This is a genomic window from Actinomadura sp. NPDC048394 (assembly GCF_040651755.1).
GTDB classification, from domain to species: Bacteria; Actinomycetota; Actinomycetes; order Streptosporangiales; family Streptosporangiaceae; genus Spirillospora; species Spirillospora montaniterrae.
Genome location: NZ_JBEZJL010000006.1, coordinates 109,788 through 195,682, shown reverse-complemented (window position 1 = coordinate 195,682; position 85,895 = coordinate 109,788). Strand labels below are relative to the sequence as shown.

General features: G+C 73.7%; 81 protein-coding genes, 1 tRNA gene, 2 pseudogenes and 1 riboswitch. Of the genes and pseudogenes, 41 read left to right on the top strand and 43 right to left on the bottom strand.

Annotated elements, in window-relative coordinates:
* Window positions 1-13: 13 nt before the first annotated feature.
* Window positions 14-769, bottom strand: a complete 756-nt coding sequence (locus AB0C78_RS06040) for a DUF3662 and FHA domain-containing protein (RefSeq protein ID WP_151541686.1) — start codon at window positions 767-769, stop codon at window positions 14-16.
* Window positions 770-896: 127 nt separating this feature from the next.
* On the opposite strand from AB0C78_RS06040, the gene AB0C78_RS06035 reads away from it, so the two are divergent.
* Window positions 897-979, top strand: a tRNA-Leu gene (locus AB0C78_RS06035).
* Window positions 980-1,173: 194 nt separating this feature from the next.
* Here the strand turns inward: AB0C78_RS06035 and AB0C78_RS06030 are convergent.
* On the bottom strand, window positions 1,174-2,226 hold the full coding sequence (locus AB0C78_RS06030; protein WP_360742342.1) for an NAD(P)-dependent alcohol dehydrogenase: 1,053 nt from the start codon (window positions 2,224-2,226) through the stop codon (window positions 1,174-1,176).
* A gap of 93 nt (window positions 2,227-2,319) precedes the next feature.
* Between AB0C78_RS06030 and AB0C78_RS06025 the strand changes: the two genes are divergently transcribed.
* Entirely contained in the window at window positions 2,320-2,898 is a 579-nt protein-coding gene (locus tag AB0C78_RS06025; RefSeq protein ID WP_360742339.1) for a TetR family transcriptional regulator, read from the top strand.
* A gap of 39 nt (window positions 2,899-2,937) precedes the next feature.
* Here the strand turns inward: AB0C78_RS06025 and AB0C78_RS06020 are convergent, their stop codons facing one another.
* Complete coding sequence (locus AB0C78_RS06020; RefSeq protein WP_360742335.1) at window positions 2,938-3,720, bottom strand: SDR family oxidoreductase; 783 nt, start codon at window positions 3,718-3,720, stop codon at window positions 2,938-2,940.
* A 156-nt stretch (window positions 3,721-3,876) separates the two neighbouring features.
* Between AB0C78_RS06020 and AB0C78_RS06015 the strand changes: the two genes are divergently transcribed.
* Window positions 3,877-4,665, top strand: coding sequence for a helix-turn-helix transcriptional regulator (locus AB0C78_RS06015; RefSeq protein ID WP_360742361.1), 789 nt, complete (start codon window positions 3,877-3,879; stop codon window positions 4,663-4,665).
* 31 nt (window positions 4,666-4,696) lie between these two features.
* Here the strand turns inward: AB0C78_RS06015 and AB0C78_RS06010 are convergent, their stop codons facing one another.
* The gene (locus AB0C78_RS06010) at window positions 4,697-4,840 is read right to left on the bottom strand and encodes a hypothetical protein (RefSeq protein ID WP_360742364.1); all 144 of its coding nucleotides are present in this window, start codon (window positions 4,838-4,840) and stop codon (window positions 4,697-4,699) included.
* A gap of 179 nt (window positions 4,841-5,019) precedes the next feature.
* Window positions 5,020-5,709 (bottom strand): annotated as a pseudogene (locus AB0C78_RS06005) (RNA polymerase subunit sigma-70); the annotation flags it as partial.
* Window positions 5,710-6,017: 308 nt separating this feature from the next.
* Between AB0C78_RS06005 and AB0C78_RS06000 the strand changes: the two are divergent.
* The 3 genes from AB0C78_RS06000 (at window position 6,018) to AB0C78_RS05990 (ending at window position 8,780) form a co-directional block, all read left to right on the top strand.
* The gene (locus AB0C78_RS06000; RefSeq protein WP_360742332.1) at window positions 6,018-7,448 is read left to right on the top strand and encodes an MFS transporter; all 1,431 of its coding nucleotides are present in this window, start codon (window positions 6,018-6,020) and stop codon (window positions 7,446-7,448) included.
* A complete protein-coding gene (locus tag AB0C78_RS05995; protein ID WP_360742329.1) occupies window positions 7,445-8,272 on the top strand; it encodes an alpha/beta hydrolase in 828 nt (275 codons plus the stop codon). Before AB0C78_RS06000 ends, AB0C78_RS05995 begins: the two co-directional genes overlap by 4 nt.
* 127 nt (window positions 8,273-8,399) lie before the next feature.
* Window positions 8,400-8,780, top strand: coding sequence for a hypothetical protein (locus tag AB0C78_RS05990; protein WP_360742326.1), 381 nt, complete (start codon window positions 8,400-8,402; stop codon window positions 8,778-8,780).
* A 62-nt stretch (window positions 8,781-8,842) separates the two neighbouring features.
* Here the strand turns inward: AB0C78_RS05990 and AB0C78_RS05985 are convergent, their stop codons facing one another.
* From AB0C78_RS05985 to AB0C78_RS05965, 5 genes and pseudogenes are all read right to left on the bottom strand, one after another.
* Window positions 8,843-10,813, bottom strand: a complete 1,971-nt coding sequence (locus AB0C78_RS05985) for a glycosyltransferase family 39 protein (protein WP_360742323.1) — start codon at window positions 10,811-10,813, stop codon at window positions 8,843-8,845.
* Between the two features lie 82 nt (window positions 10,814-10,895).
* A pseudogene (locus AB0C78_RS05980) lies at window positions 10,896-11,648 on the bottom strand (dolichyl-phosphate beta-glucosyltransferase); the annotation flags it as partial.
* 227 nt (window positions 11,649-11,875) lie between these two features.
* The gene (locus AB0C78_RS05975) at window positions 11,876-12,367 is read right to left on the bottom strand and encodes a hypothetical protein (RefSeq protein WP_360742320.1); all 492 of its coding nucleotides are present in this window, start codon (window positions 12,365-12,367) and stop codon (window positions 11,876-11,878) included.
* Between the two features lie 2 nt (window positions 12,368-12,369).
* Window positions 12,370-15,681 (bottom strand): CHAT domain-containing protein, encoded by a 3,312-nt coding sequence (locus tag AB0C78_RS05970; protein ID WP_360742317.1) that lies wholly within the window; start codon window positions 15,679-15,681, stop codon window positions 12,370-12,372.
* Window positions 15,665-16,747 carry a hypothetical protein gene (locus tag AB0C78_RS05965; protein ID WP_360742314.1) on the bottom strand — a complete coding sequence of 361 codons (1,083 nt, stop codon included), beginning with the start codon at window positions 16,745-16,747 and terminating at the stop codon, window positions 15,665-15,667. The genes AB0C78_RS05970 and AB0C78_RS05965 overlap by 17 nt, the downstream gene beginning before the upstream one ends.
* Window positions 16,748-16,979: 232 nt before the next feature.
* Here AB0C78_RS05965 and AB0C78_RS05960 point away from each other — a divergent pair, with 232 nt between their 5' ends.
* The 4 genes from AB0C78_RS05960 to AB0C78_RS05945 all read left to right on the top strand — a co-directional run bounded on the left by AB0C78_RS05960 (window position 16,980) and on the right by AB0C78_RS05945 (window position 22,947).
* The gene (locus AB0C78_RS05960) at window positions 16,980-17,480 is read left to right on the top strand and encodes a hypothetical protein (RefSeq protein ID WP_360742311.1); all 501 of its coding nucleotides are present in this window, start codon (window positions 16,980-16,982) and stop codon (window positions 17,478-17,480) included.
* A gap of 105 nt (window positions 17,481-17,585) precedes the next feature.
* Entirely contained in the window at window positions 17,586-20,000 is a 2,415-nt protein-coding gene (locus AB0C78_RS05955) for a cellulase family glycosylhydrolase (RefSeq protein ID WP_360742308.1), read from the top strand.
* A 167-nt stretch (window positions 20,001-20,167) separates the two neighbouring features.
* Entirely contained in the window at window positions 20,168-20,809 is a 642-nt protein-coding gene (locus AB0C78_RS05950) for a TetR/AcrR family transcriptional regulator (protein WP_360742305.1), read from the top strand.
* Window positions 20,810-21,021: 212 nt separating this feature from the next.
* A complete protein-coding gene (locus AB0C78_RS05945) occupies window positions 21,022-22,947 on the top strand; it encodes a hypothetical protein (RefSeq protein ID WP_360742302.1) in 1,926 nt (641 codons plus the stop codon).
* 108 nt (window positions 22,948-23,055) lie between these two features.
* Here AB0C78_RS05945 and AB0C78_RS05940 read toward each other — a convergent pair whose 3' ends face one another.
* Window positions 23,056-23,700: a TetR/AcrR family transcriptional regulator gene (locus AB0C78_RS05940; protein WP_360742299.1), complete on the bottom strand. Its 645-nt coding sequence runs from the start codon at window positions 23,698-23,700 to the stop codon at window positions 23,056-23,058.
* Window positions 23,701-23,924: 224 nt separating this feature from the next.
* Here AB0C78_RS05940 and AB0C78_RS05935 point away from each other — a divergent pair, with 224 nt between their 5' ends.
* On the top strand, window positions 23,925-25,223 hold the full coding sequence (locus AB0C78_RS05935) for a YncE family protein (RefSeq protein ID WP_360742296.1): 1,299 nt from the start codon (window positions 23,925-23,927) through the stop codon (window positions 25,221-25,223).
* 43 nt (window positions 25,224-25,266) lie between these two features.
* Here the strand turns inward: AB0C78_RS05935 and AB0C78_RS05930 are convergent, their stop codons facing one another.
* Window positions 25,267-25,983, bottom strand: a complete 717-nt coding sequence (locus AB0C78_RS05930; RefSeq protein WP_360742293.1) for an alpha/beta fold hydrolase — start codon at window positions 25,981-25,983, stop codon at window positions 25,267-25,269.
* Between the two features lie 227 nt (window positions 25,984-26,210).
* Here AB0C78_RS05930 and AB0C78_RS05925 point away from each other — a divergent pair, with 227 nt between their 5' ends.
* Window positions 26,211-27,344, top strand: coding sequence for a serine hydrolase domain-containing protein (locus AB0C78_RS05925; RefSeq protein WP_360742290.1), 1,134 nt, complete (start codon window positions 26,211-26,213; stop codon window positions 27,342-27,344).
* A 16-nt stretch (window positions 27,345-27,360) separates the two neighbouring features.
* On the opposite strand, the gene AB0C78_RS05920 is transcribed toward AB0C78_RS05925, so the two are convergent.
* Entirely contained in the window at window positions 27,361-28,434 is a 1,074-nt protein-coding gene (locus AB0C78_RS05920; RefSeq protein WP_360742287.1) for a helix-turn-helix domain-containing protein, read from the bottom strand.
* A gap of 71 nt (window positions 28,435-28,505) precedes the next feature.
* Between AB0C78_RS05920 and AB0C78_RS05915 the strand changes: the two genes are divergently transcribed.
* The gene (locus AB0C78_RS05915; protein WP_360742284.1) at window positions 28,506-29,345 is read left to right on the top strand and encodes an alpha/beta hydrolase; all 840 of its coding nucleotides are present in this window, start codon (window positions 28,506-28,508) and stop codon (window positions 29,343-29,345) included.
* Window positions 29,346-29,364: 19 nt separating this feature from the next.
* On the opposite strand, the gene AB0C78_RS05910 is transcribed toward AB0C78_RS05915, so the two are convergent.
* Genes AB0C78_RS05910 through AB0C78_RS05900 form a run of 3 tightly spaced genes read right to left on the bottom strand, consistent with a single transcriptional unit; the run spans window position 29,365 to window position 32,540 of the window.
* On the bottom strand, window positions 29,365-30,117 hold the full coding sequence (locus AB0C78_RS05910; RefSeq protein ID WP_360742281.1) for a hypothetical protein: 753 nt from the start codon (window positions 30,115-30,117) through the stop codon (window positions 29,365-29,367).
* Window positions 30,118-30,162: 45 nt separating this feature from the next.
* Complete coding sequence (locus tag AB0C78_RS05905) at window positions 30,163-30,984, bottom strand: SDR family oxidoreductase (protein ID WP_360742278.1); 822 nt, start codon at window positions 30,982-30,984, stop codon at window positions 30,163-30,165.
* On the bottom strand, window positions 30,981-32,540 hold the full coding sequence (locus AB0C78_RS05900; protein ID WP_360742275.1) for a class I adenylate-forming enzyme family protein: 1,560 nt from the start codon (window positions 32,538-32,540) through the stop codon (window positions 30,981-30,983). The genes AB0C78_RS05905 and AB0C78_RS05900 overlap by 4 nt, the downstream gene beginning before the upstream one ends.
* A 112-nt stretch (window positions 32,541-32,652) precedes the next feature.
* Between AB0C78_RS05900 and AB0C78_RS05895 the strand changes: the two genes are divergently transcribed.
* Entirely contained in the window at window positions 32,653-33,279 is a 627-nt protein-coding gene (locus AB0C78_RS05895; RefSeq protein WP_360742272.1) for a TetR/AcrR family transcriptional regulator, read from the top strand.
* Here AB0C78_RS05895 and AB0C78_RS05890 read toward each other — a convergent pair.
* On the bottom strand, window positions 33,276-34,199 hold the full coding sequence (locus AB0C78_RS05890; RefSeq protein ID WP_360742268.1) for a serine hydrolase: 924 nt from the start codon (window positions 34,197-34,199) through the stop codon (window positions 33,276-33,278). The genes AB0C78_RS05895 and AB0C78_RS05890 overlap by 4 nt on opposite strands.
* A 194-nt stretch (window positions 34,200-34,393) precedes the next feature.
* Here AB0C78_RS05890 and AB0C78_RS05885 point away from each other — a divergent pair, with 194 nt between their 5' ends.
* Window positions 34,394-35,989, top strand: coding sequence for a class I adenylate-forming enzyme family protein (locus AB0C78_RS05885; RefSeq protein WP_360742265.1), 1,596 nt, complete (start codon window positions 34,394-34,396; stop codon window positions 35,987-35,989).
* Here the strand turns inward: AB0C78_RS05885 and AB0C78_RS05880 are convergent.
* On the bottom strand, window positions 35,986-36,639 hold the full coding sequence (locus AB0C78_RS05880) for a TetR family transcriptional regulator (RefSeq protein WP_360742262.1): 654 nt from the start codon (window positions 36,637-36,639) through the stop codon (window positions 35,986-35,988). The two genes, AB0C78_RS05885 and AB0C78_RS05880, sit on opposite strands and share 4 nt — an antisense overlap.
* 114 nt (window positions 36,640-36,753) lie before the next feature.
* Here AB0C78_RS05880 and AB0C78_RS05875 point away from each other — a divergent pair, with 114 nt between their 5' ends.
* The gene (locus tag AB0C78_RS05875; RefSeq protein ID WP_360742259.1) at window positions 36,754-37,539 is read left to right on the top strand and encodes an SDR family NAD(P)-dependent oxidoreductase; all 786 of its coding nucleotides are present in this window, start codon (window positions 36,754-36,756) and stop codon (window positions 37,537-37,539) included.
* A 26-nt stretch (window positions 37,540-37,565) separates the two neighbouring features.
* Here AB0C78_RS05875 and AB0C78_RS05870 read toward each other — a convergent pair whose 3' ends face one another.
* Window positions 37,566-38,954, bottom strand: coding sequence for an MFS transporter (locus AB0C78_RS05870; protein WP_360742256.1), 1,389 nt, complete (start codon window positions 38,952-38,954; stop codon window positions 37,566-37,568).
* Window positions 38,955-39,040: 86 nt separating this feature from the next.
* Between AB0C78_RS05870 and AB0C78_RS05865 the strand changes: the two genes are divergently transcribed.
* Window positions 39,041-39,490 (top strand): MarR family transcriptional regulator, encoded by a 450-nt coding sequence (locus tag AB0C78_RS05865; RefSeq protein WP_360742253.1) that lies wholly within the window; start codon window positions 39,041-39,043, stop codon window positions 39,488-39,490.
* 4 nt (window positions 39,491-39,494) lie between these two features.
* On the opposite strand, the gene AB0C78_RS05860 is transcribed toward AB0C78_RS05865, so the two are convergent.
* The gene (locus AB0C78_RS05860) at window positions 39,495-41,177 is read right to left on the bottom strand and encodes a multicopper oxidase family protein (protein WP_360742250.1); all 1,683 of its coding nucleotides are present in this window, start codon (window positions 41,175-41,177) and stop codon (window positions 39,495-39,497) included.
* Window positions 41,170-41,649: a hypothetical protein gene (locus tag AB0C78_RS05855; RefSeq protein WP_360742247.1), complete on the bottom strand. Its 480-nt coding sequence runs from the start codon at window positions 41,647-41,649 to the stop codon at window positions 41,170-41,172. The genes AB0C78_RS05860 and AB0C78_RS05855 overlap by 8 nt, the downstream gene beginning before the upstream one ends.
* Before the next feature lie 130 nt (window positions 41,650-41,779).
* Here AB0C78_RS05855 and AB0C78_RS05850 point away from each other — a divergent pair, with 130 nt between their 5' ends.
* Window positions 41,780-42,661: a LysR substrate-binding domain-containing protein gene (locus tag AB0C78_RS05850; protein WP_360742244.1), complete on the top strand. Its 882-nt coding sequence runs from the start codon at window positions 41,780-41,782 to the stop codon at window positions 42,659-42,661.
* A 46-nt stretch (window positions 42,662-42,707) separates the two neighbouring features.
* Window positions 42,708-43,898: an amidohydrolase gene (locus AB0C78_RS05845; protein WP_360742241.1), complete on the top strand. Its 1,191-nt coding sequence runs from the start codon at window positions 42,708-42,710 to the stop codon at window positions 43,896-43,898.
* A 28-nt stretch (window positions 43,899-43,926) separates the two neighbouring features.
* On the opposite strand, the gene AB0C78_RS05840 is transcribed toward AB0C78_RS05845, so the two are convergent.
* Together AB0C78_RS05840 and AB0C78_RS05835 are read right to left on the bottom strand one after the other, a co-directional pair.
* Window positions 43,927-44,583: a GntR family transcriptional regulator gene (locus AB0C78_RS05840; protein WP_360742238.1), complete on the bottom strand. Its 657-nt coding sequence runs from the start codon at window positions 44,581-44,583 to the stop codon at window positions 43,927-43,929.
* An 88-nt stretch (window positions 44,584-44,671) separates the two neighbouring features.
* Window positions 44,672-44,911: a hypothetical protein gene (locus tag AB0C78_RS05835; RefSeq protein WP_360742235.1), complete on the bottom strand. Its 240-nt coding sequence runs from the start codon at window positions 44,909-44,911 to the stop codon at window positions 44,672-44,674.
* A 108-nt stretch (window positions 44,912-45,019) separates the two neighbouring features.
* Here AB0C78_RS05835 and AB0C78_RS05830 point away from each other — a divergent pair, with 108 nt between their 5' ends.
* Complete coding sequence (locus tag AB0C78_RS05830; RefSeq protein WP_360742232.1) at window positions 45,020-45,613, top strand: TetR family transcriptional regulator; 594 nt, start codon at window positions 45,020-45,022, stop codon at window positions 45,611-45,613.
* A 5-nt stretch (window positions 45,614-45,618) separates the two neighbouring features.
* Window positions 45,619-46,725, top strand: a complete 1,107-nt coding sequence (locus AB0C78_RS05825) for an epoxide hydrolase family protein (RefSeq protein WP_360742229.1) — start codon at window positions 45,619-45,621, stop codon at window positions 46,723-46,725.
* Here AB0C78_RS05825 and AB0C78_RS05820 read toward each other — a convergent pair.
* Together AB0C78_RS05820 and AB0C78_RS05815 are read right to left on the bottom strand one after the other, a co-directional pair.
* A complete protein-coding gene (locus AB0C78_RS05820; RefSeq protein ID WP_360742226.1) occupies window positions 46,716-47,582 on the bottom strand; it encodes a hypothetical protein in 867 nt (288 codons plus the stop codon). The two genes, AB0C78_RS05825 and AB0C78_RS05820, sit on opposite strands and share 10 nt — an antisense overlap.
* Complete coding sequence (locus AB0C78_RS05815; RefSeq protein ID WP_360742223.1) at window positions 47,579-47,968, bottom strand: carboxymuconolactone decarboxylase family protein; 390 nt, start codon at window positions 47,966-47,968, stop codon at window positions 47,579-47,581. The genes AB0C78_RS05820 and AB0C78_RS05815 overlap by 4 nt, the downstream gene beginning before the upstream one ends.
* Window positions 47,969-48,034: 66 nt before the next feature.
* Between AB0C78_RS05815 and AB0C78_RS05810 the strand changes: the two genes are divergently transcribed.
* From AB0C78_RS05810 to AB0C78_RS05800, 3 genes are all read left to right on the top strand, one after another.
* On the top strand, window positions 48,035-48,619 hold the full coding sequence (locus AB0C78_RS05810; RefSeq protein WP_360742220.1) for a CGNR zinc finger domain-containing protein: 585 nt from the start codon (window positions 48,035-48,037) through the stop codon (window positions 48,617-48,619).
* Between the two features lie 69 nt (window positions 48,620-48,688).
* Complete coding sequence (locus AB0C78_RS05805) at window positions 48,689-49,495, top strand: SDR family NAD(P)-dependent oxidoreductase (protein WP_360742217.1); 807 nt, start codon at window positions 48,689-48,691, stop codon at window positions 49,493-49,495.
* Between the two features lie 108 nt (window positions 49,496-49,603).
* The gene (locus tag AB0C78_RS05800) at window positions 49,604-50,953 is read left to right on the top strand and encodes an FAD-binding oxidoreductase (protein ID WP_360742214.1); all 1,350 of its coding nucleotides are present in this window, start codon (window positions 49,604-49,606) and stop codon (window positions 50,951-50,953) included.
* A gap of 88 nt (window positions 50,954-51,041) precedes the next feature.
* Here the strand turns inward: AB0C78_RS05800 and AB0C78_RS05795 are convergent, their stop codons facing one another.
* The 4 genes from AB0C78_RS05795 to AB0C78_RS05780 all read right to left on the bottom strand — a co-directional run bounded on the left by AB0C78_RS05795 (window position 51,042) and on the right by AB0C78_RS05780 (window position 54,476).
* Window positions 51,042-52,523, bottom strand: coding sequence for a DHA2 family efflux MFS transporter permease subunit (locus AB0C78_RS05795; protein WP_360742211.1), 1,482 nt, complete (start codon window positions 52,521-52,523; stop codon window positions 51,042-51,044).
* A 1-nt stretch (window position 52,524) separates the two neighbouring features.
* Window positions 52,525-53,097 carry an NAD(P)H-dependent oxidoreductase gene (locus AB0C78_RS05790; protein ID WP_360742208.1) on the bottom strand — a complete coding sequence of 191 codons (573 nt, stop codon included), beginning with the start codon at window positions 53,095-53,097 and terminating at the stop codon, window positions 52,525-52,527.
* A 69-nt stretch (window positions 53,098-53,166) separates the two neighbouring features.
* Window positions 53,167-53,940 carry an ATP-grasp domain-containing protein gene (locus AB0C78_RS05785; RefSeq protein WP_360742205.1) on the bottom strand — a complete coding sequence of 258 codons (774 nt, stop codon included), beginning with the start codon at window positions 53,938-53,940 and terminating at the stop codon, window positions 53,167-53,169.
* Window positions 53,941-54,017: 77 nt separating this feature from the next.
* Window positions 54,018-54,476, bottom strand: a complete 459-nt coding sequence (locus AB0C78_RS05780; RefSeq protein ID WP_360742202.1) for an ATP-binding protein — start codon at window positions 54,474-54,476, stop codon at window positions 54,018-54,020.
* 202 nt (window positions 54,477-54,678) lie between these two features.
* On the opposite strand from AB0C78_RS05780, the gene AB0C78_RS05775 reads away from it, so the two are divergent.
* The gene (locus tag AB0C78_RS05775; protein WP_360742199.1) at window positions 54,679-55,083 is read left to right on the top strand and encodes a phosphoribosyl-AMP cyclohydrolase; all 405 of its coding nucleotides are present in this window, start codon (window positions 54,679-54,681) and stop codon (window positions 55,081-55,083) included.
* A gap of 70 nt (window positions 55,084-55,153) precedes the next feature.
* Here the strand turns inward: AB0C78_RS05775 and AB0C78_RS05770 are convergent, their stop codons facing one another.
* Together AB0C78_RS05770 and AB0C78_RS05765 are read right to left on the bottom strand one after the other, a co-directional pair.
* Window positions 55,154-55,864 carry a hypothetical protein gene (locus AB0C78_RS05770; protein WP_360742196.1) on the bottom strand — a complete coding sequence of 237 codons (711 nt, stop codon included), beginning with the start codon at window positions 55,862-55,864 and terminating at the stop codon, window positions 55,154-55,156.
* Window positions 55,861-56,529 carry an RNA polymerase sigma factor gene (locus AB0C78_RS05765; RefSeq protein ID WP_360742193.1) on the bottom strand — a complete coding sequence of 223 codons (669 nt, stop codon included), beginning with the start codon at window positions 56,527-56,529 and terminating at the stop codon, window positions 55,861-55,863. Before AB0C78_RS05765 ends, AB0C78_RS05770 begins: the two co-directional genes overlap by 4 nt.
* A gap of 232 nt (window positions 56,530-56,761) precedes the next feature.
* Between AB0C78_RS05765 and AB0C78_RS05760 the strand changes: the two genes are divergently transcribed.
* The 3 genes from AB0C78_RS05760 to AB0C78_RS05750 all read left to right on the top strand — a co-directional run bounded on the left by AB0C78_RS05760 (window position 56,762) and on the right by AB0C78_RS05750 (window position 60,251).
* A complete protein-coding gene (locus AB0C78_RS05760) occupies window positions 56,762-57,286 on the top strand; it encodes a hypothetical protein (RefSeq protein ID WP_360742190.1) in 525 nt (174 codons plus the stop codon).
* Between the two features lie 2 nt (window positions 57,287-57,288).
* Window positions 57,289-59,406 carry a bifunctional polysaccharide deacetylase/glycosyltransferase family 2 protein gene (locus tag AB0C78_RS05755; protein ID WP_360742187.1) on the top strand — a complete coding sequence of 706 codons (2,118 nt, stop codon included), beginning with the start codon at window positions 57,289-57,291 and terminating at the stop codon, window positions 59,404-59,406.
* A 236-nt stretch (window positions 59,407-59,642) separates the two neighbouring features.
* Window positions 59,643-60,251, top strand: a complete 609-nt coding sequence (locus tag AB0C78_RS05750) for a transcriptional regulator (RefSeq protein ID WP_360742184.1) — start codon at window positions 59,643-59,645, stop codon at window positions 60,249-60,251.
* A gap of 76 nt (window positions 60,252-60,327) precedes the next feature.
* Here AB0C78_RS05750 and AB0C78_RS05745 read toward each other — a convergent pair whose 3' ends face one another.
* From AB0C78_RS05745 to AB0C78_RS05735, 3 genes are read right to left on the bottom strand one after another with little or no spacing between them, the layout of a single operon-like run.
* Window positions 60,328-62,649 (bottom strand): heavy metal translocating P-type ATPase, encoded by a 2,322-nt coding sequence (locus tag AB0C78_RS05745; RefSeq protein WP_360742181.1) that lies wholly within the window; start codon window positions 62,647-62,649, stop codon window positions 60,328-60,330.
* Between the two features lie 31 nt (window positions 62,650-62,680).
* A complete protein-coding gene (locus tag AB0C78_RS05740; protein WP_360742178.1) occupies window positions 62,681-63,625 on the bottom strand; it encodes a hypothetical protein in 945 nt (314 codons plus the stop codon).
* A gap of 48 nt (window positions 63,626-63,673) precedes the next feature.
* Complete coding sequence (locus AB0C78_RS05735; protein ID WP_360742175.1) at window positions 63,674-63,880, bottom strand: heavy-metal-associated domain-containing protein; 207 nt, start codon at window positions 63,878-63,880, stop codon at window positions 63,674-63,676.
* 429 nt (window positions 63,881-64,309) lie between these two features.
* Here AB0C78_RS05735 and AB0C78_RS05730 point away from each other — a divergent pair, with 429 nt between their 5' ends.
* A complete protein-coding gene (locus tag AB0C78_RS05730; RefSeq protein WP_360742172.1) occupies window positions 64,310-65,173 on the top strand; it encodes a DNA-formamidopyrimidine glycosylase family protein in 864 nt (287 codons plus the stop codon).
* A gap of 251 nt (window positions 65,174-65,424) precedes the next feature.
* Here AB0C78_RS05730 and AB0C78_RS05725 read toward each other — a convergent pair whose 3' ends face one another.
* Complete coding sequence (locus AB0C78_RS05725) at window positions 65,425-65,886, bottom strand: SSI family serine proteinase inhibitor (RefSeq protein ID WP_360742169.1); 462 nt, start codon at window positions 65,884-65,886, stop codon at window positions 65,425-65,427.
* 46 nt (window positions 65,887-65,932) lie between these two features.
* Here AB0C78_RS05725 and AB0C78_RS05720 point away from each other — a divergent pair, with 46 nt between their 5' ends.
* From AB0C78_RS05720 to AB0C78_RS05705, 4 genes are all read left to right on the top strand, one after another.
* The gene (locus tag AB0C78_RS05720; protein ID WP_151544311.1) at window positions 65,933-66,268 is read left to right on the top strand and encodes a rhodanese-like domain-containing protein; all 336 of its coding nucleotides are present in this window, start codon (window positions 65,933-65,935) and stop codon (window positions 66,266-66,268) included.
* A gap of 60 nt (window positions 66,269-66,328) precedes the next feature.
* A riboswitch (TPP riboswitch) is annotated at window positions 66,329-66,446 on the top strand.
* Window positions 66,439-67,809 carry a cytosine permease gene (locus AB0C78_RS05715; protein WP_360742166.1) on the top strand — a complete coding sequence of 457 codons (1,371 nt, stop codon included), beginning with the start codon at window positions 66,439-66,441 and terminating at the stop codon, window positions 67,807-67,809. (Overlaps the previous riboswitch by 8 nt.)
* Window positions 67,810-67,984: 175 nt before the next feature.
* Window positions 67,985-69,889 carry a PAS domain-containing protein gene (locus AB0C78_RS05710; RefSeq protein WP_360742163.1) on the top strand — a complete coding sequence of 635 codons (1,905 nt, stop codon included), beginning with the start codon at window positions 67,985-67,987 and terminating at the stop codon, window positions 69,887-69,889.
* A gap of 420 nt (window positions 69,890-70,309) precedes the next feature.
* Window positions 70,310-70,855, top strand: a complete 546-nt coding sequence (locus AB0C78_RS05705) for an ATP-binding protein (protein WP_360742160.1) — start codon at window positions 70,310-70,312, stop codon at window positions 70,853-70,855.
* 182 nt (window positions 70,856-71,037) lie between these two features.
* Here the strand turns inward: AB0C78_RS05705 and AB0C78_RS05700 are convergent, their stop codons facing one another.
* Entirely contained in the window at window positions 71,038-72,261 is a 1,224-nt protein-coding gene (locus AB0C78_RS05700; protein ID WP_360742157.1) for an arginine deiminase, read from the bottom strand.
* A gap of 65 nt (window positions 72,262-72,326) precedes the next feature.
* Here AB0C78_RS05700 and AB0C78_RS05695 point away from each other — a divergent pair, with 65 nt between their 5' ends.
* From AB0C78_RS05695 to AB0C78_RS05685, 3 genes are read left to right on the top strand one after another with little or no spacing between them, the layout of a single operon-like run.
* A complete protein-coding gene (locus AB0C78_RS05695; protein ID WP_360742154.1) occupies window positions 72,327-73,736 on the top strand; it encodes an MFS transporter in 1,410 nt (469 codons plus the stop codon).
* A gap of 33 nt (window positions 73,737-73,769) precedes the next feature.
* Complete coding sequence (locus AB0C78_RS05690; protein ID WP_360742151.1) at window positions 73,770-74,129, top strand: metalloregulator ArsR/SmtB family transcription factor; 360 nt, start codon at window positions 73,770-73,772, stop codon at window positions 74,127-74,129.
* Window positions 74,126-74,641 carry an SRPBCC family protein gene (locus AB0C78_RS05685; protein WP_360742148.1) on the top strand — a complete coding sequence of 172 codons (516 nt, stop codon included), beginning with the start codon at window positions 74,126-74,128 and terminating at the stop codon, window positions 74,639-74,641. The genes AB0C78_RS05690 and AB0C78_RS05685 overlap by 4 nt, the downstream gene beginning before the upstream one ends.
* Window positions 74,642-74,665: 24 nt before the next feature.
* Here the strand turns inward: AB0C78_RS05685 and AB0C78_RS05680 are convergent, their stop codons facing one another.
* On the bottom strand, window positions 74,666-75,250 hold the full coding sequence (locus AB0C78_RS05680; protein WP_360742145.1) for a dihydrofolate reductase family protein: 585 nt from the start codon (window positions 75,248-75,250) through the stop codon (window positions 74,666-74,668).
* A 151-nt stretch (window positions 75,251-75,401) separates the two neighbouring features.
* Between AB0C78_RS05680 and AB0C78_RS05675 the strand changes: the two genes are divergently transcribed.
* Window positions 75,402-76,409: a sigma-70 family RNA polymerase sigma factor gene (locus AB0C78_RS05675; protein ID WP_360742142.1), complete on the top strand. Its 1,008-nt coding sequence runs from the start codon at window positions 75,402-75,404 to the stop codon at window positions 76,407-76,409.
* Between the two features lie 6 nt (window positions 76,410-76,415).
* On the opposite strand, the gene AB0C78_RS05670 is transcribed toward AB0C78_RS05675, so the two are convergent.
* Window positions 76,416-77,300 (bottom strand): haloalkane dehalogenase, encoded by an 885-nt coding sequence (locus tag AB0C78_RS05670; protein WP_360742139.1) that lies wholly within the window; start codon window positions 77,298-77,300, stop codon window positions 76,416-76,418.
* A 361-nt stretch (window positions 77,301-77,661) separates the two neighbouring features.
* Here AB0C78_RS05670 and tuf point away from each other — a divergent pair, with 361 nt between their 5' ends.
* Both tuf and AB0C78_RS05660 read left to right on the top strand, forming a co-directional pair.
* The gene (gene tuf, locus AB0C78_RS05665) at window positions 77,662-78,846 is read left to right on the top strand and encodes an elongation factor Tu (RefSeq protein ID WP_151544291.1); all 1,185 of its coding nucleotides are present in this window, start codon (window positions 77,662-77,664) and stop codon (window positions 78,844-78,846) included.
* Between the two features lie 213 nt (window positions 78,847-79,059).
* Window positions 79,060-79,962, top strand: coding sequence for an endonuclease/exonuclease/phosphatase family protein (locus tag AB0C78_RS05660; protein WP_360742136.1), 903 nt, complete (start codon window positions 79,060-79,062; stop codon window positions 79,960-79,962).
* A 38-nt stretch (window positions 79,963-80,000) separates the two neighbouring features.
* On the opposite strand, the gene AB0C78_RS05655 is transcribed toward AB0C78_RS05660, so the two are convergent.
* The 4 genes from AB0C78_RS05655 to AB0C78_RS05640 all read right to left on the bottom strand — a co-directional run bounded on the left by AB0C78_RS05655 (window position 80,001) and on the right by AB0C78_RS05640 (window position 83,496).
* Window positions 80,001-80,681: a hypothetical protein gene (locus AB0C78_RS05655; RefSeq protein ID WP_360742134.1), complete on the bottom strand. Its 681-nt coding sequence runs from the start codon at window positions 80,679-80,681 to the stop codon at window positions 80,001-80,003.
* Window positions 80,682-80,778: 97 nt separating this feature from the next.
* A complete protein-coding gene (locus AB0C78_RS05650) occupies window positions 80,779-82,335 on the bottom strand; it encodes a long-chain-fatty-acid--CoA ligase (RefSeq protein WP_360742131.1) in 1,557 nt (518 codons plus the stop codon).
* A gap of 79 nt (window positions 82,336-82,414) precedes the next feature.
* Complete coding sequence (locus tag AB0C78_RS05645; RefSeq protein ID WP_173097526.1) at window positions 82,415-82,585, bottom strand: hypothetical protein; 171 nt, start codon at window positions 82,583-82,585, stop codon at window positions 82,415-82,417.
* Window positions 82,586-82,671: 86 nt separating this feature from the next.
* Window positions 82,672-83,496, bottom strand: a complete 825-nt coding sequence (locus AB0C78_RS05640; RefSeq protein ID WP_360742127.1) for a hypothetical protein — start codon at window positions 83,494-83,496, stop codon at window positions 82,672-82,674.
* A 100-nt stretch (window positions 83,497-83,596) separates the two neighbouring features.
* Between AB0C78_RS05640 and AB0C78_RS05635 the strand changes: the two genes are divergently transcribed.
* On the top strand, window positions 83,597-84,343 hold the full coding sequence (locus tag AB0C78_RS05635; RefSeq protein ID WP_360742124.1) for a response regulator transcription factor: 747 nt from the start codon (window positions 83,597-83,599) through the stop codon (window positions 84,341-84,343).
* Complete coding sequence (locus tag AB0C78_RS05630) at window positions 84,340-85,455, top strand: HAMP domain-containing sensor histidine kinase (RefSeq protein WP_360742121.1); 1,116 nt, start codon at window positions 84,340-84,342, stop codon at window positions 85,453-85,455. The genes AB0C78_RS05635 and AB0C78_RS05630 overlap by 4 nt, the downstream gene beginning before the upstream one ends.
* A gap of 63 nt (window positions 85,456-85,518) precedes the next feature.
* Here AB0C78_RS05630 and AB0C78_RS05625 read toward each other — a convergent pair whose 3' ends face one another.
* Window positions 85,519-85,890 carry a hypothetical protein gene (locus AB0C78_RS05625; protein WP_360742118.1) on the bottom strand — a complete coding sequence of 124 codons (372 nt, stop codon included), beginning with the start codon at window positions 85,888-85,890 and terminating at the stop codon, window positions 85,519-85,521.
* Window positions 85,891-85,895: the final 5 nt, after the last annotated feature.

The window sequence follows — 85,895 nt, the reverse complement described above, 5'->3', positions numbered from 1 at the left end:
ATCGGAGTCGGGGTTACTCCCTATCGCGGCGGAACACAAGGGTAGTGCGGCCCATCGTGACCCGGGAGCCGTCCACCAGCGTCACCCGCCGGATCGGCTGCCCGTTCACGAACGAGCCGTTGGTCGACCCTAGATCCACGAGCACGATTTCGGGACCTTCTACGCGGATCTCGGCATGGTGCCGGGACACGCCCGGATCCACGAGACGCAGGTCGCAGTCGGTGCCGCGGCCCAGCAGGGTGACCGGAGTGTTGATCTCGTAAGTGCGCTGCGTGGTGTCGGAGCCCTCCACCGCGGTCGTCACCAGGAGCCGCGGGTTGCCGGCGAAGGCGCCGCCCCGCCCGCCCTGCGGCACGTCGCTCACCGGCTGGCGGATCTCCCCGCCCTCCACGGTGGACCCCCGGATCACACCGGACCGGATGCGGAACATGCCCGTGGCGAGGTCCCCCGCGTTCTCGAACCGGACGCGCACCGGACCCACGAAGGAGTACCCCTGCTCCTTCGCGTACTCGCGCGCCAGATTCGCCAGCTCCTGGCTCAGGCTGTCGGCGTACACCTGCAGCCGCTGCCCGTCCTGCTGAGAGATCTCGACGACGAAGTCGTTCGGGACCAGCGTGCGGCCCTGCGCCACGATCGCGGCCCGATCGTCCATCTCGCGCTGCACAGCACTGGCCACCTCGACCGGCTGCAGCTCCGACTTGAAGGCACGGGCGAAGGCCCCTTCGACCATGCCCTCGAGCCGTCGCTCGAAGCGCTGAATGACGCCCACGGGCACCTCCTCTCCCCACTGGTAGACGATCGTATCGGTGCGAAGGTTCGCGAGAAGTATCCGAGTACCTAACCACTGCTGCGACCGTGCTAGCCTTTTCAAGCGCCCGGAGACGGGACGACACCCTGGGCGGGTGGCGGAACGGCAGACGCGCACGGTTCAGGTCCGTGTGTCCGAAAGGATGTGAGGGTTCAAATCCCTCCTCGCCCACTTCGGGGTGCAGACGAAAGTCCTAGCCCCACAGTGACGAATCAGACCCCGGAGCGGCAAGCTCCGGGGTCTTCCTCGTTACCGGGGTCAGTCTTCTGTGACCGCTGGGACCCATGTGACGACCGCGCCGACGAGCGTCCCCTATTCGCCCGGTCAATCGTGACTGTCGGCTGGGCCTGTGGCGCGGGGGCGGTTCATGAGCCGGTGGGCTGGTCGAGGTCGGACAGGTCGAGCACGAAGCGGTAGCGGACGTCACCACGGCCGAGGCGGTCGAGTGCCTCCTGAACGCGCGCCGAGGGCAGTACCTCGACGTCGGCCGTGATGGCGTGGCCGGCGCAGAAGTCCAGCAGCTCGGCGGTGCGGCGGCGGCCGCCCGTGCCGGAGGAGGTCAGCTTCTTGCGGCCCTGAACCAGGTCGAGGATCCGGACCGGCTGCTCCAGGGGGTAGCCGAGCAGGGCGAGGGTCCCGTCCAGCGCCGCCATGCGCAGCAGCGGGGACAGGTCGTGCGGGGCGGGGATGGTGTCCAGGACGAGGTCGAACCTGCCGCGTGCGAGCCGGATCTGCCGGTCGTCGGCGGTGATCAGGGTGTCGGCCGCTCCGAGCTTGTGAGCGTCGCCGGCCTTGGCGGGCGTGCGGCTGAGGACGGTGACCTCGGCGCCGAGTGCGGCGGCCAGCTTCACCCCCAGGTGGCCCAGCCCGCCGAGGCCGGCCACGGCGACCCGGCTCCCGGGCCCGATCCCGGCCGCGCGCAGGGGCTCCCAGACGGTGATCCCGGCGCACATCAGCGGGGCGGCGGCGGCCGGGCCGAGCCCGTCCGGCAGGTGGTAGGCGAACCGGTCGCGCAGCACGTACTCGCGGCTGTAGCCGCCCTGGGTCCTGGTGCCGTCGATGCGGTCGGTGCCGCCGTAGGTGGTGACGGGGCCCTCGTAACAGAAGTTCTCCTGCCCGGCCCGGCACATCTCGCAGGCTCCGCACGAGTCGACGATCGTCCCGACGGCGACCCGGTCACCGGCCGAGAACGCGGTCACCGCGGCGCCGACGGCGGTGACCGTGCCGGTGAACTCGTGACCGGGGACCAGGGCGCCCTCCCCGAGAAGGCCGGCGATCCGGTGCAGGTCGCTGTGGCACACGCCGCAGTAGTCGACGCGGACCGCGAGGTCGTCGTCGCGCAGGTCGCGGCGCTCGACCGGGACGCGGCGCAGTGCGGTGGTGCCCTCGGTGCTCATCCAGCCGGTGGTGGTCCGCATGCTTCCTCCAGACAGACTATTCGGTCTTTTTTGAGCGTAGGCCACCTCCCGCCAAGAAACAAACCGACTAGTCAGTCTGCTAGAGTGGACGTCGTGCCCGAACTACCGACCACCCCGAAGGGCCTCGCGACCAGGCGCCGGATTCTGGACGCGGCCGCCGAGGAGTTCGCCCGGTGGGGCATCGCCGGCGCCAGGATCGACCGCATCATCGCCGCCGCGCGCAGCAACAAGGCTCAGGTGTACGGCTACTTCGGCAGCAAGGACGGCTTGTTCGACGCGGTGATCGCCGACCACGCCGACCGGCTCATGAGCGCCGTCGCGTTCGACGCCGACGACCTGCCCGGCTGGGCCGTGGGCATGTACGACGAGAACCTGCGCCACCCCGAACTGGTCCGCCTCATGGCCTGGCTGCGGCTGGAACGGCGTCCGGCAGGACGCCTCACCGACAACCCCGGCGACGAACCGAAACTCGCCGCCCTCGCCGCCGCCCAGGCCGCCGGACGGCTCCGCCAGGGCGACCCCCTCGATCTGATCGCCCTGGTCATCGCCATGGCCTGCGCATGGTCGCCGGCCAGCGGCTTCTACGCCGCCACCGCCGATGAGCCCGCCACCGACCACGACCGCCGCCGGGCCCTCCTGCGCGAATGCGTCGCCCGCGCCGTCGCGCCCTGACGGATCACCCCCCGTCACGGCGTCGTGAGCGCCGGGGTTTCAGGCGCCGGCGCCGCCGTCGACGGGCAGGATCGCTCCGGTCACCATCGAGGCCCTGTCGCTGAGGAGCCACGCGGCGGCCTCGGCGACCTCGCGGGGCCGGGCCATCCGGCCGAGCGGGGTCGCCGCGTTGTTCGCCTCGATGATGCCGGGCGACACCGCCTCCCACTCCTCGATCATCTCCGTGGCGGTGCCGCCGGGGGTGATGCCGTTGACGCGGATCCCCTCCGGTCCCCAGGTGGCGGCGGCGGTCTCGGTGATGCTGTTGAGAGCGCGCTTCATCGCGCCGTAGGCGGGCAGGGCGGGGTTCGCACGGCGGCTGCCGATGCTGGAGGTGTTGACGATCGCCCCGCCACCGCCGCGGCGCATGAGCGCGGCCTCGGCCTTCATGGCGGTCCAGTGGGCGCGGAAGTTCACGGCGAACTGCTCGTCGATGTCCTCATCGGCGGTGGTGTCGAGCGGGCCGGGCCGCTGGCCCGCCGCGCCGTTGTTGAAGGCTCCGTCGAGCCGCCCGTGCAGGTCCTCGACGCGGTCGACCGCGGCGCGGATGCTCGCGGGGTCGGCCAGGTCGAGAGTGACGGCGTCGGCGGCGCCGCCGCCGGCGCGGATCTCCTTCACGATGCGCTCGAGGGCGTCGGTGCCGCGGGCGGCGAGCACGACGGCGGCGCCCTCGGCGGCGAACAGCCGCGCCGCGGCCGCCCCGATGCCGCGGCTGGCGCCGGTGATGAACACGACCTTGCCGGACAGCAGGCCGATGGGTGCGATGTCGATGTCGTCGGTCATGGCACCGAGTGTCAGGCCGACCATCAGCCCGGATGCAGGCACAGGTGGTACCAGGATGCATCGCCGTGCAGCGCGCATACTTGGAGTATGGACAAACGGGAACTAGGGGCGTTTCTGCGTAGCCGCCGCGAGCGGCTCAAACCGTAGGACGTCGGCCTGCCCGCGGGCCCGCGGCGCCGCACACCGGGGCTGCGCCGCGAGGAGGTGGCGGTCCTCGCGCACATCTCCACCGAGTACTACGTCCGGCTCGAGCAGGGCAGGGCGCCGCGTCCCTCGGGGGAGGTCCTCGCGGGGATCGCGGGCGCGCTGCGGCTCACCGGCGCCGAGTCCGATCACCTGCACGTCCTGGCGGGCACGGCGCCCAGCCGTACCGGGCTGCACCGGCGCGACGTCCGCCCGAGCATCCTGGCGCTGCTCGAGCGGCTGCCGCAGACGGCCGCCTTCGTGATGTCCGCCGCGTTCGAGGTGCTCGCGTGGAACGACCTCGCCGCCGCGCTCATGGAGGACTTCGCCGAACTCGCCCCGAGGGACCGCAATCTCGCGCGCCGGGCCTTCCTCGGACCGGCGCGCCCTGACGCCCCGCTGTACGGGGTCTCCGACGCCGCGGAGTTCCGGCACCAGGTCGTGATGGGACTGCGGTCCACCCTCGCCCGGTACCCGTCCGACCCCGCCGTGACCGCGCTCGTCGACGAGCTCCGCGCCGGCAGCCCCGAGTTCGACCGGCTGTGGCAGCGGCACGACGTGCAAGCCGCGCCGATGCTCACCAAGACCTTCCGGCACCCGGTCGTCGGGGAGGTCACCGTGGACTGCGACGCGCTCGCCCTCACCGACCGCGACCAGCACCTCGTGCTCTACAGCGCGCCCCCGGGATCGCCTGCCGCCGAGGCTCTGGCCCTCCTGAACGTCCTGGGAGCCGAGTACATCAAGGCGAGCAAGCCGCTTTGACCGAGCCGGACCTTCGCCCCGCCGCCGGCGGTCAGTCCATGGTCGGCTCGTTTGTTGGAGGCAGGGCGTCGGGCAGGCCGAACGTCGCGAACAGTGCCGGGTCCTGGAACGAGGTGACCCGTGCGATGAGCGACGCCTCGATGGTGAGGACCTGGATCGAGTGCGCGTGGAGCATGCCGTCGCGGCCGCGCCGGTAGGTGGCGAGTGCGGGCTGGCCGTTGGCGGCGGCCGGTACGACACGGATGTCGGCAGGTGATCCGGGGAGCCTCGGTTCGAGGAAGCGCCCGACCGTCCGGCGTCCAGAAACCAGACCGGGATCGGCGGCATCTCATACACGGCGTCCGCGGTGAGCAGCCGCATCAGCGCCGCGACGTCCGCCGTCTGGAACGCCGCGGCGTACCGGTCGAGCAGGCCGCGCACCTGCGGATCGGTCGGTTCGGCGATGTCGTCCTCGGAGAGCGCGGCGCGGCCGAGCTGCGCGCGGGCGCGTTGCAGCAGGCTGTTGACCGCCGCGGCCGAGACGCCGAGCAGCCGGGCGACCTCGGGAGCCTGCCAGCGCAGCACGTCGCGCAGGATCAGCACCGCGCGCTGCCGGGGCGGCAGGTACTGCAGCGCCGCGATCAGGGCCAGCCGTATCCCCGCGCGGGAGGCGACGACGGACGCGGGGTCGGCCGGATCCGCCCCGTACAGCGTTTCCGGGATCGGCTGCAACCAGGGCACTTCGGGCATCGCCGTGGACGCGGGCGCGTCCGGGTCCTCGGCTGGGCCGCCCAGCCCGGACGGCAGCGGCCGCCTGACACGGTTCTCCAACGCTCTCAGGCAGGTGTTGGTCGCGATCCGGTACAGCCAGGTGCGCAGCGACGCGCGGCCCTCGAACCCGCCGTACGCCTGCCACGCGCGCAGCAGGATCTCCTGGACGAGGTCCTCGGCGTCATGGACGGAACCGAGCATGCGGTAGCAGTACGCCAGAAGCTCCGGCCGGTACGGATCGGCGAGGCGCGCGAAGTCCTCCCCGCTCTGCGTCGTCGCGCTCGGCTGCCGCATGGTCCCCCCACCCTCGTCGCGCTTGCGCGTGCTCGGTACCGGTCCGTCACCTGTACAGATCCCTGGTGACGCGGAAACTCATCGCCCGCGGCGCCGGCTCCGCTGGACCGGCGCGTTGCGCGCGGTGCGGCGGGCCTGAAGCCGGGTGACCGATGAAGTTCCGCGGCGGCTCGTATCGGTACGGGTGACCGCGCACCGCCGTCCCGGCACCGCGCGACCGACGCAAAGGGGGAACCGATATGGCCGGCCTGAATCTCACGGCCAGACCGCCCGGCCCTACGCCGCAGCGGGAAGGGCGGCCGTGGACGATGCTGGCGGTGCTCCTGCTCGGCCAGTTCATGGCCCTGCTCGACGTCACGATCGTCAACGTCGCGGTGCCCGCGATAGGCGCCGACCTGCACGCCTCGGGCGCGTCCCTGCAACTGGTGGTCGGTGGCTACACCGTCACCTACGCCATGCTGCTGATCACCGGGGCGCGCCTCGGCGACCTCTACGGCCGGCGGCGGATGTACCTGTGGGGCGCCGCCATCTTCACGGTCACTTCCCTGGTCTGCGGAATCGCGCCGGACGGCGCGCTGCTGATCGGTGCCCGGCTCGTCCAGGGCGCGGGCGCGGCGGTCATGGTCCCGCAGATCATCAGCGTCATCCAGATGCGCTTCGAGGGCGCGGCGCGCGCCACCGCGCTGTCGGCCTACGGCGTCGTGCTGTCGGTCGGCGCGCTGGCGGGGCTGGTCCTCGGCGGCGTCCTGGTCAACGCCGATCTGCTCGGCGCCTCGTGGCGCCCGGTCTTCCTCGTCAACGTGCCGCTCGGCGCCCTGCTGATGGCGCTCGTCCCGAGGCTCGTCCCCGCCGACGCCCCCCGCGGCACGCGCCGGCTCGACGCCGCCGGGCTCGCCATCGCCGTGCCCGCGGTGTCCCTGGTCGTCGTTCCGCTGGTGCTGGGGCACGAGGCGGGCTGGCCGGTCTGGACGTATCTGTGCGTCGCCGCCGGGGTCGCACTGGCGGGGATCTTCGTCCTGGTCGAGCGGAACGTCGCGGCCGGCGGGGGTGATCCGCTGCTGGACCCGGCCGTCCTGCGGGCGCCCGCGATCGCGCCCGGCATCAGCGCCCTGACGTGCATGCAGATCGCCTACGGCGGGTTCATGTTCACCCTGGCGATACACCTGCAATCCGGGCTCGGGGACGGCGCGCTGCGCGCCGGCTCGACCTTCGCCCCGGTCGCGGCGGTGTTCGGGCTGGTGGGCTTCTACTGGCGGAGGCTGCCGCAGCGCGTCCACCACCTGCTGTCCTCGGCGGGGCTCGTCCTGTGCGTTCTGGCCTACCTCGGCATCGCCGCCGGTTTCCACGACGGTACGCAGGACGGCCCGCTGCTATGGGCGGCGCTGGTCGTCTGCGGAATCGGTATGGGGTTGACGCTCAGCCCGCTGCTGGCCCAGTCGCTGCTCCACGTGCCGCCCGCCAAGGCGGCCGACGCCAGCGGCGTGCTGACCACCACCATGCAACTCGGTCAGGTCATCGGCGTCGCCGCGTTCGGCACCCTGTACTTCTCCCTGGCCACGCCCTTCCCACCGCATTCCCTGGCACAGGCGCATTCCTCGGCGCACGCGATGTCCTCGGCGGCGGTGTGGATGGCGGTTCTGAGCGCCGTCGGCGCTCTGTTCGGGATCGCGCTTTCTCGCAACGTCCGGCGGGCCGGCAAGACCGACATCGTGCGGTACGAGACGGCGGTCGGCGAATGACCGCGCGGGCGGCATCCCTTCCCGAGCCGGTGCCGGCGCGCACCGTCCGCGGCTCCGGCCCGGGTCTGGTGCTCTCCCACGGCGCGAACGGGAGCATCGAGCGCCAGTTCGGCCCGGTCCTCGACGGCCTCGCGGCACACCGCACCGTGGTCGGGGTCGATCTGCCGGGCTCCGGGGCGGCGCCCCGGTCCGAGGCCCCGCTGAACGCGGACGCGCTCGCGGACCGACTGGTCGCCGCCGCCGACGCCGAAGGGCTGGACACCTTCGCCGTCTCCGGCATATCCCTGGGAACCCCCATCGCGATCCGCGCCGCCGTCCGGCATCCCGACCGCGTCACCGCGCTCGTGCTCACCGCCGGATTCGCGCGGCCCGACGCCACATTGCGCCTGTTCAATTCGATCTGGCGCCGCCTCTACATGAGCGGAGACCGTGCGGCGCTCGCCGAATTCGGCGCACTCATGGCCTTCAGCACCCGCACCCTGGACGCCATGCCGCGCGAGAGGCTGGACGCCGTCGTGCAGCGGATCGCCGGCGGGTTTCCCGCGGGCACGCCCGAGCAGGCCGATCTCCTCGACCGGATCGACGTCGAAGACGATCTGCCGCGGATCCGCGTCCCGACCCTGATCGTCGTCACCACCGGTGACCGGCTCGTCTCCCCGGACCTGCAACGCGGCCTCGCCGCCGCCATCCCCGGGGCGGCGACCGCCGAGATCGGCACCGGCCACGCACCCTTCGGCGAAGCCCCAGGCGAGTGGCTGGACGCCATGAACACCTTCCTCCGCCCCAGCCCCGCAGAAGGCCGCCCGGTGAACCCGCCCGGGTGACCGCGGCCAGACGGCGACGCCGCCGGGGTGCCGGCGGTCGGGTGAGAGCCCGGCTGAGTACATGACCCGGACCGGATGAGCACGTGCACCCATGCCCTGGGCTCCTCCTGGCCGATTCACTTTTCCTATGACGACACAGCACTCTCCGGCAGCCCTCGGCTCGGCTGCCACTGGACGTGATCGTGATCCTCAGGCCTGGGTGGCGCCGCTCCTCGCGACGGTGCTCGTGCTGCTGCTCGGACCGGCCGCTCTGATTCTCGGGGGGCTTTCCGCCATGGCGACCGATGCCTGCGGCCCCGACGACTGCCCGCCGGCGTTGATGAGGCACCTGGACCTGATCTACGGCATTCTCGAGTTCGGCTGGCCCGTTGTGCTCGCGGCCATCGCGACCGCGTGGCTGTTGCCGTGGCGGCGTCGCTGGTCGGCCGCGCGGGCGTGTTCGGCGCTGGCGTCGCTGATGCCGCCGTTGCTGGTGCTGGTCCTGGTGTTCACGCTCCCCGCATCTTGATCCATGCTCTAGTAGAGGCTCGGGTCACTTGGTGGCCATCAGGACGGCCGGAGGTCGTGGCGTCATTTGGTCAGTTTGTAGAGCGTGCCTGAGCTGGACGTCCCGCCGTACTGCGACGCGCTGACGACCGTGCCGTGCTGCTTGATCCAGGCGGTGACGGCGCTGTTCGCCGAGCCTCCGCCGGGTCCACCGCCGCCGCCCAGCAGCACGTACTTCAGCTTGCCCTCCTGGACGTATTTCTGGAGCTTGGCGACCGTCATCGCGGGATCGCTGCCGGTGAAGCCGCCCATGGCGATGACCGGACGGCCTGTCTGAAGGATGATCGACGAGGCGTTCTGCGCGCTGGAGACGGCGACCAGCCAGGTGGCGTCGCCCTGGTTCTTCTCCAGGTACGAGACGAGCTGGGAGCCGACCTCGCCGCCGGGCCCGCCGCCCATCGCGCCGCCCCTGCCTGAGGGCTGCCCGCCCTGTCCGGACGGCGGGGTCGGGAAGCGGCCCTTCTGCCCGGAGGAGCCCGGTCCGCCGCCGGTCGGGGCGCCGTGGCCGAAGCCGCCCATGCCGCCCTGGCTGGCCGGGCCGGCGGTCGGGTTGCTGCCGTTGCTCGCGCCGCTCGACGCGGCCGACGCCGCGTACGCCGCGGGACCGGCGAGCACCGCGACCAGCCCGATCGCCGCCGCGGCGACGGCCAGGCGGCGCGGGGCGCGGCGCAGGTCGAGCCCGATGACCGCCACCGCCGCGAGCGCCGCGACCGTCCAGGGCAGCCACGGGTGCCACGACGGCGTCCGGCGCAGCAGGAAGAACGCCCAGCCGCCGGTGACCGCGACCGCGAACGGCAGCGTCCAGGACATCCGGCGCGGCGCGCCGAACATCATCACGCAGCCGGCCCCGGCCAGCGCCGCGATCGCGGGCGCCATCGCGGTCGTGTAGTACGGGTGGAAGGTGCCCTCGCTGAGGCTGAACACCGCGAAGTGGACAGCCAGCCAGCCGCCCCACAGCAGCAGCGCCGCCCGCTTGAGGTCGGTACGGGGACTGCGTCCGCGCAGCACCAGCCCGGCGACCAGGGCGATCGCGGCGAACGGCAGCAGCCAGGAGATCTGGCCGCCCATCGTGTCGTTGAACAGCCGTCCGATGCCGGCGGCGCCGCCGAAGCCGCCGCCCTGGCCGCCCCCGCCCCCGCCGCCTCCGCCGTTCTCGCCGAAGATCCGTCCGAGGCCGTTGTAGCCGATGACGAGGTCCCACACCGAGCCGTCGGTGCTGCCCCCGATGTAGGGACGGCTCGACGCGGGCACGGCGTCCACGATCAGCATCCACCATGCGGACGCGACGGCCAGCACACCGCCCGCCACCGCCAGGTGCCGGACGCGCCGCAGCCGTCCGCCGGGCGCGCAGAGCAGGTACACCAGCGCGAACGCGGGCAGGACCAGGAAGGCCTGCATCATCTTGGTGTTGAAGCCCAGCCCGACGAACAGCGCGCACGCCGCCAGCCAGCGCAGCCTTCCCGACTCCACGGCCCGCTGGAGGGCCCAGGCGCCGAGCACGAGCAGCAGGACCAGCAGCGTGTCCGGGTTGTCGTCGCGATTGATGGCGACGGTGATCGGCGTCAGGGCCAGGACGAGCGCCGCGATGAGCGCGGCGGTCGTGCCGAACGCTCGCCGCACCGTCGCGTAGAGGACGGCGACCGCCGCCACCCCCATCACGACGGACGGGCCGACCAGGCTCCATCCGTTCACCCCGATCACGCGCGCGACCAGCTCCTGTGTCCACAGGGCCAGCGGCGGCTTGTCGACGGTGATGTAGTTGCCGGCGTCCAGCGACCCGTAGAAGAACGCCTTCCAGCTCTTGGTCCCGGACAGGACGGCGGCGGCGTAGTAGGAGTTGCCGGACTGCGACCAGACGCCCCAGCCGTACAGCACGGTGGCCAGCGCCATGATCGCGCCGAGCGCCGCGCGCGCCGGCCAAGGGCCGCTCGCCTTGGGCCGGGCGTGGGCGGGCGGCGTGGCGGTTCCCGTTCCGGGAACGATGGTGGTGGTCATCGTTGCCGCCCCCCTACGCGGCCATGCCGAAGGACGCGCGCGCCCGCGGCGAGGGGACGGCGGCGGTGAAGCGGCCCTGCATGATGCGCCGCCGCACCCGGGCCATGCCGCGCAGGTCGTCCAGCGCGGTCCGCACGATGTCGACGCGGCTGTCGGGGTCGTCGGTCCAGTCGACGGGCACCTCGTGCACCCGCAGGCCGACCCGCTCGGCGAGCAGCAGCAGCTCGGTGTCGAAGAACCACTCCTCATCCTCGACGACGGGCAGCAGCGCCTGGACGACCTCCGTCCGGGCCGCCTTGAACCCGCACTGGGCGTCGGAGAACCGGGCGCGCATCACGGTGCGCAGCAGCAGGTTGTAGCAGCGCGAGATGATCTCCCGCTTGGGGCCGCGGGCCGTGTGCGCGCCGCGCGCCAGCCGCGACCCGATGGCGAGGTCGCTGTGCCCCGACAGCAGCGGCATCACCAGCGGCAGGAACCCGTTGAGGTCGGTGGACAGGTCCACGTCCATGTAGGCGACCACGTCGGCGACGCTGGCCGACCAGACGTGCCGCAGCGCCCGGCCCCGCCCCTTGCGGTCCAGGTGGACGGCCCGGACCGGCGCCAGCGCGCCGGCCAGCCGCCGCGCGACGTCCCAGGTCCGGTCGGTGCTGGCGTTGTCGGCGATCGTGATGACGAAGTCGTAGGGGAGCCCGGTCGTCAGGAAGTCGTGCAGCCGGCGGACGCTGTGCTCCAGCACGTGCTGCTCGTTGTAGACCGGCACCACGACCTCGACCAGGCGCCGGCGCGGCCCACGCGGGGACCGCCGCTCTCGCGGGAACAGGATCGGTTCGCTCATGGCCCCCACGCTCGGGCGGCCGCATTCGCATGCCGTGAACCGTCCCTGAGACGAGCCTCAAAGCTGCGCCCGCCGCGCCCACCCCCGCTTAACCCGCCTCTCACGCACCTCTCATCGACCCGGCAACGGCGACGCCGAGACGGCCGCGCTCAGGGAACACCAGCGGTCACAGGCCGAGACGTGCGCCTACACCTCCGCGCCCGGCTCGGGTGACGCGCCGCACACGCTCAGGGGTTCAGGAAGCGCGTGATGATGTCCAGGACGCGGCCCATGCCCTGGGTGCCGCGGATGTCCAGGTCGATCTGGAGGTCGTCGCCGTCCTGCTTCCTCGTGCGGCGGAAGGTGAACTTGGGGCGCAGTATCGCGGCCGACGTCGCTATCGCCAGGACGCTCAGGGCGGTGTCGTGGTCGATCGGCAGGGTCCGCTCGGACTCGGCCCGGTCGATGGCGGCGTCGATGGCCGGGCGGGTCTCCGGGACGGCCTCCGCCAGCGCTGCGATCAGGGCGCGGACGTCCCCGTCCTCGGGCGCGGCGGGCGGGGGCCCGGCGGCGGCCGCCAGGTCGCCGAGGAAGGCGCGGTCGGCGCCGACGCGGGCGTCGATCTCGTCCTGGGTGACCGCCGGGACCTCGCTGTCGTCGAAGTGGCTGAACAGGTGCTGCAGCACCTGCGCCACCTGCGCGTCGGTGAGCGAGGCGAGGGCGGGTTCGAGCTCGGGCATGGTCAGACCCCCGTCAGTTTGAAGGCGGCCCAGTGGTAGGGATGCCGCCAGGCGCCGCCGGACCGGTACATCGAGCGCTGCGCTTCGGTGAAGGCACGCGCCTTGGTGACGCCGCCCTTCAGGTAGGACTCGTAGAAGCGGGCGATCAGTTCCGTCGACGAGCGCAGGTCGACGTCCCACATCGGGGCGAGGACGCTGTCGGCGCCCGCGAGCAGGGCGGCCCGCGCGGGCCCCCACTGGTCGTCGCCGGCGGAGACGACGACGCGTCCGAGCGAGCACGCCTGGAAGGTGACGTGGGCGGCGGCCATCGCGCCGCCGAGCAGGTCGCGTCCGGACAGCCGGCCGTCGTCGGTCCCGGTCCGGGAGAGGGCCAGGCCGGAGTCCATCGCCTCGGCGTTGTCGCGGTACCAGCCGTGCGCCAGGACGTGGACGAGGTCGGTCTTCGCGAGGACGGACATCACCTCGTCCGGTGTGGTGTCGCGCGCGGACGGCTCGTCCACGCGGACGCCGGAGCCGCGCAGCGCCGCGGCGATCCGGTCCCGGCAGCCGGTGAACTGCTCCGCCTCGGCGGCGCGCGCCGGGACGGCCGCGACCGCGGCGGTGGTGAGGGCGGACGGGCGCTCCGCGGCGCGGCGGAGCAGGTCCTCGGCGACGCCGATGCTCGGCACGTAGGTCAGGGCCGGGTTGCGGCCGGTCTCCCACAGCTCCGGCAGCAGCAGGGCGTGCACGGGGAAGTTGTGCCAGGCCGCGTGCGGGGCGATCATGATCAGCGGTGCGTCCCGGAGGATCGGGACGAGTTCGTGCAGCCACGATCCGAGGTCCCGGACGGGGGCGTAGAGCCGGTCGTCCATGTCGAACGGGCGGTCGGGATCGATGCGGCCGTGCAGGCCCGTGCCGGAGAACGCCGCCTGCAGGGACATCGCCGCGCGGACGAGGCCGTCCAGCGGTACGTCGATCTGGAGGCTGGCGGTGCGGCCGGGCGTCATGCAGACCACGTAGCTGACGTCGCGGGCGGCGTAGAAGGACAGCAGCGCGGTCCCTTCGGGGAGCCGGGAGCGCAGCGCGGTCAGGTCGAAGTCGGGGAACGCGTCGGCGAACACGCGCAGGTCCTGGGGGCCGGACGGGTCGGCCGCCTCGGGCGGGAGGAGGGGCTCGGGGGCGAGACGGCGCCGGGCGGTGCGGCCGGCGGTGACCTCGTCCTCCGCGGCGGGGAGGTCGGGCGTCCAGGTCAGGCGCTCGTCCAGGCCCTCGTCCGCGCCGCGGACCGGCGCGTAGACCAGGGCGCCGTCGGGCTCGGTGCGCAGCCCGCGGCTGAGGTCGCGGCGGAACCAGCGGCCCTTGGCGCTCTCGGTGACGAGGATGCGGATGCGGCCGGTGAAACGGGTGTCGGGGTTGTCGCCCTCCTGCAGGATCATCAGCACGGACAGGTGGTGCAGCCGCGCGAGGGCGTCGATGGCGAGCCAGCCGGTGTGCCGCTCGCCGGGGCGCGGCTGCCGGATCCGCTGCCGGTCGGCGGCCAGCTGGATCCGGTGGGCGAGGAGGGCGTTGGCGAAGGCCTCGTAGTCGTCGCCCTGCCCGGCGAGCTGGTCGGCGCGCAGGGCGAGGTACACGCAGGCGCGGTCCCCCTCCAGCCCCTCGCTCTCGGGCCCGGTGAGCGCCTCGGCGTAGCGGTCCGCCCAGGCGGGGTCCTGGTCGGCGAGCTTGCAGAGCGCCATGAGCCGGAACACCACCGCGCTCTGCCGCAGCGGCCCGTGCGGTTCCAGGGCCGGGTCGGCGATCAGCGCGGCGAGGCCCGCCGCCGCGGCCTCGTGCTCGCCGGCGAGGTCGCGCAGCCGCCACCGGTAGACGGCGACGGCGAGGCGGGCCCAGCCGCTGTGCTCGGCGGGTTCGGCGGCGACGAGCCCGGCGGCGCGGTCGAGGCGGCGGGCCGCCGTGCGCAGCAGCGCGGCCATCTCGGGTTCGAGGTCGCGGCGGAACAGGCCTTCCGGTTCGTGGTCGCCCATGAGCCGGACGGTCGTCGTCACGTAGTCGAGGTTGAGGTCGCGTTCCAGGACGGGGTCGTCGAAGGGCGCCTCGATGGCGAGGGCCTGCTCGTAGTGCAGCAGCGACTCGGCGCGCTGGGTGAGGGACTCGCACGCCATGGCGGCCAGCCTCAGCAGGTGCCGTCTCAGGTCGTGCTCGGCGAACCGTTCGGCGAGTGAGGCCGCGCTGGTCGCGACCCATTCGGCCAGGTCCGGATGCTCGCCCTGGTACAGCGCGTACCCGACGGCCAACGCCGCTCCGAGCGTGTCCCGGGCGTCCTCGGCCGTGTCCGGGCGGACCATCCGGACGTGGAAGGCGAACTGGCGGAACGCCTCCTCCAGCCGGTCGTCCTGCGCGAGCTGGACGGCGCCGCGCAGGTAATCGGCGGCGAACATGCCCTGCCGGGCATCCCAGGTCGCCGCGAACGTCTCGACGACGGCGTCGCTCGGCGGCCATGCGTCCAGGGTCGCGGACGTCCAGGGCTCGTCGTCGTCGCGGCGGTAGTGGACGGCGTGCCCGGCGTCGCCTTGCAGGCCGCGCCACCGGTACGTCAGCCCGGCGTGCCGGTGGACGGTCGTCGCGGTCAGGACGCCGCGGCCGAAGTCGGCGGGCGTCAGGTCGGCGGGCGAGGACGCCGACGCCAGGGGCTCGGGCACGAACGTCCAGGGGGCGACCGGCACGGGAGGCTCGGCGAGCCAGCTGATGGCCGCGTCCGAGGACTCGGGCGCGGCCATCACGTCGTGGAAGAGGCGGCGCAGCCTGGCATCCTGGTCGCCGTCCGTCACCACCCAGTGGTTGCGGTCCCCGGTGACCAGCGCGAACCGCTGCGGCCGCCCGGCGAACCGTCCCGAGACGACGTACGCGACCGCCAGGGTCCACGGCACCCGGTACGGTCCGCGTGCGGTCACGGGCTCCGCGGTGTCGGCGAGGGCGTTCCCGGCGAGCACCCGCGGATCCGGCGGATCGGGCAGGACGTACGGCAGCGACCGGTACTGCCCTTCGTCGTCGGCCTGTTCGAGCAGGACGAGCACTTCGCCGTCCGTCGTGTCGGACGGCCGGGAGCCCTTCCCGGCGTCGTCGCCCCACAGGCCGGCGAAGAGGTCGGCGAGGATGTCCGCCGGCATCGTCGTGTACGGCACGGTCCGCCCGGGAGACGCGATCACCACGAGGTGGTGGGTGCGATCCCGGCGCCGCGCCGTGAACACGACCGCCTCCCGGTCGTCGTCGGCGCGCAGGGCGAGGACCTGGCGGGCGTCCTGGAACCGCGGTGCGCTCCTACGGAAGATCGGCATGGAGCTCCTCGGCCCTGTCCAGGGCGGCCCGCATGTTGTCGAGGTCCGGGGCGCCGGCTCGGGCGGACGCGGCGGCGGCCCGCCCGAGCCGCAGGGCCTCGTCCAGATCCCCCCGTTCGCCATAGACCGTGTACCGGTCGGTGAGCAGGCTCACCAGCAGGACCTTGTGCTGCAGCGCCATCCGGCGGGCGGGGTCGGTGAGGCCGACCGCCTCCCGGGACGCGAGCACGGCCTCCTCGAAGAGGTCGAGGTCGCGGGTCAGGTCGGCGAGCGAGTCCAGCGACAGCGCCAGGTTGTGCAGGCACCCCGCCAGCGACCGGTCGAAGGGGCGCGCCGCGGCCACCGCGGCGCGGTTCGCCTCCACCGCCCGGTCGAGGTCGGCGCGCTCGCCGGCCACCATGTACCGCCGCCACGAGATCAGCCCGAGCCGCGACAGCGGCACCGGCCCGCGCGTCTCCGCCGCGGCCTCGGCGGCCACGGCGACGGCCCGGTCGAGGTACTCCCGCTCGTCCTCGTGCTGGTACCGGAGGTCGAGGGCGACGGCCAGCTCCGACGCCAGCAGCGGACGCACGGGATGATCGCGCGGCAGCATGACCGTCGCCGCGTCCGCGATGCGCGTGGCGGCCTCGGCGTAGTCGGCGTGCTCGGGTCCGGCGGAGACCAGGCCGGCCACGCTGTCGAGCAGCTCGTCCGGGGCCTGGACGACGAGGCTCGACTGGGTGAAGCCGTCCCCGACCTCCCGCAGCGTGCGCCAGAGCGGCTGCGGGACCGCCGCGCGGTCGGCCGCGTACACCGGCGCCAGCAGGGCCAGGACGGCGACGAAGTCGGGGTTGTCGGTGCCGCGGCCTTGGCCGACCACGCTCAGGTACCGCTTCCAGTACAGCCGTCCCGCCGCCGCGAGGCCCGGCAGCGCGTCGGCGGGATGCTCGCGCGCGTACTCCACCAGCTCGGCCGCGGCGCGGACGGCCCTGTCGTCGAACAGCGGGGCGGCGTCCCCGGACCGCTCGACGGCCGCCAGCCGCCTGCGGACGTTCGACAAGGCGACATCACGCCGAATCCGGTCCACGCAGACCTCACCGTCGCCGTTGGGACGTCAGCCGAGTATGTTTCGCGCCGCGCGCCCGCGACAAGGCGAGAGAACAGCAATGGCCTGGTCAGGCCAACCGGCCTGCCATGGGTGTCCGGAGGTCGCGGGTCGTGCGTCCGAGGCGTTCGGGTTGTCGGAGGCGAGGGCTATCTTTGGCCGTTCCGTGCGTTCCGTGCGTTCCGTTGGCTGGGGATTCGAGGTTCTGATGGTCGTGCCGTCTCGTGATTCGATGCTGGACCTGCTGGCGGCGGACGGCCCGGATCCGGAGCACGCCGAAGCGTTGATGCTCTACGGCCGGCTGGTCGGGACGTGGAAGATCAGCAACCGGTACCGGTTCCCCGGCGGGCAGTGGCAGACCGCCGAGGGCGAGTGGCGATTCGGCTGGGCGCTGGGCGGCCGGGTGGTGCAGGACGTGCTCTTCTGCCCGGACTTCCACGGCCGGTTTCCCGGCACCACCGTCCGCATGTACGACGTCACGACCGGGCTGTGGCAGATCACGTGGATCTCGCCGAAGCTGCCCTCGTACTTCCACCAGGTCGGCCGGCCTGACGGCGCGGGCGGCATGATCCAGGAGGGGACCGACGCCGAGGGCAGGCGCTCGCGGTGGACGTTCACCGACGTCACGGCGGCCTCGTTCCACTGGCAGGGGTTCAGCGCCGGCGCCGATGGCGAGTTCGAGCTGTTCCAGGAGATGCACGCGACACGCGACTAGGCGCCGGCCGGGCGCGTCGGCGTTCCCCGGAGCCCGGGGTCGGACAAGGCTAGTAAATGTGAGACTTGTTCATATATTTTGGCGGTCCCCGGTGAAGGAGATCGCATGGGTTCGCGCCTGCTCGTGCCGACGGTCGTGGGCGTGGTCCTGGTCCTGCTCGCCGCCGGCGCGCTGATCGATCCGGTCGGGTTCTTCGCGCTGCTGGGGATGCCCGGGCGCGTGACGCCCGCCGCGCGGTGGCAGGTGGCGCCCCTGGCCGTCTACGCGCCGCTGCTGCCGGCGGGCACGGCGCTCGTCGCGAAGGCCTTCGGGCATCTCGGGCGGCGGGCGCGGTTCGCGACGGTGTGGGCGGGGTTCGTGCTGGCCGCCGTGGTCGCGAAGGCCGCCATGGCGCTGGCGGCGACCGTACCCGGGCTGAACGTCGCCGACCTGCTGTGGGCGACGAGCTTCACCGTCCCCAAAGCGGCCCTGTACGGACTGGTCCCCGCCGCGGCGACGCTTGCCGTGCGGGTGGGGGAGCGCCCGGACGGCGAGCCCGCGCACCGCGCGCACTGGCCGATCGCGGCCCTCGGTGTCGCGGTGGTCGCGTTGGCCGGGCCGTGGGTGTCCTCGCATTGGTCACGGGACCTGCCGCACGGGCTGCCGTCTGCCTCCCCGCAAGGGGGGCCGGCCGGGCTCCTCCTCGGCCTGCTGGTCCTGCTCCTCGCGCTCGCCCGCACGCAGCGGACCTTCGCGCGCCGGTCCCGCACGGCCGCCGGGGCCTTCCTCGGCGGATGGCTCGCCGCGATGTGGGCGGGCATCGTCCTCGGGGCCGTCCAGGTCGCCGGGCTGGTGGTCGTGGACGGGCCGGGCGCTCCCCTGCAGACGCCCGCCGCGTTGTGGGTCCGTCTCGGCGAGGGCGCGTCGTTGGGGGTCGCCGTCGGCTGGGTGCCCGGGCTGCTCGCCCTCCTCGCCGCCCGCGGCGCGTTCCGGTGGCCCGTGGCGCGGACCGCCCGCGCCACGGCCCTGGTCACCGTGGTCGTGGTGGCCGGTGCGGCGGGAGCGGTGGCCGCTACGCGTCCCGAGCCGCCGCCCGCGCCCCGCAAGGCCGTGGCCGCCGCGTCCGGGACGGAGCTGTCGGCGTTGCGGGTCGTGCGGGGGAAGCGGCCTCGGATCGTCGACGGAGAGGGACGGCAGGTCCTGCTTCGCGGGGTGAACGTCAACCAGCTCGTCGACTTCTACGCGCCGCGCCCGGGCGTCCCGGCGACGCTCCCGCTCGGCGAGGACGACTTCGCGCAGATGGCCGCGCTCGGGCTGAACGTGGTGCGCCTGGGGGTGTCGTGGTCGCGGATCGAACCGCGTCCCGCCCGGTACGACGAGGGGTACCTGCGGCGGATCGACCAGGCCGTGGCCTGGGCGAAGAAGCACGGGCTGTACACGGTGATCGACATGCACCAGGACGGCTGGAGCAACGCGCCCACCCCGCGCGGGACGTCCTGCCCGCCGGGCACGTCCAGGATGGACGGTTACGACGGCGCGCCGGTGTGGGCGACAAAGACCGATGGCGCGCCCCGCTGCCAGTTCACCGGACGCGACATCTCGCCCGCCGGGGACCGCGCGTTCACCAACTTCTACTACGACCGCGACGGCGTCCAGAGCCGCCTGGTGAAGGTGTGGGCGATGCTCGCCGCGCGTTTCGGCGCCGACCCCGCGGTCGCCGGATTCGACCCGCTCAACGAACCCGGCTTCGGCGAGCAGGCGCCGCTGACCTCGACGCTGCTGCTCGGCCGCTTCTACGACCGCGTCCTGCGCGCGGTCCGCGCCGCCGAGAGCCGCCCGCATCCGCTGTTCGTCGAACCGAGCATCTTCTGGTCCGGCACCGGCTTCGACGCGGTCCCGCGCGGCTCCTTCGCCTCCGACCCCGACATCGTCTTCGCACCCCACCTGTACGCCGAGTCGATCACCATGGACGCCTCGCTCGGCCTTCCCGTCATGACGTCCGTCGAGCACGGCTTCGTCCTCGCCCGCCGCGCCGCCGGGGACATGCCGGTCTGGAGCGGCGAATGGGGGTTCTGGGGCGACGACGGTTCGGTGGCCGACCGGCTGCACCGCTACGCCCGCCAGGAGGACGGCGCCACGATCGGCGGCGCGTTCTGGGTGTGGAAGCAGGCGTGCGGTGACCCGCAGAACGGCACCGGGCCCACCGGCGACGGACTCAACAACCTCGACTGCGCGACGGGACGCTTCCTGCCCCGCGACGCGGCCGCCGTCCAGGAGCTCTCGCGCGCCTTCCCGCACGCCGCCCCGGGCGTCATCACCTCGCTGCGATCGCTTCCCGGCGGACCGTCCTCGCGGCCACGGAGGTTCCAGCTCACGGGAAGGTCGTCCACGGGCGGCTGCACCCTGGACGTCTGGGTGCCGGGCAACGAACGCCCCACCCCGACCGCGACCGGCATCGACGGGATCGACGTGCGCCGGGTCGAAGGCGGCTGGAGGGTCACCGGCTGCGCCCGCGGCTCCTACCGGCTGACGATCGGCTGAACGCAGGCGGGAGCCGGCGCCGGGCAGGGGGCTGGACGTCCGCGCGAGCGAATAGTTACCATCTGGTCGGGATTCGCGGCCGGTGCGACGGCCGGCCGCGGGATCCTGAAGATCACCGACCCGGCCCTCGCCGTCCGGCGAGAGCGGAACCGCGGCGGGGGTGCTGTGTGAGTCCAGCCAAGGCGCGTGGACCGTATGCGAAGACGGCCGCTCGGCGCGCCGACATCGTCCGCGCCGCGCGTGACGGCTTCGCTGAGCGGGGCTTCGCGCAGTCCTCGCTCCGCGACATCGCCCAGCGGGCGGGCATCACCCACGCCGGGCTGCTGCATCACTTCCGCACCAAGGACGAATTGCTCGCCGCCGTGCTCGAGCAGCGCGACGCCGAGGAATGGGAGCGGGGTTCGGAACGGGTGTCGGACGCCAAGGCGGCCGGACCGTTCTTCGACGGCCTTCTCCGCGACCACCAGCAGGAACCCGAGCTGATGCGCCTGTGGGCGGAACTGGCGGTCGCGGCCTCCCGGCCCGATCACCCCGCCCACGAGTACTTCGTCGAACGCTACGAGCGGGCGCGCGCCCGCACCGCCCGCATGATGGGCGAGCGGGCGCCGGCCGGCCCGCCGGAAGGCGCCCCCGACCCCGAGACCGCGGCGATGATCTTCCATGCCGTGCTGTACGGGCTGCAGGTGCAGTGGCTGCTGAACCCGCGACTCGACATCGGCAAGGCGCTGGAGCACGCCCTGCGCCTCCTGCTCGGCGGGCCGGTCGCTCCGTCCGACCCGTCCTCGCCCTCTTCCACCACGGAGGCCTGACCTCCGGCTGACCCTCCCGCCTTCCCGGGGCACGGCCTGGCCGCGGCTCTGGGCGCACCCATCCCTCGTGAGAATGGAGTTCTTGTTTTAAGCGAATGGAATTCGATGGTCGCGCGACGCGCGACCGCCCACCCCCTTGGAGGCCGTACTCCATGAGAACCGTTCGACACTCCATAAGAACCGTTCGACACAGCACCTGGTCGCGAGCGCTCGTGGCCGTTCTCGCCGTCGCCGCGCTGACGATCGGCGGCGCGGTGGCGCCGGCGACGGCGGCTCCCGGTGGGCGCGCCGCCGGCGCCGCTCCCGGCCGGGCCGTCCCGCCGGCGCCCAAGCCGGAGCCGATCAAGGTCGATGAGCTGCCGCTCCCGCCCGTCGCGCCGTCCACCTCGGCGGGCTCGTGCACTCCGGCGATCAACCCGCACGGCACCGGATGCATCGGCAAGGCGACCAGCATGCAGTCGGGAGACTTCCTGCCCGACGGGCACCACGTCCTCGCCACGGTCGGCTTCACCGGCGCGCCCGCCGCGCCCGACCCCGCCGCCGTCTACACCGGCGAGCAGCTCACCATCGTCAAGACGGACGGGAGCACCTTCCCGAACGGCGACGCCTGGAAATGCGTCACCTGCGGAGTCCCCGACGCCAACGCGGTCGGCCGCAGTTCGGCGATGGACTATCCGCAGGCGTTCAAGGACGGCAAGCGCGCGCTGGCCGGCACCAACATCATCGACTGCGGCCCGTACCGGCTCACCAGTTCCGCCTGCACTCCGGCCCGTGTCCACATCTATCCGATCCGCTGGAACGTCACCGCCGACGGATCGGGCGCGGGCGGCAGCATCCGCGAGCTGCGGCTTCACCCCGACAACGTGCACCTGGGGTTCAACGCCGCGACCGTCACGAACGGCAGGTTGAACCAGTACGGCTACTTCGCGCGGTTGAAGTTCGACCCCGCGCCGAAGACCGGGACACCGCTGGCACCCCGCTACGACCTGGTCAAGGTGACCCGCCTGTTCGACCCCGCCCCGAGCAAGCAGCCCGTCACCGTCGACCTGCACCACCCCGGCCGGCTGAAGATCAACCCGCAGGCCGTGTCGGTCGGTGAACTGCGCGGCTTCTCCGGCACCGGCGACGAGGTCTCCTACATCGGCTACCCGGACGAGTCGTCCAACATCGACGTCTTCGCCGCGAACCTGCGGACCGGCAAGGTCCGCCGCCTCACCAGCAACCCCGAGTACACCGACCCGATCGCCATCTCGCCGGACGACGGCTGGACCGTCGCCATGGACACCCGCGGCTCGGACCGGCAGATGTTCCTGGCCGCGATGCGCGCCGTCCCGCCCGTCACGGACATGATCACCACCAGCGCCGTATCGTCCACCCGCAACAACGGGGACCGGCGCTTCTTCCAGCCCTACCTCATCGACCGGTACGGCGACCGCGGCGCCTACCAGGGCCAGCGGATCAACGCCGCCGGCGACGGCGGCCCCGGCGCGATCAACGACCCGAACTGGAACGGCAGGGCCGACCCCCGCTGGTCGCCCGACGGCACCAGCATCGTCTACTGGCAGGCCCTCGCCGTCCCGCCCGCCTGCGGCGGCGCCAACCCGCTGCCCTGCGAGACCTCGACCGAACCCGGCGGACGCACCGCGCGGATGATGATCGCGCACCTCACGAGCCGCAAGCCGCTCAAGCCCCGGCGCGTCGCCGTCGCCTCCGACACCGTCCCGTGGGGAACGCCGTACGTGCCGGGCAGCGCCACCCCGGCGCGGCGGTACCCGCCGCAAGGGCACTACACCCTGGTCGGCAAGCGGTCCGGTTCCGCGGCGGTGACCATCACCGACAACGCCGACCACACCGCGATCAGCACCGTCTCCGTCGCCTACCGGAACTACTCCGACGACGGCGCGCACATCCTCAACGGCACCGAGAGCGTCACGACCACCAACCCCAGCCCCACCCTCAACAAGCTCGACTGGTACTCCGACCTCGTCCAGACCGGCCAGGACCACGGCACCAAGAAGACCGGGCCCGGCGGATTCCACCTCACCATCGACGTCCTCACCAACATCTTCCAAGCGACCGGAACGCTCACCACCACCATCAATGGCCACGTCTACCGCCAACCGGCCAACGGAACCTGACCGCAGCCGAGAAGCACCGTTCACGACGGCCCCGCCCTGCCCGCGACCCGGGAGGGCGGGGCCTTCTGATCGCCCGCCGCGACCGATCACCGGCCGCCGCGGCCGGGCTCAGATGGTGATCTTGTATCTGCCGAGGACGAACTGCAGGAGTTCGTCGGCGATCTCCTCCAGCGTCGCGTCGACCCACCCGACGACCCAGTCGTGCATGAGGCCGTTCACCGCGCCGATGAGGGCCGCGGCGGCGATGCGGTAGTTCCCCGGGGGCAGCTCGCCGCGCTCGGCGGCCTCGTCCGCCATCCGGCTCACCAGGTCGATCCAGACCGCGCGGCGTTCGAGGCGCTGGCGGTCCATGCGGGGGCTGACGCCGACGATCTCGACATAGGCGATGCGGGCATGGCGCATGTCGCGGGTGGCGCCCCTGACGTAGGCGTGCACGTACGCGGTGATCCGCTCCGTCGCGGGGAGGTCCTGGACGCCGGGCAGCACGTCGAGGACGGCCTTCTCGGCGACCTCGTTGACGTACAGGTGGAGATCGGCCAGCAGGTCTTCCAGCGTGCGGTACTCCTCGTAGAACTGGCGGGTCGACAGTCCGGCCGCCTTGCACAGGTCGCCGAGCCGGGTCGCCCGGAACCCGGGGCCGGCGCCGAACCACTCCAGGCCCGCCTCGCGGAACCGCCCGCGCCGCTCCGCCCGCCGCTCGGCCGCGTCCTTGCCGCCGTACCGGCCCTCCGCCGGGGTGATCCTGCCCGCCACTGCACCCCCTACCTGGTGGTGCGCACAATCCTCCCGCACGGGTCTTGCACCGCCCGCCCAGCCCTGCCTACTATCCAGTAACCAAAGTCTGAATACGGCCATATTCAGATTGAGGGGCGCGCACGGCGGGCGGACCACCCGGCCGGTCATGCCCGCGAAGCGCCACCCAGCGGCTCCACCGTTTCCCGCCCGTTCCGGGCATCCCACCCCCCTGGAGAAACGACATGCACGCTGCACCCACCCCTGCCCCGACCACCCCCGCGACCGCCCGCGCCCGCGGGTTCCGGCGGCTGCGGACCATCGCCGCAGCGGCCGTCCTGGCCGCCGGGGCCGTCGCGCCCGCCCTCGCCACCGCGGGCACCGCCCACGCGGCGCCCGCCCTCCGCGAGGTGATGTTCGTCGGCAACAACTGGGACGGCACCGCGGACGTCATCGAGTCCAGCGGCGCCTTCGCCAAGATCGGCCGCATCAACGTCGTCCCCGACAAGACCCAGCGGCTCGCCGCGATCTACCTCAACCCGGTCAACCTCGCCGTCTACCTGGCCGTCCAGCAGGGCCCCGGCGAGGGGCACGACCAGCTCGTCGACGACCTGTACTCCACGCCCGACGGCAGCGCCCTGGTCGCCTCCCGGCCCAGCTTCGGCGACGTCGTCTCCATCGACCTGGCCACCGACAAGGTCAAATGGCGGTTCGCCGTCCCCGGCTACCGCTCCGACCACATGGCCGTCTCGCCCGACGGGACCAAGGTCGCGGTGTCGTCGTCGCTGTCCGGCACCGTCTCCGTGCTCGACATCACCACCGGAAAGCAGCTCGGCTCGTTCGCCACCGGCGACACCCCGCACGAGAACATCTGGACCAACGGCGGCAAGTACATCTGGAACATGTCCATCGGGAACGTCAGCACCAACCTCGACGACCCGTCCCTGGACTGGACCAAGGGCGACCGGCACATCACCATCGCCGACGCCTCCACCTACAAGGTCGTCAAGACCATCGACATGCGCTCGCGGCTGGACGCCTTCGGCCGCAAGGACCTGTCGAACGCCGTCCGGCCCGCGGTGTTCAGCCCCGACTTCTCCAAGCTGTACTTCCAGGTCTCGTTCTTCAACGGGTTCATCGAGTACGACGTCGCCACCGACAAGATCACCCGCATCAAGACCCTGCCGAAGAACCCCGCGACCAGCGACGACCGCACCACCTTCGTCAACGACTCCCGGCACCACGGGCTGTCCATGAACCCCGCCGGCACCAGGCTGTGCGTCGCCGGGACCATGGACGACTACGCCACCGTCGTCGACCGCGCCACCCTCCAGGAAGGCCCGCTCGTCACCGCGTCCAAGCCCTACTGGGCCACCGTCAGCGGCGACGGCCGCGACTGCGTCATCTCCGAGAGCGGCGCCGACCGCGTCACCGCGATCGACTTCGCCACCGGGCAGAAGGTCGTCTCCGTGCCCGTGGGCGACCACCCGCAGCGCGTCCGCATCGCCCACGTCCCGGTCGGCTGGACCGGCCCCACGAGCTGACCTCCTCCCGCGGACACCGGGGCGTAGGGCGTGCTGGGTCGCCCTATGCCCCGGCCGCCGGAACGGAGTCCAGGAACGCGGTGATCTCGTCCGCCACGATGTCGGGCCTTTCGAGACCGCACAGGTGGCCGAGGTCGCTCAGCAGCACCGCCCGGCCTCCGGGGATGCGCCGGATGTCGTCGAGCTGTTTCGCCTGATCGACGACGACGTCCTTGCCGCCGAGTATGTAGCAGGTCGGCACGCGCAGGCCGGGCAGTTCGTCGGCCTGGCTCGTCAGGGCGCCGCCTGCGAGCCAGCCGTGCCACATCCGCTCCGTGACGGTCAGCATGCTGCCGGCCAGACGGGACGTCCTCGACGGGTCCACGGAGATCGCCGCCACTCCTTGCGCGAGGGCCTCGGCGTCGCCGTACACGGCGTCGAAGCCGGCCATCACCTCGTCCTCGGCGGTCGTCCCCGCGGCGTTCCACGGAACGATGCCGACCAGCGCGCGCACCTCGTCCGGGTGGTCGAGGGCGAGGCGCAGCGCGATCGCGCCGCCGAGCGAGCAGCCGGCCAGGTGGTAGGCGCCGACGCCCGCGTCGTTGATCGCCTCGTTGATCGCGTCGTGCAGGGTCGCGGCCAGCGCGGGCAGCCTCCCGTCCGCCGCCGCACGCACGGAACGGCCATGTCCGGGCAGGTCGAACACCAGGACGCGGAATCCGCTCAGGTGCCGCACGATGCCGGTCATCAGCTCGGCCGTCGCGCCGAACCCCGGCAGCATGACGAGCGTCCGTGGGCCTTCGCCGTGCTCTTCCCAGTAAATCCCTGAACCGGTATGGGGCATGCGCCCACTGTCGCCGCAGGGGGAGGCCGGTGGCTTGTACAAATGTCCGCCTGTACGCGCTGGGACCACGGACACGGACCGCGAGCGCGGAACATTCCTCCAAGACGGCCGGCCGAGCGGTCGCCGATTCTGGCGGTCATGCCTGGTCATGAAGGAGAACGCGCATGTGGTTGAAGCGTTGTGCCGCCCTCGTCGCCGCCGCGCTGGTCGGGGTCGCCTCCACGTCGCCGGCGCGCGCGACGAGCGCGCCGTCCCGCGATGCCCCGTTGCGGGCGGAGATCCAGAATCTCGTCGACGCCGACGGCGTACCCGGCGTGGTCGCGGTCACGAGCCGCGACGGGCGGGCGGCGCGGCGGGCGGCCGCGGGCCTCGCGGACATCCCGGCGGGCCGGGCGATGCGGCCCGACGACCGGTTCAGGATCGCGTCCATCACCAAGACGTTCGTGGCCGCAGTGGTATTGCAGCTGGTCACGGAGCACAAGCTCGCGCTCGACCGGCCGATCGCGGGGCTCCTGCCCGACCCGGTCCCGAACGCCGGGCAGATCACCGTGCGGGAACTGCTCGACCACACCAGCGGGCTCTTCGACTACTCGGACGATCCTCGCTTCGACCCCGGCGCCCCCTACACCCCGGCGCAGCTCATCGCCCTGGGCGCGGCGCATGCGCCCTACTTCGCGCCAGGGACGGGCTTCCGCTACTCGAGCACCAACTACATCGTCCTCGGCGAGATCGTTCACCGGGTCACGGGCCGCCCGATCCAGGACGAGGTGCGGACGCGTCTGATCCGCCCCCTCCACCTGACCGGCACGACCTTCCCGACCGCGACCGCGGTCGCGCCCCGGCAGGCGCGCGGCTACGTCTTCGCCGCTCCGCTGCCGCCCCGTTCCGGTCCCGCGATCGACGTGACCACCCGGACGAGCGCCGGCGCGGCGGGGGCGGCGGCGGGGATGGTGTCGACGGGCGCCGACGTCGACCGGTTCCTCGGGGCGCTGCTCGGCGGCGACCTCTTCTCCCGGCACCTGCTCACCGAGATGAAGCGGCCCACGCCGGGAGCCGATGCGTTCTTCGCCGCCGTCGGCATGCCCGGCATCGGTTACGGCCTCGGCCTGACGATCGCCTCGACTCCGTGCGGCACCGCCTACGGCTCCCTCGGGGACATCGACGGATACACCTCCAGCACGATGCAATTCGGCCACCGCCGGGTCACGCTGCTCATGAACACCAATTCTCTGCAGCCCTCGCTGCGCCGGCAGACCCTCTCCACCGCCGAGCAGGAACTCTGCCGCGCCGGCGCGTGAGCCATGCGCCGACGCGCTATCGACCCGCCGGTCGCGGTTCGCGCGGCGGTTCGCGCGGCGGTTCGTGCGGCGGTTCGCGCGGCGGTTCGTGCGGTGGTTCGTGCGGCGGTTCGCGCGGCGGTTCGCGCGGTGGTTCGTGCGGCGGTTCGCCGAAGGTCCGCCGGTAGGTGCCGGGTGTGGTGCCGAGGTGCGCGCGGAAGCGGCGCCGCAGGTTGACCGCCGACGCGAGCCCGACCCGGGTCGCGATGCTCTCCACCGGAAGGTCGGTCCGTTCCAGCAGGACCCGTGCCGCGTCGAGGCGCCGGCCGAGCAGCCACTGTCCCGGGCTGGTGCCGAGCTGCTCGGTGAACCGCCGGGCGAGGGTCCGGCTCGACAGCCCGGCGTGCTCGGCGAGCCGGGCGACGGTCAGCCGGGTGCCGAGCCGGGACGCGGCCCACTCCAGGAGCGGCGCCAGCGACTCGTCCGCCCGGGCCGGTGCGGGCAGTGTCGCGTACTGCAGCTGGCTGCCTTCCCGGTGCGGCGGCAGGACCATGTTCCGGGCGATCTGCGCGGCGTACGCCGCGCCGTGGTCGGAGCGGACGAGGTGCAGGCACAGGTCGATGCCCGCGCCCGTGCCCGCGCTGGTCGCCACGTCGCCGTGGTCGACGTAGAGCACGTCCGGGTCCACCCGCACTTCCGGGAAGCCGGCGGCGAGCAGGCCGGTGTGGCGCCAGTGGGTGGTGGCGCGCCGGCCGTCGAGCAGCCCGGCCTGGGCGAGGACGAACGCCGCCGTGCAGATGGCGACGATCCGGGCCCCGCGCCGGTGCGCGGCGAGCAGCGCTTCGGTGACGGCCGGCGGCGCCGGGGCGCCGGCCGGCTGCCAGCCGGGAATGATCACGGTGTCCGCTTCGTCCAGGGCCTCCAGCCCCGCGTCCACGAGCATCGCGTAGCCGACGGTGGTCGGCAGCGGGCCGGGGTGCTCGGCGCAGACCCGGAAGGTGTAGCGGGCCGGCACGTCCTGCCGGACGGTGCCGAAGACCTCCGATGCACAGGCGAGCTCGAACGGCGACTGCGGCGGGTTGAGCAGGGCCACCACCCGATGACGACTCATGGCAGGAACATACCCACAGGTGTCTTTTTGGACTCTCGGCCCGGGAAGCGGGCCCCGGTCACAGTGGTCCCATGAGCGAAACCACGGGAACGGACGTGCGGAGGAGCGCGATCCAGGTCGACGGCGAAACGGCCAGCTACCTGACCGCAGGGCAGGACGGCCCGGTCGTGCTCCTGCTGCACGGCACGTATTGGAGCCGGGTATGGCTCCCGGTGCTGGGCCGCCTCGCGGACGCAGGCCTAAGGCCCGTTGCGGTCGATCTTCCCGGGCTGGGGCGCTCGGGCGGCGAGCTCACCCTGGACACGGCCACGGTCCCGGTCCTCGCGGACTGGGTGGTCCGGTTCGCGTCCGCGCTGGGGCTGTCCGGGCCGGTCGCCGTGGCCGGCCATGACATCGGCGGCGCGATCGCCCAGCATCTCCTCGTCCACGGCCGGCTGGAGATCCCCCGGCTGGCCCTGGTCAACTCGGTCCTCTACGACTCCTGGCCGGCGCCCCACGTCGCCCGGTTCCGGGACCCGGAGGCCGCCGCGGCGACCACCGCCGATGACCTGCTCGCCGCCCGCCGTGAGGCCGTGGCGGGCGCGCTGGCCGACGCCGCGACCGAGCAGCTGATCGCCGACTACGTGGATCCGTGGAACGATCCACGGGTCCGCCGCTCCTGGCTGGCCATGGCGCGCGCGGCCGACAGCCGCTACACCCTCGACCTCGTCCCCGCGCTCCGGCGGTCGACGACGCCCAAGCTGCTGATCTGGGGCGAGGACGACGGCTTCGAGAAGGTGGAGTACGCCGAGAGGTTCGCCGCGGAGATCCCCCGGACCACGCTCGTCCGCATCCCGCACGCGGACCACATCCCCACCGAGAACGCCCCCACCGACATAGCCCGAACCCTCACCGACTTCCTCACCCCCTGACCCCAGCCCCGCGCCGCGCTCACCGCCCGAGGGCCGCCGTGGCGCGGTCGTCGGCTTCCTTGATCGCGTCAAGGCAGACCGTCCTCGCGAAGGGTGCCCTGACCTGGGAAATGGACAGCAGCAGCACATGACCCTCGCGCTGATGGGTGAGCTGGCAACTGTGGGTGGTCGCCTCGCCGGCCCGATCCTCGACGAACTGGATCCGCTCCGACGCGCCATCACGCTGCCGCACGATGTCGCTCTTCAGCGTGCGTCGGTAGTGCTCGCCCCCGACGGAGAAGGAAAAGTCACGGCAGGTTTCCGGTACCTCGGTCGTGACCAGCCTTCGCGTGGACGCGCCGGGCAGCCGAAGGATCGTCTCCTGCACGGTCACGCGACGCTTCCTGTCAGTCCACATGGCCAGGACCGCGGGCGCGACGCGGCCCGCATCGCCGAGTTCTTCGATCCGCCCCGGGACCGACATCGCTTTGAAACAGCGTCCCAGGGGCGGCTGTGCTTGCCCGTCGACCAATTTCGCGAAGACCGTGGAGTAGGGGCCCGTCACCGGGCCGAAGCGCAGCATGTCGTCCGGCTGCGCCGGCGGCATCGGCAGCAACGCCCGCTTCAGGTCGTCGGCACCGTCCGATGCCGCCGCAGGCGTCGGCGTGTCTTCACGCACTCGGTCGCCTTTATCGCTTCCAGCCGTTCTATCGCCCCCAGCCGTGCCGCAAGCGCTGACGAGCATGGCGGACATCGCGACACAGGCGGAGAGGCAAGACAGGCGCAACAGCACCGAGTGATCATAAGGCGCGAAGCCGACGTACCGGGGGCGGTGGGGTCAGGGGGTCAGGGACGTTACGGCGGCGACTGCGCCGCCGTCGACGAGCAGGTCGGTGCCGGAGATGAAGGACGCGGCGGGGCCGAGCAGGAACTCGGCGGCGGCGGCGATGTCGGCGGGGGTGCCGGTCCGCTTGGCGTTGGAGGCGTCGATCATCATCCTCATGCCGGCGCCGTGCTCGCTGCCGAGTTCGGCGCGGCCCATGGGGGTGGCGATGACGCCGGGGCTGATCGAGTTGATCCGGGCGCCGCGGGCGCCCCAGGCGGTGCTGGCGGCCTGGACGCGCAGCCGGTTCGCGTACTTGGCGAAGGCGTAGGCGGTCCCGCTGTCGGCGAAGGCGGACGCGTCGCAGATCGGGAGGGAGAGCAGCTCGTCGGCCGGGGTGGTGGCCAGGGCCCGCTCCTGCTCGCGGGGGAGGCCCGGATAGAAGTGGCCCGCCATGCTGGCGATCACGAGGCCGGCGCCGCCGGGCGCGACGACCTCGCCGAACTCCTCGAGGACGAGCGCGACGCCGAGCAGGTCGACGGCCAGGATCGCCGGCACCGGCGCCTGCACGGGCGACAGCCCGGCGGTGTGCACGACCGCCTGCACCGGGCCCAGGGAGGCGGCCTGCTCGGCCAGCGCGGCGACCGGCTTGCGGGAGGACACGTCCACCCGCTGGGCGGTGACCTGGTGGCCCTCGTCGGTGAGTTGCGCGGCGACCGCGTCCAGGACCTCCTGGCTGTGGTCGGCCACCAGGAGGTGGGCGGACGGGCCGACGCGCCGGGCGATGGCCTGTCCCATGCCGCCGGCTCCGATGACCACCGCGACGCGCTGCGTCATGTTCTCTCCATCCCGTCCGTGACCAGGGTGCGGAGCTTCCTGCGGTCGAACTTTCCGCTCGGAAGCGTCGGTATCCGCTCGCTCGGCGTGATGACCCAGCGGGTCGGGACCTTGTAGGCGGACAGGTGCCGGCGTGCCCGCGAGGCGAGGGCCTCCACGTCGACGTCCTGGGCGGCGGGCACGATGACCGCGCAGACCTCCTCGCCGCGCGTGGGGTGGTCGGTCCCGATGACCACGCACTGGGTGACCTCGTCGAACGCTTCGATCACCGACTCGACCTCGCGCGGGGACACGTTCGCCCCGGCCGCCTTGATGAGTTCGCTGGTGCGTCCCACATAGAAGAGGCGCGGGTCGCCGGTGCGGCGGTAGACGCGGTCACCGGTGTGGTACCAGCCGTCCTGGTCGAACACCTCGGACCGCTCGCGCTTGTTGTAGCCCGCCATCGTCCCGACGCCGCGGATCAGCAGCTCGCCGACGTCGCCGTCGGGGACGGGCCGGCCCTCGCCGTCGACGATCGCGATGTCGGTGAAGGCGAAGCCGCCGGCCGTCTCGGTCATGCTGCGGTGGACGGGGTAGCCGTCCGGGACGCCGTGCATGGCGAGGTCGAGCGGGCCGTCCCTCAGCATGGGCGCGCCGCCGAGGTCGCGTTCGGCGAAGGACGGGTGGTCGCGCAGCTGCTGGGTGAACGCCGGCCAGCCGACGACGCCGTGCCCGCGTTCCCGCTCGATCAGGTCCAGCGCCGCGCCGGCCTCCGGACGCGGCAGGACGAGCACGGTCACCGGCTCGTGGAGCGCGCCCGTCGTGGCGAGGACGCCGCCGATCCAGAAGAACGGCATCGCGCACAGGATGCGCGGCACGCCGGAGGCGCCGGTCAGTGCCCGGATCGCCGCGGGCCAGGTGGAGGTCTGCCGGACGAGGGTGCCGTGCGTGTGCAGGACGCCCTTCGGGTCGGCCGTCGACCCCGAGGTGTGGACCATGATCGCCAGGTCGGCGGGGGTGACCTCGTTCTCGACGGCGGCCAGGAGTCCGGTGGGGGCGAGGGCGGTGCTCGCGGCGTCCCAGACCGTGGCCCAGGAGCGGTCGGACGGGCCGGTGAGCACGATGCGGCGTAGGTAGGGCGCGGCTGGCAGGCACAGGTCCCCGGCCCGCTGCCCCGGCAGCCCGGGAAGCGCGGCCTCGAACCGCTCGGCGACGTCGATCTTGAGGACGCGGGCGGGGGCGACGAGCACGGCGACGTCGGCGAGCCGCAGCACCTTAGCGATCTCGGCCGGGGCGTACAGCGTGCTCAGCGGGACGACGACGGCGCCGATGCGGCTCGCGGCGAGCCACCAAACGGCCCATTCGGTGTCGCTGGTGAAGAACAGGCCGACGCGCGTCCCCTTGCCGACGCCGTGGCGGAGCAGCCACCGTGCGGCGAGCGCGGAGCGGCGGTCGGCTTCGGCGTAGGTCAGATGGTCGGTGGGCGTCACCAGGTACCGCTCGCGGCCGAACTCGCGCGCGCCGCGCCTGAGCAGTTCGGGGACGGTCGGTCGCGGCTCGGTGTCCGCCTGCGGCATGGGACCCACTCTCGACGATCGCGGTGCCCGGAGCCTATTACGTACGATTCCCGTACGTAAAGGGCCGGACCTACAATGGGTCGCCCGCCGACCGCCGCGAAGGATCCCCGCCATGCCCGAGGCCCGAACGTCCGGTTCGACGGCGGGACGCAAGCGGGACCCGCTGATCGAGCCCCGGGTCTTCGAGGCGGCGGTCCGCGTCTACGCCCGCGCGGGCTGGGGCGGCTTCACGTTCGACGCGGTGGCGCGGGAGGCGGGCGTCGGCAAGCCGGCCATCTACCGGCGCTGGTCCGGTGGCGAGGAGCTGCTCGTCTCGGCGCTGCACAACCTGGACTTCCCGACCGCCCGGGACCGCGGCTCGGTCCGCGCCGACCTCCTGGACTACGCGCGGCAATGGGTGCACTGGTACCGGCACACCGACCGCGCCCTGGCCGGCCGGCGGATCTCCCTCGACTCGCGCGCCGAGCCCGCGCTCGCGGCGCTGTACGAGGAAATGATCAACCGGCCCCGCACCGAGGCCGCCCGCGAGATCACCCGCCGGGCGATCGCCCGCGGCGAGCTGGCGCCGGCCGTGCGGTCGTCGACCCTGCCGGACCTGCTCGTCGGCGCGATGTCCACGCACTGGGAGTCGACGCCGGAGAGCAGCCGGGCCCGTCTCCGCCGGACGTTCCCCGCCTACGCCGAGACGCTCGTCGACATCATCCTCACCGGCGCGCGGGCGATGCCGGGCGGTGCTTAGGACAGCTCGTCCAAGACGGCCTCCGTCACCGTCTCGACCAGGGCGACGCCCGCGTCCATGGACGCGTTCCGGTCGGAGAGGACCGCGATCGAGTAGTCGTGGTCGCCCTTGATCCGGCCGATGCTGTTGATGACCCACAGGCCCCCGTCGGCGGAGCGGGGCAGCCAGCCGTTCTTCAGCGCGACGGCGTCCCCGGCGGCGGCCCCCGCGCTGACGCCCCAGTCCTGCGTGGTGTCCACCCGGCTCATCAGGCCGAGGATGTACCGGCGGCCGCTCCTGCTCAGCGGCCCGTCGCCGGAGACGAGCGCGTTCAGCAGCCGGACCTGGTCGCGGGCGCTGGTGCTGGTCAGCCCCCAGCTGACGCTCGTCGCCGTCGTCTCCTTCAAGCCCAGCCGCTTGCCGGCCTTCGCCAGCCCGGCCGCGCCGCCGATGGCGGACCACAGCGCGTTCGCGGCGGCGTTGTCGCTGTTCTCGATCATGCGAGTGGCCAGGCTCTTCTCGGACGCCGTGAGCGCCCGCCGCTGGTCCTGCGCCTGCAGCAGCAGGGCCGCGAGGATGTCGACCTTGACGATGCTCGCCGTCACGAACCGCCGCGACGCCCCGTAGGTATAGGAGGTGCCGTCCGTCAGGTCGCTCACCGACACCGACACGCGCGCGTCGCCCTTGACGGCCTTCTCGATGGCCTTGGCCAGCTTGCGGCGGTCGATCCGGCGCGGCGCCGGCGACGCGCTCGCCGTCGGGGACGGGCTCGTTTCCGGTGCGAGGTCGGCGGCGTCGCTGGGCGCGGCCACCGGCGCGCGCCCGGCCTCGCTGGTGTCCGGCCCGCCGAATTTCCACGCCGCCGCCCCGAGGAGCATCGTGAGCGGCAGCGTCAGGCCGAGGAGCATGAGGGCGAACCGCCGCGCCTTTGGGTTGCGCATGGCACGACCGTGGCGGCCGTTCCTGAAGGCAACCGGCAGCCGATCTGAGAACTGCTTGATAATCCGCCTTGCACGGCATTAACGCGAGATTGCGGGGTCCGCCTTGCCGGAACGGCAAGATTTCATCGGCAGGTGGGCCTTCCGGACGTTGTGGCATCTTTCGGAGCAGCTCGCCGACGTCCGAGGAGGCATCCGTGACCAGTCCCTTCGACCGGGAGACCATCGCGGCGTACCGGGCCGCCGGCTGGTGGGGGTCGGAGACCGTCGCCGGGTACGTCCGGCGGAACGCGGCGCGGCGGCCGGACGGCGCCGCCTACGTCACGGCGGACGGAACGCTGTCGTGGTCGCGTTACGAGGAGCATTCGACGCGGCTGGCCGGGCATCTCGCGGGGCTGGGCCTGGCGCCGGGCGAGCGGGTGGCGGCGCTGCTGCCGGACGGGCCGGCCTGGCACGTGACCGCGGTGGCGGCGGAGAAGGCGGGGCTGGTGCTGGTCGGCGTCGGCGCGCGGGCGGGCCGCCGCGAGCTGCGGCACCTGCTGGAGCGGACCGGCGCGCGGACCCTGGTGACGCTCGGCGAGCATCGCGGCGCGCCGTCCGCCGAACTGGTGGCGGAGCTGCGCGCCGACGGCGCCGACCTCTCCCGCCATGTGGTCGTGGACCGGCTCGGCCTCCCGGACGACCCGCGCGAAGGCGACCTGACCGGCCGCGCCCTCGGCCCCGACGACCTGGCCGTCATCAACTCGACCTCGGGCACGACCGGGCTGCCGAAATGCGTGTCGCACACCCAGAACCGCTGGTTCTACTTCGCGGAGCTGGCGCGGCGGGCGGGGAGGCTGACGGCGGAGGACGTGTTCATGGGCGCCGTCCCCGCGCCGTTCGGGTTCGGGCTGTGGACGGCGCACTTCTCCCCGGCGGTCCTCGGGATCCCGACCGTGCTGATGGAGCGGTTCGACGCGCACGCCGCGCTCGACCTGATCGAGCGGCACCGGGTCACCGTCCTGCACTGCGTGACGACGCAGTTCATCATGCTGCTGAACGCGCAGGAGGAGAAGGAGCGCGACCTCGGGTCGCTGCGCTGCATGTTCACCGGCGGCGAGGCCGTCCCCTACGAGCGCGCGGCGCGGTTCGAGGAGGCCACGGGCGCGAAGGTGCTGCAGTTCTACGGCTCGAACGAGACCGGCGCGCTCAGCCGCACGTCGCTGGACGACCCGCGCGAGGTGCGGCTGCGCACCGCCGGACGGGTCGTCCCGGAGATGCGGGTGCGGCTGTTCGACCCGGCCGACGGATCCGACATCACGGGCAGCGGCCGGCCCGGGCAGCCCGGCTGCAAGGGTCCCGCCACCTCCCCCGGCTACTACGAGGACCCGGACGCCGACCGGGCGCTGTTCACGCCCGACGGCTGGATGCTGATGGCCGACATCGTCGAGATCGACGACGCCGGCTGCCTGCGCGTGGTCGGACGGCAGAGCGACCTGATCATCCGGGGCGGGAAGAACATCAGCGCCGCCGCCGTCGAGGCGGAGGTGAGCACCCATCCCGCGGTCGCGCTCGCCGCGGCCGTCGCGATGCCGGACGAGGTGTTCGGCGAGCGCGTGTGCGTCTACGCCGAGCTGCGCCCGGGCGCCGTGCTCGACCTGGAGGCGCTCACCGGACACCTGACGGAGCGCGGCGTCTCCCGCGAATGGCACCCGGAGCGGCTCGTCGTGCTCGACCGCCTGCCGCGCTCGTCCGGCGGCAAGGTGGCCAAGGGCGAGCTGCGCGCCGACATCCGCCGCCGCCTCACCCCCTAGCGAGTCAGCAGGGGCAGGCCGGCGGTCAGTTCGCGAAGGCAGCGCACCACCAACTGCGCCGGGGACTCGGCGGTGTCGGCGTCCGACGCGGCCCATGCCTCCAGTGACACGCGGATCGCGCTGGTCGCGGCGGCGGCGACCAGGCGGAGTTCGAGGGGGTCGGTGTCCGGTCCGGCGAGGCGGGCCAGGACGGGGAGGAGCCGCTCCTCGGAGTCGTGGTTGACCTGGCACCAGACGGCCCGCAGGGCGGGGTCGTTCTCGGCGGCGCGCAGCAGGCCGCGGGTCCAGCGCAGGCCCTCGGCGCCGACGTCGTCCTGCGGGGACAGGGACGCGACCGCCGCGGATTCGATCGCCCGGGCCAGGTCGGCGCCGGGGCCGGGGCCGGGGGCGGTCTCGGCGAGCAGCGCGCGCCAGCGGTCCCCGCCGGACGACAGGAGGGGGCCGACCGCGTCCTGCTTGTTGCGGAAGTAGCGGTAGAAGGTGCGCAGCGCGACGCCGGCGCGGCCGGCGATTTCCTCGGCGGTCGTGCCGTCGGGCCCCTTGTCGGCGAACAGCTCGGCGGCGGCGCGGGCGATGTCGAGTTGCGTCGCGGCCTTGCGGCGCTCGGTCAGCGAGGGCGAGCGGGACGTCCGGTCCTGCTTCGTGGTCATGGGGGCAGCCTACGTCCGGTGGCGACAGTTCGGCACGCAGAGCCAAACTGACAAAATGTGCCACTTTGACGTACCGTGGACATAAAGGGGTTCTCACCTGGCAGAGGAGACGACATGGACCGCTACAACGGACGCCGGGCACTCGTCACCGGCGGCGGCTCGGGCATCGGTCAGGCCACGGTGCTCCGCATGCTCGCGGAGGGCGGCGACGTGGTCGCCGCCGACGTGAGCGAGGCAGGCCTCAAGGACACCGTGGCGAAGGCGGGCGACCATGCCGGGCGCCTGAGCACGGTGATCGTGGACGTGGCGGACGAGGCGTCCGTGCGCGCCGCCGTGGCGTCCGCCGTCGCGACCCTCGGCGGCCTGGACGTGCTGGTGAACGCGGCCGGCATCCTGCGCTCCTCGCACACCGACCAGACGTCGCTGGCCGACTTCACCCGGGTGATCACGGTGAACCTGACCGGCACCTTCCTGGTGATCCGCGAGGCGATCCCGGCGCTGCTGGAGGGCGCGGCCCCGGCCGTGGTCAACTTCAGCTCGACGTCGGCGATGTTCGCCCACCCGTACATGGCGGCGTACGCGGCGAGCAAGGGCGGCATCCAGTCGATGACGCACGCCCTCGCCGCCGAGTACGGCAGGCAGGGGATCCGGTTCACGGCCGTCCAGCCCGGCTCGATCTCGTCGGGGATGACGGACGGGTCGGGGGAGAGCCGGCAGAGCCAGGGCCCGGGGCTGCCCGAGGACGCCGACCTGAGCCTGTTCGCGAAGCTCTCCCCCGCGCTCGGGAAGGGGTTCGCCGGGCCGGAGGCGGTGGCGGGCGTCGTCGCGATGCTCGCGTCGGAGGACGGCGCCTTCATCACCGGCACCGAGGTCCGCATCGACGGCGGCACCCACTTCTGACCGCCTTCCGACCGTCCGGCGGGCGGTCAGCCGCGCCTCCGGTGCGGCAGGAGCGGGCTGCTCAGGGCGATGGCCAGGGCGAGGCCGGCCGCCATGAGGAAGACCCGATCGTAGGCGCCGGCGGTGGTGAGCACGGCCAGGCCGATGGAGCCGCCCACCTGGCTCGCGGTCTGCGCGAGGCCGCCGATGGCGCCCGCGTCGTCCTCGGGGACGCCGGCGGTCGTCGCGGCCATGAGGGTGGGGAAGGTCAGCCCGATGCCGGCGGCGATGAGGAGCGTGGGCCCGAGGATGCCGGTGAGGTAGGCGCTGCCGGCGCCCGCCTGGGAGAGCCAGCCGAAGCCGGCCAGGAAGCAGGCGGAGCCCGCGAGGATCAGGGGCCGGACGCCGAGGCGCGGCAGCAGTCCGGCGGCCCATCGCGCGACCAGCACGAACGTCACGGCCGCCGGGGTCTGCCCGAGCCCGGCCCGGAACGCGCCGTAGCCGAGGACGTCCTGCAGGAACAGCGAGGTGAAGTACCACATCGCGATGGCGATCCCGCCGAAGAGCAGCAGCATGCCGTTGCCGGCGGCGACCCCGCGGACGCGCAGCAGCCGCAGGGGCATCATCGGCCGCTCGGCGAACCGCGCCTCCACGAGGACGAAGGCGCCGAGCAGGAGCAGGCCCGCCACGGCCGGGCCGATGACTGGCGCGGACGTCCAGCCGTGGTCGGTGCCGTGCATGACCCCGTAGACGAGCGCGGCGAGGCCCGCCGTCCCGGTGACGGCGCCGGCGAGGTCGAGCGGTTCCCGGCGGCCGGTGCGGGCGCGGGGCAGCGCCGCCAGGGCGGCCGCGACGAGCACCGCGCCGATCGGCACGTTGATCAGGAAGACCCAGCGCCAGGACAGGCCGGTGGTGAGGGCGCCGCCCGCGACGGCGCCGGCCGTGCCGCCGACGCCGCCGGCGGCGGACCAGGCGCCGAACGCGCGGGCGCGCTCGCGGCCCGCGGCGAAGCCGGTGTTGATCACGGCGAGCGTCGCGGGGGCCAGCAGGGCGGCGCCCATGCCCTGCGCGACGCGGGCGGCGACGAGGACGGCGGGGACGGTCGCGAGCCCGCCGGCGAGGCTCGACGCGGAGAACAGGACGAGTCCGGCGGTGAGCGTCCGGCGGTGGCCGAACAGGTCGGCGGCGCGCCCGCCGAGCAGCAGGAACCCGGCGAAGGCGAGCAGGTAGCCGTTCACCACCCAGGCGAGCCCGGCGGGCGAGAAGCCGAGGTCCCGGTCGAGCGAGGGCAGGGCGACGTTCACGATGGACGAGTCGAGGATCACCATGAACTGGCCGGCGCACGCCACGGCGAGGAGCAGCCATGCGGGTCCGGTGCGGCCGGGGTGCGGGGTGTCGGTCGGGCTGCCGTGGGCGACGGCGCTCTTGGCGGTCATGCCGGCTCCTTGGCTAGAATTAGTTATGCGGATAACGTTATGCGCATAATAGTTATCCCGCCTAACCAACCTGTCAAGGAGCGCCCGTGGACTTCGACCGAGCCGACGCCCTCAACCAGGCGATCCGCCTGCTGAGCCTGCGCCACCGGGCCCGGACCGCCGAGCTGCTGGCCCCCCTCGGCCTGCACCCCGGCCAGGAGGCGCTGCTGCTCGAACTCGCCCGGACCGGCCCGATGATCCAGGCCAAGCTGAGCGAGGCGCTCGGCGTCGAGCGGCCCAGCGTCACGCTCATGGCCCGCAAGCTCGAAGCCGCCGGCCACATCCGCCGCGCGCCCGCCCCCGGCGACCAGCGCGCCACCGTCGTCGAGCTCACCGAGGACGGCCGGGCGCTGGCCGGCCGGGTGAAGCGGATGTGGTGCGCCCTGGCGGAGGAGACCGTGACCGGCCTCCCCGCCGCGACGGTCGCGGAACTGCCCGGCCTCCTCGGCGCGCTGACCGCCAACGTCGACGCCAAACGCCGCCGCGGCGACGGGTGAGGCGTCAGACGACCTCGAAGTTCGCCATCATGCCCATGTCCTCGTGCTCGGCGTTGTGGCAGTGGAAGAGGTAGCGGCCGCGGTAGCCGTCGAAACGGGTGACGATCTCGACCGCCTCGCCCGGCCGGAGCGCGACGGTGTCCTTGAGGCCGGCGTCGCGGGGCAGCGGCCGCCCGCCGCCGCGCGACAGCACCCGGAAACCGACCAGGTGCAGGTGGACGGGGTGGTGGACGTCGGCGACCAGCCGCCACACCTCGACGTCGCCGAGCCGGACGGTGGCGTCGGTGCGCGCCGGGTCGAACGGCCGCCCGCCGATCAGCCAGCCGTGGCCGCCGCCCATGCCCCCGCCCATGCGCCCGGCGCGGAACGAGAAGTCCCGGACCCGGACGGCGTCGGACCGGCGCCAGGACGGCACGTCGGTGGACAGGACGCGCGGGACGCGGCTCCCGTCCCGGGCCTTGCGCGCCACCCGGAACGCCATCACGTCGCGGGTGCGGCCCGAGCCCAGCCGGTTCGCGATCCTGACGCGGCCGCCGACCGGGACGCCGGAGAAGTCGACGACCAGGTCGTAGCGTTCGGCCGGCGCGATCAGCAGCGTCCGGTGGACGACGGGCGCGGCCAGCAGGCCCTGGTCGGCGCCGACCTGGACGAGGTCGAGCCGGCGCCCGTCGTCCGTGACCGCTTCGAGTTCGTAGTGCCGGGCGTTCGAGGCGTTAAGGACGCGCAGCCGGTACCGTGCGGCGTCGACCTCGTGCACGGGCCACGGCGCGCCGTTGACGAGGACCACGTCGCCGAGGACGCCCGCGAGGTACGGCTCCTCGACGCCCGGCCGTTCGCGCAGTGCGGGGTCGAGCGCCGGGTAGGCGAGCGCGCCGTCGTCGCCGAACGCGCGGTCGGCGATCATGAGCGGCAGCTCGCGGTGCCCCGAGGGCAGGCCGAGCGCCTCCTCGGCGTCGTCGCGGACGATGTGCAGGCCGGCGAGGCCCCGCCAGATCGCGGGCGCGGTGAAGTCCATCCGGTGGTCGTGGTACCAGAGCAGGGTCGGCCGCTGGTCCAGCGGGAACGTGTAGTCCCGCGTAAGCCGGCTCTCGACCGCGCGTGGGTCCCGCATGCCGCCCATGCCGTGCATGCCGTGGTGCCCTCGGGCGCTGCCCGGCCAGTCCTTCGGCAGGACGAGGTCGGTCGGATAGCCGTCGGACGCGGCCGGGGTCCGTCCGCCGTGCAGGTGGACGACGGTCGGCACGGGCAGCTCGTTGCGGTGCCGGATCGTCACGGGACGGCCGCGGCGCGACTCGATCGTCGGCCCGGGGAAGGTGCCCTCGTACGTCCACAGCGGCGTCCGGACCCCGGGCAGGATCTCCGCGGCCGTCTCGCGCTGCGTCATCTCGTACCGGTCGATGCCCCCGGTGGTGCTGACCGGCTTCAGGACGGGCGGGATCGGCAGCGGGACCTGAAATGGGGGCGGCAACGGCACCTTGCTGCGCAGTTCGGCGCCGGTGCGCGGCGGGCGGCGGGCCAGCGCGCGCGCCGTCGTCAGGCCGCTGAACGCCACCAGCCCGAGCGCGCCGCCGATGCTCAGGACATGCCGCCTGGCCAGGCCGCGGGCACGGTCGAGCCGCTCGTGTCCGGCCTGTCCGGGCCGGTCGTCGTCGTGGCCGGGCCGGTCGTCGTCGTGGTGGTCACTCATCGCCGGTCTCCTCCCACTTCGGTCCGGCCGCGATCGGCTTCGGACGCCGTCCGAGGGGGCGGCGCCACACGTCGGCGAACTGCACGACGAGCGCGGCGATGGTCGCCATGCCGAGCGGGAGGTGCAGCCACAGCGCGCCGTCCATCCCGGCGAAGTACTGGACGGTCTCGGCCGCCACCAGGCCCAGCGTGGCGAGGAACGGCCCGGCCCGGCGCAGCCGGACCCAGACCGCCACCGCCGCGATCAGCTGGACGTAGCCGAGGGACGTGGTGACGTTGGCGCCCGCCTCGTGCAGGCGCAGCCCGTCGTAGTCGCCGCTCAGGAACACCCCGGCGAACACCGGCTGCCCGAAGATCGCGACGACGTGCGCGCTGACGACGGCCCGGAGGACCCACGCGGCGGGCCTCGTCCGGTGTGCGGTCCCGGCCGGGGCCGGCGGGGCCGGGCGGGACTCGTCGGCCGCGGTGACCATGGCGCGCCCTCCTCACTCTCTCGATGCGCGGACACCGCGACGCTATGACCGGAGAGTTATCCTGTCTAAGATCAATATTGCTATGACGTTATGATTCGCGAGGCATGACGAGGCGGCCATGGATCTCCACATGCTCAGGCAGTTCCTCGTGGTCGCGCGCCTGGAGCACCTCAGCCGCGCCGCCGAGGAGCTGCGCGTCGCGCAGCCGTCGCTGAGCCGCACCATCGCGCGGCTGGAGGGCGAGCTCGGCACGCCGCTGTTCGACCGGGCCGGGCGGCTCCGGCTGAACGACGCCGGGAAGCTGTTCCGCGGGCATGTCGAGCGCGCGCTCGGCGAGCTCGACGCGGGCCGGCGGGCGGTCGCCGAGGCCGCCGGCGAGGGTTTCGGCACCGTCCGGCTGGCGTCGGAGACCTTCCTGACCTTCACCGCGCCGCTCGCCGCGTACAAGCGGGCGCATCCCGAGGTCGAGGTCGAGCTCCACCAGATGCCCGCCGCGGACATGGCCCGGGCGCTCCTCGCCCAGGACGTCGACCTCTGCGCCGCCTCGCAGCCGATCCACGCCGACGGGCTGGAATCGGTCCGGCTGCTGGACGAGGAGGTGTGGCTGGCCACGCCGCTCGACCATCCGCTGGCGGGCCGCGCCTCGGTGACCGTCGACGAGCTGGCCGGGCAGCCGTTCATCGCCGCGCACAAGGGGCACTGGCAGCGCCGGCTCCTCGACCGGCTGTTCGCCGCCCGCGACCTCACCCCGAAGATCGTCTGTGAGGGGGACGAGGTGGGCTCCATCGCCGAGCTGATCATCGCGGGGTTCGGCGTCGGCCTCGTCCCGGGCCTCGCCCGGCGCTCGGCGTCCGTGGCCTCCGTCGCCTGGATCGCCGTCGACAGCCCCGACTGCCGCCGCACGCTGAGCCTGTACTGGGGCGCCGGCAGCCGGCTGTCGGCGGCCGCCCGCCTGATGCGCACCACGATCGCCGGCTGGGACTGGGGCGCCGGCGAACCGCGGGAGGGGTGACGGCGGCGGGGCCTCGCCCCGCGCCAAAAATGGTATACCAATCGGTATGGCTGTAGCGATCGTGACGAACGTGCGCCCCTGGGGCGGTCCGGCCGCGGACGTGGTCGTCGACGGCGGGCGGATCCGGGAGGTGCGCCCCGCCTCCGGCGCGGACGCCGCCGCGGACGGTGAGCGCATCGACGGCGGCGGGCTGCTGGCGCTGCCCGGGTTCGTCAACGCCCACGCGCACGTGGACAAGAGCTGGTGGGGCCTGCCGTGGGTGCCGTACGGCGGCGAGCCGACGACGCAGGGCCGGATCGCGCATGAGCGGGAGGAACGGGAGCGGTACGGGCTGCCCAGCGTGGACGCCGCCACCGCCGTGCTGCGCGAGTTCCTCCGGCATGGCACGACGGCCACGCGCACGCACGTGGACGTCGACCTCGGCGTCGGCCTGCGCGGCATCGAGGTCGTGCGCGAGGCCGCGGACCGGCTCGGCGGCGCCGTCGACGTGGAGATCGTGGCGTTCCCGCAGGACGGCGTGGTCCGCCGTCCCGGCGTGCTCGACCTGCTGGACGAGGCGGCCGCCGGCGCGGCGAGCATCGGCGGCATCGACCCGGCCGGCATCGACCGCGATCCCGTCGCGCAGCTCGACGGCCTGTTCGGCATTGCGGAGCGCCGCGGCGTCGGGCTGGACATCCACCTGCACGACCACGGCGAGCTGGGCGCGTTCCAGTTCGAGCTGATCGCCGACCGCACGGTGCGCGCGGGGCTGCAGGGCCGGGTGACGATCTCGCACGGGTTCGCGCTCGGAGAGCTGCCCGTCCCGCGCCAACGCGAGCTGCTGGAGCGGTTCGAGGAGGCCGGGATCTCGTGGGCGACGGTCGCGCCGCCGGGGACGGCACCGCTGCCGTGGCGGGAGATGGCCGCCCGCGGCATCGGGCTCGGGCTCGGCACCGACGGCATCCGCGACCTGTGGTCGCCGTTCGGCACCGGCGACATGCTGGGCATCGCGCTCGGCTTCGCCCGCCTGCACGGGATGCGCACCGACGAGGACCTGACCGAGGCGGTCGCGCTGGCGTCCACGCGGGGGAGCCGGTTCGTCCACCGCGACCTGCACGATCTGGTCCCCGGGGCCCCCGCCGACCTGGTGCTCGTCGACGCGGAGAACGTCCCCGACGCGCTGGTGCGCTGCCCCGAGCGGAAGCTCGTGATCGCGGGCGGCCGGGTCGTGGCGCGCGACGGGGACGTCCTCCTCTGACACCGGCTCCCCCGGGTACGCCCCGGGTTCAGCTCGGCGGGTCGGGGGCGCCGCGGCGGCCGTCGTGCAGGCGCCGTCCGGTCTCCAGGTGGCGCAGCGCGAGCTCCTCGACCCCGGCGACGTCGCGCCGCGCGACCGCCTCGTACAGCTGCTCGTGCTCCTCCGCCACGCGCAGCAGGTCGTCGTGTCGGCCGAGCAGCCAGCGCATGCGGCTGCGCAGCACGCCCTCCAGCTCGTCGAGCAGCTGGTTGGCCGCCAGTTCCGTGACGCGCTCGTGGAAGTCGGCGGCGGACCGGCGCGCGGCCACCGCGTCGCCCGCGCGGGCGGCGGCGAGTTCGGCGTCGAGCGCGGCGCGCAGCCGCGCGAGCCCCGCGCGGGTGTGCCGCTGCGCCGCCAGCTTGAACGTCAGCACCTCCAGCGCCGAGCGCACCTCGCGCAGGTCGGCGATGTCGCTCGCGGTGAACTCGCGGACGACCGCCCACGTGCGGGGACGCAGGGTGACGAGGCCCTCGGAGACGAGCGTCTTCAGCGCGTCCCGCACCGGCACGCGGCTGACCCCGAGCTCGTCCGCCAGGTCCCGCTCGACGAGCCGGTCGCCCGGCTGCCGGACGCCGTCGAGGATGTCGTCGCGGATCAGCCGGGCCACCCGCGCCGACTCGGGCTCGCCGCCGCCCTCTCCCGGCATCCCGCTCCACTCCCCGGATCGATGAAAATTTGGTATCCCATTCTACCGGCCCGCGCGCGGCGGCACTTGTAAGGGCGTCCTGAGGTCGTCACCGGGGGCGGCGGCGAAGCGCGGCGTACGTCCGCAGGATCGCGGGGACGAGCGCGTACACGACGGTGGGCACGACGAGGCCGGTCACCACGAGCGTCCGGACCGGGAGCGACAGCCCGCCCAGCAGCGGCCCGAGCAGGATCTGCGTGGCCATGATCATGAGGTAGACGGCCAGCCAGGTGAATGCGGCGCGCAGGTGGACCGAGGGGACGGCGGCCTGGGGGCGGATCGGGGACATGACGGCTCCTCGCGGTGATCGACCAAACTCCAACTCGTGAGTTGGAGTTTGCCATGCCCGCCCGCAAAAGCCAACCCGTGAGTTGGAATTTCGCGTAGGCTCGGCCCCATGGCATGGGACACCGAGAGGACCAGGCGGCTCATCCTCGACGCCGCGGTCGGCGAGTTCGCCGCCCACGGGCCCGAGGCGGCCCGGATGGACCGGATCGCCGCCACCGCCGGGGTGAACAAGGAGCGCATCTACTCCTACTTCGGCAACAAGCGGCAGATGTTCGCGATCGTGCTGACCACGGAGCTGGAGCGCCTGGCCGAGGCCGTCCCCCTGGACGAGCGGGTCGCCGCCGACCTCGGCGAGTACGCCGGGCGGGTCTTCGACTACCACCGGGAGCACCCGCACTTCGTCCGGCTGCTGCACTGGGAGGGCCTCCACACCGCCGACGGCGAGCCCGTCGCCGCCGAGGCCGAGCGCACCGCGCACTACACCGGGAAGATCGCCGCCCTCGCCAAGGCGCAGGAGTCGGGGCACCTGGACGCCCGGCTCGCACCGCAGGAGCTGCTGTACGCCGTCATCGTCCTGGCCGGCTGGTGGTTCGCCACGCCCCAGCTGCGCCGGATGCTGATGCCCGGCCTCGACGACGACCCGGACGGGCAGCGCGCCGCGATCGTCCGCCTCGTCCGCACCCTGGCAGGCGACTCCCGGTGAGCGGCGTGATCGTGGTTTCGGATGCCGAGGTGGACGAGCTGCGGGCGCGGCTGGAGCGGACGCGGTGGCCGGCCGCCTGGCCCGCCGGGCCGTGGGAGGCCGGGACGGACGCCGGTGAGCTGCGGCGCCTCGTCGCCTATTGGGCGAGCGGCTACGACTGGCGGGCGCACGAGGCCGCCATCAACGCGCTCCCCTCGCACTTCGCGGACATCGACGGGACGCCCGTCCACTACCTGCGCTACGACGCCGAACGGCGCGGGGCGCTGCCGATCGTGCTGACGAACGGGTGGCCCAGCTCGTTCCTCGAGATGACGGGCCTCGCGGAGCGGCTGGCGGCGCCGTCGCGGTTCGGGGGCGACGACGCCGACGCGTTCACGGTGATCGTCCCGTCGCTGCCGGGGTTCGGCTTCTCGCCGCAGCGGCCGGCGCTGGACCGGGAGCAGACGCACGAGCTGTGGCACCGGCTGATGCATGACGAGCTGGGCTTCGAGCGGTACGCGGCGCACGGCGGCGATCTCGGCGCCGGCATCACCTCGCGGCTGGCGGAGGCGCACCCCGAGGCGCTGGCGGGCATCCATCTGATGGCGGTGGCGAGCCCGGCCTCGTATGGCGACGTCACGCCGGAGGAGCAGGCGTATCTGGACTCCGTCGCCGCGTGGATCGCGCAGGAGGGCGGCTACCAGCACGAACAGAGCACCCGTCCGCTGACGTTGAGCTACGGGCTCGCCGATTCGCCCGTTGGCTTGCTCGCCTGGATCGTGGAGAAGTACCGCGCGTGGAGCGACAGCGGCGGCGACCTGTCGTCGCGGTTCAGCGACGACTTCCTGCTGACGCAGGCATCGCTCTACTGGTTCACGCAGACGATCTCGACGTCCTTCCGGCCGTACTACGAGTACGCGTCGGGCCTGACCAGGCGGGTGGAGCGCGTGGACGTCCCGACCGCCGTGGCCCTGTTCCCCGCCGACCTGACGCATCCGCCGCGCAGTTGGGCGGAGCGCGTCTACAACGTCGTCAGGTACACGGAGATGCCGCGCGGCGGGCATTTCGCCGCCCATGAGGAACCCGCCTTGCTCGCCGCCGACATCACCGGCTTCCTCCGCCCCTACCGCTGAATCGCGAACGCCCGCGCCGGGTTCGTCTCGAAGATGGCGGTGGCGGCGTCCCGGCCGAGCTGGGCCTCCACCCGGGGGCGGAGGACGCGGAGCAGGTGCGGGATGCCGGGGGCGTCGGGCGTCGTGGTGTCGCCGCCCATGAGGACGCGGTCGGTGTGACCGGCCTCGGCGAGGGCCGCCAGGGAGTCGAACAGGCGCCAGTCGGTCGCGTGGTGCGCGCGGGACGGGCCCTCGAAGCACAGGTAGGCGCCCGCCTCGGCGGCCCGGCGGTGGATCCAGGGGTCGGGCGAGCGGTCGAGATGGCTGAGGATCACCCGGTCCGGCGGGACGCCGAGGGACCCGCAGAGCAGGTCGAGGACGTCGAGGGCGGCGGTCCCGTCCTCCAGGTGGACGCCGATGGGGGCGCCCGTGGCGCCGGACGCCTCGGCGGCGGCGGCCATGGTGTGCCGGGCGTGCTCGTCGAGGCCGTGGAAGCCGCCCGCCACCTTGATCATCCCGGCGGGGCCGTCGGTGAGCTCGCGGTGGAAGAGCGCGGCGAGGCCGGGACGGATCCGGGCGAGGAGGTCCGGGTCGTAGTGGACGGCCTGGTGGAGGCCTGTCGCGGCGATGATGTGCACGCCGGTGGCGGCGGACAGGTCGGCGAGGTCCCGCTCGCGGCGGCCGAGGCCGTACGGGGTCCAGTGGGCGATCGTCCGTCCGCCGAGGTCCGCGAAGGCCCGCAGGTGGGCGGCGGCGCGGGCGGGGTCGTCGAGCTCCCGGCCGGGCAGCCGCGGCGTGCGGAGGAACAGGTGGTCGTGGGCGTCGCAGACGCCCAGGTCGGCGGGGTCGACGTCGCCGAGGACGGTCCGGACCCTCATCGGGCGTCGGCCAGGGCCGCCGCGGCGACGCGCAGGCCGGCGAGGGCCTTCGGCACGCCCACGTAGGGCGCGAGGTGGACGAACGCCTCGATGATCTCCTCGCGGGTCATGCCGAGCCGCCGGCACGTCCGGACGTGCCCGGTGAGCTGCGGGTCGACGCCGCCGAGCGCGGTGAGCGCGGCGAGGTTGAGCAGCTGGCGGTCGCGCAGGGACAGGCCGGGACGCTGGTAGGTGCCGCCGAACAGGCTGGTGACGACCCAGTCGGCGAAGCCGGGCGCGAGGTCCTCCAGCGCGGGGAACGTGGCCTGCCGGGTGGTCTCGTCCTGCAGGACGTCCAGCAGGCGGTGGCCTTCGGCGCGGTCGAGGGTGGCTTCGGTGAGGTCCACGGGCGCTCCTTGTAACGGGTTGGGCGTTACATGCTAGCGTAACGGCCAGGGCGTTACAATCGGGTCATGGCGACGAACGATCCGGCGGCGTTCCGGCTCGACTGCGGTGCGACCTGGCTGAACCTGCTGGCCACGAAGGGCCGGGCGTTCGGCGCGCGGCCGGTCGAGCGGATCCCCGACGTGCCGCGGTTCGCGCGCTGGCTCGAGGCCTGCGAGCTGGCCCCGGTCCGTCCCGTGGGGCCCGCCGACCTCGAACGGGCCCGGTGGCTGCGCGAGGTGCTGCGCCCGATCGCGCTGGCGACCGTCGACGGCGAGGCCCCGGCCGACGGCGACGTCCGGGAACTCGCCGGCTTCCTCGCGGCGGCCGCCGACCCCGTCGTGCTCGCCGTGGACGGGCGCCTCGTCCGGGCCGCGCCGGCCGACGGCGGCGCCGCGCTCGGCCGGATCGCGCGCCAGGCCGTCGACCAGCTGACCGGCCCGGAGCGGGCGTTCCTGAAGGTCTGCCCCGAGGACGACTGCCGCGGCGTGTTCGCCGATCCCGCGGACCGGCGCCGCTGGTGCCCGTCGCCCGCGTGCGCCAGCCGCGGACGTGTCCGCGCCCTGCGCGCGCGCCGCAGCGCGGAAGACGGACAGCCGCGGCTGCAACCGTGATCGGCTAGGCGGGGTTCATGGGGTGCCGCACGCCCGGACGGGGCGTGCGCACCGACGAGAGGGGAACCCATGGACCTGCGGCTCACCGGACGCGTTGCGGTCGTCACCGGCGCTTCGAAGGGCATCGGGCTCGCGGTCGTGCGGACGCTGCTCGACGAGGGCGCCCGCGTGGTCGCCGTGTCCCGCAAGCCCGGCCCGGAGCTGGACGCGCTCGCCGGGCCGGACCTGGTGCACGTGGCCGCGGACCTGATGGACCCGGCGGCGCCCGGCCTCGCCGTCGAGCGGGCCGTGGAGGCGTTCGGCCGGCTGGACGTCCTGGTCAACAACGCGGGCGGCCCGCCGCCCGGCGCGGTCATGCCCCGGTTCGGGTTCGGGACGCTGAGCGACGACGACTGGCGCGAGGTGTTCGAGTTCAACGTGATCGCGGTGGTCCGGGCGGTCCGGGCGGCGCTTCCGCACCTGCTGGAGAGCGACGCGGCGGCGATCGTCAACGTGTCGTCGGTGAACGGGCGGCGCCCGGGGCCGATGAACTTCGACTACAACGCGGCGAAGGCGGCGCTGAACAACCTGGCGAAGGGCCTGTCGGAGGAGTTCGGGCCGCAGGGGATCCGGGTGAACACGGTGTCGCCCGGCCCGGTCCGGACGGCGTGGTGGACCGAGGAGGGCGGCGCCGCGGACGTCATCGCGCAGGCCACCGGCTCGGACCGGGACGCGGTCCTGAACGGCGGCGCCGCGGAGATGATGAGCCTGACGACCGGCCGGATGGCCGAGCCGCAGGAGGTCGCGGACGCGGTGGCGCTGCTGGCCTCGCCGCGGTCGGCGAGCACGACGGGCGCGGAGGTCGTGGTCGACTCGGGCTTCCTCAAGGAGCTCTAAGTCATAAGCAATCCTGCTAGAGGTTAGAAGACCCATCTCTTTGACGTATGGAAAGCCGGTGACCAGGATGGACGGTGAGCGACAGGGCGAGAACTGAGAGGGGCGACGATGAACGCGTACGGGACGGTGCGGGGCGCGGTGTTCGTGCCGGGCGACGAGGGCTACGACGCCGAGCGGACCGGCTTCCAGACGGCCGGCCCGCACCGTCCCGCGGTGATCGTCGTGGCGGAGGACGCCGAGGACGTGCGCGCCGCCGTCGAGCACGCCGCCGCGCGGGGCATGCCGGTCGCCGTTCAGAACACCGGGCACGGGCTCCCGCTCCCCGCCGACGGCGGCCTGCTGATCGTCACCCGGAAGATGACCGGCGTGGAGATCGACCCGCGGGCCCGGACGGCGCGGATCCAGGCCGGCGTCCGGTGGGCGCAGGTCGTCGCGGAGGCCGCGCCGCACGGGCTGGCGCCGCTGAGCGGGTCGTCGCCCGGCGTCGGCGCGGTGTCCTACACGCTCGGCGGCGGGATCGGCCTGATGTCGCGGCGGTACGGGTTCGCGGCGGACCACGTCCGGTCGGTCGATGTCGTCACCGCGGACGCGCGGCTCCGGCACGTCACGCCGGAGAGCGACCCGGACCTGTTCTGGGCGCTGCTCGGCGGACGCGCCAACTTCGGCGTGGTGACGAGCCTGGAGATCGGCCTGCTCCCGGTCGCGCGGCTGTACGGCGGCGGCCTGTACTTCGACGCCGACCTGATCCCCGCGGTCATGGACGTCTGGCGGCGGTGGACGGAGACCGTCCCGGACGAGATGACCTCGTCGGTCGCGCTGATGCCCGTGCCCGACGTCCCGGTGTTCCCGGAGCCGCTCCGCGGCCGCCACGTCGCGCATGTCCGGATCGCCTTCACGGGGGACGCGGCGGACGGCGAGCGGCTCGTCGCACCGTTGCGGGCGATCGGGCCGCGGCTGGTCGACACGGTCGGCGAGATGCCGTACACCGACTCCGGCCTGATCCACAACGAGCCGCCCGTCCCGATGGCGTACCGGGCGACGAACGTCGCGGTCGACGCGCTGGACGGCGACCTCGCCGGCGACCTGCTCGCCCTCGCCGGCCCGGGCGCCCCCGACCGGGCGATCGTGGAGGTCAGGCACCTCGGCGGGGCGATGGCGAAGCCGCCGGCCGTCCCGAACGCGGTCGGCAACCGGGACGCCGGATACCTGGTCGGCCTGCTGTCCAGGCTCGGCCCGGACGACACCGGCGTCGACGCCCTGCACGACCGGTTCGGCGGGCTGCTCGCCGCACGCGCGCGCGGGCAGGTGCTGAACTTCCTGTTCGGCGCGAACGCGACGCCCGACCAGGTCCGCGCCGCGTACGAGCCGGAGACCTACCGGCGGCTCGCCGAACTGAAGGCGCAGTACGACCCGTCGAACCTCTTCCGCCTGAACCACAACATCGCACCCGCGAAATAGGACGCGAGGCCCCGCACGGCCACCGCGCCCTCCGGGCCCTCACGCCTGAACCCCCGTTCCGGACACCGGAGCGGGGGTTTCCGGCGCGTCACTTCTGCGGGGGGCGGCGCGGGAGGAGGAGCGCCGGGACCAGCGCCAGGGCCAGGAGGCCGAGCGCGAACGCGTACGTGTGCTGGAACGCGTCCGCCAGCGGGCCGGCGATCGCGTCGTGCGCCCGCGGGCTCAGCCGGTGCACGGCCTGGAGCGCGCCGCCGCCGTCCGGATCGTCCGGGACGAGGCCGCTCATCAGCGTGGACAGCACCACCGACGCCAGCGCCGTCCCGATCGCCCCGGACGCGGTGTTGACGAGGTTCACCGTGGTGCTCGCGGCGGGCGCCTGCCCGTGGGACATCCCGCGCGTCGCGGCCGTCATCGCCGGCATCATCGTCGCGCCGCCGCCCGCGCCCATCAGCACCATCGCCGCGCACAGCCCCCAGTACGGGGCGTCCGCGCTCAGCTGGACGGTGAACAGCGCGAACCCGGTCAGCGCGGTCGCGATCGACACGGGCACGAGCCGTCCCGGCGGGACCCGGTCGACGATCCGCCCGGCGACCTGCATCGCCGTTCCGGAGCCGAGCGCGAACGGGATGCCGAGCAGCCCCGCCACCGTCGCGGTCTCGCCGCGCACGACCTGCAGGTACAGGGGGAGCAGCAGCATCGTCCCGAAGTAGCCGGTCGCGAACAGCGCGAGCGTGCCGGTCGCGGCGGCGAACGTCCGGTCCCGGAACGGCCGCAGGTCGATCAGCGGATGCCGGACGACCAGCGCCCGCAGCACGAACCCGGCGACGAGCAGCGCCCCGGCGGCCAGCGGGACGAGCACCCGGGCCGAGCCGAAGTCGCCGCGGTCGCCGCCCGTCGTCACCCCGTACAGCAGGGCGGCGAGGCCGGGCGACAGCATCAGCAGCCCGAGGACGTCCAGCGGGGTCCGCGCCCCGGCGGCGTCGCGGGGGAAGACCCGCGCGGCGAGCGCCACGACCGCCGCGGCGACCGGCAGGTTGACGAAGAACATCCACCGCCACGACACCGCGTCGATCAGCCACCCGCCGAGGACGGGCCCGGCGAGCGGGCCGACCAGGACCGCGAGCCCGAGCGTGCTCATCAGCCGGCCGAGCCGGTCCGGTCCGGCGGCGCGCAGCAGGATCGTCATGCCGACCGGCATCACCAGGCCGCCGCCGACCCCCTGCACGACCCGGAACGCGATCAGCGACTCGATGTTCCATGCCAGCCCTGCGAGGACCGACGCAGTGGCGAACCCGGCGATCGCCACCAGGTACAGCCGCCGCGCGCCGAACCGCCCGACCGCCCACGCGGTGGACGGGATCACCGCGGCCAGGGCCAGCGCGTACGCGGTCGCCACCCACTGGACGGTGCCGAGCGGCGCGGCGAAGTCCGCCGACAGCCGGTTCAGCGCGACGTTCACCACGGTCTGGTCCAGCGTGATCATGATCGAGCCGAGGACCAGCACCAGCGCGACCGCCATCGGCCGCGCGCCCCGCCCCGCCGCCGGCGGGGCCTGCGTCATCGTCGCCATGTCAGCCGCCGTAGGGCCGGGCGGCGCGGGCGTCGCGCAGCGCGTGCCCCCACCAGGCGAGCTGGTCGAGCATGCCCTTCGCCGCCGCTTCGGCGCCCTCGGCGTCGACCGGCCGCCCGTCCTCGCCGAACCAGTTCCACGGCGCGTGGAAGCTGACGGTGTCGCGCATCGTGACGGCGTGCAGCTCGGCGAAGACGCCGCGCAGGTGCTCGACGGACCGCAGCCCGCCGGACACCCCGCCGTACGACACGAACGCGACCGGCTTGGCGCGCCATTCGTAGTAGTGGGTGTCGATCAGGTTCTTCAGCGTGCCGGGGAAGCTGTGGTTGTACTCGCAGGCGATGACGACGAACGCGTCGGCGGCCTGCAGCGCGCGGGTGGTCTCGGTGAAGCCGTCGGGCGCGGGCGTGCCGAGGCGGCTCGGCGGGGGCGCGTCGGCGACGTCGACCAGGTCGAGGACGAGGTCGTCCCGCTGCCCGGCCAGCCCGGTGAACCAGCCGGCGACGGTCGGGCCGAAGCGTCCCTCGCGGGTGCTGGCGGTGATGACGGCGACGCGAAGAGGTGTCGTTTCCATGGCCCCGACGCTAGGAACGCCCCAACCGGCCGGGCATCTGTCAGCCGACTGGCCTCCCCACCGGTCGGCCTAGCCCAGTTCGACGGGGGTGATCGTCCACTCGCGGTCGGACGGTGCGGGCGCGCACGCCCGGGACAGGACCCGCAGGACGGCCTGCGGGTCGCACCCGTAAAGGCCCGCGCCCCACGCCGCATTCGCTTCCACGACGGCCCAGCCCCGCCCCTTGACCAGGCCGACGTCGACGACGATCGCGGGCGGCAGAGGCACCTCGGCCAGGAGCGCGCCGGCGTACTCGCGGGCCTCCTCGGCATACGGCGCCTCCCAGCGGCCGTCGCCGGTGAGCGCCAGCTCGCCGCCCGCCAGATAGGGCGACATCGTGACGACCTCGCCGTCCAGCACCTGGCAGCGGTACTCGACCTCCCACTCGACCGGCTCGGCGACGAAGACGGGGGTGTCGCCGGGCACCGGCTCCGGGAGGTCGGCGGGCGAGCCGTAGACCCGGCCCTCGAAACCCTTGCGGCCGTCCGCCGGCTTGGCGAACAGCGGCCATGCGCGCGACCCGCGAACCTCCGCCAATGTCGACATATCTACTTTTCGGCGGAGATGCCGTTCCGGCAGGCCCGGCAGCCAGGCCGGCGGCGCGTCGATCAGCGCGACGCCGAGCTGCGCCGCGATGACCTCCACGAACGTCGGCTCCCCGTACAGCGCGACGTCCCGCCCGCGCAGGTGCGCCGGAGCCCGCCACCCGCCCAGGCGCTCGGCCTTCCAGCCGGCGCGTCCGGCGGCGAGGCGCAGCACCTTCGAGTCCTCGGTGTAGCGGGGCGACAGGACGAGCGTCGGCACAACGGACCTCCACGGCTGACGGCAGGGCCGTCAAAGGATGCCGCTCCACGGACGCCCGCGTCATCCGGATATAGGAGTCAAAGGGGGCAGGGGTGGCTGCACGCGGTACGCGGGGCGGCGGGCGCGCGGAACTCCGCCCACACGGCCCTGCCGCCGAGGGCGCTGTGCGAACCCCACGCGGTGGACAGCGCGTCGACCAGGCGCAGCCCCCGGCCGTCCTCGCCGCACGGGTCGTCGCGCACGCACGGCGCGCCGCCGGTGCCGCCGTCGTCGAGGACGGTGACGCGCAGCATCCCGTCCGCGGCGCTGACGATGACGGTCACCCGCCCGCCCAGGCCGGACGCGGTGTGCTCGCAGGCGTTCGCGACGAGCTCGTCCACGCACAGGGCGACGTCGGCGAGGGCCTCGGCGTCGATGTGCGGGGCGACGCGGCGGACGAACGCGCGCGCCTCGGGGGCGGAGCGGGCGACCCCGGGCAGGCTGGTCGTGCCGAGGAGGCGCATGGGACCGCGCGTCCGGACAGTGCCCCGTGTCATCGCATCGCTCCCTGAAGTGAGTGCTCCGGCCAGCATGGGACCGCGGATGCGGCCGCACAATCGCCTCCGGTGACAAGCCGGGCGCCGCGCATTCGCCGTTTACGAAGATGCACCCGGCGGACGTGCGACGATGCGTGCTGACATCGGCGCGCACGGTGACGAACGGGTTGCCGGGGCGCTTGGGCACGGGGAGGATCGCGTGGTGAACGAACTCGAAGAGGGAACGCGGCTCGCACTCGACTTCGGCAAGCTGCGCGCCGTCGCGGCGACCGGCTCGGACGTGGTGCCGGTGGTGCTGCAGGACGCGGCGAGCAAGGACGTGCTGTTCATCGGCTACGCGAACGAGCAGGCGCTGAAGGCGACGCTGGACGAGCGGATCGCGGTGCTGTGGTCGACGTCGCGCAACGAGCTGTGGCGCAAGGGCGCGTCGTCCGGCGACGTTCTGGAGCTGGTCGAGGTCCGCGTGAACTGCGAGCAGAACTCGCTGCTCTACCTGGTCAACCGGACGACCGGCGGCGCGTGCCACACGAAGTCGGCGTCCGGCGACGCGCGTCCGACCTGCTACTACCGGTCGATCACCGGCGAGGGCGCCCTCCGCCACGAATGACGGCGGCCTGCTCTTGCGGTGACCATGGTGCGAGCCAAGGCGGCGGTGTCCACATTCTGGTAGTCAAATCTCATCTTGTGGACTTCTGGGGATGCTGCTCGGGAACGTTCCGAACGCTCCGGTCCTGCCTGCCGCGGCCGCGGTCGTGCCCGTCACCGTTGCTGCTGTTGCTGCTGCTGTTCCCGTTGCCCTGGCCCTTGTTCGGGTGCGTCTTCTTGGCCTTCGGGGACCTGCTGTTGGCCTGGCCGGGCGGGGTCGTCCGGCCGTGCTGCGGCGTGCCCTTCGGGGACGGGCTCGGCTTCGGGTGCCGCGGCGGCGTCGAGCGCGGCACGACCGTCGGCGACGGGTGCAGGTGGTCGCCGCGGTGCCACGACTGCTTCGGCGCGCGGTGGTGGGACGACGCGGGCGCCGGGGACTGCCCGGGCAGGTGCCCGGTGCTCGCCGCCACCGCCACGCCCCCGCCGAACGCCGCGAGCGTGGCGGCGACCACGGCGACCTTGATCGTCGCGTAGCGGGGCACGGCGGCCCAGCGCGACCGGCGCGCCGCGGGCCGGGCCCGGGCGGCGCGGAAGGCGGCGGCCGCGGCGTCCTCGCCGGCCAGCTCGCCCGGACGCGGCGGACCCGCGGCGGCCGACAGCAGCGCGCGCAGCGCGTCATGGCCGTCGGCGGAGCCGCCGGCGCGGTCGCCGGCGGGGCCGTTCGGGAGGCTCGCCGAGGCGCCGCCGAGCAGCCGCTCGGCGGTGCGCTGGTCGAGCCGTCGGGCTCGCTGGTGGTCGCTCATCTCACCCCTTCAGCGCCCGTACCGCCGCTTTTGTCACTTCCGGCACCGGGCAGCGTGCCCGCCTGCGGCGCCGGGACCGCCCCGGAGACCGCCTCGGCGGACCCCGCGAGCCGCTCGGACAGGCGGCGCAGCCCCCGGTGGGCGGCGGTGCGGATCGCGCCGGGCCGCTTCCCGAGCACCTTCCCCGCGGACTTGGCGTCCAGTCCCACCACCACGCGCAGCAGCACCGCCTCGGCCTGGTCGCGCGGCAGCCCGGCGATCAGCCGCAGCGCCTCCCCGGTGGCGATGCCGTCGAGGGCCAGCGCCTCGGTGTCGGACTGCGCGGCGAGCGTGAGCAGCTCCTCGGCGGGCGCGTCGGCGGTGGGCCGGCGGGACCGGCGGCGCAGGTGGTCCAGCGCGCGGTGCCGGGCGATCGTGGCGGCCCAGCCGCGGAACCCGTCGATGTCGCCGCGGAAGGCGGCCAGGTCGCGGGCGATCTGCAGCCATGCCTCGGACGTGACGTCCTCGGCGTCGGCGCCGACGAGCGCGCCCGTGAAGCGGATCAGCCGGGGCTGGACGTCCCGGTAGAGCACGCGGAAGGCCTCCTCGTCGCCCTCCTGGGCAGCGCGGAGCGCGCGGTCGAGGTCGTCCTCGCCGCCCGCGTCCTTTCGCCGCACTCGCGTCACCTGCGTCATTGTGCAGGCATTTCAGGTGTGGTGTGACATGTACGGGGTGCTCGGCGCTGACCGTTCTGAACGGCCGCACCGCCCGAGCGCGCGCGGCGTTCGTCCCCGATGCGAAGTGATGGACGACATGATCCGCGATTTGCCTGCACACCCGCATGGCCCGGACGAGGAGTCCGGCGCGGCACCGGGCCGTCCCAGGGGCCCGCGGCATGCCGCGCCGAGACTGAACACCGTGCCTCTGACGCAGGCCGTGTCGCCGAGGCCCGCCGCGCCCGCGGGCGGCGTTTCGCCGGACGGTCCCCGGGACACCACGCCGGACGGGTCGCCGGTGTTCGTGGACGCGACGGGGCGGCGGCAGCGGCTGGCCCGGCGGATCGGCCTGGTGGCGGGCGCGGTCCTCGTGGTCTTCCTCGGCGCGCTGGGCATCGGGGCGGCTACAGGCGCCGCGGTCCCCGGAACGCCGTGGAACGCGCCGTCCACGCATCCTGATGGCGGGCACCAGTCGGCCGGCGCGCGCGCTGCGAAACCGACTGGCGGGCGTGAAGGCGGGACGTCGAGCAAACGGCCCCGTACCGTCCCGTCCGGTGGGTCGGCCAAGGCGCCCTCCGCGACCTCGCAGCCGGCGTCGACGACGGCGCCCGCGCCGTCCGCGTCGACCGCGCCCAGCGCCAAGCCCACGGCGAGCACGACCGCGAGCCGTCCGGGCAACTCGCACGCGAGCCCGCCCGCCTGGGGGCACACGAAGAAGCCGAGCTGAGGATGCGGCGAGGCGAACCGCGGGGCCACTGGATCCTGCTGCTCCTCGGCGGCCTGGCCCTGACCGTCCTGCTGCTGCTGGACGGGTACGCGCACGGCGCGGTCGGCGAGGCGCCGCGCAAGGACCCGGTGCACCCCGTCCCCGCGCCGTCGCGGATCACCTCCGGCGGCCCGGTGGTCAACATGGCCGGCGGGACGCCGCACTCGCTGCGGATGCCGGCCAAGACGATCGCGCTGACCTTCGACGACGGCCCCGACCCGACGTGGACGCCGCGGATCCTCGACGTGCTGCGCCGCCACGGCGCGCACGGCACGTTCTTCGCCGTCGGCGCGCACGTCGCCGAGAACCCTGCCCTGACCCGCCGCATCCTGCGCGAGGGCAACGAGATCGGCTCGCACACCTACACGCACGTCGACCTCGCCACAGCCCCGGCCTGGCGCGCGCGCCTGGAACTCGACCTCACGCAGCGGGCGCTGGCGGGCGCGGCCGGGGTCCACACGCGGCTGATGCGGATGCCGTACTCGTCCGTCCCGGACGGGCTGACCGCGCCGGAATGGCGGGCGGCCGAGCGCGCGGGCAAGGACGGGTACGTCGTCGTCCTCACCGACCGCGACACCGAGGACTGGCAGCGGCCGGGCACCGAGAAGATCGTCGAGACCGCGCTCGCGGCGGAGAAGCGCGGCCAGGGCGCCGTCGTCATGCTGCACGACGCGGGCGGCGACCGGGCGCAGACCGTCGCGGCCGTCGAGCAGATCATCGACCGGCTCCAGCCGCACGGCTACCGCTTCACCACGCTGTCGCAGGCCATGCGGATGCCCGCCGCCGACATCGCCGTCTCCGGCCGGGAGAAGGCGATCGGCTGGACGCTGGTCGCCGCGCAGCGGACCGCGTCCGCGCTCACCGGCTGGCTCGGCGCGCTGTTCGGCGTCGCCGGAGCCCTGTACGTGCTGCGGCTCGTGCTGCTGCTGGTCTTCGCGCACGTGCACGTCCGGCGCGTCCGGAAGCCGCCGGCCCGCCCCGCGCCGTACCCGGACCTCTCCGTCATCGTGCCCGCCTACAACGAGGAGGCCGGGATCGCGGCGACGGTCCGGTCGCTGCTCGACACCGACTATCCGGGCGCGTTCGAGGTGATCGTGGTGGACGACGGGTCGTCGGACCGCACCGCCGCGATCGTCGAGGGCCTCGCGCTGCCGGGCGTCCGGCTGCTGCGCAAGCCCAACGGCGGCAAGCCCAGCGCCCTGAACGCGGGCGCGGCCATGGCGCGCGGCGAGATCCTCGTGCTGGTCGACGGCGACACCGTGTTCCAGCGCGACACGCTCCGGCACCTCGTCGGGCCGCTCGCCGATCCGCGCGTCGGCGCGGTGAGCGGCAACACCAAGGTCGCCAACCGGGGCGGGCTCCTCGGCCGCTGGCAGCACATCGAGTACGTGATCGGCTTCAACCTCGACCGCCGGATGTTCGACGTGCTGCAGTGCATGCCGACCGTCCCGGGCGCGATCGGCGCGTTCCGCCGCTCGGTGCTGGCGCGGGTCGGCGGCGTCCCCGCCGACACCCTCGCCGAGGACACCGACCTGACCATGGCGATCTGCCGGTCCGGGTACCGCGTCGTGTACGAGGAGAAGGCGATCGCCTGGACGGAGGCGCCGTCGTCGCTGCGCCAGCTGTGGCGGCAGCGGTACCGCTGGTGCTACGGGACGATGCAGGCGATGTGGAAGCACCGCCGGTCGCTGGTGGAGCGCGGCGCGTCGGGGCGGTTCGGCCGCCGCTGCCTCACGTACCTGGCGGTGTTCCAGGTGGTGCTGCCGCTGTTCGCGCCCGCCGTCGACCTGTTCGCGCTGTTCGGCCTGGTCTTCCTGAACCCGGTGGGGCCGATCCTGCTCTGGGCCGGGTTCGTGGCGGCGCAGACGGCCGCGGGCGCGTACGCGCTCTGGCTGGACGGCGAGCGCGTCCGCCCGCTGTGGGCGCTGCCGCTCCAGCAGTTCGTGTACCGGCAGCTCATGTACCTGGTCGTCGTCCAGTCGGTGGTCACGGCGCTGCTGGGCTCGCGGCTCGGCTGGCACACGATCCGCCGCACGGGCACGTTCTCGGACGTCCCGCCGCAGCCCGCGTCCGCCCGCTGACGGAATCCCGTCCGGCGGGCGGGAACAATCCCGGGGGCCCCGGGGGTTACACATAACAGCCGGTGTGCCTGGTGTCCCCGGGCCTCACCTATTGCCTTCACGGAATACCGTCCGGCTGGAGCCGTGTTGAGCCTTTCGCCGAGAGGCGACCCGCACACCGGTGCTTGACCAGGGCCCCGCCGGGCCGCAAGACCCGGCGGGGCCTGGTCGTGTCCGGGGATGCCAGACTTGCCCGCATGAGTCTCGCGGCGCACCTGGAGGAGCTCGGCCGTCCGCTGGTCGAGGAGCAGCTGAAGCACCCGACCGTCCTCGGCATCGCGCGCGGGGACCTGGACGAGGCGGTCTTCCGCTCCTGGCTCGAGCAGGACTACCTGTTCCTGCACGACTACGTCCGCGTGTTCTCCCGGCTCGCCTGGCAGGCCCCGTCCGCGCACCTCGGCGACCTCGTCGACCTGGCGCACGCGACCTTCCACGACGAGCTGGACCTGCACCGATCCCTGTCCGCGGAGTTCGGCGCGGACCTCGACGGCGCCCGCAAGGGCCCGGCCTGCGCCGCCTACACCGCGTTCCTCCTGGACAGCGCCGCCGACTACGGCGACGGGCTCGCCGCCCTGTACCCGTGCATGTGGGGCTATTCCACGCTGGGCGCCCGCCTCGCCGAGGACCCGCCCGCCGAGCCGCGCTACCGCCGCTGGGTCGACACCTACGCCGACCCCGGCTTCGCCGAGCTGACCCGCCGCATCGCCCAGATGATCGACGAGTCCGGCGCCGGCCCCGCCCGCGCGGAACGCCTATTCCTCGACGGCATGCGCCACGAACTCGCCTTCTGGGACGTCCCGCTCTAGCACCCCTGGCACGGGTTTCACATGAAACAGCGAGCGCGCGGCCCCGGATCGGGGGCCGCGCGCTCGTTCCGGGCCGTCAGCGGGCCGGCTCGACCTCCGGACGGGCCGGGGCCGCGGCCGCCGGGGCCGGCTCGGTGTCGCCGTTCAGCGCCTTGAACCGGCGGAGCCGCAGGCTGTTGCTCACCACGAAGACCGACGAGAACGCCATCGCGCCGCCCGCGATCATCGGGTTGAGCAGCCCGGTCGCCGCCAGCGGCAGCGCCGCCACGTTGTAGGCGAACGCCCAGAACAGGTTCCCCTTGATCGTGCGGAGCGTGCGCCGGGACAGCCGGATCGCGTCCGCCGCGGCCCGCAGGTCGCCGCGGACCAGGGTCAGGTCGGACGCCTCGATCGCCACGTCCGTCCCGGTGCCCATCGCCAGGCCGAGGTCGGCCTGGGCGAGCGCGGCGGCGTCGTTGACCCCGTCGCCGACCATCGCGACCGTCCGTCCCTCGCCCTGCAGGCGCTTGACGACGTCGACCTTGTCCTGCGGCAGGACCTCGGCGATGACCTCGTCGATCCCGACCGCGTCCGCGACCGTCCGGGCGACGGTCTCGCTGTCACCGGTGAGCAGGACGGGCCGCAGCCCGAGCGCCCGCAACTGCCCGATCGCCTCCGCCGAGGTCGGCTTGACCTGGTCCGCGACGGTGATCACCGCGCGGGCCTCGCCGTCCCAGCCGACCGCGACGGCGGTGCGGCCCTGCGACTGCGCCTCCGCCATCGCCCGCTCCAGCTCGGCGCTCAGGTGCTGCGACCATTCGGCGAGCAGCTGAGGCCGGCCGACCAGGACACCGTGCCCGTCGACGACCCCCTGCACGCCCAGGCCCTCGACGTTCGCGAAGTCCTCGACCGTGCCGAGGGTCCCGACGCGCTCGGTCGCGCCCTTGGCGATGGCCTGCGCGATCGGGTGCTCGGACGCGTTCTCCAGCGCCCCCGCGAGCCGCAGCACGTCCGCCTCGTCCACGCCGTCGGCGGTGTGCACGCCGACCAGGGCCATCCGGCCGGTGGTGACGGTGCCGGTCTTGTCCAGCACGACCGTGTCGATCGCGCGGGTCGACTCCAGCACCTCCGGGCCCTTGATCAGGATGCCGAGCTGCGCGCCGCGCCCCGTCCCGACCATCAGCGCGGTCGGGGTGGCCAGGCCGAGCGCGCACGGGCAGGCGATGATCAGCACCGCGACCGCCGCGGTGAACGCCCCGGCCAGGCCGGAGCCGGTGCCGACCCAGAAGCCCAGCGTCGCGACCGCCAGCGCGATCACCACCGGGACGAAGATCCCGGAGATCCGGTCGGCGAGCCGCTGCACCTGCGCCTTGCCGGTCTGCGCGTCCTCCACCAGCCGCGCCATCTGCGCGAGCTGGGTGTCGGCGCCGACCCGCGTCGCGCGGACCAGCAGCCGCCCGCCCGCGTTCACCGTCGCGCCGACCACCGCGTCGCCCGGCGCGACCTCCACCGGGACGGACTCGCCGGTCAGCAGCGACGCGTCCACCGCCGACGACCCCTCGGTCACCACGCCGTCCGTCGCGATCTTCTCGCCGGGACGGACCACGAACACGTCGTCCACGGCGAGCTGCTCGACCGGGATCCGCTCCTCGCGCCCGTCGCGGACGACCGAGACCTCCTTGGCGCCCAGCTCCAGCAGCGCCCTGAGCGCGGCGCCCGCGCGCCGCTTGGACCGCGCCTCGAAGTAGCGGCCCGCCAGGATGAACGCGATGACGCCGGACGCGGCCTCCAGGTAGATGTTCATCGACCCGTCCGAGCGGGTCATGGAGAACTCGAACCCGTGCTTGAGGCCCGTCTCCCCGGCGGTGCCGAAGAACAGCGCCCACAGCGACCAGCCGAACGCGGCGAGCGTGCCGACCGACACCAGCGTGTCCATCGTCGCGGCGCCGTGCCGCAGGTTCGTCCACGCGGCCTTGTGGAACGGCCAGCCCGCGTACACCACGACCGGCGACGCCAGCGTCAGCGACAGCCACTGCCAGTTGTCGAACTGCAGCGCCGGGACCATCGCCATCGCGATCACCGGGACCGCCAGGACGACCGACATGACCAGCCGCTGCCGCAGCGTGCGCAGCCCGTCGTCGGGCTCCCCGCCCGCGTCGCCCTCGCCCTCGCTCTTCGGCGGGGCCGGCAGCTCGGCGGTGTAGCCCGCCGCCTCCACCGTGGCGACCAGCTCCTCCGGCGATACCCCCGCCGGGAACTCGACCTTCGCCTTCTCGGTGGCGTAGTTGACCGTCGCGGTGACGCCCTCGAGCTTGTTCAGCTTGCGTTCGATGCGGTTGGCGCACGACGCGCACGTCATCCCGCCGATCGCCAGCTCGATCCGCCCGGATTCCGCTTCTGGCACGGCGCCGGTGGTCATCGCTCCTCCTTCGCTTCGACCGTACGGGATGTCAGTGGGTGTGCTCGCCGTGGCCCTCGCCGTGGCCCTCGTCCTGGCCGCCCTGCTCGACCGGCCCGGACGACGGCCCCGCCGTCACGGTGAACTCCGCCGTGCGGACCTTGCCGGCGTGCTGGAAGTCCAGGTACAGCCGGTACGTCCCCGCGCTGGGCGCCTCGGCGTAGAAGGTGATGCCGGGACCCGGCTTCGTCTTGCCGTCGCCCGGCTCGCCGTCCGGGTGGACGTGCAGGTAGGCCAGGTCGCCCTGCCGCAGCGCGACCAGATGCCCGTACGCCTCCAGGTACGGCTCCAGGTCCGTGACCGGCTTGCCGTCCTTGCTCACCGTCAGCGTCAGCTTGCTCGCCTTGCCCGGGGCCAGCGCCCCGGCCAGCTTCACCTCGTAGCCGTCCACCTTCGCGACCTGCTCCGGCTCCGGCAGCGGGACCGGCTGGAAGTCGCCCGGGGCGGCGACGTCGACGCCCAGCGTCAGCGCCTCCTTCGCGCCCTCCGGCTGGACGTCGGTGAAGAACCGGTACGCGCCGGCCTTCGGCAGGACGACCGCGACCGCCCACACGCCGCCGCCGACCTCGGTCGGGTGCAGGTGCTGGAAGCCGGACAGGTCGCGGCGCGCGATGATCAGGTGCAGCCGCTTGCCGTGCAGCGGCGTGAACCCGGTCACCGGCCTGCCGTCCGGGCCGTCGATGGTGAACCGGAAGTCGGTCAGCACGCCCGGCCGCACCGTGGTCGTCCGCGGGTGCAGGGTGTAGCCGTCCTGGCTGACCTGCAGCCCGCCGGGGACCGCCGTGCCCGCCGCCGTCCCGCCGTGGGATCCGTGCGCGCCGTGCCCGCCCTCGTCGGCCTTGCCGACCGGGCCGGCCACCGTGCCGATCCCGGCGGCGCCGCCGAAGACGACGGCCAGCCCTGCCACGTAGGCGCCCAGCTTGGTCGCGGTGTTCATCGTCCTTCACTCCACTCGTCTCGGCCCTGGTTCCCAGGGCGGCAGGCCTCAGGCCTGCAGGGCGTATCCCGCCTCCTCGACGGCGCCCTTGATCAGGGCGTCGTCGACGGGGGCCTCGCTGGTGACGGTCACCCGGCCGGTCTCGAGGTCGACGTCGACGGCGGTCACGCCGGCGACCTGCTCGACCTCCTCGGTCACGGAGGCGACGCAGTGGCCGCAGGTCATCCCGGTGACGGTGTAGGTGGCGGTGCTCATCTCTCGTCCTCCCTCGTCGTTGTACCCCCTGGGGGTATCTGCACGACCTCATGGTGCCACAACCCGAACACCCCGCACAACCCGTACCCCCTAGGGGTTATTTCGAGATCCGGGTCACAGCCCGTCGCGCGGAGTTATCCACACCCTGTGCGGCGGCCCGCAGGAACCGCCGCACGGCGCTTTGTCGATATTCGTCGAGGTATTCACCCCGGAACGCCCCGCCGCCGCGCCGAACCGCGCGCCATGCACAAGGTTTTCCACAACCTTCCCCGGCCCTGTGGACAGTCCAGGGAGGTCGCCGGACGCGGGACGCCGCCGCCATCGATGATCTCGCGATCCGCGTCCCCGGGGGAGGTACTTGCGCAGGTCCGCCGCATGGCTGCCGGACCGTTTACCTTGGAGGGGTCACGGTCGGCGAGTGGAGGTCCGATGCCCGAGTTGCCCGAGGTGGAGGCGCTGGCGGCGTTCCTGCGCGAGCGCGTCGTCGGCCATGCCGTCGCGCGCGTCGACGTCCTCGCGATCTCCGCGCTGAAGACCTACGACCCGCCCGTGACCGCGCTCGGCGGGCTGACCGTCACCGGCGCGACCCGGCACGGCAAGTTCCTGGACCTGGACGTCGACGGCATCCACCTCGTCGTTCACCTGGCCCGCGCCGGCTGGCTCCGATGGCGCGACGAGGTGCCGACCAGGCCCGCCCGCCCCGGCGGGAAGAACCCGCTCGCCCTCCGCGTCCACCTCGACGACGGCTCCGGCTTCGACCTCACCGAGGCCGGCACGAAGAAGGGCCTCGCGGTCTACGTCGTCCGCGATCCGAACGACGTCCCGGGTGTCGCGACCCTCGGCCCCGACCCGCTCGACGAATCGTTCACCGCCGACCGGCTGCGCGAGATCGTCGCGGGCAAGCGCACGCAGATCAAGGGCCTGCTGCGGGACCAGAGCGTCATCGCCGGCATCGGCAACGCCTACTCCGACGAGGTGCTGCACGTGGCGAAGATGTCCCCCTTCAAGATCGCCGCGACGCTCACCGACGACGACGTCGCGACCCTGCACGAGGCGATCGTCGCCACGCTCCGCGACGCGGTCGACCGCTCGCGCGGCCTGGAGGCCCAGGACCTCAAGGGCGAGAAGAAGACCGGCCTCCGCGTGCACGGCCGCAAGGGCCAGGAATGCCCGGTGTGCGGCGACACGATCCGCGAGGTGTCGTTCGCCGACTCGGCCCTCCAGTACTGCCCCACCTGCCAGACCGGCGGCAAGCCCCTCGCCGACCGCCGCCTCTCCCGCCTCCTCAAGTAACCCTCAGGCGCCCACCTCGACGTCGGCCACGACCATCTTGTCGAGCGTCCCGGAGCCCGGCGGCGAGGCCGGCCGGCGGCTTGGCGGCGGCCGGTCCCCGCAGCAGGCCGAGGGAGTCGAGCGCGGCGTCGTTCATCCGCAGCGAGAACATGCCGCCCATAGTGGCAGCGTGGGGCGAGCCCGAGGGCGCGGCCCGGATCGACGCCTGGATCTGGGTGCGCTGCGGCCGCGACCGCATGCGGGCGGGCGGGTCAGCGGACCTTCGGGACGGGGCCGAAGACCGGGGCGATCTCCGTCCAGCGGTGCAGCTGGCAGCCGTCGTTGCGCTTGAAGGTGGTGTCGATGGGCTTGCCCTGCCAGGTGCCCTTCACCGTGGCGACCTCGGGGCCGCCGTAGATGTCGGTGCACATCCGGTCCTTGGGGACGGGCGCGAACGGGTCCTTGACCTTGGTGAGGGCGGCGCAGGCGTCGGCGGCCTTCGGATGGTCGCCGCCGGCCGGGTCGCAGGTCAGGGTGTAGGTCTTGGCGGGGGCCTGGGCCGATGCCTTGACCTGGATGGTGAGGCTGTCGGCCGAGGGGCTCGAGGGCCGTACCGCGGCGGTGCCCGAGGGCCGCTCTGCGGGAAGGGTCTTGGCGTGTTCGTCGCCGCAGGCGGCCAGTGAGAAGATCATGGCGAGCCCGGACGAGGCGAGGATGAGCGTCCGATACCGCATGCGTGATTCGACGCAGGGGGGCTTCGCGCGGTTCCATGGGGGTGTGATGATTTTCGGGGACGAGGTTCCGGCGGTGGTCGCCGCCGACGTTCCGCAGGGCGGTTACCTGCTGGACGTGCGCGAACAGGACGAGTGGGAGGCCGGGCACGCGCCCGAGGCCGTGCACATCCCGATGGGGCAGCTGGGCGACCGGGCCGGGGAGATCCCGCGGGACCGGGAGATCTTCGTGATCTGCCGGTCGGGGGCGCGGTCGGCGCAGGTGACGGTGGCGCTGAACCAGGCGGGCTGGCTGGCGAAGAACGTGGACGGCGGGATGAAGGGCTGGGCCGAGGCGGGCCGGCCGATGGAGAACGGCGGGGACGGCGAGCCCTACGTGGCCTGACCGACCCCCGGGGATATGCACCCTTTGTAGGGGTTGCGGGCGGTTGTACGATCGGTGCCGACCGATAACCGCGGGAGCTCGGGCCTCGAGCCGGGCTGAGAGGGCGGCCTTCCTGGCGTCGCCGACCGCATGAACCTGTCCGGGTAATGCCGGCGTAGGGAGCGTGTCCCGTGACGTCCGACGTCGAAAAGACCCTCGCGCACGAGAGCCCGCGCAACGAGGTCCCGTACACCCTCGACGAGCCCGCCCCGAAGGTGCTCGGCTTCTGGGACCAGAGCGCGTTCTGGGCGAACCTCGGGGTCAGCCTGCTGGCCTTCTCCGGCGCGTACACCGTCCTCGCGCCCGGCGCGGACGGCAAGCCGACGCTGGCGATCGCGGCGGGCATCGCCGCGATGATCGTCGGGACCGTGCTGGGCGGGCTGATGCTCGGGCTGGCCGCCGTGCCGGGGGCGCGGACGGGCCAGCCGGCGATGGTGCTGCTGCGCGGGCTGTTCGGCGCGCGGCTGTCGTACGTGCCGACGGTGCTGAACATCGCGCAGCTGGTCGGCTGGGGCACGTTCGAGCTGATCGTGATCGCGGACGCGGCGCGCGAGCTGTGGGACGGGGTGCCGCGCTGGGGGTACGTGGTCGCGGCCGGGGTGCTCACGACGGTGCTGACGATCTGGCCGCTCGGGTCGGTGCGGCTGCTGCGCCGGTACGTGACGGTCGCGGTGGTCGTGGCGCTGGGCTACTTCTACGTGCAGCTGGTCCGGCAGCCGCTGCCGGATCTGAACCAGGGGTCGTGGCACGGGTTCTGGATCGGCGCGGACGCGGCGCTGGCGGTGTCGATCTCGTGGGTGCCGGTCGCCGCCGACTACACGCGGCACGCGAAGAGCGCGCGCGGGGCCTTCGGCGCGGCGTCCGTCGGGTACTCGGTGACCCAGATCGTCGCGTACGTGCTCGGGCTGCTGGCGCTGGCGCTCGTCGCGGGCGACACCGACCGGGTGTTCGACCCGTTCCTGCACGTCGCGCTGGGTGCGGTGTTCTTCGCGGTGTTCGTGCTGCGGGAGGCCGACCAGTCGTTCGCGAACGTGTACTCCACCGCCGTGTCGATCCAGAACCTGGTGCCGCGCGCCGACCGGCGCGTCCTGTCGGTCGCGCTCGGCGCGGGGATCACCGTGCTGGCGCTGGCGCTGGACATCAACGACTACGCGGGCTTCCTGTCACTGATCGGGTCGGTGTTCGTGCCGATGCTGGGCGTGCTCGCCGCGGACTTCTTCCTCGGCCGGGGCCGCGCCGGCGGCTGGGACGCGAGCCGCACCGCGCCGTCCCGGTGGAGCATGATCGCCGCGTGGGCGGTCGGCATCGTCGCCTACCAGCTGATCAACCCGGGGACCGTCGGCTGGTGGGCGGACCTGTGGCAGCACGCGCGGGACGCGCTGCACTTCACGCCGCAGAGCTGGATGAGCGCGTCGCTGCTGTCCTTCCTCGCCGCGGCCGCCGCGACGCTGCTGATCGGCTGGGCGGGCGCCGCCCGCGGCGCCGGTATTACCCGACGGTAGGGTTGCCGCAGCCGCGCGCCGACGGATGCGCCGCGCCCGCCGGAAAGGCACGACGGAGATGGCCGATTTCAAGGTCCCCGGGCCGCTGACGTGGCGTTCTTCCCTTCGCCGGGGCCGCTTTGTGGGAACTTTTCGGCGCCGATCGCCCGGCGCCGTGCCGGGCTCCGGTGGCACGATGACAGACGTGCAGCACGTCCACGACCCGATCGCGCGCGCCGTCATCGAGAGCGCCGCCGACGCGATCGTGGCCGTCGACCAGAAGCACCGCGTCACCGTGTGGAACCCGGCCGCCGAGCGGATGTTCGGCTGGAGCGCCGAGGAGATGGTCGGGCGCGTCCCGCCGATCGTCCCGGACGAGCTGAAGGCCGAGCACAACGCCGTCCAGGAGCGGCTGCTCACCCGGCGCGCCGGGGAGGGCGAGTCCGAGAAGGAGGGCGGGCAGATCTCGATCGCGACCCGCCGGTTCCACCGGGACGGCCGGCTGATCGACGTGCGGATCGACACGAGCCTGCTGAAGGACCCGGCCGGGACCCCGCTCGGCTGGGTCGGCGTGTACCACCCGGCGGAGGACGACGAGATCGTCCAGCACCACATGACGGAGCGGGCGCGGCTCGTCCGGCGGCTGAACGACATCGTCGCCGACCTGAACGCCGAGCTGGACCTCGCCGTGGTGCTCGACCGGATCACGACCGCGCTGATCGAGCTGACCGGCGCGGACGCGGGCGGCTTCGTCCGGATCGAGGGGCAGCGGCTGCGCCTGGTCAGCACGTCGGGGCTGCCGGAGCACATGCGCGGGACGACCGCCGAGCTGCGCCCGAGCCTGGTCGGGGAGCTGCTGCGGTCCGGCAAGACGGTGAAGCTCGCGACCGGCGAGCAGCGGCTCGGCGACCTGATCTGGTCCGAGCTGCCCGGCCTGCACACCGTCGCGCTCGGCCTGTCGTACCTGCAGAACCGCCCGTACGGGGCGCTCTACGCGCTGTTCTCCGGGCGCAAGATCGGGCACACCGAGCTGGAGCTGCTGGAGCTGCTCGCCGGGCACGCCGGCGTCGCGGTCGGCAACGCGGTCGCGTACGCGGAGGTCGTCCGGCAGCGGGCGCACGAGCGCGCGGTGATCGACTCCAGCGCGGACGGCATCGCGGTGCTGGACCACGACCTCGTCGTCCGGCAGTGGAACCCGGCCGCGCACACCCTCACCGGCATCCCGCCGGAGGACGCGATCGGCCGGCCGCTGCCGTTCGACATGCCCGCGCTCGGCGAGATGCTGACGTTCCCGCTGGAGTCCGGGGTCTGGCTGAACGTGCTGGCCGCGGAGATCGAGGAGACCGGCGAGCTCGTCGTCGACTTCCGCGACGTGACGGAGGCGAAGGCGCTGGAGGAGGCGAAGGACCTGTTCCTCGCCACCACCAGCCACGAGCTGCGCACCCCGATCACGGTCGTGCAGGGGTTCGCGTCGACGCTGGTCAACCGGTGGGACGAGCTGGCCGACCTGGACCGCCGCGCCGCCGTCGCGACGATCGCCGAGCGCGCCCAGTCGCTCGGCCGGCTGGTGGAGCACCTGCTGCTCGGCTCCCGCGCGGGCGCCGACGAGCTGGCCGTGACGGTCGAGCCGTTCGACCTGGCGCGGGTGCTGGAGGGCGTCGTCGCGGGGTTCCGGTCGCTGTCGGACCTGCACCGGGTGGAGCTGGAGATCGAGCCGGGCCTGCCGCGGTGCCGGGGCGACGCGATGGCGACCGACATCGTGCTCGGGCAGCTGCTGGAGAACGCGTTCAAGTACAGCCCGGACGGCGGGACGGTCCGGGTCCGCGCGCAGGCGGTCGCGGCGGGCGCGGCGGCGGGCGCGCGGGGGATCGCGGTGACGGTCGAGGACGAGGGGATCGGCATCCGCCCCGGCGACCACGAGCGGATCTTCGAGCGGTTCGTGCAGGGCGAGGCGGGGGACCGGCGCCGGTTCGGCGGCATCGGCCTCGGCCTGTACATCGTGAAACGGCTGACCGAGGCGCAGGGCGGGGCGATCTCGGCGCATCCCGGCACGAGCGGCGAGTCGGGCACCTGCATGCGGCTCGTCCTGCCCGCCGAATGACCGCCCGCCGCCCGCCGAATGACCGCCCGGTCGGTCACTTACCGTGAGGACAGCGGTCCGGATGCGGACGGGTGAGTCCGTTGTGCCGCGCGGTTTGAGCGATCCTGACTGGTGGCAGGGTTGCTCCGTGCGGGAAAGTACGGTGGCCACCGGGTGTGACGGACGAAACGCGCGCGCGAGGAGTAACCCGTCCTCCGGCTGGATAGATCCTTGGGTGGCCGCCGCCGGTGATGGGATCACCGGCCGGCGCCGGGTTCCGACACCGCAGACGGGGGTGATCACCGTGACCGGACGGGCGGTGACTCGTTGTGCAGGTGGCGACCGGCATCGCTCAGGTTTCCGGCCCCTGCCATCAGGGCATTTCGGTCGTACCGGAAGAGTGACGACGGGACTCGTCCGAGAGAGCGGAACCACGGGGAGGTGAGGGCGTCGAGCGTCGTACTGCTGCCACACGCGCCGTCCAGCGTCGCGGTCGCCCGCAGGCGCCTCAGCTCGGAACTGGCCGCCTCGGGGGTCTACGAGTCGGTCGTGGACGACGCCAGCGTCATCGTCAGCGAGCTGATCAGCAACGCGCTGCGGCACGCCAGGCCGCTGCCCTCCGGGCAGGTCCGGGTCTGCTGGCTGCGCCGCGGCGACGTCCTGGAACTGGAGGTCAGCGACGGGGGCGCGATGACCGAGCCGCGCCGCGGGCCCGGCACCCTGTCCTCGCTCGGCGGCCGCGGGCTCGGCATCGTCGAGGCCCTGTCGGAGGGCTGGGGCGTCCGGCACGAGGACGGCGCCACCACCGTGTGGGCGGTACTGCGCACGCCGCGCGTGCCCGGCGGCGAGGACGCGGTCTCACCTGCGCGTTCGGACGGCGTCGTGCCCGATCTCGCCGCCTTCCCGGACCTCATGGACGACCCCGAGGACGACCTCTACGACGGCACGAGGAATGAGGTGGCCCCAAGTAGGGCATACCCCGCCTAGAGGGACCACTGCCGCACCTTGTATGGTCCTCAACAAGCTCGGGCGCTGTCGTGCCCCCGTCGACACCGCCCGAGCGTCCAACGTGGGAAAGGCCCCGGCGTCGCGCCGGGGCCTTTCGCGTCGGAGGACGCCGTCAGGGACGCCGTCGGGGGGCGCCGTCAGGGGCGCTGTCAGGGGCGCCCTCAGGGGGCGTCGCGGAGGATCGGGCAGGACATGCAGCGCGGCCCGCCCCGCCCGGTGCCGAGCTCGCTGCCGCTGATCCGGATGACCTCGATCCCCGACGCCTCCAGCTGCGCGTTCGTCTCGATGTTGCGCTCGTACGCCACGCACAGCCGGGGCGCGACGGCGAGCGTGTTGTTCCCGTCGTCCCACTGCTCCCGCTCGGCGGTCACCGGGTCGAGCCCGGTGTCGATCACCTTCAGCCGGTCCAGGCCCATCGCGTCCGCCGCCGCCTCCAGGAACGGGCGCGGCCCGGCGACCCGCAGCTCGCCGCCGTCCAGCGTCACCGTGTACGCGGTCAGCGAGTGCGCGACCGGCGGGTACATCACGACGGTGTCGACGTCGACCATGGTGCAGACCGTGTCCAGGTGCATGGTCGCCCGCTCCTGCGCGATCGGCACCGCGAGCACCGTGTGCGCCAGCCCCGCCCCGATCACCTGCCGCGCGAGCCGCTCCACGCCCGCCGGGGTCGTCCGCTCGCCCGTCCCGACCGCGATCACGCCCGGGCAGAGCAGCAGCACGTCGCCGCCCTCCAGGTGCTCCAGCTCCGGCGAGTACACCGGCTCCACCCCGTCGAACCGCGGATGGTGCGCGTAGATCAGCCCGGTGAGCTGCGCCTCCCGGCGCCGCGCCTCCATCGCGAGGCTCGTCACCGCCACCCGGTCGCCGATCCAGGCGCTGTTGTCGCGGGTGAACAGCAGGCCGGGCAGCGGGTCGACGATGAAGTCGAGCCGGTCCATCAGCCGGTACACCAGGCCGTGCCCGGACTTCAGCTCCTCGTGCGCCAGCCCCGCGACCAGCGTCTGCGCCAGGTCCTCCGGGTCGAGGTCGCGCAGGTACCCCTCCACGACGCGGCGCAGCTGGTCGCCGAGCCGCAGGTCGACGATCGCGTCCGCGATCGCCTGCTCGCGCGCCCCCTCGTACTCCAGCGCGTCCTGCAGCAGCTCGGTGACGTACAGCACCTCGACGCCGCGCTCCCGCAGCGCCTCCGCGAACGCGTCGTGCTCCTCCTGCGCGCGGCCCGCCCACGGGATCGCGTCGAACAGCAGCTTGTCGCTGTTGCGCGGCGTCAGCCGCTTCAGCTCCGCGCCCGGACGGTGCAGCAGGACCGTCCGCAGCCGCCCGACCTCGCTGGTCACCCGGTGCTCGTGCACGTCCGATGCCGTCGTCCCCGTTGTCTGCGTCACACCAGAAGTCTAGGTCGGCCCGTTCCGCCGGAGCCGACGGCCCGTTCCTGTGTCACGATCCGAGGGTGATCCGGGGGCTTGCGTTCCATTTGACCGCCGCGACGCTGCTGCGGGTGTCCGCGGAGGGCGTCGCGACGGCGCTCGTCCTGACCGTCCAGGCCCGGACGGGGCACGCCGCCACCGCCGGCTACCTGCAGACCGCGATGACGCTGCCGTACGTGATCAGCGGGCCGGTGATCGGCAACGCGGTGGACCGGCTGCGGCGCCCGCGCCGCGCCATCGTGCCGATGGCGCTCGGCTACGCCGCCGCGACCGGCCTGCTGCTGGCGATGGCGGGCGGCTCGCCGCTGGTCGCGGCGCTGTGCGTCGCCGCCGTGATCGGCTGCACCGAGCCGATCGTGGTGGCGCTGACGAGCCTGCTGCCGCGGTTCGTCCCCGCCGACCGGCTGTCCCGCGCGTACGGGCTGGAGGCGTCGAGCTACAACGTCGCGGCGATCGTCGGGCCGGGACTCGCGGCGGGCGTCGCGTCGCTCGCGGGCGGGCAGTACGCGGGGACGGCCATCGTCGCGAGCGCCGTCCTCGGGCTCTGCGTGCTGCCGCTGCTGCCCTTCGCCGGCCCGGACGCCGCGGCGGCCTCGGACGCCTCGGCCCCCGCACCGCCCGGGCGCGCGGCGGATCCCGACCCGGGCGCGGCCGCGGCGGCGGAGGCGGAGGCGGAGGCGGGACGCGCCGCGGACGCGGGGCGCGCTGCGGAGGCGGGACGCGCCGCCGACGCGGGGCGTGTCGCGGACGCGGGACGGGCCGCGGAGGCGGGCAAGGGCGCGATCGCCGAGCGGGACATCGGCGAGGTCACCGAGGACGCCCGGTCCGGCCTCGCCGACGTGATCGCGGGCGGGCTGGTCGTGCTGGCGCGCGGGCGGGTGCTGCGCGCGGTGACGGTGGCGACGACGCTGGCGTGGCTGGGGTTCGGCGGGGTCGCGGTGACGGCGGTGCTGCTCGCCCAGCACGTCGGCGCGCCGGCCAGCGCGGGCGGGCGGCTGCTGGTGGCGATGGCGGTCGGGTCGCTGCTCGGGTCGCTGGCGTCGAGCCGCTGGCTGACGCCGCGGCACGGCGAGCCGGTCCTGGTCGGCGGGCTCGTCGCGTTCGGCGCGGCGCTGGCGGCGGTCGCGCTGGCGCCGTCGGCGGGGTGGGCGATGGCGGCGTTCTGCGCGGCGGGCCTCGCCGAGGGGCCGGTGTTCGCCGCGACGCTGATGCTCCGCCAGCGCGAGGCGCCGCCGGACCGGCTCGGCCAGGTCAACACGACCGGCGGCAGCCTCAAGATCGGCGCGTCCGCGCTGGGCGCGGCGCTCACCGCGGCGTGCGCGGACGCGGTCGGCCCGGTCGGGCTCGTGCTGGCGATCGCGGCGCTGCAGTTCGCCGGGGCCGCGTCCGGCTGGCTCCTGCTGCGACCGCGCCGGCCTCGGTCTATTCCTTGACGGTTATATTCCTGGTGAGGCATATTGAGTGACATGGCAACCGCCGTCTGGCACGCGCTCGCCGACCCCGGCCGGCGCGCCATCCTCGACCGGCTGCTGCAGGGCCCGCGGCCGGTCGGCGACCTGGCCCGCGCCTGCGGCCTGAGCCAGCCCGGCACGTCCAAGCACCTGCGCGTGCTGCGCGAGGCCGGGCTGGTCGACGTCGAGCGGGACGCGCAGCGCCGGCTGTACGCGATCCGCCCCGCCCCGATGGCGGAGCTGGACGCCTGGCTCGCGCCCTACCGGCGGTTGTGGAACGCGAGCCTGGACGCGCTGGGCGACCGGCTGGACGGGGCGGACGGCCCGCCCGCCGCCCCGCCGGACCCCGGCGCCACCGAGAGAGGCGAGACATGATCATCACGAATCCCGGCGGCTACCTCGAGATCGGCGGGCGCCCGGCCGTCCGCTTCGAGCGGATCTACGACCATCCCGTTGACCGGGTCTGGCGCATGGTCGCCGACCCCGCCGAGCTCGCGCACTGGTTCCCGTCCCCGAAGGTCGCCATCGAGCCGGTCGCCGGCGGGGCGATCACCTTCTCCGGCGACCCGAACATGCCCGAGGCGACGACGAGCGGCCGGATCATCGACTACGACCCGCCGCGCCGGCTCGCGTTCACCTGGGGCGGCGACGAGCTGCACTTCGACCTCGAACCGCTCGACGGCGACCGGACCCGGTTCGTCCTGACCAACGTGCTCGAAGCCCGCGACACGGCGGCGCGCAACGCGGCGGGCTGGGACGTCTGCCTGTCCGCGCTCGACGCGCACGCGGAGGACCGCGCCGCCGAGCAGCCCGCCTGGAAGCCGAGGTACGACGCGTACGTGGCGGCGGGCCTCCCGTCCGGCGCCCCGATCCCCGGCCAGGACTGAACCGGGGACCAGGGGCACGGGCGTCTAGGCCGTTTCCCGGACGGTCCGGTAGGTGAGGAGCGGCATGCCGTCGCCGACCATGCGCGTCTCCGCCAGCCGCATCGGCTTCTTCGCGCTCGTCGCGCCGAAGAGCCGCTGCCCGGCCCCGAGGACGAACGGGAAGACCAGCAGCCGCAGCTCGTCGGCGAGGTCGTGCTCGATCAGCGCGGGCACGAGCCGGCCGCTGGCGTAGACGATGATGTCCCCGTCCACCTTCTGCTTCAGCGTCGCGATCTCGTGGACGGGGTCGCCGCCGAGGACCGTGGTGTTCTCCCAGCCGAGGTCCTCCAGCGTCGAGGACACGACGTGCTTGGGCAGGGCCCGCAGCCGGTCCGCCCAGGCGCCGGTCCGCGACGGCCAGCCCCGCGCGATGAAGTACTCGTAGCTGCCGCGGCCCATGAGCAGCGCTTCGGCGCCCATCGCCTCCGCGGCCTCGGTCTCGGCCCACGCGGCGCGGTCCTCGTCCCCCATCCAGTCGAACCAGCCGCCGAACCTGCCGTCCCCCTCCTCGGGGGCGATCTCGATGACCCCGTCGAGCGAGACGTTCTCGCTGATGACGATCCTTCCCATGGCGCTTCTCCCATCGGTGTCGCTGCCGTCACCGATGCAGATGCCGGGATCCCGGAAAAGGGGGCGGCCGCGGACCGCCCCTTTCCGGGCCCGGCCGGCGTCCGTACAGGATGGGAAGCGAACGGCCGCGGAGGAGAGGTGGCGAGCGCCGATGGGGACCGACCTGATCGCGCGGGCACGGGCGGGGGACGGCGAGGCGTTCCGCGAGCTGACCGAGCCGCACCGCCGGGAGCTGCAGGTGCACTGCTACCGGATGCTCGGCTCGTTCCAGGACGCCGAGGACGCCCTCCAGGACACCCTGCTCGACGCCTGGCGGGGCCTCGGCGGGTTCGACGGCCGCGCCTCGATGCGCACCTGGCTCTACCGGATCGCCACGAACCGGTGCCTGAGCACCCTCCGCTCGGCGGCCCGGCGCCCCGCCAAGGCCTGGGACATCCCCGGCGTCGAGCCGCCCGAGCCGACCCGGCTCGGCGAGATCGTGTGGCTGGAGCCGTTCCCCGACGCGCTCCTCGAAGGCGCGCCGCCCGTGCCGCTCGGCCCCGAGGCCCGTTACGAGCGGGCCGAATCGGTCTCGCTGGCGTTCGTGACGGCGCTCCAGGCCCTGCCGCCCCGCCAGATCGCCGTCCTCATCCTCCGCGACGTCCTCGGGTTCCACGCCGACGAGGTGGCCGGGATGCTGGACACGACCGTCGACTCGGTCAAGAGCGCCCTCAAGCGGGCGCGCGCCGGCCTGCGGCAGCGGCAGGCGGAGCGCGCCGGCGACGAACCGCCGCCCGCCGCCGGCTCGCCCGCCGAGAACGCCGTCGTGGCGGACTTCGTCCACGCCTGGGAGGCCGCCGACATCGGCGCGCTGGTGGCGCTGCTGACCGACGACGCCTTCGTGTCCATGCCGCCGCTGCCCTTCGAGTACGAGGGGCGGGACGTCGTGGCGGGCTTCTGCGCGGGCCTGTTCGACGCGGGCCGGAGGTTCGACCTCGTGCCGACGCGCGCCAACGGACAGCCGGCGTTCGGGAGCTACCTGCGCGGCCCCGACGGCGCCCGCCACGGGACCGGCCTGTACGTCCTCACGCTCGCGGGCGGGCGGATCCGCGCCATGACCCGCTTCGAGACCGGCGTGCTCGCCGCGTTCGGCCTGCCGCGCTCGCTCCCGGCCCGGTAGCGCGCCTCAGCGGGCGGCCGGTGCCGGGCGGGGGGCGAGGAGGCCGTGGCGTTCCGTCCAGGCGGTGATCGCGGCGGCGATGGCGTCCGGACGGTCCTCCGGGGCGTGGTGGCCGGCCGGGCCGCCGTGCTCGATCTCCAGGTTCGCGATGTGCTCGGCGCACCAGGCGGCCATCGCCGGGCCGATCCCGAGGGTGGGCGAGGAGTCGAAGGTGATCAGCAGCTTGGGCACGTCGTGGCTGGTGGACAGCCATTCGCCGTACCCCTCGACGCGCGCGTGCACGTCGGCGGGCTCGCCGTCGACCGGCATCGAGCGCGCCCACTGCAGGATCGGCCGGCGGCTCTCCGGCGTGGGGTAGGGCTCCAGGTACCGCCGGATCTCGTCCTCGCCGAGCGGCGTGAGGACGCCGCCGGTGAACGCGGTCTCGACGAAGAAGTTCGATTCGAGCACCAGCTTCTCGCCCTCGGGGCCGCGCATCGCCTCGGTCCGGGCGCGCGGCGCTTCGCCGAGCTCGTCCCAGGTCATGGGCTTGACGATCGTCTCGAAGAACGCGACGCCGCGCACGCGCCCCGGGTGCCGCGCGGCCCAGTCGAAGCCGAGCGCGCCGCCCCAGTCGTGGCCGACCAGGACGACCTCGTCCAGGCCGAGCGCGTCGAACCAGGCGTCCAGGTAGCGGGCGTGGTCGTCGAAGCGGTAGGGGATGTCGGGCTTGCCGGACCGGCCCATCCCGATCAGGTCGGGGGCGAGCAGCCGCCCGGCCCCGCCGATCGCGGGTAGGACCCCGCGCCACATCCGCGACGAGCCGGGGTTGCCGTGCAGGAACACGACGGGCGCGCCGTCCCCGGTCTCCTCGTAGTACATCGTCGAGTCGAGCGCATCGATCACCGGCATGGGGAACCTCCATGATTCGTCGGCCACACCAACGTTGGCCGTGCCAACGAATTTACATCGTTGGTCCCACCAACGCAACAGCCGGAAAATCGATCGACTTCTCCCGGAGCGCTCCGTAATGTGCGGGGCATGTTCTTCGCGGCCGGCACCCGGACGCTCGCAGGCCACCGCCTGCTGAGCGCGGTGCCGGCTGCCTTCCCTTCGGCAGCGGCAGCGACGATCGCCGACGACGGCGTCCGACGCTGACCCCTCTCCGTCCCGCCTCCGGAGAACCAGCGGAGGGGGGTTGGCCAAGCGAACGCGGCGCGCCCGCACGGGCGCGCGCGGGTTCTCACGTTCGGATCATCGTGAGGACGAACCAATGGCGAAGAAGCTGTACGAGCGGGACAAGCCGCACCTGAACATCGGCACGATGGGGCACGTCGACCACGGGAAGACGACCCTCACCGCGGCGATCACCAAGGTGCTGGCCGAGCGCGGGCTGGCGTCCGCCGTGCCGTTCGAGGGCATCGACCGCGCCCCCGAGGAGCGCGACCGCGGCATCACCATCAACGTCGCGCACGTCCAGTACTCCACCGCGACCCGGCACTACGCCCACGTCGACATGCCCGGCCACGCCGACTACGTGAAGAACATGATCACGGGGGCGGCGCAGGTGGACGGGGCGGTCCTGGTCGTCTCGGCGCAGGACGGCGCGATGCCGCAGACGCGCGAGCACATCGTGCTGGCGCACCAGGTCGGCGTCCGGCACATCGTCGTCGCGCTCAACAAGGCCGACGCGGTCGAGGACACCGAGCTGCTCGACCTCGTCGAACTGGAGGTGCGCGAGCTGCTCACCGAGTACGGGTTCCCCGGCGACGAGGTGCCCGTGGTCCGGGTGTCCGGGCTGAAGGCGCTGGAGGGCGACCCGTACTGGACGGCCCGGATCGGCGACCTGCTCGACGCGATCGACGCGTACGTGCCGGTCCCGGACCGGGTGCTCGACAAGCCGTTCCTCATGCCGGTGGAGAGCGTGCTCACCATCACCGGGCGCGGCACCGTCGTGACCGGCGTGGTGGCGCAGGGCTCCGTCCGGGTCGGGGACGCGGTGGAGGTCGTCGGGCTCGGCGCGTCGTTCGGCTCGGTCGCGACCGGGCTGGAGACGTTCGGCCAGTCGATGGACCACGCCGAGGCGGGTGACAACACCGCGATGCTGCTCCGCGGCGTGCGGCGCGACCAGGTGCGGCGCGGCCAGGTCGTCGCGGCGCCGGGCGCGATCCGCCCGCACACCCGGTTCCGGGCGCGGGTCCGGGTGCTGACGGCGGCGGAGGGCGGCCGGAGCAGGCCGTTCTTCCACGGGTACCGGCCGCAGTTCCACTTCCGGACGACGGACGTGGTCGGCGGCGTGGACCTCGGCGGCGAGGGCGGCATGGCGATGCCCGGCGACGCCGTCGACATGGCCGTCGAGCTGGGCCGGCCCGTCGCGATGAGCGAGGGGCTCGGGTTCGCGATCCGGGAGGGCGGCCGGACGGTGGGCGCCGGGACGGTCGTCGAGCTGCTCGACTAGGGCGGCGCCGGAGGGGTCCGGCGGGTCGATGGAGGCCCGTCGGACCCCTTCCCTTTTGTCGACTTGTCGTCCCTTGGGCGGGCCATGGGTTCTGGCGGACCGGAACCGGCGCCGAATGCGTGACCGGACGGTCGCGAATCAGTGGCGGACAAGATCGCGATGTGGTGGGATCTCTCCCAACATCCCCGCTGATTTCCCCCTCATGGAGAACGTGTGCGAGCCCCCCGCGCTCTGATTCCCCTGCTTTCGGTCTGCGGAGCCGCCGCCGTCGTCACGGCCGCGGGCGTCGGCGCCGACATCGACGGGCTTCCGGGCGGCGGCCCGGCGCACGCCGACGGCGCCGTCCGCACTCCGCCGCCCAAGGCGACGATCACGGCGGTGGACTGGAACGTCTGCGGCGCGGCGGAGGCCGGCTGCCCGCTCGGCGCCCGTCCCGCCGAGCTCGCCAAGCGGGTCGCCGGGCAGCTGCACGTCACCGAGGTCGGCGGGCGGAAGGTCCACGCGAACGCCGCGTTCCTCCAGGAGGTCTGCTCGGGGCAGGTGCAGGCGCTGAAGCGGGCGTCCTGGTTCTCCTCGTGGAGCTGGGAGTTCGCCGCGTATCCGGACGGCCCGTCCTGCGTCGGCGGGCAGGGACGGCTCGGTATCGCGCTCGGCGCGCGCGCGGCACTGAGCGGCGTCCAGACGGCGCGGCTGCCGTCGCCGTCGGGCAAGCGGCGCGTCGCGCTGTGCGGCGAGGCCGCGGCGTGGCGGACGCGCCTGTGCGTCACGCAGTTCAGCCCGTCCGCCGAGGACCCGCAGGGCGAATGGCGGCGCAAGCAGGGCCGCGCCTACGCCGCGCTCGCGGGCACCGGCACCCGCGTCGTCGCGGGCGGCGACCTCGCCGAACCGCCCGAGAGCGCCGTGCTCGACCCGCTGTACCGCGCCTTCGCCGAGTGCGACCAGTCCGGGACGGCCCGCACCGGCGCGAAGACCCTGCAGGACTGGCAGGGCACGGCCGTGGAGAAGGACGACTACCTGTTCATCACGAAGTCGGCGACCGTCTCCTGCACCGTCCCCGCCGCGACCGGCAAGTCGTCCGACCACCGTCCCGTGTCGGCGGTCATCCGCTTCCGCTGACCCCTTCCGCTTCTGCTGACCCCGCCGCCCGCCCGGGGCTACTCCTGGCCGGCGGGCCGCGCCAGGACGCGGTCCGTGAGACGGCTCAGAAGGAACCACGGCACCGTCAACGCGACCACGACCTGCGGGATGCGCAGGGCCGATGCCAGCGGTACGGCGAGGATCGCCAGCGTGCCCGCGAGGCCCACGAGCAGCAGGAGCAGGCCCGCGAGGTTCGGTGACGGCGCGCTGCGGGCCCGCCGCGCCAGCCAGACGCCCAGCACGGCGACCAGCAGCCCGCTCGCGAGCCCGGCGCGGACGACCGGATCGCCGGAGACGAGCAGGAGCAGCGCCGTGATCGCGCCCGTGATGACCGCCGAATAGAGGAACGCCCGCCGCGGGCTCGTCATCCACCCGGGCCCTCGGGTGGAACCCGTGGGTTCCGCGCGGTCCGGTGCCCCCGCCCACGGCAGCGACCCGGTCGGCGGGACCGGTGGGGGCGGGGGCGGCACGGGCCGGGGCGGCTCCGGCTGCTGCCGCTCCGGCTGCGGTCGCTCGGGCGGTGAGTGCGCGGGCCGCGGACGCCGCGGGGGCCCGGCCGGGGGCTCCTCCGGCGCCGGGGGCTGCGCCCGCTCCGGAGGGCTGGAACGTTCGCCGTCCTTGCGCAGCTGCAGGACCCCGAGGACGATCGTCGCCCCGAGCGAGGCGATCGAGATGCTGTTGGCGACCCAGTCCGTCACGCCCACAGTCTCGCGGCGGCGGAACCCGGTTGTCACCGCATTGGCACGTCCCGCCATGGCCGCCGGAGGACGCCCCCGGCGGCCCATGACGGGACGCCTAGTGGACGCTGCGGTCCTGACCGTGCCAGTACGGGGCGCGGAGCTCCCGCTTGAGGATCTTGCCGGTGGGGTTGCGCGGGATCGCGTCCCGGCGCTCCGCCGACGTCGGGCACTTGAAGTGCGCGAGGCGCTCGCGGCAGTAGTCGATGATCTGCTGCTCGGGGACGTCCTCGGCCAGCACCACCAGGGCCTTCGGCGTCTCGCCCCACCGCTCGTCGGGCACGCCGATGACGGCGCAGTCGGTGACGGCGGGATGCCCCATCAGGACGTTCTCGACCTCGGCGGGGTAGATGTTCTCGCCCCCGGAGATGATCATGTCCTTGACCCGGTCGTGGATGTAGAGGTAGCCGTCCTCGTCGAGGTAGCCCGCGTCGCCCGTGCGGAACCAGTTGTCCTCCGACAGCGCGGACGCCGTCGCCTCCGCCATCCCCCAGTAGCCCTTCATGTTCTGCGCGGTCCGGCAGACGATCTCGCCGACCTGCCCGGCCGGCAGGTCCTCGCCCGTCGCCGGGTCGACGATCCGCAGCTCGCAGCCCGCGTTCGGCAGCCCGGCGCTGCGCAGCCGGCGCGCGTTCGGGCCGTCCGGGTCGTGGTCCTCGGCGGGCAGCATCGTGATCGCGCCGGTGACCTCCGTCAGCCCGTACACCTGCATGAACGCGGTCCCCGGCAGCATCGCCATCGCGCCGCGCAGGACGTCCTCGCTGATCGGCGACGCCCCGTACAGCATCAGCTTGAGGCTGGACAGGTCGCACGCCGTCACCTCGGGGATCAGCGGCATGAACTGCAGCAGCACCGGGACGAGGAAGATGTGCGTGACGCGGTTCGCCTCGATGGCGCGCGCGATCTCCGTCGGGTCGGGCTCCCGGCTGATCACGCCGGTGATGCCGTTGTAGACGACGGAGACCGTCAGCACGTTGCCGGCCACGTGGTACATCGGCATCGCGACCATCAGGACGGTCTCGTCGTCGACGTCCCAGGCGTCGTTGGTGACCTCGAGCGCGGCCAGGAAGTTGTCGTGGGTGAGCATCACGCCCTTGGGCAGGCCGGTGGTGCCCGACGAGTAGAGCTGGACGAACACGTCCGACGTGGCGCCCTCGTAGGCGGGCGGCTCGGCGTCGGCGGCGTCCGTCCAGGCGGCGTAGTCGAGGTGGGCGTGCCCCTCGCCGCCGATGACCACGGTGTGCGTGGTGTGCTCGAGCTTCCCGGCGATCGCGTCGAGCACGGGGACGAACTCGGGCCCGACGATGAACACCTTCGCCTGCGCGTTGTTGACGATGTAGGCGACCTCGTCCGGCGCGAGCCGGTAGTTCACGGGCACCTGGACGGCGCCGATCCGCGCCGCGCCGAACAGCTGCTCGGCGTACTCGAGCGAGTTCTTGTCGAGGATCGCGACGCGGTCGCCGCGGCCGACGCCGGCGGCGGCGAGGGCGGCGGCGGCCCGGTCGGCGCGCCGGTCGAACTCGCGGTAGGTGAGGCTCGTGTCGCCCGCGATGTAGGCGACGCGGTCCGGCTGCGCGAGCGCCCGCTCGCGCAGCATCTCCGTCAGACCCGGCACGGTAGGTCCCTTCGCCGATGACCGCCTGGTTGTCCCGGCATCATGCGGTCATCGGCGAAGCCCCGGCAAGGGGGACGCGCTACCTGCTTCGGGCCATCTTGGACACGAGGGTCACCGCGAGGACGACGATGACCGCGACGAACCCGATGAAGAAGAAGAACTTCAGCATCGAGATGATCGCGCCGATCACCGTCATCAGCAGCCAGATCGCGAGGACCACGCCGACAATGGTCAGGATTGTCTTACCCATGCCCCTCACCGTATGCGGTCATGGCGGGCGGGGCATCACCCTTCAGTACGAGCCCGCGCCCGCTACCTCTGGACGTTGGTCGGAGGTCAACCCTGAGGGCCGCCAGGGGAACCACCCGGGGTCATGCCAGGGGGCGGCGGCTGGCTGCCGGGCGGCGGCGCGTCGAGCGGCGGGCCGGACGGCGGCGGGGGCTGGCTGCCCGGAGCGGCCGCGCCGCCGGGCGGAGGTGCGAAGGACGGCTGGCCGGAGGGCGCGGGAGGCTGCATCGGCGGCCCGGCGGGCGCGCCGTACGGCTGTCCGGGAGGCGCCATCGGCGGCTGCCCCGGGTACGGCATGCCCTGCTGTCCGGGCTGCGGCTGCCCCGGCTGGCCCGGCTGCCCCGGCTGCCCCGGCTGGCCCGGGTGGCCGTATGCGGCCGCCGGCTGCGGTCCCGTCCACCCGGTCGGCCGCTGGCCGCCCGGGCCGAAGCCGCCGCTCGTCCCGACCCGCAGCGCGGCGATCCCGCCCGCGATGACCACGGCCAGCAGCTCGTAGGCGAAGTACTTGTTGAAGTGCGGCTTCATGATCGCGCTCACCATGCCGTCCGGCATGTGCTCCAGGCCGATCATCAGGGCCAGGATGGCGCCGATGCGCTTGCCGACCTCGAACGCCACCAGCGCGGAGACCGCCGCGAGGATCGGCGGCAGCGGGCCGCGCGGCCGGCACAGCAGCAGCCCGAGCGCGGTGACGAGCCCGCAGATCGCGCAGTTGACGAGGTAGAACCCCGTCGAGGCGCGGAAGCTCAGCATCTCCGGGGACGGGTAGGACGCGAACGCGGAGAGCACGATGACGACCCCGGTGGCGACGGCGCCGCCGACCAGGACCATGGCGATCGCGCCGCCCGTGGACGTCGGGGGACGAGACTGGGACATTCGCCCATTAAAGCGGTCATCGTTCGCAGGCGCAGGCCGAACCCTTACGGAGTGGTGACGGACGGATCCGAACGCGTGCGCGCGCCCGTAGCGTGGACGGATGATGTCGCCGAAAGACCACGCCGGGCGGGTGCTGGTGGTCGACGACGATCCGACCGTGGCCGAGGTCGTCGCCCGCTACCTGGCCCGCGACGGCCATGACGTGGAGTGCGTCGCGGACGGCCCGGCCGCGCTGCGCCGCGCCCGCGAGAACTCCCCCGACCTGGTCGTCCTCGACCTGATGCTGCCCGGGATGGACGGCCTGGAGGTGTGCCGGCGGCTGCGCGCGACCTCCGCGGTCCCGATCGTCATGCTGACGGCGCTCGGCGCGGAGACCGACCGGCTCGTCGGGCTGGAGACCGGCGCGGACGACTACGTGACCAAGCCGTTCAGCCCGCGCGAGCTGGCGCTGCGCGTCCGGTCGGTGCTGCGGCGCGCGCGCGGCGCGTTCACCCCGGCCGTTCCGGCTGCCCCGCTGCGCGACGGGGACCTGATGGTCGACGTGGGCGCGCACGAGGCGGGGCTGCGCGGCGCGCCGCTCGCGCTGACGTCCCGCGAGTTCGACCTGCTGGCGTTCCTGATGCGCCACCCGCGCCGCGCGTTCTCGCGCGACGAGCTGCTGGAACGCGTGTGGGACTGGTCGTTCGGCGACTCCTCGACGGTCACCGTGCACGTCCGGCGGCTGCGCGAGAAGATCGAGGACGACCCGACCGCGCCGCGCCGGATCGTCACGGTGTGGGGCGTCGGCTACCGCTACGAGCCGGCCGAGGCCGGAGCAGGGGCTGAGGCCGCGGAGGCGGGCCGGTGATCCCGTTCCCGGACCTGCTGCTGGTCGTCTTCTACGCGGCGCTCGCCGCGCTGGTGGTCACCGCCGTCGCGCTCGGCGTGCTGCGGCTGCTGCGCGCCCGGTCGGTGGCGATCCAGCTCGGCGTCGTCGCCGCGGCGACCGTGCTGGCGACGGTCTCCGGCATCCTGGTGATCTCGTTCCTGATGCTGATCAACGACCATGACCGGTCGGTCGTGCTGACGGTCGTCGTGTCCGCGGGGCTGGTCGCGACGGCGGTGTCGGTGCTGCTCGGGCGGCGGCTGGTGGCCGCGAACCGGGTGCTGGTCGAGGCCGTCCGCGCGGACCGGTTCCAGGCGCCCGCCGCGCCGCTGCCCGCCGAGCTGGCCGAGCTGTCGCGGGAGCTGGAGGCGGCCTACGACCGGCTCGCCGAGGCGCACCGGCGCGAGCAGGCGCTGGAGGCGAGCCGCCGCGAGCTGGTCGCGTGGGTCAGCCACGACCTGCGCACCCCGCTCGCGGGGCTGCGCGCGATGGCGGAGGCGCTGGAGGACGGCGTCGTCGCCGACGGCGGCACCGTCCGCCGCTACCACGGCCGCATCCGCGTGGAGGTCGAGCGGCTCGCCGAGATGGTGGACGACCTGTTCGAGCTGTCCCGGATCCACGCGGGCGCGCTGCGGCTGTCGCGGCAGCGGGTCGGCCTCGCCGACCTGGTCGCCGAGGCGGTCGCGGGCGCGGAGGCGCTGGCCCGGGCCAAGGGCGTCCGGATCAGCGGGGACGTCCGCGCGGGGCTGCCCGTCCACGTGGACGCCGGCGAGCTGGGGCGGGCGCTGCGGAACCTGGTGGTGAACGCGATCCGGCACACCCCGAGCGACGGCGCCGTGGAGATCACCGGGGAGGTCAGCGGCGGCGAGGCCCGCGTCACGGTCGCGGACGCCTGCGGCGGCATCCCGGAGGCCGACCTGCCGCGCGTGTTCGACGTGGCGTTCCGCGGCGAGGCGGCCCGGACCCCGGGCGGCGGCGCCGGCCTCGGCCTCGCCATCGCGCGCGGCATCGTCGAGGCCCACGCGGGGGAGATCGGCGTCGCGAACGCCGGCCCCGGCTGCCGCTTCGAGGTCCGCCTCCCCCTCCCCACCTGATCCGCCCGTCGGGTCGCGGCGTGCCGTCCTTATGAGCGTCCTATGAGCGCAGCGCGCCGCGGCTCAACGGTCGAGGGATTCGTCGATCGCGCGGAAGGTGGGGCAGGGCCAGCGCCACATGCAGGCGCGGCAGCGGCGGATGGGGCTGTCGGGGTCGCTGGTGATGCCGCCGGCCTCCTGCGGCCGGTGCAGGTCGAGGATCCGGACGCCCAGCTCGGCGAGCGCGATCACCTCGTCGCGGGCGCCGGCGAGGAACGCGAGGTCCTCGCGGGTCAGCCGGGTCTTGACCGGGACGAAGCCGTCCCGGTTCACCAGCCGGGACAGGTACTGCGTGGACGTGCGCCACGAGGTGGACTTCGCGGAGCGCGCGCGGATCGCGTCAAGACGCTCTCGTAGGCGCGCGTGCCTCGGGTCGGTCGTTCGGTCGGCCTTCACGTGCC

Bases quoted from the DNA above. Each gene is read 5' to 3' on its own strand.
- AB0C78_RS05690 (WP_360742151.1), top strand. From the start codon at position 73,770: ATGGCAACCGCCGTCTGGCACGCGCTCGCCGACCCCGGCCGGCGCGCC.
- AB0C78_RS05635 (WP_360742124.1), top strand. From the start codon at position 83,597: ATGATGTCGCCGAAAGACCACGCCGGGCGGGTGCTGGTGGTCGACGAC.
- AB0C78_RS05645 (WP_173097526.1), bottom strand. From the start codon at position 82,585: ATGGGTAAGACAATCCTGACCATTGTCGGCGTGGTCCTCGCGATCTGG.
- AB0C78_RS05935 (WP_360742296.1), top strand. From the start codon at position 23,925: ATGCACGCTGCACCCACCCCTGCCCCGACCACCCCCGCGACCGCCCGC.
- AB0C78_RS05725 (WP_360742169.1), bottom strand. From the start codon at position 65,886: ATGCGGTATCGGACGCTCATCCTCGCCTCGTCCGGGCTCGCCATGATC.
- AB0C78_RS05920 (WP_360742287.1), bottom strand. From the start codon at position 28,434: ATGAGTCGTCATCGGGTGGTGGCCCTGCTCAACCCGCCGCAGTCGCCG.
- AB0C78_RS05895 (WP_360742272.1), top strand. From the start codon at position 32,653: ATGCCCGAGGCCCGAACGTCCGGTTCGACGGCGGGACGCAAGCGGGAC.
- AB0C78_RS05905 (WP_360742278.1), bottom strand. From the start codon at position 30,984: ATGACGCAGCGCGTCGCGGTGGTCATCGGAGCCGGCGGCATGGGACAG.
- AB0C78_RS05880 (WP_360742262.1), bottom strand. From the start codon at position 36,639: ATGACCACGAAGCAGGACCGGACGTCCCGCTCGCCCTCGCTGACCGAG.
- AB0C78_RS05685 (WP_360742148.1), top strand. From the start codon at position 74,126: ATGATCATCACGAATCCCGGCGGCTACCTCGAGATCGGCGGGCGCCCG.
- AB0C78_RS05890 (WP_360742268.1), bottom strand. From the start codon at position 34,199: ATGCGCAACCCAAAGGCGCGGCGGTTCGCCCTCATGCTCCTCGGCCTG.
- AB0C78_RS05840 (WP_360742238.1), bottom strand. From the start codon at position 44,583: ATGCCGGGAGAGGGCGGCGGCGAGCCCGAGTCGGCGCGGGTGGCCCGG.
- AB0C78_RS05680 (WP_360742145.1), bottom strand. From the start codon at position 75,250: ATGGGAAGGATCGTCATCAGCGAGAACGTCTCGCTCGACGGGGTCATC.
- AB0C78_RS05640 (WP_360742127.1), bottom strand. From the start codon at position 83,496: ATGTCCCAGTCTCGTCCCCCGACGTCCACGGGCGGCGCGATCGCCATG.
- AB0C78_RS05795 (WP_360742211.1), bottom strand. From the start codon at position 52,523: ATGGCGACGATGACGCAGGCCCCGCCGGCGGCGGGGCGGGGCGCGCGG.
- AB0C78_RS05800 (WP_360742214.1), top strand. From the start codon at position 49,604: ATGAACGCGTACGGGACGGTGCGGGGCGCGGTGTTCGTGCCGGGCGAC.
- AB0C78_RS05740 (WP_360742178.1), bottom strand. From the start codon at position 63,625: ATGAACACCGCGACCAAGCTGGGCGCCTACGTGGCAGGGCTGGCCGTC.
- AB0C78_RS05925 (WP_360742290.1), top strand. From the start codon at position 26,211: ATGTGGTTGAAGCGTTGTGCCGCCCTCGTCGCCGCCGCGCTGGTCGGG.
- AB0C78_RS05670 (WP_360742139.1), bottom strand. From the start codon at position 77,300: ATGCCGGTGATCGATGCGCTCGACTCGACGATGTACTACGAGGAGACC.
- AB0C78_RS05730 (WP_360742172.1), top strand. From the start codon at position 64,310: ATGCCCGAGTTGCCCGAGGTGGAGGCGCTGGCGGCGTTCCTGCGCGAG.
- AB0C78_RS05850 (WP_360742244.1), top strand. From the start codon at position 41,780: ATGCTCAGGCAGTTCCTCGTGGTCGCGCGCCTGGAGCACCTCAGCCGC.
- AB0C78_RS06030 (WP_360742342.1), bottom strand. From the start codon at position 2,226: ATGCGGACCACCACCGGCTGGATGAGCACCGAGGGCACCACCGCACTG.
- AB0C78_RS05875 (WP_360742259.1), top strand. From the start codon at position 36,754: ATGGACCGCTACAACGGACGCCGGGCACTCGTCACCGGCGGCGGCTCG.
- AB0C78_RS05805 (WP_360742217.1), top strand. From the start codon at position 48,689: ATGGACCTGCGGCTCACCGGACGCGTTGCGGTCGTCACCGGCGCTTCG.
- AB0C78_RS05955 (WP_360742308.1), top strand. From the start codon at position 17,586: ATGGGTTCGCGCCTGCTCGTGCCGACGGTCGTGGGCGTGGTCCTGGTC.
- AB0C78_RS05810 (WP_360742220.1), top strand. From the start codon at position 48,035: ATGGCGACGAACGATCCGGCGGCGTTCCGGCTCGACTGCGGTGCGACC.
- AB0C78_RS05820 (WP_360742226.1), bottom strand. From the start codon at position 47,582: ATGAGGGTCCGGACCGTCCTCGGCGACGTCGACCCCGCCGACCTGGGC.
- AB0C78_RS05755 (WP_360742187.1), top strand. From the start codon at position 57,289: ATGCGGCGAGGCGAACCGCGGGGCCACTGGATCCTGCTGCTCCTCGGC.
- AB0C78_RS05995 (WP_360742329.1), top strand. From the start codon at position 7,445: ATGACCGCGCGGGCGGCATCCCTTCCCGAGCCGGTGCCGGCGCGCACC.
- AB0C78_RS05855 (WP_360742247.1), bottom strand. From the start codon at position 41,649: ATGGTCACCGCGGCCGACGAGTCCCGCCCGGCCCCGCCGGCCCCGGCC.
- AB0C78_RS05930 (WP_360742293.1), bottom strand. From the start codon at position 25,983: ATGCTGCCGGGGTTCGGCGCGACGGCCGAGCTGATGACCGGCATCGTG.
- AB0C78_RS05835 (WP_360742235.1), bottom strand. From the start codon at position 44,911: ATGTCCCCGATCCGCCCCCAGGCCGCCGTCCCCTCGGTCCACCTGCGC.
- tuf (WP_151544291.1), top strand. From the start codon at position 77,662: ATGGCGAAGAAGCTGTACGAGCGGGACAAGCCGCACCTGAACATCGGC.
- AB0C78_RS05745 (WP_360742181.1), bottom strand. From the start codon at position 62,649: ATGACCACCGGCGCCGTGCCAGAAGCGGAATCCGGGCGGATCGAGCTG.
- AB0C78_RS05845 (WP_360742241.1), top strand. From the start codon at position 42,708: ATGGCTGTAGCGATCGTGACGAACGTGCGCCCCTGGGGCGGTCCGGCC.
- AB0C78_RS05975 (WP_360742320.1), bottom strand. From the start codon at position 12,367: ATGCCCGAGCTCGAACCCGCCCTCGCCTCGCTCACCGACGCGCAGGTG.
- AB0C78_RS05675 (WP_360742142.1), top strand. From the start codon at position 75,402: ATGGGGACCGACCTGATCGCGCGGGCACGGGCGGGGGACGGCGAGGCG.
- AB0C78_RS05770 (WP_360742196.1), bottom strand. From the start codon at position 55,864: ATGAGCGACCACCAGCGAGCCCGACGGCTCGACCAGCGCACCGCCGAG.
- AB0C78_RS05860 (WP_360742250.1), bottom strand. From the start codon at position 41,177: ATGAGTGACCACCACGACGACGACCGGCCCGGCCACGACGACGACCGG.
- AB0C78_RS05915 (WP_360742284.1), top strand. From the start codon at position 28,506: ATGAGCGAAACCACGGGAACGGACGTGCGGAGGAGCGCGATCCAGGTC.
- AB0C78_RS05830 (WP_360742232.1), top strand. From the start codon at position 45,020: ATGGCATGGGACACCGAGAGGACCAGGCGGCTCATCCTCGACGCCGCG.
- AB0C78_RS05735 (WP_360742175.1), bottom strand. From the start codon at position 63,880: ATGAGCACCGCCACCTACACCGTCACCGGGATGACCTGCGGCCACTGC.
- AB0C78_RS05750 (WP_360742184.1), top strand. From the start codon at position 59,643: ATGAGTCTCGCGGCGCACCTGGAGGAGCTCGGCCGTCCGCTGGTCGAG.
- AB0C78_RS05790 (WP_360742208.1), bottom strand. From the start codon at position 53,097: ATGGAAACGACACCTCTTCGCGTCGCCGTCATCACCGCCAGCACCCGC.
- AB0C78_RS05900 (WP_360742275.1), bottom strand. From the start codon at position 32,540: ATGCCGCAGGCGGACACCGAGCCGCGACCGACCGTCCCCGAACTGCTC.
- AB0C78_RS05780 (WP_360742202.1), bottom strand. From the start codon at position 54,476: ATGACACGGGGCACTGTCCGGACGCGCGGTCCCATGCGCCTCCTCGGC.
- AB0C78_RS05710 (WP_360742163.1), top strand. From the start codon at position 67,985: ATGACAGACGTGCAGCACGTCCACGACCCGATCGCGCGCGCCGTCATC.
- AB0C78_RS05970 (WP_360742317.1), bottom strand. From the start codon at position 15,681: ATGCCGATCTTCCGTAGGAGCGCACCGCGGTTCCAGGACGCCCGCCAG.
- AB0C78_RS06020 (WP_360742335.1), bottom strand. From the start codon at position 3,720: ATGACCGACGACATCGACATCGCACCCATCGGCCTGCTGTCCGGCAAG.
- AB0C78_RS05990 (WP_360742326.1), top strand. From the start codon at position 8,400: ATGACGACACAGCACTCTCCGGCAGCCCTCGGCTCGGCTGCCACTGGA.
- AB0C78_RS06000 (WP_360742332.1), top strand. From the start codon at position 6,018: ATGCTGGCGGTGCTCCTGCTCGGCCAGTTCATGGCCCTGCTCGACGTC.
- AB0C78_RS06010 (WP_360742364.1), bottom strand. From the start codon at position 4,840: ATGCTCCACGCGCACTCGATCCAGGTCCTCACCATCGAGGCGTCGCTC.
- AB0C78_RS05870 (WP_360742256.1), bottom strand. From the start codon at position 38,954: ATGACCGCCAAGAGCGCCGTCGCCCACGGCAGCCCGACCGACACCCCG.
- AB0C78_RS05985 (WP_360742323.1), bottom strand. From the start codon at position 10,813: ATGACCACCACCATCGTTCCCGGAACGGGAACCGCCACGCCGCCCGCC.
- AB0C78_RS05720 (WP_151544311.1), top strand. From the start codon at position 65,933: ATGATTTTCGGGGACGAGGTTCCGGCGGTGGTCGCCGCCGACGTTCCG.